This window comes from Collinsella sp. AM34-10 (genome assembly GCF_003469185.1).
GTDB lineage: Bacteria > Actinomycetota > Coriobacteriia > Coriobacteriales > Coriobacteriaceae > Collinsella.
Genome location: NZ_QSIL01000009.1, coordinates 1 through 115343, shown reverse-complemented (window position 1 = coordinate 115343; position 115343 = coordinate 1). Strand labels below are relative to the sequence as shown.

Sequence of the window (115343 nt, the reverse complement as noted above, 5' to 3'; positions counted from 1 at the left end):
TGATTTGGACAATCGTTCCAAACACTTGCTGCGCGTGCAGGATATGCCTCCGTATCGCAGTGAGATCTGTCTTCCCGTGTTTTACGGCACGCAGGTGCTCGGCGTGTTGGAGGTCGGTTGGAAACGTCCACAGGCGCCACTTGCCTATGACCTTAACGTGCTCGAGGTCATCTGCGATTACCTGTCTATTCAGATGGTCGGCATGGCGTCGAGCTTACGTTCGCGCCGCACGGCAGAACTTGGTCGTTCGCTCAACGTGCTGCGCGATGAGCTTTTTACCTATCTTGATGATCCCGTCGTCGCTTCGCGCGCGGTATCGTCGGAAATTTGCGCCGTGCTCAACTGTCATTTTTGCCCCGTGGAGTATGATGCGGGCCTCGAAACCTATGTCATCGATTTTGAGGGCGGCAGTCGCGTAGCGTTGCCGGGCGATCCGGAGTCGCTCTTCTTTTCTGTCACGACGCCGGCAGCGCGCCTGGGATCAGCTTCCGATGGGTTCGAGACGTCGGTGCTGGGCGGGACGAGCGCTGACGATCTCAAACACGTGCGCCTAACGCGCGTGGATGAATCCACGCCTATGGGTGCATGGCTGAGAGCCCACGGCCTGCCGTGTCAGGGACTGTATGTCGACTCCGGTATCGAGGCGGGGCGCTATCGCTCGGAGGCGGATGACAAGCGAAACAACGATGCGATCGTTCACGCTGATGTCGCAAAGGGGCCGACAACGCGCGCCTTGCTGCTCCGTGATGGCAGCCAGGAACCAATCGACGACCTTGAATACGACTACATGGTGCATTTGGCTCACGATTTTGAGCTGATCTATGAGGGTGAGTCTCAAAAGCGCGAGGAGCGTCATATCGCTCAGACGCTTCAAATCGGCATGAGAAATTCGCTTGGTGACGTTCCGGGAATCGCCGCCGATTCGGTGTACCTATCGGCAACGAATTCGGCGCTGGTCGGCGGTGACTTCTATACGCTTGTTCGTCTTCCCGATGATTGCGCCGTTATGATTTTGGGAGATGTGTCCGGCAAGGGAATCGAGGCGGCGTCGATGTCGGCGCTCGTCAAGACGGCGCTGACGGCCTATGCCTGGGAGGGTGCGGGGCCTGCCCGCATGGCTCGCTCGCTCAACAGCATGCTCATGGGCTTTTCGAGAGTCGAGACGTTTGTGACGGCGTTTATCGCCAAGATCGATCTTAAGGCGGGTCGCGCTACCTATTGCTCTGCGGGACATCCTCCCACTATGGTCATTCGGCCGTCGTCGACGCCGCTTGGTGGCGGCGAGACCTGCGGGGGAGAAGTGGAGCTCCTTGGGTGTCAATCGGGCGTGATCGGTGCCTTTGAGAGTATGGTGTACGAGACGGGCGTCTTTACGTTCGCTCCTGGTGACATGCTCTTTATGTATACCGACGGAACGATCGAAGCGCGCGATCGCTCTGGTGCTTTCTTTGGCGAGCAACGCCTTCGCGATCTTTTGCTCTCTGTTTCGGGTGAGGGCGTATCGGGAATCTGCGGTAAGGTCTTGAGCGAGCTTGACCGCTTTACCGAGTCGGCGCTGGACGATGATATCGCGTTGGTGTCCCTTGAGTTTTTACGGGGCCGATCATAGGCTGCGACGCTTGAGGGGCGAAACCTACGCGGTTGTAGATATGTGTGCATCGAGCGAGCTCTTTTGGGGAACCATGGTCGTATGAATGAGTGGAATGACATAGCGGTTTTGACGCCACCGGGTGATGTCGACATCGCCTCGGTGCCCGCGCTGCGCCGACGGTTGGATAATTTGATCGACCGGGGCGTGCGCCGCGTTGTCATCAATTGCCAGGCCGTGGGCTTTATCGACTCGACGGGTTTGGCGTTTTTGCTTACACGCGCCAGAGAGCTCATGAGGCGAGAGGGCCTGCTTTCGCTCGTTAACGCCTCCGATGAGGTCATTCGCTTTTTGGAGATTGCCCGACTTGTCGACATCCTCCATGTTGCGGGCTTCGCTCGGGAGTCGATTCCTGCCATTCCGGTGGGGGAATTGCCTCGCTGGAGCAAGAGTGTCGAGGTGCGCCAGGGTATCGAGAACCTTCCATACTATCGTCATCGTATTGCCGAGCTACTCGAATCGCTTCCCCTGAGGCGTGATGAGCGCTATGACGTCGCATTGGCATCGGGCGAGGCGCTGGGCAACGCGTATGACCATGCGGGCGGTGTTGGCTGTATCCTGACGGTTCAGGCCTACGGGGACCGTGTTGTGCTCGAGGTGCTTGATCGGGGCGCTGGCTATTCTATCGATGGGGCGAGCGAGCCGGTGGCATCCGAGGAACGCGGACGTGGTATCAAGCTTATGCGCATGCTCGTCGATAATGTGGAGGTTACCCGTCGCACGGATGGTGCCGGCACACGCGTTCGGATGGTGAAGCTGTTTAGCTCGGCATTGGAATCGTGCGCTTAGCGCCTTGGGTTGACATGATTTCCCTGCGTGAACTTGCTTTGAGCAACTTTTTTGAAAAAAGTACTTGCGTCTTTTGGATAACTCGCGTAAATTAATAACCCGCAAGCGGACATGGCTCAGTTGGTAGAGCACAACCTTGCCAAGGTTGGGGTCGCGGGTTCGAGCCCCGTTGTCCGCTCCATTGCATTTCCGGACCGTTCTTAACGGTCCTTTTTCGGCGAAGTGGCCAAGTGGTAAGGCAGAGGCCTGCAAAGCCTTTACCCCCGGTTCGAATCCGGGCTTCGCCTCCAGACAACATCCGGGCGCTCCGGCGCCCGTTTTGTTTTACATATGCGGACATGGCTCAGTTGGTAGAGCACAACCTTGCCAAGGTTGGGGTCGCGGGTTCGAGCCCCGTTGTCCGCTCCAAACGCAGCAGCCCGACTACCACGGTAGCCGGGCTTTTTCGTAACCATCGCATGGGCTCGAAACCGAGAGGGAGCGAGCGTTAAGCAAACGCGGAGCGTTTGTAGCGAGCTGGCGAGGTCGCCGGCAGGCGGCCGAAGTCGGTGCGGATCCGCGAAGCGGATACGCGGACGCCCCGTTGTCCGCTCCAACTATCTTACGCGGTTCTAACAAACCGCGTTTTTTGTTGACGCTGCGCGGGCTCCGGGTGCCCCATCTTGCCCCTCAATCGTCGGTCGCGTACATAAAGTACGCTTCCCTCCTCTTTCGCGGCAACCTGGGGCACCCGGAGCCCGCTCGCTGTTGTGGCCGGGGGAGTGTGCCATCAGTTCTTTTCGCCTGATTGGTCAATCCGTTCCAGAGGCTCGAACTATTTTCAAATTATTCGAAAATAGTTCTTGCATTCGGGGCGACTATCCCGTATATTAAATCCTCGCAGGCGGACATGGCTCAGTTGGTAGAGCACAACCTTGCCAAGGTTGGGGTCGCGGGTTCGAGCCCCGTTGTCCGCTCCATTTGGGCGTTTAGCTCAGGGGGAGAGCGCTTCCCTGACACGGAAGAGGTCAGAAGTTCAAATCTTCTAACGCCCACCAAATGTTCGCAGCTCAGAGGCTATGTCCTCTGGGCTGTTTTGTTTTTTGCCACCAAGCGCGCCGCCAAATAAGTCATCAAATATTGATCCAAGGTCCGTACGCGATGGTCTTCGCATCCCGTAGGGGTGCCGGCAGATTGCATGTGTCCTGGCCCATCATGACCGCAACATGTTGGTCAAGCATAATCTTTTGGATTCTTTTGGCGTGAGCGGCTTGGTTTTGGTGCTATTTGGCGGCGGCACGGTTGAGGGGGTTTCAAAACTGCTGTGCAGGTAGTTGGGTTGATAACGTTTTAGCAGTCTGCCAAGAGGCCTTCATTTATAATGCGTCTGCAAATTGACCAATTGCTTTGACCTGCTGAAACACTATATGTTGTGTTTGACCTAAAAAAAGAATACAGGATATAGATGCCTCTTTGTCGTATGATAGATGGCGGACAGAGAACGAGAACCTTATTCGCCCCATTATTTGGATGGATCTTTGAGCCCCTGGATTGGTTGCGAGGATTGTCCGCATGAGGGCCTATGGTTATCGAGAACACAGATTGCGCAACGGCGCCGCAAGACAGGGTCAAACCCTGCCGGGCATCGTTTGGCTCTGAAGCGCAATGAGGCTACGATGCGAAAGAGGCAAGAGGATGAAGATCATCAAGCGCAGCGGCACCGAGGTTACCTTTGACATCGATAAGATCGTCAATGCGATCCGCGCCGCAAACTTGGAGGTCGAGGAAGGCTCTCGCCTTACCGACCGCCAGGTGATCTATGCGGCACAAAACGTCGCCGAGGCATGTGAGAAGGCCGGCCACACCGTATCGGTCGAGGAGATCCAGGATCTGGTCGAGGACGAGATTATGCGTCTCGACTGCTACGAGGTCGCCCGCCACTACATCATCTACCGCTATGTTCAGAGCCTGAAGCGCCAAAAGAACACGACCGATGACAAGATCCTGTCGCTGATTGAGTGCAATAACGAAGAGGTCAAGCAGGAGAACTCCAACAAGAACCCGACCGTCAACTCCGTTCAGCGCGACTACATGGCCGGCGAGATCTCCAAGGACCTGACGCAACGCGTGCTGCTGCCCCAGGAGATCGTGGATGCCCACAACGAGGGCCTGATTCACTTCCACGATTCGGACTACTTCGCCCAGCATATGCATAACTGTGACCTGGTGAACCTGGAGGATATGCTCCAGAACGGCACCGTTATCTCGGGCACGCTGATCGAGAAGCCGCACAGCTTCTCGACTGCTTGCAATATCGCGACGCAGATTATCGCCCAGGTCGCCTCTTCCCAGTACGGCGGTCAGTCGATTTCGCTGACCCACCTGGCTCCGTTTGTCGAGGTAAGCCGTCAGAAGATTCGCGGCGAGGTTGCCCGCGAGCTCGAGGAGCTTGGCGTCTCTGCGTCTGCCGAGAAGGTCCGTGAGGTCGTTGAGGACCGTCTGCGTGACGAGATCCGTCGCGGCGTCCAGACGATTCAGTATCAGGTCGTGACCCTTATGACCACGAATGGCCAGGCGCCGTTCGTGACGGTCTTTATGTATCTTAACGAGGCTCGTACGCCTCAGGAGAAGCACGACCTTGCCATGATCGTGGAGGAGACGCTTCGCCAGCGCTACGAGGGCGTTAAGAACGAGGCTGGCGTGTGGATTACCCCGGCATTCCCCAAGCTTATCTATGTGCTCGAGGACGATAACGTTCACGAGAATTCCCCGTACTTCTACCTGACCCAGCTGGCTGCCAAGTGCACCGCCAAGCGCATGGTGCCCGACTACATCTCTGAGAAGAAGATGCGTGAGCTCAAGCTGTCTAAGGGTGAGACCGCCGGCAATGGCGATTGCTACACCTGCATGGGTTGCCGCAGCTTCCTGACGCCCGACCGTTCGGGCAACGGCTTTAACAATGTTGCCAACGCGCTGAACTATGACCCGACCAAACCTAAGTACTATGGCCGCTTTAACCAGGGTGTTGTGACCATCAACCTGCCTGATGTCGCACTGAGCTCGCATCAGGACATGGACAAGTTCTGGAAGATCTTCGACGAGCGCCTTGAGCTGTGCCATCGTGCCCTGCTGTGCCGTCATGAGCGCCTGATGGGTACGCTTTCGGATGCCGCACCGATTCTGTGGCAGTACGGCGCCCTGGCGCGCCTTAAGAAGGGCGAGACGATCGACAAACTGCTCGTGGGCGGCTATTCCACCATCAGCTTGGGGTATGCCGGTCTGTATGAGTGCGTCAAGTACATGACGGGCCACAGCCACACCGAGAAGGAAGGCACGCCCTTTGCCATGGCCGTCATGCAGCACATGAACGACAAATGCGCCGAGTGGAAGGCCGAAAGCGATATCGACTTCTCGCTGTACGGCACCCCGCTTGAGTCGACGACCTACAAGTTCGCCAAGTGCCTGCAGCGTCGTTTTGGCATTATTCCGGGTGTGACGGACAAGGGCTACATTACCAACAGCTACCACGTCCATGTGTCCGAGGAGATTGATGCTTTCGATAAGCTCAAGTTTGAGGGCATGTTCCAGCAGCTTTCGCCGGGCGGTGCTATCTCCTATGTCGAGGTTCCCAACATGCAGGACAACCTTAAGGCTGTCATTCGCGTGATGCAGTACATCTACGACAACATCATGTACGCCGAGCTCAACACCAAGAGTGACTACTGCCAGGTGTGCGGCTACGATGGCGAGATTAAGATTGTCGAGGATGACGGCAAGCTGGTGTGGGAGTGCCCCAACTGCGGCAACCGCGATCAGGAGAAGATGAACGTCGCCCGTCGTACGTGCGGCTACATCGGTACTCAATTCTGGAACCAGGGTCGAACCGAGGAGATCCGCGACCGCGTGCTGCATCTCTAGTACCGCTTCGGGGCTGAACCGAGAGGGCCGCTTGGACATTTGCTCGCTATTTCGGACAGTCCTGCGCAAGACGAAGGCCACATTAAGTGGCCTTCTTTGCGTGCGGAACCCATATCGAGCAAAAGCCCAAGCGGCCCCCTCGGTTCAGCCAAGTTGACGTAGCTGAGATGCAGTATGCGGTCTGCTCACTCCTCGAAGTTCTTAGCGGAAATAATTCGAGCTGCAGCTGCGATTTGCTTGCGATAGCGGTTGAGCTGCAACAAAGTTTTTATTAGACCTCGAACCCTATACTCGATGTTCGCTTCGTTCACCGAGTATCGCTCGCGAGGGGTCTGGAGCATATCGTCCCGCCCGCAGTTTCGCAGGCCGAAGGCCGAGAATGTTTGAGGACGGGATGATATGCTCCAGACCCCCAGGAAGGTTACTTATGAACTACGCGAACATTAAGTATTTCGACATTGCTGATGGGGAAGGTGTTCGTACTTCTCTGTTTGTGAGCGGGTGCCGTCGTGGGTGCAAGAACTGCTTTAACTCTGTCGCGTGGGACTTTGCTGCGGGCAAGCCGTTCGATCGTGCCGTCGAGGACAAAATCATCGAGAGTCTCGATCATCCCTTTATTGATGGCCTGACGATTCTGGGCGGGGAGCCCATGGAACCCGAGAACCAGGCGGGGCTCGTTGATTTCATTGAGCGTGTTCGCGCGGCCTATCCAGTGGGGTCGGGGAAGACTATTTGGTGCTTTACTGGCGACGTACTCGAGGAGCTTATGCCGAGCGGCCGTCATCATACCGAAGTGACGGACCGTATCCTTGCCTGCCTCGATATGTTGGTGGACGGCCCGTTCGTTCAAGACCTGTACGATATCTCCTTGCGTTTTAGGGGTTCGAGTAATCAGCGGGTGATCGACATGAACGCCACGCGCGCTCGTGCCGCGCGCGAGGGCGTTGCGCTTTGCGACGCTGTGGAGCTTTGGCGAGACGATCCGGTCTATTCGACCCATACTATGTAGCTTGTGGCCGATGCCGGAGGGCGTGGTACCATAGCGCGAACGCAAAATCGGAAGAGTGAGGCCTAGATGGTCGATCAGGAAAAAGTTGAGACCGCCATAAAGCTGTTGCTTGAGGGCATAGGCGAGGACCCAACTCGTGAGGGCCTGCTGGAGACGCCGGCACGCGTCGCCCGTATGTATGGCGAGATTGCCGGCGGCATGGACCAGAGCGCTGAGGAGCACCTGTCCAAAACTTTTGCCGTCGCTTCGAATGATTTAGTTATCGAGCGCGACATCACGTTTTACTCGCTGTGCGAGCACCATCTGCTGCCGTTTTATGGCAAGGCTGCGATCGGCTATATCCCTAACGGCCGCGTGGCGGGTCTGTCTAAGCTTGCTCGCACGGTTGAGGTCTATGCCCGTCGTCTGCAGCTGCAGGAGCAGCTGTGTACACAGGTTGCCGATGCCCTCATGGAATATCTTGCCCCCCAAGGGGCAATCGTGCTGATGGAAGCCGAGCATATGTGCATGACCATGCGCGGCGTGCAAAAGCCCGGTACCAAGACCGTAACGCTTGCTCGTCGCGGTGTCTTTGAGACCGATCCGTCGCTCGAGGAGCGATTCTTTAGGATGCTGGGCCGCTAACCATGAGAGTCGTCAACGACTTTGCATCGAAGACCGATGAAGGAACGTCGCGTCGCGGCTTTATGGCTTCGGGCCTGGCTCCCTTTGGTGCCATGCCTCGCATTGATTACATCTGTGCCAACGGACTGTTCCGGCGGCATCTGGGAAACATTGCGCAGTTGGAATCGGGGCGCATCTTTTGCCGCCACGGTATCGACCATCTGCTGGATGTCGCCCGTATTATGTGGATCAAGAATCTCGAGGAAGAGCTCAAATTTGACCGCGAGGTCATCTATGCCACGGCACTTCTTCACGATATCGGCAAAGATGAACAGTATGAATCGGGTATATCCCATGATGTTGCAAGCGAACGCGTCGCTGATGCGATTCTCGGCGGCATGCCCGAAGACGTGGCGTTTGAGCCGGCAGATGCCGCAGCCATTAAGACGGCCATCCTGGGCCATCGAAAGCTGCGTGTGAACAGCCAGCCGCTTGAGCGTCTGCTCTATGCAGCCGACAAAGCGTCGCGCGCCTGCTTTGCATGCCCCGCGCGCAATGCCTGCAACTGGAGCGATGATAAAAAGAACCTGTCGATTCGCGTGTAGTCGGTATGCGCGGTCGGGGTTCTGAACGAAGGAGACGATCGCGATGACTAACAAAAAGCTGCCCGAGAATGCAACCAAGACCGAGGGTGCCGAGCTCGCCCGTCGTGGCAGGGGCGAGATTTCCGCCGCAACGGCGGTGCCTCACGTGAGCTATGACGATCTGCGCCATGCCGACCGCATTACTATCGACGGTCTCGAGGTCTTTGCCAACCACGGCGTGTATCCCGAGGAGAACGCCCTGGGGCAGAAGTTTGTCGTGTCCTTGGTGCTCTATGTCGACCTGCGCGCGGCGGGGGAGCACGACAACCTGGATGCCTCGATTGATTACGGCTCGGTGTGCCACGATGTCGACGGCTATCTGCGCGAGCACACGTTTAAGCTCATCGAGGCTGCAGCCGAGGGCGTGGCCCAGATGCTGCTACGTCGTTACCCCTTGCTGCTTGGCGTGCGTGTTAAGCTCGATAAGCCTTGGGCGCCCGTCGGTCTTCCCCTGGCAAGCTGCGGCGTCGAGATCGAGCGCGTGCGCTAGCCGACGCTAGAGCTCGTTGGCGGGCGGTTTTTTGAGCCGCTGCGACAGGGCTCTATTGTTGGGGCAGTACGTGTCGAGCAGGGCGTGGAACCGCTGATTGTGGCTTGGCTCGAGCAAGTGGACGAGCTCGTGGGCGACAACCATGTCGAGGCATTCGACGGGGTAGGTGGCAAGCTCGCGTGCGATGCGAATGGCGCCGGTTTTGGGCGTGCACGAGCCCCAGCGCGTTTTCATGCTGCGTACGGAAACGCGGGAAACGGCGACACCCATTGCGATTTCGTATGCGTGCACAATATCGCGTAGCGCCGATGTGACCTCGGACGTATAGAGCTGGTCGATATGGACTTGGAGCTCGTCGGACGTTAGGCCGTCGAGGATTGCGCGCCGCTTGGCCTGTGGGCCTCCGTTCGATTCGTCGGTACCCATAAAACTTGCGAAGGTGGCCTGTTTGGGTCGCGGTGCGGGTGATGCAAAGTTGTGATCGAGTGCGTCCTGTACCGTGATGGGCTTGCCCCAAAGCGCAATGATCGAGAGGGGACTGAGCGGTTCTCGCGCCGTCGCCTGACGTTGCTTGCGCTGGGCAAGTCGGCTGATAATCCAGCCGTTATTGCGCTTTACAAACGCTTCGATACGCTCGCGGCTGGCGTCGAGCGGTGCGCTGGCGTGGACCTCACCGCTCGATGTGACGCGCAGGTTGAAGTTCTTGACGCGCTTTTTGGTAACGACGACGGGGATAGGCGTCCCATCCGGTCGGGGTAGGAAAATCGTAAATTGCTGCGTCAAAAGTTATCCTTTGGATTGGGGACGGGCCGGCATGTCGATCGCTCGGCATACCGGCCCGCTCAAGGGATGTGAAATTAATAACGCTCGAAGAAGGCAAGGGCGTTGTCGCTGCAGAGCTTTTGCATCACGGTCTTGCCAAAGTGCTTGGAAAGCATGTTCTGGAACTCGGGCATCTTGCTGGCATCGGAGAGGAAGTCGGGTACCTTGGCGCCGTCCCAGTCGCCGCCGAGCGCGATGACATCTTCGCCGCCCAGGTCGAGCCAGTGTTCGATATGGGCTGCCAGCTGGTCGAAGGTGACATCTGCGGCGGTCTCGTCGGTTGCTTCGTTGGAGAGGAACTCGCTGCAGTAGTTGAGGCCGACGATGCCGCCCATGTCGCGAATGGTACGGAACTGTTCGTCGGTGAGGTTGCGCTTGACGCCGCAAACCGCACGGGAGTTTGAGTGGCTGGCGACGAAGGGGCGCGTGGCGTGGGCGACAACCTCGTCAAAGCACTCATCGTTGAGGTGGGAGACGTCGAGTATCATGCCGGCGTGCTCCATCTGCGTAAGTGCCTCGATGCCGGCGGCGGTGAGGCCGGCGTGGGTGTCGTGGCCGCTCGCGAGCGGTCCCTGCGCGTTCCAGCTGAGCGATGACATGAGTACGCCCAGGCTCTTGAGCGCCTCGATCAGCGCGGGGTCCTCGGCAAAGAACGTGGCGTTTTCGATGGTGTGGATGCAGGCGACCTTGCCGTCTTTGAGTGCAGGGCGAATGTCAGCGGCGCTGCGTACGTTGACCATGCGGTCGTGGTTGAGCATTACCTGGCCGCTCATGTGCGCCATGATCTGTGCTTGGAAGCGTGCGGCGTGGGCGGTGGGAATCTCGTCGGGGACAAACGTGGCGAAGCACTGTGCCCACGGCGTGTTGCCGATCTTTGCGAGCGAGATGGCGCAGGCGTTGCCCTCGATGAGGTCGAAATCTTGCGGATGCGTTTCGTCGCCGGGGAAATAACCGTCGGTGCCGGCGGTAAAGCGCAGGTCGAGATCGAGCGTGGCCCAGCCGATGCGGTCGGCGGTGTCGCAGTGCAAGTCAAATACGGGATATGCCATGGTTCCTCCGGTTGCAGCGTTTCTTTGCAAACTGTCTTTGAATTGTATGACTAGGGTATAGTTAGCGCCATATGTTCATGGCGGCCCGCGTTGTGCGCCGCCCTTATTACGGAGGTTACCATGTCCAACAAGGGCAAGAAGGTCAAGACCCATTATCGCGGCACGCTCGACGACGGCACGCAGTTCGATAGCTCCTACGATCGCGGTGAGCCGCTGGAGTTCACCTGCGGTGCCGGTCAGATGATCAAAGGCTTCGATGCCGCCGTTATCGATATGCAGGTGGGCGAGAAGAAGTCCGTACACATTCCTGCGGCCGATGCCTACGGTGAGCACAATCCCGAGATGGTTATCACCTTCCCGGCCGAGCAGGTTCCCAATATCGAGCAGATCGAGAAGGGCATGAAGCTCTTCCTGTCCACGCCGAGCGGCATGCCCGTCCCCGCCGTGGTCATCGATGTGACGCCCGAGGCTGTGACGCTCGACGCCAACCACGAGCTCGCCGGCAAGGACCTCAACTTTGATATCGAGCTCGTCGAGGTCGAGGACTAGTTGATGTCCGTGGACCTGGTAGCTACGGAGCGCTTGGGAAATCTCAACGACCCGTCCTATGAACTCCTGCTTCGTCGGGAGCTGGGTGGCGTCTTTGAGGTTGACGAGCTGCTACTCGATTGGGACCAGGCTGATGCGCGCCTGTTTGTGGGCGTGACGGAGCTGGGGCGCACGGTGAATGCTCGGCTGGATGCCACTGATGGCGAGCGTCTTGCCGACGGTGACGTGCTCGCTGTCGACCGCACGGGCACGGTGCCCGTAGCGGTTGTCGTGCGCCTGCGCAGCGCCGAGGTTTATTTGGTCGAAGTCGACCGCATGGATCCGATTGCGCTCGCGCATGCGTGCTGGGAAATCGGCAACATGCATGCGCCGCTCTTCCGGGGCGACTCGGACGAGCATACCGTGCGCATGTATACGCCGGTGCGGCCTGTTTTGGGCCGCATGCTCCGGGATGTCGAGGGTGTTCGGCTCTCGGTGGCCACACGCGAGCTCGATGCCAGTCGACGCTTTGCATCGAGCGCGGCGGATGTTGTTGTGAGTATGGCTCCAGACTTTACGATCGTAAAGAAGGCGCGCGGCTAACGTGCGTATGCGTAAGACGGACTTTGAGAGGCAACTATTCAAAGTCCGTCTTACTTTTGATGGGGTGCTTTGGGGGAAGCATATGGGTCTTGAGGGAATCAAACTGATCGCCTGCGATTTGGATGGCACGTTGCTGCATCCGGGGGAGCGCGAGCCGCGTCCTGAGGCATTTGAGCTCATCGACGAGCTGCATCGTCGCGGCATTGTGTTTATGCCGGCGAGTGGCCGTCAATATGCGAGCTTGCGCTACCTGTTTGCCCCGGTGGCCGATGAGCTCGCCTATGTATGCGAAAACGGAGCCCTGGTGATGAGCGAGGGGCGTGCCGTTGTCAAACGTTCCATGGAACGTAGCCTTGCTATGGATATCGCGAATGCCGTGGTCGCCTACCCCCATGCCGACGTAACCCTTTCCTGCGAGGGGCACCTCTACACCATAAGCGGTAACGATGCGTTCATCGACCATTTGCGTTACGAGGTCCACTGCGATGTGGCGGTGGTCGACCGTCCCGAGGACATTGACGAGGATGTCATTAAGATTGCGTTTCAAACGCCCGAGACAGAGCAGCCGGCGGCGTTGGAGTATTTTGCGCGTCGCTTTAGCGACCGGGTCGATGTGATGACGTCGGGAACCGAATGGACCGACTTTATCGGCTTTGATTCGGGCAAGGGGTCCGCGCTTGCCGATTATGGTCGCGCACTGGGGATCTCACCTAACGAAATGATGGCGTTTGGCGATAACGAAAACGATCGCGACATGCTCAACGTGGTGGGCCATCCCTATCTGATGGAGAGCTGCAATCCCAGCATGCGCGGTGTCAATGACCGTGTCCGCTACGTGCGCACGGTCGAAGAAGAGCTGCGTCGTCTACTTGCTGAGTAGGCATGTCCCAAAATCTACCTACAGTTGGGGCAGAGGCCCTCGAAGATGGTGTAGTGCGAGGTGACGTTCCAGCCGATTTGCTCGGACGCCTTGGCGTCGAGCTGGGCATCGAAGGGGAGCGGTACGTCGATGACGCGGCTGCACGAGGTGCAGATGATATGCGCATGCGGCTCGATCGTGCGATCGAAGCGGCTGCCGCCCGGCGTCTTGATGGAGAGGATCTCGCCGGCGTCGGCTAAGAGATTGAGATTGCGGTAGACCGTACCGCGGCTGATTTTGTCATCCTGCGCGCGCACGGCGTTGTAGATCTCATCGGCGGTGGGGTGGTTATAGCTTTGGCGCACGGCGTCAAGAACCAGCTTCCGCTGCTTGGTGTTTCTTCTTTGCACCGCCATGCGCCTCGCTTCTTTTCTATCAACGGTCGTAGGTAAATGATACCGTATTTAGCACACAATACTAATAACGAGGACTGAAACCGTCTTCATTGGTAAGTGGGGCTCGGGCCTGGGCGTCTGCGAGGCGAAAACGCGTTCCCATGCGCTCGTAGGAGGCATGAAGCGCCTCGAGATGAGATAGGATGTTTGCCGGAGCCCCCTGTATCTCCATCTCGACGGAGCCGTCTTCCATGTTACGCACCCAGCCGGTGAGTGCGCGTGCCTGCGCGAGGTTGGTGTTGGTAAAGCGAAAACCAACGCCTTGGACTTGCCCCGTCCAGTGCAGGAAGTAGCGCAGGGGAGTGTCTTGAGTGGCCTCGTCGCTTGCGAGCACAGTAAGCCTGCGGCGCAGCTCGAGCTCGATGTTTGATGGTTTTTGAGGCTCTCGACTGCCGCCGGTGACGCTGGAGAAGAACGTATCGAAGAGGCCCATCGCTATGCCTGCTTGCCTGCGTCGGCCGGGAAGGTAATGCCGGCCTGCTGGCGCACGGCATCCATGATGCGCAGTGAGACGAGCGTAACATCGCGGTAGTGGCCAAGCTCGTGGCGTCCCGCCGGGGTCTCCCAAATCTCTTCCTTAACGTTATCGATGCCGCCGATGGCAGTGATAAAGTCTGTGAGTTCGTATTCCATGGTGTTGCTCGATTTGGGCGGGTCGAGCACGCGGCCGTTGTCGCCCTGTTCGCGCGGTGCCTCGGTCGCCGAGCCGCGTACGACATCGCCGCGATAGTCGATGCGGACGTTGCGGGGCGTGGACAGATGGTCGATCTGGATAGTGCCACGCTCGCCTTCGATCTGCGAGGGCAGCAGGTCATTCGTAATTTTGGAGTGCGCGAGCTCGACGGAGATCCGGCCACCGCCGTAGCTGGCGAGGATGGAACCGCAGCCGTCGATGGGGCCGTGCGTGAGCTCTTGCGTTGAGGGGTCGAGCAGCGTGGTCATGCTGGTGAGACCAGAGGGCATGCCGAAAATTTCGACCATGGGCTCGACGGCGTAGACGCCAATGTCCATGAGGGAACCCGATGCCATATTGCAGTCGAAGATATTGGTGGCGCGTCCAGCGAGGATTTCGTTGTAGCGTGAGGAATACTTGCCAAAGCGCAGTGAGGCGCGGCGAATGGGCGCAATCTCGCCCAGAGCGTCCTCAATGGCGTGGAAGGCGGGGTCGTGAAGCGGGCGCATGGCTTCGAGGGCCACGACGCCTGCTGCCTCGGCAGCGCGGAAGACTTCCAGTGCCTGCGCTTCGGTGGCGCAGAAGGGCTTCTCGACGATGACGTGCTTGCCACCGGCGATGCAGGCGAGCGCCTGCTCGTGATGGAGCGCGTTGGGGCTGCCGATGTAGACGGCGTCGACGTCGTCGGCGGACGCAAGCTCGTCAAGTGCGGTGAAGTTGCGTTCGCCGCCGTGTTCGGCGGTAAAGGCGGCGCCACGATCTGCGTCGCGCGAGAGCGTGCCTACGAATGTAGCCTGGTCGTTGGCATTGACGACTTGGATAAAGTCGTCGGTGATCATGGATGTGCCGATGGTTGCGATGCGCAGCATGTGTCCCCCTTGCGTTGTTTGGCCTACAGGACGAGTGTAGCGCGGGAGGACATAAAAGCGTGCGAAAACGCCGTTACAGGTCGCTCTCGCTAAAGCCGGTGTCGATATCGAGGTTGGCTCCGTCGGCCGCGGTGGTGGCGAGCTCGTCGCAGCGCTCATTGAGCTCGTGGCCGGCATGCCCCTTAACCCAGATGAACTCCACCTTATGCTTGCTCTTTGCGGCAAGCAGGCGCTCCCACAGGTCGCGGTTCTTGACGGGCTGCTTGTTGGCAGTTTTCCACCCGCGCTTTTTCCAGCCGTCGATCCAGTGTTTGTTGAAGGCGTTGACGACGTATTGCGAATCGGAATGGACCTCGACCTCGCAGGGGCGGTTAAGTGCCTCGAGCGCCACGATGACCGCCATGAGCTCCATGCGGTTGTTAGTGGTCTTGGCGTAGCCACGCGAAAGCTCGGAGGTGAAGGTCTTGCCGGCGGGGTTGGTGTACTTGAGCACGGCGCCGTAGCCGCCGCGTCCCGGATTTGATCGGGCCGAGCCGTCGGTATAGATGATGACCTTCACATGGTTCCTTTCGTTGGGTACGCTTCGTGTGAGTGACCATTGTAGCGCCATGCCTGCCGGGGGCTAGCAATTTACGATTTCTATCCCGTCTTCCGACAGTTAGTTGGCATGGATGATGCGGTTGAGCTCGTCGAGGTATTGCCGCAAGAGAGGAGAGGGCTTGCGCTCGTCGTGCATGATATATCCTACGTGCATCGTTGGGGCGTCTGCTAACGGGATCGATGCCATACCCCACTGCATTTCATTGGAAAGGACACCGGTCGACAGGGTGTAACCGTTCGACGTGATAAGTAAGTTAGTAAGTGTTCCGCGGTCCGAGATTCGTATGTTGCGGTCGCAAGGGATATAGCTAAAAGGTTCCTCGGCGTAATAGAAGGAGTTTGAGGTTCCCTGCTCAAAGCTGTAGCGCGTATAGGGCGTGAGGTCGGCAAGGGACAGCTGAGGGCGGCGTGCGAGCGGGTGGCGTTCGCTAACGAAGACGTGGACCGTCGCGTCGAAGAGGGGATGGAAGCTTGCGCGGGCATCGGCGAAGGCCTTCTGCAGAACGCGGGCGTTAAAGTCATCCAGGTACAGAATGCCGATATCGCTGCGAAATGCGCGGACGTCGTCGATGATCTGCGAGGTGGTGGTCTCGCGCATGATGAACTCAAACTTACTGTCGCGGCAGCGCTCGATGACGTTGACAAAGGCCTTGACCGAAAAAGCGTAGTGCTGGGCCGAGACGGCAAGGCGCGCCTGGGGTGTGCCGCCGTCCTCGTAGCGTGCCTCGAGCATGTCGGCCTGCTCTACGACCTGGCGCGCATAGCCCAATAGCTCGGTGCCGTCGTTGGTGAGCGTGACGCCGCGGCTGGAGCGCGTAAAGATCTCCAGATGGAGCTCCTGTTCCAGGCTTTTGACAGCGTTTGAGATGTTGGACTGTGCCGTATAAAGGCGCTGGGCTGCGGCGTTGATCGATCCGGACTCTGCCACGGCGATCAAAAAACGAAGTTGCTGGAGGGTCATCGGCGCCCATCCTTTCGATAGCTATCTAAAAAACCGATAACAAGTTAGCGCTTTTAAGTGATTGACCGAGCAAAACAATGCTCGTACTATTCAAAACACACAAAGGCGGTAGGTAATTAAGCCGACCAAGGAACCGGGATGCGAAAGGAGGCCCGCATATGAATTGCTTACCAAGACGAATGCCGGGCTCCTGTTTGCGCCCGTCGGCGTGATCAGGAGACAGCGACTTACTTCTCTTACTCTTATTACTTTCTTCGATCAAGGAGATCATCATGAGCCAGTTTATCAACAACCCCGAGCACACCTTTGGTTTCGATACCCTGCAGCTGCACGTTGGCCAGGAGAGCGCCGATCCTGCATCCGACTCCCGTGCTGTGCCTATCTATCAAACCACGAGCTATGTGTTCCGCAACTCCCAGCACGCCGCCGACCGCTTTGGTCTTGCCGACGCCGGTAACATCTACGGCCGTCTGACCAACTCCACCCAGGGCGTCTTCGAGGACCGTATCGCTGCGCTCGAGGGCGGCGTTGCTGGCCTCGCCGTCGCCTCTGGCGCCGCCGCCATCACCTATACCCTGCAGGCCCTCGCCCAGGCCGGTGACCACGTGGTCGCCCAGAAGACCATCTACGGCGGTTCCTACAACCTGCTGGAGCACACGCTCTCCCAGTTTGGTGTCGAGACCACCTTCGTCGATGCCCATAACCTGGACGAGGTCGAGGGCGCCATCAAGGACAACACCACGGTCATCTATCTCGAGACGCTCGGTAACCCCAACTCCGACATCCCCAACATCGACGCCATCTCCGAGATCGCCAAGAAGCATGGCCTGCCGGTTGTCGTCGACAACACCTTCGGCACCCCGTATCTGTTCCGTCCGCTGGAGCATGGTGCCAACATCGTCGTCCACTCCGCAACCAAGTTTATCGGCGGCCACGGCACCTCGCTGGGCGGTGTGATCGTCGACGGCGGTAACTTCGATTGGAAGGCGAGTGGCAAGTACGCCCAGATCGCTGAGCCCAACCCCTCCTACCACGGTGTTTCGTTTGCCGAGGCTGCCGGTCCCGCCGCCTTTGCAACCTATGTCCGCGCTATCCTGCTGCGTGACGAGGGTGCCTGCATCAGCCCGTTCAACGCCTGGGTCCTGCTCCAGGGCACCGAGACTCTGTCGCTGCGCGTTGACCGTCATGTCGAGAACACCAAGAAGGTCGTTGAGTTCCTGACCGGTGACAGCCACGTCGCCAAGGTGAACCACCCGAGCCTGCCCGAGCATCCCGACCATGAGCTGTACCAGAAGTACTTCCCCAACGGCGGTGCCTCGATCTTTACCTTTGAGATTAAGGGTGGCCAGGAGGCAGCTTGGAAGTTCATCGATCATCTGCAGGTGTTCTCGCTGCTCGCCAACGTGGCCGACGTCAAGTCGCTCGTCGTGCACCCGGCTACCACCACGCACTCCCAGCTCTCTGCCGAGGAGCTCGCCGAGCAGGACATCACGCCCTCCACGATCCGTCTTTCCATCGGTACCGAGAACGCCGAGGACATCATTTGGGATCTGAAGCAGGCCTTTGCCGCACTGGACGAGTAAGGCGACTTGTGCAAGGACCCCTTGCGACTCGATAGGTATAACTGCATAAAATGCCTGCTCAAGGCGCCTGTGCGAACAATGGTCGCACAGGCGCCTTTTTTGCATAGAGAGGGTGCAAAAACAGGGTTTTTGGCACGCTTTATGCAATCGAGATGTGGAAAACTCCTGTTGAGAGGATGTGAGTTTTACGCAAATGACGTGCGCCTTTTGAGAAAAACCGCAGGTCGCGATTTGCTCGGGGTACTATGCAGCGCGATCGAATCACACGCAGCTCAAACGCAGCAAAAACGCACTACGGAGGTTTCCAGCTACATGAGGATTGATTCACGAAAACCGAAAGCCGCCGCCCTTTCCGCCGCTCTGACCGTGGCACTTTTGACGGGCGCCGGCGCAACTGATGCCCACGCGGCAACACTATCCGATACGGTCGGATCCACGCCGTCCGAGGCGACGCTGATGCAGCCCGTCGACTATCGCGGCGACGGCTTTGGCTCCATGCAGGAGTGGAACGCCTCTATGGGGGCCAAGCGCGATTCCCTGGAGGTCCGCGCCCAGATCATCATGAACATGTACGGCGACTATGCCACCGATGACGAGCGCGCTGTACTGCAAGGTTGTATCGATGGTGCGGGCAGTCTTTTGACGATGGAGGAGGTCGACGCGAAGTCGGCCGAGCTCGACGAGCTTCGCTCCGCGCTCGAGGATGCTAAGCGCGAGGCGCTCGAGGCTGCGGCTGCCGAAGCCGAGGCCGCTGAGGCCGTTCAGGCTTCGTATTACAACGCCGGCTCCGGCTCGTCTTACGCGTCTGCTGCGTATTACGCGAACGGCTCGGGCCTGACGCGCTCGAGCGGCGTCAATAACTATAACGGTCGTCGTGAGACCTATTACAGCAGCAACGTGTTGTATCACCACCGCACGGGCGAGTGGACCCAGGATTCCGAGGGCTTTTGGCGCGATTCCGATGGTTACTACGTCGTGGCCGCGGGCGATAAGGCTCAGGGCTCCACGTTTACCGGATCCAAGGGCGAGTGCAAGGTCTATGACTCCGGCTGCGCTGCCGGAACCACCGACTACTACACTGGCTGGTAATTTTTCTACATCACGGATATTTGGCGGACGGGCGTCTTTACCGAGCTTTAGGGCAACGTAAGGGCGCCCGTTCTATGTATGCATTTGAGTTAACAGAGCGCTTACCGTGGCAGTACGCCGCGCATATGGGCGCGGGGCACACTAAGTCACGAGAAACAAAGTCTTTCTCGTGGAGGAAGTGGTTCCATGAACGCTCGAGATGTCGCTATTGCCGTCGTTGCCCTTTTGATCGGATGCCTTGGTCCGACGGCGGCGTTAACTGCCGGCTTGCAGTCCGCTACGGGCGCCGCTCCTGTGATTGTGGGCGCCTTGATTGCAGCGGCGTTGCTGGGAAGCGCCGGCGTGCTACTTTGCCGCGATGACGAGGACGAGGTTCCGGAATCGCAAAATAAGCCTCAGTTTTAGCCTCGAGCTAAATGCAACAGGCCTTCGCGAATGACGGAATCCTCGCGAAGGCCTGTCTGCTTGTATTGCGCACGTCGCGATGCGGCCGAGGCTACCAGCTGCCTTCTATTTCGCGAATCCTCTGGTAGAGCCAATCGTTTTGCGGCACTTGGATATCGTGTTTGGCGGCCAGGCGGCAAATGGTGCCCGCGAACTCCTCGACTTCGGTCTTTCGTTGTGCGATGCGGTCCTGCGCCATCGAGGGCATACCGGTGGGGTCGATTCCCTCGATGAGGTGCACCATCTGCGTCAGGTCTGCCTCGGTCAGCTCAATGCCCTCGGCATTGGCGACCGCAAGTGTCTCTCGCATGGCGGAGACAAAGCAGCGGCGCTGCTCGGAGCCGGCCTCTGTGGCGCTTCCATACGTTCCGCCGTAGGCCATGCACGTCTGGTTGATACCATCGTTGAGCATGAGTTTGGCCCACATGCGGTGCGCAATGTCGCTCTCGACGGTATGGGCGATGCCGCAGCGTGTGTAGAGCTCGTCGATGGCGGTGACGGTTGCGGGCTCGGTGCCCGCTGCCGCGCCAAAGCGAATCTCGCCCGCATTGGTAAAGGTGAGCTCTCCGTCGAGGAACACGGCATCCATGCCCTGGCAGATGCCCAGGACGGTGTGCTTCCAGCCAAAGCGCTCGGCAATCTTTTGCTCGCTCGTAATGCCGTTGCACAGCGAGGCGATGAGCGTGTTGGGTCCCACGACGCGCTCCATAGTCTTGAGTGCTTGGTTGAGTCCCGTCGTCTTGACCGTGAGAATGACCAGATCGGCGGGCGTTGCCTCACTGACGCGCACGGACTTGAGTGCGCAGGGCTCGCCGTTGACCGTAAGGGCGTCGCCTGCGTGACGCTCGAAACGGGCGTCGTCCATGACGTATTCGACGGCATCGTCGCCGAGTGCCTGGGCGATCATGCTGCCGTAGAGTAGCCCGACGCCGCCCTTGCCGATAAAGGCAACCTTGTTGATCTGCACGTGAATCATCTCCTCACAAAAAGGCGCCCGCGTGCGGAGCGCCCGGTGGATTGTATGCCGCTGGAGCATGTAGCGTGCACCGGAGGCGGAATTTAGAAGAACAAACGCATGAGAACTTATGCCGCGGGGCAGATGGCAAAAACGCGTGCGGGATATCCAACGCCATCGCGCGCCTTGGGGAAGGTGCAGAAGATGACGGCGCCTGTGGCGGGAAGCTCGTCCAGATGGTCCATGATCTCGGTCTGGTAACAGTCGACCGAGAGGATGTATTGCTCGCCGGGATAGGGGTAGGCGTCCTCACGCGTGGCCACGCTTGCCTCCTTTCACCGGGCTTTTTGCTGATGTTAAAGCGGTGCCGTGACGGCCTGATTTCTGCTGCGTTACGATACGTTCTCGATTGCGATTCCGATGTGCTTCGATGACGTGACAGGTTTGTTTCGCCTTATCAGGGCTTCGATGGGGGAGGAGGGGCCGTGCAATATCGCGTTGACCCCAAAAGCGGTAACCGTATCTCGGCGTTGGGGCTGGGCTGCATGAGGTTTCCCGGTGCGCCGGGACGCCCGGATGCGAAGACAGCCGACGCCATCATCTCCCGTGCAGTGGAGCAGGGGATTAACTACCTGGACACGGCCTATCTCTATCCCGGCAACGAGGCTTGCGTGGGCGCTTCGCTTGAGCGCCTAGGCCTACGCGACCAGGTTTTGCTCGCGACCAAGCTGCCGCATGCTTCGTGCAAATGCGCGGAGGATTTCGACCGGTTCTTTGACGAACAGCTGCGTCGGCTGCGGACTGACCATATCGACTATTACCTTATGCACAACATCACCTCGCCCGCCCAGTGGAAACGTGTGGTGGCGTTGGGCATCGAGGACTGGATCGCGCGTCAAAAGGCGGCGGGGCGCATTCGCCAGATTGGTTTTTCGTATCACGGCAGCGCGGCGGATTTCCTGACGGTGCTTGACGCATATGACTGGGATTTTTGCCAGATCCAGTACAACTATGCCGGCGAGCGTTACCAAGCGGGAACGGCAGGACTCATGGCGGCTGCGGAGCGCGGTCTTGCGGTGTTTGTGATGGAGCCACTGCTGGGCGGTCGTCTAGCGGGCAAACTTCCGCCGCGGGCACGCGCTGTGCTCGATGGCGCCCGTGACCCGCATTTGCGCACTCCGGCCGCCTGGGGGCTTTCGTGGGTGTGGAACCATCCTCAGGTGACGATGCTGCTTTCGGGTATGACCGATATCGCGCAAGTGGATGAGAACGCGGCGTTGGCCGATCGGGCCCTGCCGGATTCGATGACGGCTGCTCAGCTCGATGCCATCGCACGCGTGCTGAGGGAGTTTGAAAAATCGAATCGCGTGCCCTGCACGGGATGCGGCTATTGCATGCCGTGTCCTAAAGGCATCAATATCCCTGGGTGTTTTGCTGCCTACAACGCAAGCTATGCGCACAGCTGGTTTACGGGGCTGTCTCAATACTTTACGGCGAGCGCGGTGCGGACGAACGAGCCCAAGCTGGTGAGCAATTGCGTCAAGTGCGGCAAATGCGCGCGGCATTGCCCGCAGCACATCGATATCCCCGGGCGCTTGGACGACGTACGCCGCCGTTTTCAGCCTGGCCCCGTGACGGCGGTGCTTAAGGCCTTCGGCAAAACGCGCTCCTCGTGACCCTTTTATAACTTGCGGTGGAATAGTTCCTGCTTGCGGCAGAATAAGGCATCGACAGGAACTATTTCACCGCAACTGAAGGGGGCTGTCGTGGGCCATCGGGATTCATGTGATGATTTACGTGAGGTTCGTTGGGGCGTTTTGGGCGCTGGACGCATTTCTCATCGATTTGCATCGTCGCTCAAGAAGGTCGACGGGGCACGGCTGGTGGCTGCGGCCGGCCGCACTCCTGCACATGTCGAGGAATTTTGCCGAGCGTTTTCGATTGATGCCGCGCACAGTTATGCCACGGCTGACGATAGCGGCGATGCGGCTTATGATGCGCTGATTGCCGACCCCGATGTCGACGCAATCTACTTGGCTCTTCCACATGGCATGCATGCGCATTGGGTCTGTCGGGCACTGCGCGCGGGAAAGGCCGTGCTGTGCGAAAAGCCGGCCGTTTTGAATGAAGAAGAGGCCCATGCGATCGCCTCCGTTTCCCGTGAGTGCGGTGTGCCGTTTATGGAGGCGATGAAAAATCGGTTTTGTCCGATGCATACTCGCGTGAAGGTCTTGCTTGCGTCGGGCGAGCTCGGCCGTATTGTCTCGATTGAAAGCGTGCAAAAACTCGATTATGGTGAGCCTCCTTCGAGTTATCTGCTCGACCCGTTGCAGGGTGGCTGTCTATATGACATGGGCTGCTATGCGGTCGGTTGGTTTGAGGATTTGCTCGCGGGCGAGTGCGAGGTTTCGTCCCGTGAAGTTCGCTGGCGTGACGTATCGGGCGGCCGCGTGGATTGGGCCGATGAGATCCATATGAGTGTCGGCGGTATACCCATTCATATGGTGGTCGACGGCAAAGCAGCATATGAAAGCCGCTTAACGATTGCCTGCGAGCGGGGCTCGTTGGAAATCGAGCGCCTTCATCGCCCCGAACTCGCCCATGTGAAGTGCTCCGACGGACGAATGCTCGAAATAAATGCCCCGTTTGAGGTCGATGATTTCTACGGCGAAATCCAGCATGCGACCCAGCTCATCCGGGCGGGGAAACTCGAGAGTCCCGTCATGCCCCTTGCCGCCACACAGCGCTGCGCGCGTATTATCGAAGCAATCCGTCTAGCCCTCTAGGACCTGGCGCTGACGCGTGAGGGATCATGACGCCGGCGCCCGTAGCCGTAGTGCTTGGTGCCCCGCATCTCTGATGCCCCTTTTATAACTTGCGGTGGAATAGTTCCTGTTTGCGGCAGAATAAGGCATCGACAGGAGCTATTTCACCGCAACTGATGAGGGGGAGCTGGGGATGCTGACGATCGGGTGTCATCTATCCACGACGAAGGGCTATCGGGCGATGGGAGAGACGGCGTTGTCAATTGGCGCCAATACCTTTGCATTCTTTACGCGCAACCCGCGCGGCGGCAAGGCGAAAGATCTTGACATGGATGACGTGGCCGCCCTGCGCGAGCTTATGGCGCAAAATGATTTTGGCCCACTCGTGGCTCATGCCCCGTATACCTATAACCCCTGCTCAGCCAAAGAGCGGGCGCGCGAGTTTGCCCTGGAGGCCATGGCAGAGGACCTGCGGCGCATGGAGGCGCTGCCCGGCAACTACTACAACTTCCATCCCGGTGCGCATGTGGGGCAGGGCTCCGACGCCGGCATTCAGATGATCGTCGACACCCTGTGCCAGGTGATGTTTGAGGGGCAGCAGACGACGGTGCTGCTCGAGACCATGGCCGGCAAGGGCACCGAGGTGGGCCGCAGCTTTGAGGAGCTGGCGCTCATCATCGAGGGCGTTGCCGACAAGCGCCCCGAGCTGTCGGCCAAGTTGGGCGTTTGCCTGGACACCTGCCATGTGAATGACGCCGGCTATGACATCGTCCACGATCTTGACGGTGTGCTTGACGAGTTCGATCGTGTGGTGGGTATCGAACGCCTGCGCGCCGTGCATATCAATGACTCCAAGAATCCCTGCGGCGCCCATAAGGATCGCCACGAGTGTATCGGCAAGGGCTACCTGGGTAGTGAAGAGTTTGGCGGCGGTATGCAGGTTATGCAGAATATTGTATCGAATGGCCGCTTGCGCGCATTGCCATTCATTTTGGAGACACCGAACGAACTTGCAGGTTATGCGGCTGAAATCAAATTGTTAAGGTCATTGCAGCAGTGATGACTGTCATAAAGTGGAGTGCTCCATTCACGTTATGGGTTTGTTTCAATCAGTTTTCTAATTGCGGATTCTTCCAAGCGGGTGCATAATAACCCTCAGTTTTTGCAGACCCCTGAATCACGTGGGGTCTTTGGAAGGAGACTGATTATGAAGCTGAAGAAGCTTGGCGCATTTGCCGCCACGGGTGCTATGGCGCTCGCCCTCGCTCTGACGGGCTGCGGCTCGTCCAACGCCACCTCTGGTTCTGATGCCAGTTCCAGCAGCTCTGACGACGCTAAGGTCGAGAAGGTCGACGGTTCCAAGGAGTACGCGCTCGTCAAGGACGGTACGCTGACCGTCGGCACCTCTGCCGAGTACGCTCCGTTTGAGTACAAGGATGACAACGGCGATTATCAGGGCTTTGACCTTGAGCTCATCAAGGCTATCGGCGACAAGCTGGGCCTGGATGTCGAGTATGTCAACAATGACTTTGACACGCTGGTTCCGGGCGTCGCTTCGGGCGCCAAATATGACGTCTCCATCGCGGCTATCACCGACACGCCCGAGCGTGAGAAGGAAGTCACTTTCTCCGATTCCTACTACATGGACGATCAGGCTATCGTGACCAAGGTCGATAACACCGACATCACGGCCGACAACTACAGCGAGAAGCTCAACAATGCTGACGCCACGATCATCGTCCAGTCTGGTTCGACCGCCGAGGCCTTTGCCCAGGAGAACTTCCCCAAGGCCAAGATCGTCCCCTACAAGGACGCTACCGAGTGCTTCAGCGCCCTGCAGTCCGATAAGGGCGACGCCGTAGTCACCAACCGCTCCGTTGCCAGCCAGCTGACCGCCGAGCAGTTCAACACCTGCCAGACCATCAAGCAGATTAGCACCGGCGAGGAGTACGCCATCGCCATCAACCAGGGCAACACCAAGCTCAAGAACGACATCAACCAGGCCATCAAGGACCTGACCGACGACGGTACCGTTGACGCCCTCATGGCTAAGTACAACATCAAGTAAATAGATGCTTGATTGCGCGTAGGCCCTTTCCGTTTTGCGGAGAGGGCCTTTGCGCTTCTCTCGACGGAGAGCGTTTCCGTCTCGTTTTGCCGGCAACTTCTACGATAGGAGCCACCTTGTCTCGATTGAACGAAGGGGCCATGGGTCGGCGTTTTCCGCTGCCCTCGATGCTCCAAAAACTAGCCTGCGCCCTAGCTGTGGCGCTCGCTTTGTTGTGCGCGGGGACAGCCGCGCCTTCGACCGCCCAGGCGCTCGAGACCGCAAAGATCACCGCGCGTCCCAATACCGGTTCGGGCAGCGCTGTGGTCGGCGGCACTGAGACGCGCATTACCTGGGAGGTTCAGGCCGATGCCGACGAGGAGCTGAGCGGTCTTTCGCTGACGTTTGTCGACGGCACGACGTTTGGTACCGATGACACGCGATTGACGATGCTCTCGGGCGAGGACCTCATGGATCGTACGCCCATGAAGCCCACGTGCAAGGCTGACGGCCAGACGCTCAAGATCGACTTTGGCGAGACGGCGCCTGCCGGCGGCTTTTTCCGTGTCGAGGTTTACGGCGTGACGTTTCCCGTCGAGGGCGGCGATGAGGCCTTTAGCGGAACCTATACGCTTGCCGACGGTTCGACCAAGAAGATTTCCAAGATTCCTTCCGTCGAGATCAAAGGCGTGACGGCCTTTGACAACTTCCTGGCCGATCTTAAGGAACAGCCGTGGGTCGAGGCATGGAACTCCAATATGTTCCTGCGCCTGTTCTTGAACCCGGTCATTTTGGTCCAGAGTCTGCCGATCGTCTTTAAGGGCTTCCTTATGTCGCTCTCGATCGTGCTTGTGGCGTTTCCGCTGGCGATCCCCTTTGGCTTTGCCCTGTCGCTCATGCGCATCTCCAAATCGCGCATCTTGCGCTGCCTTGCCGGCATCTACGTGAATATCATCCGCGGCACGCCGGCATTCCTGCAGATCTATATCGCGTTCTTTGGCCTGCCGCTTGCCGGTGTCAAGGTTGACGACTACGTCTTGGGCGTTATCGTCATGGCCATGAACTCGTCTGCGTACCTGTGCGAGATCTTCCGCGCCGGTATTCAGTCGATCCCCAAGGGTCAAAACGAGGCTGCTCGCTCGCTGGGCATGAATGCCTTCCAGACGCTGCTCTACGTTATGATTCCGCAGACGTTCCGCAATGTCCTGCCTACGCTGACCAGCGAGTTTATCCTGCTCTACAAGGATACGTCGCTGCTCGCCGCCGTGGGCGTGGTCGAGATCGTCATGAACGCCCGCACCATCGTGGCAACGACGGGCTCCATTACGCCGTATGTGGTTGCCGCCCTGTTCTATCTGGTCATTACCCTGCCGCTTGCGCGCTTGGTGAGCGGTCTCGAGGCGAGGCTGCTGGGTACGGCCGAAACCAAAAAGAAGCGTCCCACCAAGAGCGCCGGACAGGTTGTCGCGACGCCCGCCGACCATATCGCTGGTCTGTAAGGAGGTTCTATCATGAGCGAAACCAATAACTCGAACGAGGTCGTCGTCAGCATCAAGAATCTCCAGAAGGCCTTTGGCGATAACGTGGTCCTGCGCGACATCGATCTAGATGTGCGCAAGGGTGAGGTCGTCGTAGTCCTGGGCCCTTCGGGTTCGGGCAAGTCGACGATGCTTCGCTGCATTAACCGTCTTGAGGAGCCCACGAGTGGTTCGATTGTCGTCGAGGGCGTGGATGTGTGCGCCAAGGGCGTTGACCTCAATAAGGTGCGTACGCACTTGGGCATGGTGTTTCAGCAGTTCAACCTGTTCCCGCACCTGTCGGTCAAAAAGAACGTCATGCTTGCGCAGCAAAAGGTGCTCAAGCGCAGCAAGGAAGAGGCCGAGAAGATTGCCATCGAGGAGCTGACCAAGGTCGGCCTGGCCGAGCGCATCGATTTTATGCCGAGTCAGCTTTCGGGCGGTCAGCAGCAGCGCGTGGCCATCGCCCGCGCCCTGTCGATGAATCCGCACGTGATGCTCTTTGACGAGGCCACGTCGGCGCTCGATCCTGAGCTTGTCCGCGATGTATTGGGCGTCATGCGCGACCTGGCACGCGACGGCATGACCATGATCGTCGTGACCCACGAGATGGGCTTTGCCCGCGATGTTGCCGACCGCGTTGTCTTTATGGACGGCGGCGTTATCGTGGAAGAGGGCACGCCGAGCGAGGTCTTCGACCACCCCAAGAGCGAGCGCACCAAGGCGTTCTTGGGCAATATCTCGTAGCCGCTTTATATGACTGACATAGCAGAAAACGGGAGCCGGATGTGATCCGGCTCCCGTTTTTGTTGGGACGCGAATGTGTTTTGGCGCAGAGCGCGTTACGGGCGGAGCTCATTGCCGCTAGGCGAGCTCGGCTCCAAGTGCGCGACAAGCCGCCTCGCCCTCATCGTCGGGGGCGTCGTAGCAAATGACGGAATCGACGACGTTGACACCTGCCTCGTCGGCATCCGCCTTCCAGTTGTCCATCCATTCGCCCTCGGCCCACGAGTAGGAGCCAAAAAGGACGACCTTCTTGTCGCCGAGGGCTTCCTTGACCTCATCCCACATGGGCTGGAACTCATCGTATTCAAGCTCCTCGGAGCCCATGGCGGGGCAGCCGAAGGCGAAGGCATCATAGTTTGTGGCCTTGCCGGCAGAGAAGTCGGCGCAGGGGATGACTTCGGCCTCGGCGCCCGCGGACGTGGTGCCTTCGGCGACAAAGTTTGCCATGGCCTCGGTGTTGCCCGTGCCGCTCCAATAGACGACGGCGATCTTGCTCATGTTGAGTCCTTTCGGTTGTGCGGCGTGCGGCCGCGGTTTGTACGTTCTATCGGGTCGCCTGGGCAAGTTGCGCCAAGCTGCAGCCCTGCTGATAGATATACGTGAGGTATTGCGTGCAGGCGCGATAGGAGTCGAAGGTCGTGAGCGCCTGCTCGACATTCGTGTAGACCTTCCAGGCGCCAAAGACCTTGTAGTTTTCGCCATGCTGGACGATAAACTGATGCACGTCTTCGTAGGGATAGCCCAAAAAGTAGCCAATTTCGTGGGGGAACTCGCAGGTGCAGCCGTTGTCGCAGTGTGCTTGATGGTCCAATGCGCATCGGGTTTGGCCGCATGCGCATTCCGCGGCGTTATTGCTTGCGAGCGTGATGCGCGATGCCAGATGCACAAGACATGCCGAGAGGTTGCCGGTGTCGTAGCCCTCCTTGGTGAGTGCCGTTTTGGCGCGCGGGTCAGCAAGATAAGTGGCGAGGCTATTGGGCCGACATGCGTATACGAGCGCCCCGCAGGGGCGCCAGACCAAAACGCTCAGATGGATGCCGAACGGATTAAGCTCGTGATTGCACTGAGCGATAACGTTGAGCAGATGTGCTCGGCGATCCTCGATCGCCGCAGTTGCACTCGAGCCGTTTTGATCGGCATAGACTCCTGGATAGGTAAAGAGCGATGCCGGCTTGATGCCCGCAAGCATGGGAGAGCAGTTGCGAACAACCGCCGCCTGAAACGTTGGAATGTCTATAGTTCGAGTCATGACGCCACTGCTGTCCTTTCCTGTTAGCCTAGGAAAACTTATACACGAAAGTAAGCCTTGGTCAACTAAAAAGTTTGAAGAGGGAAACTAATTGACTGAACTGACATGAGTTTGGAGTAAGATGGGGCACCCCACGGGGTATCTCTGAAATGGACCGTAAGGAAGGGGAGCGTATGAGTGACTTGCTCAACCCTGCGAATCTCATCGTGCTGGCCGTCATTGCCGTCGGCATGTTTTTTGGGCTGCGTCGCATTGCCGCATCGACACACGGGAAGAGTTGTTGCAGCGATGGTACGAGCGGCAAGAAGGCCAAAAAGGTTGTTGTGGTGGATACCGATGCGTCGCACTATCCCTATAGCGATGAGCTGCTCATCGGCGGCATGAGCTGTGACGGCTGCGCTCAGAACGTAGCCAATGCCCTCAATGCGCTGGACGGCGTGTGGGCAACGGTAACGTACGCGGACCACACAGCACGCGTACGCTCGAAGCGCCCGGTTGATCGCGACACACTCGAGTCGGCGGTGAGGGGCGCGGGCTATTACGTTATGAAAATGTAGGCGTTGCCCTCTCCGGTGGATACCGGCCTCCTGCCCATTGTGACTATCGGCATCCAAAAATTTGCGCAAAAAATAACCTTTAGATGCGGCAAAAGTGGAGTTTGGTGACGGTTCGCGCGGAATTCGCTACCAATCGAGCATCTATTAACCCGTCCAAAAAATTACAGGTGTATATTTATACGATGATTATTGCTGTGCTCAGATTGCAATTAGCCGTGGACAGAAATGAAGAATGCTAAAACTGGGCTTAAGGACAGGGGAGGCTATAGCCTTATGAGACGAGTGGGAACACTTGGCTTGGTGGCAGCGCTTGCCGCTATCTTGGTATCGCCGCTGCCGGCGCATGCCGAAGATGCTTCGGGTGCCGTTACCTACAATGCGGGAAATGGGTATTCCTTTGAGAAGCTCTCGCATCCTACGGTAGTAACGTCGCAGCCGGATGGTATCGTCGACTACCAGGGTAACGGTGCCGTTGCCGTTCCGGGCGCCGACGGTAACACAGCCAACAACGAAGGCGATCGCGGCCAGAGCTACACTTGGGCGGCTGCGAGCTATGGTGATTGGCTTTATGTGGGCACCTGCTATGCGGCGATGGGCAACACGCTGACGCTCATGAACGGTACGCTGGGCGATTCCTTTGATGCCGAGACCATGCGCCTGACGCTGGAGGCCATGTTTAACGGCACCTTCTTCTATGGACAGCAGAAGGAGGACGGCACGGCCGACAAGGACAGCGGCGGCATCTTGGTCAAGATCAATACCAAGACCGGTGAGACCAAGTTGCTGCTCTCTGAATCGCTCAACGGCGTCGGTCCTTTGTTCCGCAATGCCGTGAGCTATAAGGGTAAGCTTTATTTCTGCGGCAGCGTCAGGACCAATGGCGGCAAAAGCGGCCTGCCTGCTGTATATGAGATCGATCCTAAGACGGATGATTGGAAAGTTGTCTATCAGGGCCTTTCGAGCGCGGACGATTACCGCGATGCCTACAAGCAGGGCATTTCTACCGGTATCCGCGGCATGTGCGTCCATGATGGACAGCTCGTCATCAGCAATGTGGGTAAAGCGGGCAATGAGTTTGTGGCGACAATCCTGACGTCATCTGACCCCTCGAAGGGCCAGGCTAGCTTCACCGAGATTGCTAACTCGAAGACGCTGTTTGGCTATCCGGCGATTCACTATCAGGACAGCATCTACGGCGGCGCCATTTGGGATATGGTCTCGTACAATGGCCATCTCTATGCCACCATCTGCACCGGTACGCCCGAGAACGCTCCCGATGATAATTCCATGCGGTCGTTTGCCATGGTTCGTGGCGACAAGAACGCCGACGGCAGCTATGAGTGGACTTCCATTGTTGGCGATAAGGATGCGACCGATCCAAAGTGCCGTGCAAAGTACTGCTTTGGCATCGATCCTGCCCGCACCCGTTCTGGCGCTGCCAACCTCATCGTCTACAACGACTACCTCTATATCGGTGAATACAACGACGAGGAGATTGCTCTCGAGCGCATCCTGTTCAACAAATCCAACACCGAAGAGGGCGGCAAGAGCGGCATGGGCGGCGTTGACTGCTCGTTTGTGAATGCCAATCTTGAGCAGTCGGTTAACATCTATCGCATGGACAAGAACGAGAACATGGAGCTCGTCGTTGGCGATCCCACCGTCATGTTCCCCGAGGGCGGTATTTCCGGCCTGGCTTCGGGCTTTGGCCGAAACGAGAACCAGTACATTTGGCGCATGCAGAAGTTCGACGGCAAGCTGTATATCGGCACCTTTGATACCGCGAGCCTGCTTGAGCCGATCGGCCAGTTCTCCAATGGCGACATTATCGATATGACGCCCGAGGAGTGGAACTCTCAGGTTCAGCGCCTTAGGGACCTGCTCGATCACCTGCTCGACAAGAAATCGCCTGACGACCCCATCGTTCCCGTGAACACGCCTGCGGACGATGATTCAAACGAGGCCGTCGAGGTCGATGACGAGAAGGCTGAGGCCGTCGAGGCCGATGACGAGAAGACCGAGGTCGCTAAGGGCTTTGGCGACCTGAGCGATGCGCTGGAGGATGCCGCGGGCGATCTTTGCGATCAGGCCGCGACGATGTCCCAGGACGTTGAGGACGACGCCGCTTACGTCCAGAAGATCGATGGCGAGATCGCGTACTTCAAGTCCTTTGCCGACCAGTATCAGGACATGCTCGATAGCTATGAGAGCCTGAAGCAGCAGTACGAGGATGCCTATGGCACCGAGCTGCCGGGCGATATTCAGGATGCGCTCGATAAGCTGCTGAGCGAGGAGAACCTCAAGAAGCTGCAGAGCGTGCTTACGTGCATGTACTACCTGCGCGATGCCGAGCGCGGCTTTGATATGTATGTGACCGAGGACGGCGTGAACTTTACGACGCTGACGACCAATGGCTTTAACGATCCGTATAACCATGGTCTGCGCACCTTTGCGGTGACCAACCAGGGTCTGTGCCTTGGTACCGCCAACCCGTTCTATGGCTGCCAGGTTTGGATCCAGCGCAAGGAGAATTCGGAGAATCCGATTGATCCCGGTACTCCGGATCCGACGAAACCCACCAATCCTTCGCAGCCGGGTGGCGGCGATCAGCCTGGTGGCAGCCAGACGGGCGGCAACGACCAGTCGAGCAGCACCACGACCACCGTCACGACGGCCACTAAGAAGACTCCGAAGGACGGCTCGCTGCCTCACGCTGGCGACTCGACCCTCACGCTGGTCTTGGGATTGCTGGTTGCAGCTGCCGCGGTGCTTGGCATTGCCCTCGTCTTGCGCAAGCGTTCTTGTCGCTAGGCGCGTCCGCGCAGCTCGATGTTTTTGATATCGTCGAAGTCGATGGCGATATCCCTGAGTTTGAGCAGCTTGAATGCGGGTAACACTTCGTCGAGAATGCCCGTGCGGCTACGATAGCCGTACATATCGTAATAGGTGACGCGCACCAGGTCGCCGCGTTTGAGGCCCTCGAGCTTTTTCGAAAGCTCGAGGGCTTTTTCTTCCGTGAGTTCGCATTTGGGCTCAACAGTGATCTCTTGTTTGCGCACGAGCTCGTAGTATCCCGTGAGGGCGGCAAAGGGCATAAACTGTGCGGCACGGCCGGCGCGGACGGCGCCGTTGGCGGTGAGCTTGGGGTCGGCGGATCGACGTCTTCCCTCGGGGTCCGCTAGACGTTCAAAAGGCGTCGGTGGCCGCATCGGCTGTTGTTGGGACTTAGGCACGATGTCCTCCTACCTGATCGTTGCGTTCGCGTGCGGTGGCGCCGGCGGTGAAGCTTAATCCCTTGACGAGCGCGTTCTTGCCGTACTTGCCCTTCACGGCCAGGACGGCGCGCGCCAGGTCGCGCTCGCGCTCATCGGCCTTAACATCGCTGAACAGGTCGATAGTGGCAAATTCCTCGGGCACCAGATTGCCAAATCCCAGGTTGATGCGCTTGACCGGTCGTTTGGGATCGACAGTCTGCGCCCAGAGCTCATCGAAATAGCCCATGATCTTCTTAAACGAATTGGTGCGCTCGGGCAGCTTGCGCGAGGCGTTGGAGTGCGCAAAGAGCGCGGCATAGCCACCACGCGGCTTGCCGCCGTGTTCGCCCACAAAGATGCCGTCAATCGCCTGTGCCTCTCGCACCAAACGTCGGCGTTCGTCATCGCGCTGGACGGGCTTGGGCGCGCGGGGTGCGAGCTTGGGGCCGGCGGTTGCGGCGGGTTCGATGCTCGACGTGCTCGAACGCAAATGCCCGCATCCGTCTACATATTGCGCTGTGCCGCTGGCGTCGAGGCGGCGTATGTCGGCGCGCTCGCTCGCGTAGCCTACAAAGAGCGAGATGCTGTTGCACACCACGTGCTTATCGACTAAGTCCAGCACAGCGTTGTCGACCATCTCGCGCAACACGGTGTAGGCTTGCTCATAGGCATAACCCTTCGATAGCACTTGCCCCGTGGTTGTTGAGGTTGCCTGCGGGCGATAGGCCTGAATATCGGCGATAGTTGTCGGCTCGCGCCCAAAGGCGTGGTCGATAAGATACTCGGCATTGACGCCGAGCTCGTCGTAGAGCAGGTTTTCGTCGAGCGCCGCGACGCCCATCAGATCGTAGACGCCGTATTTTTCGAGTCGTGCTGCCACGCCGGGCCCAATGCCCCAGATGTCGGTGATGGGGCGATGGGGCCAGATCTCCTTGCGAAAGGTCTCGTCGTCGAGTTTGCCGATGCGGCTGGGTACGTGCTTGGCGGTAATGTCGAGTGCCACCTTGGCCTGGAATAGGTTGGGGCCGATGCCAACCGTTGCCGTGATGCCGGTGCGCGCCAGGACCTCGTCGCGCAACATGCAGGCGAAGCCTTCAGCGTCGGTATGGTAGAGGTCCAGATAGGGTGTCACGTCGATAAAGCATTCGTCGATGGAGTAGACGTGCACGTCTTGCGGACTCACGTATTCCAGATAGATACCGTAAATTTGCGCCGACACCTCCATGTAGTGCTGCATGCGCGGTATGGCCTTGATGTAGTCGATGCCGTCGGGAATTTCGAACAGACGGCAGCGATTGTGTATCCCCAGGTCCTTCATGGCCTGTGTGATGGCGAGACAGATGGTCGTGCGCCCGCGCGATTCGTCGGCAACGACCAGGTTGGTGGTGAGCGGGTTGAGCCCGCGGTCAACGCACTCGACGCTAGCGTAGAACGTCTTAAGGTCGATGCAGACATAGGTGTGACGCTCGTGCCCCACGCGTCCTCCCATCAAACACATGTTCTTATCGAATACATGTTCGATAATACCCGCTTGTGCGGACATCGTCAAAACCTGTCCCTTTTTGGTCGGTCGCCGTTTGGGGGCGGATTGGCAACGCTCGCTGATTACGGTCTTGACCTGCGCTAGAATAGGGGCATCTGATTATCCGGGCGCATGGAGGTATGCGCCCGTATGCTGAGGAGGACTTTATGGCAACTGTTGCCGCACCTATCGACGCTACGTCGACCGCCGCTTGGAAGGCGCTCGAGGCCCATCAGGAGAAGCTCGAGGCCGAGGGCATCGACCTCAAGGCATGGTTCGCTGCCGATCCCGAGCGTGTGAACAAGCTGAGCTTTGACGCTGGTGACCTGCACTTTGACCTGTCCAAGAACCTGGTGACCGATGAGACCGTCAAGCTGCTGTGCGATCTTGCCCGCGAGGTGAAGCTCGAGGAGCGCCGCGACGCCATGTTCTCCGGCGAGCACATCAACACCACCGAGGACCGCGCTGTTCTGCACACCGCGCTTCGCCGTCCGGCAAGCGAGAAGGGCCAGCTCATCGTTGACGGCCAGGATGTCGTCGCCGACGTGCACGAGGTCCTCGACCGCATGTATGCCTTCGCCGAGCGCGTTCGCTCCGGTGAGTGGAAGGGCGTAACCGGCAAGAGGATCGAGCACCTGGTGTCCATCGGCATCGGTGGCTCCGATCTGGGCCCGGTCATGGCCTACGAGGCTCTGCGTCCCTACGCCGACGCCGGTATCGACTGCCGCTATATCTCCAACATCGACCCCAACGATCAGGCAGAGAAGCTCAAGGGCCTCGATCCCGAGACCACGCTCGTGATTATCGTCTCCAAGACCTTCACCACGCTCGAGACCCTCACCAACGCTCGTGAGGTCAAGACCTGGATGCTCGAGCAGCTCAAGGCTCAGGGTGCCATCGACGGCTCCGAGGAGCAGAACGCCGAGGCTGTGGCAAAGCACTTCGTCGCCGTTTCCACCGCACTCGAGAAGGTTGAGGCCTTCGGTATCGACCCCGCCAACGCCTTCGGCTTCTGGAACTGGGTTGGCGGCCGCTATTCTGTCGACTCCGCCGTGGGCCTGTCGCTGATCGTCGTCCTCGGCCCCGAGCGCTTCCAGCAGTTCCTCGAGGGCTTCCATGCCATCGACGAGTACTTCTGCAACACGCCGCTCGAGAGCAACGCCGTCGCGCTGATGGGCCTGCTCAACGTCTGGTACGTCAACTTCTTCGGCTCCAAGAGCCACGCCGTGCTTCCGTACTGCCAGTATCTGCACCGCTTCCCGGCCTACCTGCAGCAGCTCACCATGGAGTCCAACGGCAAGCACGTCCGCTGGGACGGCAGCGCTGTGACCTCCGATACCGGCGAGATCTTCTGGGGCGAGCCCGGCACCAACGGCCAGCATGCCTTCTACCAGCTGCTGCACCAGGGCACTGTGGTGGTTCCGGCCGACTTCATCGCCTTCGCTAACACTGCCAACCCTGCGACCGATAGCGGTCAGGACGTGCATGAGCTGTTCCTGGGCAACTTCCTGGCCCAGACCAAGGCGCTCGCCTTTGGTAAGACGGCCGACGAGGTTCGTGCCGAGGGTACGCCCGAGCAGATCGTCCCGGCCCGCTGCTTTGAGGGCAACCGTCCGACGACCTCGATCTTCGGCGACACGCTGACCCCGTTCGCACTCGGCGAGCTCATCGCCCTGTACGAGCACATCACGTTTGTCGAGGGCACGGTCTGGGGCATTGACTCCTACGACCAGTGGGGCGTCGAGCTGGGCAAGCAGCTTGCCAAGCAGATCACCCCGGCCTTCCACGACGACGCCGCCAAGGCCGAGCAGGACGCTTCGACCCAGGCGCTCATCGAGTTCTACCGCGCTCACCGCAAGTAGTCGCTGCTGTTAACGCATCGCGCCTTATAGTCAGGGGCCCGTATCCTATCGGATGCGGGCCCCTTTGCTTTGCCGTGGTCCCGGGGCGCACGGCCCTTGCGGAACATCGCCGGGGCGCCGCGCGCTGCGAGAACCCTGCGCCTAGATCTCGGCCTCCGCATGGTCTCGCTGCGCCTCGGGCAGCTCCCCGTAGAGCGGATGGTCTTCGAGCCTAAAGCGCTCGACCTGTTCGGGAGTGCGACCGCGTACAAAGAGCCACGAGCGATCGATCGGCGTCGCCATGAGCGTGCTGGGCAGTGCGTCGGCGCGGTCGGAAAACACCCGGGCGCTCTCGGGATCCTGGAACGCCAGCACCAGATGCGTGTCGCAGTTGCCCATGATGGAGCGAGCTCGCGCCTCGCCGTAGAGCGCATCGAGCTGGTTGGTCGACTGCAATAGCAGCGTTGCCCAGATGTTGCGGCTTCGGATAATCGAGAGCACGTTGTCGATCTGGGGGATCTGCAGATTTGCGAAGTCATCGAGCATAAAGCGCACGGGCACGGGCAGGCTGCCGTCGGGCTGCCTATCGGCTTCGCGAATGAGGCCCATAAACGCCTGCGTAATAAAGAGGCCGGTCAGCGGATCGAGATTGCGGTCAATATCGCTTACGGTTACAAACAGGGCGCAGGGGGTGTGTCCCATGGAAGCGAAGTCCACCTGATGGCACTCACGATAGAGCTGTGCCGCACCGTCGAATCCCAGACACATGACCTTTTCGGCAAGGATGCCGACGATGCTCGCGTGCATGCGCTCGGCATTTTGCGTAATGGCGTAGCGCCGCCATAGCGAGAGGGCATAGCTTTGGGGGTCGGTCGTGATCAGATCGTCAAACAATCGGGCCGTGGCACCGTCCTGCAGGTGCTCGATCAGCTTGATGACCGAGCTGATCGTCTGCTCGTCGGCGGGTAGCTGTTCGGTGACGTAGGCGATAAGACACGACAGCAGGTTTGCCGCCGCATGATCCCAAAAAGGCTGGTTGTTGTCCTCGATGGGGCAGATGGCCTTTGCCACCGAGAGGATGTCCTGCTGGTTGGGCCTGCCGTCCGCCTTGCGGCGAATGTGCCTCAGGGGGTTGTAGCCGCAGCGCTCGATGCCGGGCGCAAGGGCCGGGACGGTGTTGAGGTCGGCGAAGTTGAGGCATTGCACGCGGTAACCGTGGGCTGCCAGCACGGGTCCCACTTCGCGACAGAGCGTGCCTTTGGTGTCGAGCACGATGTAGCTTGCGTTCATTTGCAGCAGGTTGGGCTTGAGGACGTTTCGGGTCTTGCCGGCTCCCGAGGGGCCGATTACAAGTGCGTTGTTGTTGAGTCCCGTTTGGCGGGTGTCGCAGGAAAGCGTTCGATCCTTGGCGAGGATGGTGGACGATGCGGACTCAGATGCGGCGAGGCGGCTGGCGAGGTTAGACATGGGCGACCTCCTTGGTGGTCGAGAGGATTTCGTGGGCAAAGCCGAGCTCGACGGCGCGCTTGGCCGAAAGGTAGGTGTCTTTTGCAGTGAGGGACTGGATGCGCTTGGGCGTGAGGCCGCTGCGGTCCGAGAGGATTTGCGTGAGGGTCTTGCGGGTCTGCATGAGACGCCGGCTGGTTTCCTGCAGCGCAAGTGCCGAGCCGCCTGCCCCCTGGGGGATCAGCGGGTCGTGAATCATGAGCTCTGCATGGGGCGCCATACGGCGATCGTCGCCGCCCATAAAGATCACGGCGCCCATGGACGCGGCGAATTCCAGGCAGACGGTGCGGATGGGGCACGATGCGAGGCGCATGGCGTCATAGATCGCGAGACCCGATCGCACGCTTCCGCCGGCGCTGGCGACAAATATGGTGATGGGGCGGCTGGGGTCGGTGGCATCGAGCAGGCGGATCTGCTGGCATAGGTCGTGGGCCATCGGGGTTTCGATGTTTCCCATGACGGAGAGCTCGCGACGGGCGAGCATCTCATCGTAAATGCTGGTGAGCGTGATACCTCGGGCGGATTCACGCATGGTGAGGGGGCTGATGATGGGGGAATGATTGGTGTCCATGAGGACTCCTTTCTGTTGGTTGTGTTGTGGAATAGGATTGTTGCCCGCGGAGGGGCTGGCGGGCTACAGGGTTCGTCCGAGCCTGAGATCGAGCTCGGTTGTGGGGCAGGCTGCCTGTTCGTGCGGCTCGCAAGCGCCAAGGGCTCCAAAGCGATGGAGCGTTGCGGCGGGCGTGGTGTAGGCGAGCCGCAGCTGATGCTCGACAGGGGCACATCCGTCATTTTTGTAATGAGCCGCGTAGTACTGCGCGATGCTGGCGTTCATCTCGCTGCCATTGCGATGGCGCTCAAACTGGCGTCTGCAGGTCTCGATGATCTTTGCTACCGACTTGGGTGCCGTCGCGGGAACAAGGGCGAGATAGCCCTCAAATAGCTCGTTGATGCTCAGGAGGCACAGCAGGTCGATCAGCGTCCTTATGGCTGCTCCCTCGGCAGAAAAGTGCGCGGTCATGCGGTTATATCGGTTGCGGTCGACGATGGCCGCATGGGGTCTTGGAGTTTTCTGCCCCGTGATCCCGGGCTTTTGCCGCGCCTGTGTATTGAGCTCGACGTTGCAGCGCTTGAGGCCGTCCAACGGAAGGAACATTGCGGTGCGCAGGGTGTTCCGCTTGCTTTCGAGTTCATGACGCTCGTCGGGTTCCCATTCGAGTTTGAGTTTCGTGTCGAGCGCCGTAAGCATATGGGCTAGGCAGCCTACGGTAAGAACGTACGAATCGTTGTCGCGTTTTGGGGCATAGGGGTCTGTCAGCTTGCGAATGTCGGGGTCGCCCATGATCTTTGTGCAGCGCTTCAGCAGTTGAGGGTGGTCGGCCAAGATCGTCGCGAGCGGTAGCGACGCGTAGTTCTTGATGGTCGCGGCGGCAAAGGCGGCGTCATATTCGTTTGCATACGCTCGCTCAATGCGGGCATCCAGAATGCTTTTCTTATCGCCGTTTTCAGCGTGGTGGTTTGTCATAGCTTCTCCAATCGGTTGATGTTCGTGCTGTTTGTTGATGTGTTGGTTGTCGTGAGTGATGTGCTTGCCGTGGGTGATGTGCTGACGTTGGGGTGCTATGCGGTTTTCAATGAGCCCGTGAGGCAGTTGCTGCAGGGGCGGGATGGAACGGCCCATGCAAGGCGGAAGGCATCGTGCTCAAAATCGAGACAGCAATGCCCTGGGTGCCTCACATGTGGCAGTTACCTCATTAAGTTGTCATTGCGTTTGGGGTTGTACTTTGCCGATCTTCCTTCTCTTACACGCTGAAAACTGAAACTTCATATGCTCGATCTACTTAAAACCGCAACGGCGGTCTTTTATCAACTTATATGTCGGAACGCGTCTTTACAAGTACTTTTTTGCCTTTGTTTCAAATGGGGTGGTTTTGCAACCGTCATACGCGCGCTGTGCGAACGTGCCCGGCTCGGATAAGATAGTGCGCGATAAAAACGATGCAAGGAGGCACATATGGCAATCAAAGCCATCGCAATGGATATCGACGGTACGCTCACCAACGATCAAAAGGTCATTAGCCCGCGTACGCGCGAGAAGCTGCTCGCGGCGCAGGAGTCGGGCATTAAGCTCATCTTGGCTTCGGGTCGTCCCGCATGGGGGCTGCACGCCTTGGCGCAGGAGCTCGACCTTCAAAACCATGACGGTCTGCTGGTTGCCTTCAACGGCGCGCATGTGGTCGATGCCCAGACCGATGAGGTGCTGTTCGACCAGGCGATGCCGGTCGATGAATTGCATCGCCTGATTGATCATCTGCGCAACTTTGATGTGATCCCCATGATTTCGCTCGGGCGTGACCTGCATGTAGAGGACTCGTATCGCTGCATGATTACGCTGCCGGACGGCTCGCAGAAGAACATCGTCAAGTATGAGCGCGATGCGTGCGACCTTAAGATCCGTGAGGTCGAGAGCTTGCATGAGGTCGTGGACGCTTATCCCGTGGACAAGCTGCTGACGGCGGGCGACCCGGCCTACCTACAGGCGCATTACGAGGAAATGTATGCGCCCTTTACCCAGACGCTTTCGGGCATGTTTACGGCCGACTGGTACTTTGAGTACACGGCGCCCTGCATCGATAAGGCTCGTGCGCTCGAGGGTGCCCTGCCCAAGCTCGGTATCGATGCCAGCGAGGTCGTCTCGTTTGGCGACGGCCAGAACGACAAGTCCATGATTGAGTGGGCCGGCACCGGTGTTGCCATGGACAACGCCGTCGATGAGGTTAAGGCCGTGGCCCAGATGGTGACCGCCAATAACAACGAAGATGGTATTGCAGTGGCGCTGGATAAGCTGCTGGGTTAGAATCGCCGATTAATGCATGGTTCGGGCGCCTGCTCGCGGGCGTCCTTTTGTTAGGGAGGGTGCCGTGTCCGCATTTCCGTTCGATGCCGTTATCTTTGACATGGACGGCGTCATTGTCGATACCGAGTATTACTACCTGGGCGAGACTGCCGCGTTTGCCAAGGAGCTTGGGCTTAATCTGACTCAAGAGGAGTTGAATGGGCAGGTCGGTACCTCGCATCAGTTCTTCCTGCATATGCTGGTCGATTGGTTTGAGCGTGCCGGTAAGGGGCATTTCACTGGCGAGGAAGCGTTGGCCCGTTGGGACGAATGGGCGCATAAGCGTCCGCGCGACTATCAGGCTTTGATTAACCCAGGCGCCGTGGATACGATTCGAGAGCTGCCGCGCCGTGGCGTTCGCGTGGCGCTTGCCAGCTCGTCTCCCATGGATAGCATCGAGGAAGTACTCAATGCGTGCGGGCTGGCGGATGCCTTTGAGTATGTTGTGAGCGGCGAGCAGTTTAAGGAGAGTAAGCCCGAGCCCGACATCTACCTGCATGCGCTTGACCTGCTGGGGCTGCCCGCGAATCGCTGCTGCTGCGTTGAGGATTCCGTTCCGGGCATTACCGCGGGTAAGCGAGCCGGCCTGACGGTCATTGCCAAGCGCGAGGAGCGCTTTGGCTTTAGCCAGGATGCCGCGGACAAGATTATCGACCAACTGCCGGAGCTGCTCACGCTTTCTTAGGAGCGTGGTAGTTGCGCGTTTTTCGGGTCTGATGAGTAAATGCCCGACATTTTGGTGCGACACCTAGCATACTTTATGCTAAAGCGGGCTCAAGGGCTTGTTGAATGCCCTTGAGCCCGCTTTAGACTTAATTGTGCTGGGAGAGGGTATATGCCACCGACTGAAGGGCTAACTGACGGTAAAGCAGCGATTCCGCTGTACCAACAGGTTATCGATATCATTAAAAACGAAATCAACTCCGGTGCCTACAAGGCGGGCGCGCGGATACCCAACGAATTTGAATTGGCTGAGAGCTATAAAGTTGGCCGCGTTACCGTGCGACGTGCTATTGAGGAGCTCGTCCAGCAGGGCTATCTAACGAAGCGACAGGGGAAAGGCACGTTTGTCAATGCCCCCAAGCTCAAGCGCAAGATTCGCCAGAAGGATGACGTCCAGAGTTTTTCGGACGCATGCCGCGTTAATGGAATGGAACCGGGGGCGCGCGTCATTTCGAGAAAGATACTGCCGGCGGATTCCACCGAAGCGCAGTTCTTTGGTGTTCCCGTTGGAACTGATTTGATTTGCGTTGAGCGTGTGCGTACTGCCGATGGAGTCCCCGTCATGCTCGAGAACAACATATACGTTTACGAGGACAACGCCTATCTATCAACAGCACCTCTATCTAACCAATCCATTTTTGAGTTCGTGCGCAACCGGACGGGGCGGACGCCTGCGTTTACCGACCCGTGCACGCTCGAGATCGCGTGCGCATCGCCCGAGGTCGCTCGGTTGCTGGCGGTTCCCGTTGGCGAACCCTTGTTTTATATGGAAGCCTTCTTTTTCGATGAGCAGCGACGGCCGTTTATCATCGGTCGTCAGCGGATCGTTGGGTCTCGCTACGTCTTTGACATCTAGGACATTGCGAATGGAGACGCCCGGTTGATCATCTCACCGGGCGTCTCCATACCGTTCACGGCGCGAACGCAACCGTTCAACCGCGTCGCGGCAATCAGTTTGAAATTATCTTGATGACGGGAAAAACTGCTGGTAATCTATGGAACGTCATAGAACGTTTGCCTTGCGCAGGCGTTGAAGCGAGATGCGATGCAGTCTCGAGTTCTTTGGAGGTATCTATGTCAGATACGAAGGCGAAGAAGACAAACAGACGTTTTAAGTTCAAATTACCGCATGTCTATACGATCATGTTCTTGCTGATCGTTGTCTTTGCGGTCCTGACTTGGATCGTTCCCTCTGGTCAGTATCAGCGCAAGACGATTTCGACAGCGGCGGGCGAGCGTGAAGTCGCCGTTGCTGGAACCTATGAACAGGTTGATAAGAACTACACCGATTCCGAGACCGGCGAGACCATCAATCTGGGCCAGGATATCTTTGCGGTCCTGCAAGCGCCTACTAAGGGCATCCAGGAGGCTGCCGACGTCGTTGCGTTCGTCTTATTGATTGGCGGATCGTTCGCAGTCATCACCAAGACCAACGCTTTGAATGCCGGCATGAGCCGTGTGATTAAAAAGCTCAAGAACAAGGACATCCTCATCATTCCCATCACGATGACGTTGCTGTCCATTTGCGGCACTACGTTTGGTATGTCTGAGGAAGCCCTGCCGTTCTATGCCATCTTCATTCCCATCATGATGGGTATCGGGTATGACTCGATGACGGCGTTTATCATCTGCTTCCTTGGTCCTAACCTGGGATATTGTGCTTCGACCATCGACCCGTTTAATGTTTTGATCGCCCAAGGCATCATTGGTATCGAGGGCAATCCTCAGCTGTGGCTGCGCGCCGTTTCTTGGGTCATCTTCACTGCCGTTGGTATCGCATGGGCCATGCGCTACGCCATGCGTGTCAAGAAAAATCCCGAGTCGTCCATTGTGTACGAGGACGATAAGCTCAAGCGTGTTGAGTTTTCCGTGACCGATGCCTCCATCGAGGAAGAGTTCACTACCCGTCAGAAGCTCGTGCTTATCGATTTTGCCTGCGGCATGGGCATTATCGTCTGGGGTCTTGTTACCCAGGGCTGGTACATGAATGAGATTTCCGCCGTGTTCCTTGGTATGGGCTTGCTTGCCGGTATCCTGGGCGGCCTTGACCAGCAGACGATCGCCGAGGAGTTCGTTAAAGGCATTGCCGACTTTGCGTATGCCGCTATCGTCATCGGCATCGCTCGCGGTATCTTGGTCATCGCAGAGGGTGGCATGATCATCGACACCATCCTCCAGGCGCTCGCTACTGCACTGGCCGGTGCACCTGCCGCCGTCTACACCACGTTTATGTATATCGTCCTTGGCCTGCTCTCTTTGCTGGTTCCCTCGAGCTCTGGACTTGCGGCGCTCACCATGCCCGTCATGGGTCCGCTGACCGAGCTTATGGGCCTCAATCCCGAAGCCGCCGTTACCGCGCTCCAGTTTGCTAATCAGACCATCAACACCATCAGTCCCGTGGCGGGCATGACGGTTGCCGGTCTTGCCGTGGCAAAGATCTCGTTTGGTCAATGGTGGAAGACCATTTGGAAGTTCTTCATTTTCATGGTCGTCTTTGGCCTGATCGTAACGGCAATCTCTGGCATGCTTCCGGCGTAGGTGGTTGTGATGTCTGATCGTTTGACGGTCCTGACGTCTAAGAGCGTCTTTACCGGTACGGGGGACCTGCCGTTTGAAGGTTTCGTAGCGGTCCGTGGCAATCGAATTGAGGCTGTTGGCACCAAGTGTGAGCTAGCTTCGTATTTGACCCAGGCGGACGAGGTAGTTGACCTGGGCGACCGCACCGTCATGCCTGGCCTGATCGATGTGCATACCTTCTATACAGGCTGGGCGCTGCGGACGTTGGGGCCTGATCTGTCCGGCATCGCTGATGCCAAAGAGGCCGTGTCGCTCTTGCGTGCATGGAAAGAAGATCGTCCGGATTGCGCGGCGGCTTTTGGCCACAACCTACCCGAAACGTTGGCATCGGATGCCGAGAACGCAAATACAGCAGCTGTGTTTGACGAGTGTTTTGGCGATATCCCCGTCGTCTGCTTTACACCGGGCGCGGATACCTGTGTTCTCAATGCTGCCGCCAGTGCGCGATACGGCTTCACACCCCAGGCGTGCTATGCCGAGAAGATCTGGCGCATGATGAGCGATTTCCTCGCGCTGCCCGAGGTGCGTGCAGGGTATTCGGACTACATGAGCATGCTTAACGAACGCGGCGTTACCGCCATCAAGGAGATGGCGTTTGATGACTACTACGGCTTTGCCGACGAAATGGCTCGCCGTGAGGAATCTGGTGAGCTGACGGTTCGCGTCTCTATGATGTCGCAGCCGGTGGGTGCCGGTGCAAATCTTGCATATGCCCGCGAGGCACGAGAGCGCTTCCGGGGACCGTTCGTTCGTTTTTCTGGCTTCAACCGTATGACCGATCGCGGCGTATGGGCGGGGCTTGCCGAGATGATAGAACCCTATGAGGACTCGGCCGATGCGGGCGCTGCCGGCAAGACGGTCGTCGAGGAGCCAGAGTGGGATCTGATTGAGAACGAGCTGCGTGCAATTGATGCTGACGGATTCCGATATTCCTTGCATTGCCAGGGCGATGGCGCCGTTCGTCGCACCGTGGCGCTCTATGCCTCGCTGCCTCGAGACGAGCATGGACGGATGCTTCGCCGCCATGCGATTACCGATCTCGAGAACTCTGACCCGACCGATCTTGTCGAGTTTGGCAAGTTAGGTGGAATTTGCGAGGTCTATCCGCAGATTCTGACGCTGGACCGACGCGAGGATTGCCTGTCGATGATGCGTCGACAAATTGGCGAGACGCGACTTTTGCACAGCTGGAATCGCCGCGGCATGGAAGATTCCGGATGCACAGTGTGCTGTGGAACGGATTTGCCGCTGCTGATTCCGAGCCTGGGCGAGTCAATCTACAGCGCGTGCGGCGGATTCTTCGCCGACGGACTGCCTGTGAATGAGGTCAACACGCTGACGCTTGTCGAGCTCTTGCGCGCTTGGACTGCCGGGGGCGCGTACGATCTGATGCGCGAAGACGAGCTGGGTACGCTCGAGGTCGGCAAGCTTGCCGATATCTGCGTGCTCGATCGGGATGTGTTTGACCTCGATTATCGCGACGCACGCGATCTTGCGGTTGATATGACGATGTCGGACGGACAAATCGTGTTCGATCGAAATAAGGAGGCATAAGATGTCTGAATCCAAACCGACGCTGCGCCGCGAGCAGATTGCGGGCATGAATATCCACTACATCATGTGGTCGCTCGATTACTTCCTTGATGTGCAGCAGCGTTTGGGCTTTGAGTCCATTGAGCTGTGGTGCGCAGAGCCGCATGTGACGCTCGACCATACGGGCTACTTTGAGGCTGAGGTCCTGGCGAAAAAGGCTGCAGACCGTGGGCTTAGGTATCGTACTCTGTGCCCCGAGAACGTTGTCTATCCTTGGCAGTACTGCGCACGCAAGCCGCTGCATGAACAGCGCAGTCTGGCGTACTTTAAACACGGCATTGAGCTTGCCGAGGTACTTGGGTGCGACCGTATGTCCATCAACTCGGGCTGGGGCGACTGGGACGAGGACCGCGAGGAAGCCTGGAAGCGCAGCCGCGAGCACTTGTCCATTCTGGCGGAGTATGCCGGCGAGCACGGTCTGGTGCTCACGATGGAAAGCCTGCGTCCCGAGGAGAGCAACCTTGTGACGACGGTTTCCGATGCGAAGCGCATGATTGACGAGGTCGCGAGCCCGTACTTACAGCCCATGGTTGATACAACCGCGATGGGCGTTGCAGGCGAGACGCTCGAGGACTGGTTTGCCGCCTTTGGTGATGGGGCAATTCACGAGATGCACTTTATCGACGGTGACCCGTATGGCCATCTGGTGTGGGGCGATGGCAAGCACGATATGGACGCCTTCGTTGCCACACTCAACGCCCATGGTTTCGACGGCATGCTGGGCCAGGAAATCACGGACGGTCGTTACTACGATGACCCGGCGGCGGCTGATGCCAAGAACATGGCCGCATTCGAGAAATATCTGATTGACTAAAACAACTATCGGCCACGCAACCAACGTCATTGATTGCGGCCCAAACAAGAAAGGAACTGGATATGAACGCACACGATCTGATCAAAGAGGCAATTGCCGAGAAGGGCAAGTTCGACAGCGTCTACTGGATTGCTTGTGGTGGCTCCATGATCGATTTGATCCCGGCTCACGAGCTTCTGCAGCGCGAGGCAACCACCTTCACTTCGTATATCTATACGGCTCGCGAGTTCGATATCATGCGTCCGCGTCGTCTGGGCGAGAAGTCCCTGGTCATTGCTTGCAGCCACAGTGGCAACACCCCCGAGGTCGTTGAGGGCTGCGAGATTGCCCTTGCCGCCGGCGCTACGGTGATCGCCCAGACCGACAACGCTGGATCTAAGATCGACTCCGGCAAGTGGACCACGTGGGTCTACCCATGGGGCGAGGGCGTGCCGCAGGCTGAGGTCCCCGCTGGCATTTCGCTGTCGCTTGCGGCCGAGCTGCTCGATCAGCAGGAGGGCTACGCCGATCTTGCCGATATGTATGCCGGTATCGCCGAGATGGATAAGATTCTTCCCCCGGCACGTGAGAAGGTAAATGCCGAGCTGGGCGATCGTTTTGCCAAGCTTTGCCAGGAGCACGAGTTCTTCTATATTCTGGGCAGCGGTCCCAACTTTAGCCAGACCTACGGTTTCGCTATCTGCTCTCTTATGGAGATGCAGTGGCAGCACTGCAGCTACATCCACTCTGCCGAGTACTTCCATGGCCCCTTCGAGGCTACTCAGGATGGCGTTTTTTACTTCCTGCAGATGGGCTCCAGCGAGTGCCGTGCTATGGACGAGCGCGCCCTGGCGTTCCTTAAGACGCATACCGATACGCTGATGGTGCTCGATGCCAAGGAGTACGGTATGGAAGCCGTGCCGGCGAGCGTCCGTGCCTATCTGGACCCGGTGCTGTTCTACGCCATGAACTGCGAGCTGCGTGCCGCACGCGGCAAGGTGTTTGATCACGATCCCGATTTCCGTCGCTATATGGGTGTTGTCGAGTACTAGAAGGGGCAAAGGCCATGGCATTTAACGTTAACGCGCTCGGATTTGGCGACAACGTCGTCGATCGCTACGAGCATATCCACACCATGTATCCCGGCGGCAATGCGGTGAACTTCGCCGTTTATGCCAAGAAATGCGGTGCCGCACGCTCCGCATACATGGGCATTTTTGGCAATGATGCCGCTGCCGAGCATGTCATTGCAAGCCTCGAGGATGAGGGTATCGAGCTTGACAAGTGCGAGCAGATGATTGGCGAGAACGGAGCGGCTCGCGTGACCGTCGTTGACGGTGACCGTGTCTTCCTTGGCTCCAACGAGGGCGGTATCCGTGGCGATGCGCGCTATGTCCTCGATCGCTTTGACCTTGCGTACATGAAGCAGTTCGATGTGGTTCATTCGGGCAACTATTGCTTTACCGAGCGCGAGCTGCCCAAGTTGAAGGCTGCGGGCGTCACGGTCTCTTTTGACTTTTCGGATGACTCCACCGACGAGTACTACGAGCAGATTGCACCCTACGTCGATTTTGCCTTCTTTAGTGCGGCGGATGCCGCGAGTGAGGACGAGATTCGCGAGCGTCTGGCATGGGTGAAGGGCCTGGGTCCGCGTTTTGTGTCGGCTACGGCGGGTGCCGAGGGCTGCATTGCTTACGACGGCGAGCGTTATTACCGCCAGCTGGCTAAACCGGTAACGGACATGAAGGACACCATGGGAGCGGGCGACTCGTTCCTCACTTCGTTTTTGATGTGCTATCTCGATTCCGCCAAGCGTGGAGAGGATGGCGCCGAGGCTATCGAGCGCGCGCTCGACTTTGCTGCCGGGTTTGCCTCGACCGTGTGCGGCATGGAAGGTTCTTGGGGCCACGGAGCACCAATCGTCGAATAGCCGAGCGGTCCCGGGGAGGTGCAGGATCCTCCCCGGGACCTCGTGTGCAAAAAATGCCAAATATGAGTACTGTGACTAATTTAGTCGCAGCAAAATCAACCCCTTCAGACGTGATTTGAGCGTCTGGAGGGGTTTAAGATTTGCGAAAACGCAGGATGAATGACTGTAAAAGCTTTAATTAGCGGACAATCGAGGATTATTCTGGCGGTTGGAAAGTTAAAAGAAATGTATCCATTCCGGTAGCAGTACTCATATTTGGCATTTTTTGCACACCAGGGGTTAGCGAAGGTCAAAAAAAGAGCGCGCATTTGTTAAAACTATCGACTCGATGCGCTTTGCGTCGCAGTTTTTGAGCGAGGTGATGCGTTCTGAGGTCCTTGTGAGCGACCTGATGAGCGACTGCGCGCTTGTTTCTGTGTTTGGCTCGGCCGGCGCATCGGTCTCGAGCAGTAGGCGGTCGAGTGGAATCTGTCGTGCGTATTCGCGACCGCGCTTGGTCGCGAGCATGCGTTCGTTGACGGAAAAATAGCAGCCCGCATTACGCGCGCGGGTGAGTTCGTCCGAAGTGCCGCTAAACCAGTGGAAGATGATAGCGGGGGAGTCGGGGTTTGGGATGAGTAGTCCATGCGATTCGAGGACGTCCAGTACGGCTCCTGCCGAACGAACGGCGTGAATTGATATCACGCGCCCGGTAAGAGGATGCTGCACGAGCGCATCGCAGAGCCGGTTAAGTGCCTGTATTTGTAGCGGCTCACTTCCAGCAAAGCGCGCGGAAAAGTCGAGTCCGACTTCGCCGATGTAGCGTTCTTGGGCAGCAACTTCGCAAAGCAGATTGACTTCGGCAAAACCGCAGTGGCCATCGGCGAGCCACCAGGGGTGAAGCCCAACGCCGGCGATGATGCCCGGGTGGCGACGAGCGCGCTCGTTTGCGGCCGAAAAGTCGCGTGGATCGACGCCGCAATCAAATAGACCCAAGCCCAGCGCCGTTGCCTCATCGGCAACGGCGTCCGGGTGAGCCATTAAATCAAGATGGCAGTGTGCATCAAATAACCGGGGCTCCATCTCGGCGCGCTCCGCTAGTCCAAGCGCTGGCCATCGGCGCGCACGCGCTCGGTGCCGCGGCCACTGATCTGGCGGATAACCTCGCCGGCAATCATCTGGCCCATGATGGGCGGCATAAAGCTGGCGGTTCCGAGCTCGGTGCGCTCGTGGATATTGGAAGGGTCGCGGGGCTGTGTCTTAACCGATTCCTCGCAGCTAAACAGTACATGCAGACTCTTGATTCCGCGCTTCTTGCATTCTTTGCGCATGATGCGGCTCATGGGGTCACGTACCGTATCGAAAATGTCGGCAAAGCGGAGGCACTCGGGATGGAGCTTGTTGGCCCCGCCCATGGAGCTAACCAAACGAATGTCGTGGTCCTGAGCATATTTGGCAATGGTGAGCTTGGCCGAGATGGTGTCGATGGCGTCGACGACGTAGTCGAGCTTGCCGTCCGTCTGCTCCAAAACGCTCGCGAAGAACTCGTCGATATTGTCGCTCAACAGGTATTCGGTGCGCTTGATGACGGTAGCGGCTGGATTGATGTCGTGGATCATGGCTTCCATAACATCGACCTTGCGCTTGCCGATGGTGCTTTGAAAGGCGATGGCCTGGCGATTGATATTGCTGGGCGCGATGATGTCCTTATCCAGAATGACGAAATGACCAATGCCGCCGCGGGCAAGTGCCTCGCAGCAATTGGAGCCCACACCTCCGCAGCCGAGCACCAGCACCGTGGCGGCGGCGAGTTTGTCGAGTGCCTCGCGGCCCATGATGATCTCGAGCTTGGTGTCGCGTGTCTCGTTGGGGGTTGCGGCTGTGGTTTCGGTCATAGACATCCTCCGATGGGGAAGCGAATCGTGTTTTAGCTATCGTCATTATAGGTATTATCGCGATTCCATTTGAGCCCTAGGGGCTTGTTGAAATGAGGCAGTGATTCGCATAAGATGAAGCAGATGGCACCCGTTGCCGCGGGTTGGCCAACTCCCAAACACGTTTGTAGCGTGAGAAGTGGCCGTCTTCGCATTACGCGGGGGCGGCTATTTCATTCGACCTCCAATGTGGATGCCGAGCTCCACAGCCGCGATTACAAGCAATAACAACGTCAGGACATCGTCAATACTCATAGTCCATCTCCTTCTCGGGTAGAGGGAGCTGGCCCATCTGCTTCAACTTCCATTGTAGCTAAATACGAACGAATGTTCTATAGATGTTCCTGTATTAGATAGTTAGATAAACATCTAAATATCGAGTATAGTGTGCGCGTCATGAGAGATGATGAAAGGGGGTCTTATGCCGGGAGAGGGTTTTAAGGCGCTTGCCGATCCAACGCGACGGCGCATTTTGGAGTTGCTGCGCGAGGGCAATTGCACGGCGGGGGAGCTTGCCGAGCATTTCGATATCAGTAAGCCGTCGCTGAGCCATCACTTGGCGACGCTCAAAAACGCCGGGTTGGTAACCGACGAACGTCATGGTCAAAACATCGTATACAGCTTAAACACTACCGTCATGCAGGACTTGATCGGTTGGTTTATGGGCTTTACAAACACGGAAGGTGATAAGGATGAATAACGAAAACAAGGGCATTCACCCCACGGGGGTATCGTCGCGCGTGTGGATTGCGCTGGTCGCTCTGTGCGTCGCCAATGTCGTAGCGCATCTCATGGTGATGCCGAGCTTGCCTGGGCAGATTCCCACGCACTGGGGCGCGAACGGCGCCGTCGACGGTTGGGGTCCCAGCTGGATGGCCTCCGCGCTCGGCGTGCTGCCTCTGCTGCTTCTCGCAATGTTCTGCGTGGTGCCGCGCATCGATCCCAAAGGCGAGGCATATCGAACCTCGGGCAAGTTCTATCAGGGCTTCGTAATCGCCTTCACCTTGTTCATGTGCGCCATAAGCTGGCTGGGAGAGCTTACGGTCTGGGGCGTGGTGCCGGCGGTCGGTTCGGTTAACGTGCTGATTTCCGGTGTTGTCGGTTTGCTGTTCATCGGCGTAGGCAACTACTTGCCGCGTGTGAAGCAGAACTATACGCTCGGTATCAAGACACCTTGGGCGCTTGCCGATCCCGAGAACTGGCGCCGTACGCAGCGTTTTGGCGGCGCCTGCTTTATGGTGCTGGGTATTGGCCTGATTGTGATGGGCGTGGCAGGCAGCGTGCTTTCGAGTGAAGTCGTCGCCGCGGTGATTGCGGTTCTGGCGTTTGGTTCGGTTGGAGCCGTCTACGTCTACTCGTATCTGTTGTGGCGTAAATCGCAGCGAGCCGTTCGCTAAGGTTGCGGAAAACTAGCGTACGCAGTTCATAGTATGTTCCGGGGGACTTTTCCCAGGTAGTATTAGGGGGTGTGGGCAACCATGCCCCTTTTTCGTTAAGTTTCAGAGCTGGTTTTCTCATTTCGTTTCCACTAAAGCGAATCAAGAATAGGGAAACAGCAGGTAGAAAGGATAGGACAGACATATGGCGGAGTTTATCTACCAGATGTATCAGGCTCGCAAGGCCCATGGCGACAAGGTAATCCTTGACGACGTGACCCTGAGCTTCTACCCCGGTGCCAAGATCGGCGTCGTGGGTCCCAACGGCATGGGCAAGTCGACCCTGCTCAAGATCATGGCCGGCATTGAGGAGGTCTCCAACGGCGATGCCAGGCTCACCCCCGGCTACACCGTGGGTATCCTGCAACAGGAGCCGCCGCTCGACGACGACAAGACCGTCATCGAGAACGTGCGCATGGCGTTTGGCGACATGATTGCCAAGGTCGATCGCTTCAACAAGATCGGCGAGGAGATGTGCGACCCGGACTGCGACATGGACGCCCTCATGGCCGAGATGGGCAAGCTCCAGGACGAGATCGACGCCGCTGATGGCTGGGATATCGATTCCAAGCTCGGCCAGGCCATGGACGCCCTGCAGCTGCCCGATTCCGACATGCCGGTCAACGTGCTTTCCGGCGGCGAGCGCCGTCGCGTGGCCCTGTGCAAGCTGCTGCTCGAGGCTCCCGACCTGCTGCTGCTTGACGAGCCCACAAACCACCTAGACGCTGAGTCGATCCTGTGGCTCGAGCACTTCCTTCACAACTACCAGGGCGCGGTGCTTGCCGTCACGCACGATCGCTACTTCCTGGATAACGTTGCCGAGTGGATCTGCGAGGTCGACCGCGGTCACCTTTATCCCTACAAGGGCAACTACTCCACGTATCTGGAGACCAAGGCCGCCCGTATCGAGGCGCAGGGCAACCGCGACGCCAAGCTCGCCAAGCGCATGGAGGCCGAGCTCGAGTGGGTACGCAGCTCGCCCAAGGCTCGCCAGGCCAAGAACAAGGCTCGTCTGGCTCGCTACGAGGAGATGGAGGCCGAGGCCCGCGCAAGCCAGAAGCTCGACTGGACCGATATCCGCATTCCCGTTGGACCGCGTTTGGGTAACAAGGTGCTCGAGGCCCATCACCTGCACAAGGAATTCGACGGTCGCGTGCTCATCGACGACCTTTCGTTCACCCTGCCGCGTAACGGCATCGTGGGCGTCATCGGCCCCAACGGTGTCGGCAAGACCACGCTCTTCAAGACCATCGTGGGTTTGGAGCCGCTGACTTCGGGCGAGCTCGAGGTGGGCGAGACCGTCAAGATTTCTTACGTCGACCAGAACCGTTCCGGCATCGACCCCGATAAGAACCTATGGGAGGTCGTCTCGGACGGCCTGGACCACATGATGGTCGGCGAGACCGAGGTTCCGAGCCGCGCGTACGTGGCGAGCTTTGGCTTTAAGGGCCAGGACCAGCAGAAGCGCGCCGGCGTACTCTCCGGTGGCGAGCGCAACCGTCTGAACTTGGCGCTCACGCTCAAGCAGGGCGGCAACCTGCTGCTCCTCGACGAGCCCACGAACGACCTCGACGTCGAGACGCTGTCCTCGCTCGAAGCGGCGCTGCTCGAGTTCCCGGGCTGCTCGGTGGTCATTAGCCACGACCGTATGTTCCTGGACCGCGTCGCCACGCACATCCTGGCGTGGGAGGGCACCGACGAGAATCCGGGCAACTGGTATTGGTTCGAGGGCAACTTCGAGGCCTATCAGGCCAACCGTATCGAGCGCCTGGGCGAGGACGCAGCCCAGCCGCATCGTATTCACCGCAAACTGACGCGTGACTAGTAGCAAGTAGAAAGGCCGCCAGCAAGGGCGGCCTTTCTTGTAGCAATTGCACTGCAGCTATGCCCTGGCTGCTGGTTTGATTCATAATCAAAGTCATCTCTTTGGGATTAAAGCCCGTTTTTGCTATGAGTGATTTTCTAATTCCGTTTAAAACGTAAAGACGTATTGGGTTACAAGGACATAAGCAAATCGAATTGAAATATAACCAGTGCTGTAACGTTACAAAAAAGGTTATAGAATAGGAGTATCTTATAAGTCGCTCCTCTAGAAAGAAGAACATATGCTTTCGCGTCGTCGTTTTCTGCAACTTGTCGCGTCTTCAATTGTCGCCTTAGCCGCACGTCCGAAAGAGGTTTTTGCTTCGACGGGCAATATTGATGGTGAGCAGATACAATTTACTTCAGAAATTGCGCAAGAGCTTGCCGATAAATATATAAAGGGACTCCTCGGCTCTTCGTATACGCCTTCTGACCCTATTCCTTTTGTAGACGTTGATGGGTCCCCGCTTGGCTACATTGTTCCGGTTGTGACATTCAATAGAGCCGCGGGCTATTTGGTTTTAGATGCTTCAGATGATGAAATACTTACGGGATATCGTTTTGGAGACGGCTTAGTCAGCCCTATGGATCGGGGAGGAGATCTTGGTGTTGAGTCTTATTCTTTCAATAACCCAGTCGTAATGATCAATCCATTCGAATTCGGTGTGCAATCTTTGGACGGTTCAATAACAACAAATTGCGGAAGAACAATCCCGGCTGTTTCCATAGAAGGACGGCCTGTCGTTTTATCGAATAAACCTTCAAGCTGGAACGATGTCGTAATTTACGCAACTCAAATGCAGGATTACACAGTATCTGGATTTCGTTCCATTTCTCAGTTTATGTCATATGATGAAAGCGAGATTAAGAGGCTTACTGCCCACTATGCTTGTATGGTGACCGCTTTTTCGAACGTTGCGGAACTGTATGGCATTGCCAATTTATATAGCGACCCTTCGCAATATATGCAGATATGGAATTACACCAATACCCATGCTCTTTCCGCTGAAGAACAGACTGTTCCCGGCGTTGTTTTGGGCGGAACGCCGATATCAACCTGTGCAACGGGGTTTACAAATTACTGCGCAAGCAGAGGAAGTGCTCTTATCGCCCGCACTGTCTCCTCTCCGGCTATCGCGAGCATTCAAAATGAGATTAACTCTAATAGACCGAATGTTTTACATGCGAGTTTGTACAACGGATCAGCCCATTCTGTAACAGCGGAGGCTTACGCCACACTTACTGGTAAGAAAACTGGAGAGACAAGGCAGATGATTGGCATAGCGGACGGCTGGAATTCATCTTTATCCTTCCTGAAGTATGATCAGAGCTATTATGCGTGGACTTATGGAACGACTTTTTCGAAGTAGGGCGATTCGTCTAGCTCTGTCTTTGGTGCTGATGGCTTCATTGGTGGGCTGTTCAACAAAGGAAGAGATATCGCGCGGAGGTTCCGGAGAAGTGACTGCGACAGACTCAGGTTCATTAGAAATAGCTGGCGGGCATGCCGATGTGATGTTACAAGGAAAAGGCGTGCTTAGGTCGATTGATGCTGGAGACGCTGTCTGCTCAATAGAGGATTTGAAGACAGGTGAAACTGCATCGTACCGAGTTTCAGATAATGCTGCGAATATGATTGAGTCGATACCGACCGGAGCGCAGGTTTCTTTTAGATACTTTGCTCCGCAACTTGAGGATGAGCTTGCTTCTCTGGTGTCTATATGCGCCGATGACAACTAAAAGGCCTGAATTCAAACGGCCTCGGATGGTCAATTGGCTATCCGAGGCCGTTTTTTACTCGACCGGGGCTTCGACCTTGTCGATGGCCCAGGTGGCTCCGAGGCCGCCGGTGGTGTTGCGGCGAATGCGTACGGTGACTTCGTGGCGTTTGCCGGCCTGTGTGTAGCGCAGGGGGAAGCACGCGCGGTTACGGCCGGCCTCGATGGTACCGCGCTCGCGAGCGATCCAGTAGTACTCGCCGACGATGCCGAGGGTGTCAGCGCCGTAGGGGAGATAAGTCGACAGCTGGTGCAGCAGCGGGCTAGGGCAGAAGACCTCGGTCGCGAAATCGATGGGGAAGTCCCCGGGGATGGTCGGTGCTGCGGGAGCGGGGGCCGGTGCTGAATTGGGGACCGGAGTCGGTGCAGGTGTGGGAGCCTGGTCACAGGCGGGTGCGGATGCGGACTCAATGACAGGTGCAGACTCAGATGCCGCTTCTGGCTTAGCTATGGAATCTGTCGGTTCCACGGAGATGGACGTGTCTTCGGTCCCGGTTTTGGCATCGGCCTGCGGAGTGTCCTCTGCCTCGACGTTCGGCTTGGCCTCGACCGGCGTGGATACCATGGTGGTGATGCCGGCGTTGGCGTTCTCGGGGTCGTAGACAACCGTGAGCGAGATGGCAGGCTGGGGCGCCTCGGGCTCCGGTGTTGCCTCGGCAGCATCTTGATCCGCGAGCTCGTCGGACTGATTGTCCTCGGTGTTGTCGCCAAAGACATCGTGGTTCTGGAACACGGGCGCCTCGGGCTGGCCAGCCGCCTCTTCGGTTGTCGACTTGGATGCCTCGTTGAGCTCCACAGCGGCTTCCTGCTCTGGCATGACTTCGGGATCGGTCATGGCGGCGATTTCGGTTTCGGCTTCTGCTGCCACCTCAATAGCGACTTCGATCTCTGTCTCGGGCTCGGGCTCCGGCACAGCTTCAACCGCGGCTTCTGGTTCGGGACGCTTAACGTGCTTGGGGCGCACAGCCTTGAGGTCCTTCTCACCGCGCTTTTTCTTTTTGTAGGACTGCTTAGCGCCCTTGGCGGTCTTGGGCTTGTCCTCGCCCTTGGCAAGGGCGGCATCCCAGGCCTCGTTGGCGATGACGGTGGCATACAGGCGACCGCCCTTAAAGACGGTCAGCTTAATGCAGTCGTCAAGCTCTTCGAGCAGCTCGCGCGTGGATTCGAAGCCCAGGTCATAAGCGGTCATGTCGCCAGCGGCGAGCGCCTCTTCGACCTGCGTCATAAACGTTTGCTTGCCGCATCCAATCGCATCGCGCAGCAGGCGATACAGATAGATGTGGTTGCCCAGTGAAAGCGTGGGCCTAACTATTGTCTTGCTCATGGCAAATCTCCTCTTTACACATGTAAAGCATCTTACCATCGCATGGCGCTCGCCATGGCGGCGCCCAAGGCAAACGGGCGCGAACCGCTGTCGATTCGCGCCCGTTATACAGGTCGGTTATCTATGAGAGGCAAATGTGCCTAGTTGCCCGATGTCGCGCCTTGGCTTGAACTGTCAGATGCCGTGCCGGACGCGGTTCCGCTCGAGCTGTTGGTGTTGCTGTTGTCGGTAGATCCCGTACTCGGTGTATTGCCATTCGCCTGGTCGCCCGTGCTCGGTTGAGAGCCGTCAGTCGTTTGACTTGAGTCAGTCGTGCCGGATTGCGTGCCGCTGTTGTTCGCAGAGGAATCGACGCCCTGCGATTGGTTTTGGGTGTTCGAGGACGAATTGGCAGAGGTAGAACTGTCTTGCGTATCGTCCGTCTGTGCCTGCTGATCCTGCGACTGGGTGTTGCCATTTGCATCGCTCTCGGTCGTGCGCGACGAAAGGATTGGCTCGGGGCGCTCGCCCAGGCCCTCACCGGCAGTGGTGACAAGGATGGCGCCGGCGCAAGCGATGACCGCGACGATGGCGATGGCGATCGAGAAGACGATAACCTTCTTCTGCGTCTGGCTGCGCTCTGCCGCCGCCTTGGCGCGCAGGCTGTTGGGGGCGACGCGCGCCGTGGTCGCGCGCCCCGCAATCTGGCGCATCTCCTGCGTAGTCGCGGCGCCGCCCAGGTGCTCCTCGGCATTCAACTCAACGGGCTCATAGGCGCCGGCAGGGTAGTCGTTGGCGGCGTGCGTACCTTTGAGGGCTTCGGCGCTGGCAGAGATAAAGTGGCGGTAGACCTGCGAGGACACAACAGTGATGACTGAGCTCACAGCGGCACCAATCACCGAGCCGGCAATGCCGATCTTTGAAGCAAGCGCCACGCTCGTGGCGGCAGCTGCGGCGCCGGCGATGATCTGGGGAATGGAAATGTCATCGAACAGGCCCTTTTTGGGCGCGATGGCCATGGTCTGTCCGATGGAATGGTTCTCGTGCACGCCGTTGTTGAGCGATGCCGGCGTCATGACGCGCGTGCGCGGCGCGTCGGTGTACTTGGTTGTCATACGGGGTCCTCCCGGTGTAAATCTACTTCGTTTCGTGTAGCCATCAGGGTACCCACCAGATGTGAATCGTACGTGACATTTAACAGATACCATCAACTCATCAAGGGGGCCTGCTGTCTTTGGTGCAATAGCTTGATGCTAAACTGGATTTACTATTGCGAGGTGGTTTACGTGATGTACCCGTATATGACATTCGAAGATGGTACCGAGGTCATTCATTCTGACCTGATTACAGATGGCGATATCGAAAAGGTTATCGTGCATTTTGAGCGACCGACGGCAGAGGGCTTCGACTCCGCTCGTTGTGAGTTGCCTTCCTGTTCGTGGACTGACTGGGAAGGGCATTTTACTCAGAGTGAAAAACGAGCTTTCGAAGAGTGTCTGAGCAAATAATTTAGATTAGTTCGAGTTTAGTTCGAATAAAGAAGCTGAATGCGATGGCCTAAAGCGTATGCATTTTTAGTATTAGATGCGTATGAAATGGAGGATGTGAATGGATGAGCTAATAGACTTTAAAAAACGATTTCTCAAGAATGGCGAGCTGGTTTCAATTCCAAAAAAGGAAAGCTATAAAAGAATCATGCTACTATGGGCCGTCTCTTTCTTTGAATTAAATACAAGTTATACGGAGCTTCAGGTTAATCGTGTGCTGTCACAGCTCTATCCTGATTATGCCGTGTTGAGGCGGTACTTGGTTGATTATGGATTCCTATTAAGGGATGAACGAGGCCTGAAATACGAGGTTAATCGTGATGTTCACGGTATTGAGAGCTAGCCGTCCGGTTCGGGTCCTATATATTGCTAGAGGGATAAGCGAAATAGGCAATTGGTGTGCGAATATTGCTTTGCCAATGCTGATTTACGAGGTAACTCACGATGTTTCTGCAACTGCTTTGATGGTCTGCTGCAGATTTGCCCCCTCTCTGTTTTCAGTTGCGCTCGCGCAGCTGCCTCAGAAGATGGGTATCGGGACACTGCAGGCCATGAGATTGGCAGACTTAATTCGCGCGGGATTATTCGTTTGCTATATTTTTGTTGATAGTAAATGGAGTATGTTTGCTATTACGTGCGCGGTATCGCTTTGCCGAACGGTAGAAATGCCCTGCTTTTACTCGTTGTTAAGAGCCAATACGAATAGTATCAATCGCGACGTAATTAATAATTCGTTTGGGTTCCTGCAGAATTTGATGATGGTTCTGGGGCCAGTTGCCGGCGGTTTTGTTGTCGCTCAATTTGGGGCGGAGGCTGTTCTTGCATTAGACGCGCTTTCTTTTGCCGCGTCGTTCTGGTTGCTGCGAGATGTTCCGTCGGTTATCGAGGTTAATGATAAAGAGGGAATAAGCAAAAATGAAAAAAACAGGACTGCATTTAGTGATCTTAGCGCGAAGCACTTGGCAATTGGTTTCCTATTAATCGATATTTCTAGTGGCGTGGCATTCGGCTCTCTGAATTCTCTTTTGCCAGCTATAGCGCAATTGCAATTTGACTCGTCATCGATACAATATGGATTCCTTCAGAGTAGTCTTACAATCGGACTGTTGTTCGGAAATACAATATACGGTCGTTTAATCAGTGGTTCCGATTGCGTTAAATCATATTGTTTTGTGACGTATCTTGCGCTCGGTGCGTATCTGGCGTTTGGCTATCGCTATGCGTCTGGGATATCGTTTATTTTCCTTTTTATCGTCGGTGCCGGAAACGCCATTCAAGATGTGCTTCTCATAACATCGCTGCAGGATTTGGCGAGAGACGGATCTGAATCGATAAGCCTGTTTTCAATTAGGGAGTCTTTGCAATCGGTTGCTGTTGTTATTTCAACACTTCTTGTTTCGCTGTTCACGAGCATCGCGATGTTCTCAATTCTCGTTACAGGACTTGGTGTATTTTCAATTATGATGGTAGTTGTGTTTCAATTGAATTATTTGCGAAAGATGTGACGTTGATATGCCTAAAACGCTTTTAGTATTTCCCCCAGGATGGAGTCCAGTGGGGCCGTATCTTGCCTTGCCTGTTTTGAAGTCATATCTTCAAGAGGTTGAACAATACAAAGTTGACATTGTTGACTTAAACGTGGAATTTTACGATGACCTCCTATCTTTTAGACATGTCGAAGAGTGCTGTAAAAGGTATCGGGAATCAAAGGATTCGTTTAGTTCGAATGTTCAATTAACAATCGAGTTGATACAAAAGTCGGCACTTAATGTTGACGAGGCAAAAGATATTTTCAGATCGAAGAGATAGTGTAATCTAAAAGAAAGACAATATGCTGAAAACATTTTTAGAAATGCACTCTATATCATAAATCACGTCTCATATGGAGTTAAATACACGTTCAACTCCATAGATCTGCCCTATGATTATTATTCGACACCAGAAATAATGAAATCGCTTGCGGATACCTTGCATAATCCGTTTATTTCCTTCTATGAAACTGCCTTTCTTAAGCGTATTCAGAGGGAAAAAATCGAGTTTATTGGGATTTCGGTGAGCGGCTGTTTCCAATTGATTTCTGCAGTTACGTTAGCGAAACTGATTAAAGAAGAATGTCCATCTGTTAAACACGTCTCATTGGGCGGCAATTACATTACTCGTTTAGCAGATGACTGCATGAAAGAATGGCATCCCTTTTTTGAATACATTGATTCGATAATGATGTATGACGGCGAAGAGCCGCTTGCACGTCTTCTTGAGGCTCTTGACTCTGGTGATGACAATCTCGACTGTGTTCCAAACCTTTGCCATGCTAAAGGTGGAAAGATATATAAAAACCATCGGATTGAGCAAACATTTATCAACGATACAGTTCCCGATTTCGATGGCTTCGCCCTTTCTAAATACTTCATGCCTGAGCTAATATTGCCGGTTTATTCCTCTAGGCAGTGTTTTAATCATTGCGCCTTCTGCACCATTCCCGGTGCTACCGGTGGTTGTTACCGAAAGATGCCTATATCGAGAGTATTTGAAATAATGTGTCGGTTAAATGAAAAATACGGCACGAGAGTTTTCTCTTTTGTGGATGAAACATTCGAAGGCAAAAGAATGGAGCAACTCGCGGATGAAATAAACGCATCGGGAAAAACGTTTTTCTGGCATGGAGAAACGAGGTTCTCTCCAACCCTAAGTACAGACGTTTTTAACAAGATATACCAAAGTGGATGTAGGCAGATTCAGTTTGGCCTCGAGTCATACAACCAAAGAGTTCTTGATCTAATGAAGAAGAACACGAGAGTTGATTGGATTGATCGCAATATCCATGATTGTCTCAATGCGGGTATTCCTGTTCATCTATTTTTTATGATTGGCTTTCCGACCGAAACTAAAGAAGAGGCTCTGAACACCTTAGCTTATACAGAGAATGTTTTGAATTATTCAAAACAGGTATGTGGTGTTCCATATTCCACGAGAGGATTTACGAATTTTGGTCTCGTTATGGGGTCGGATGTTTGGAATCATCCCGATAAGTATGGTGTCTCTGTAATGCCGAAGTCCCAATATGAGGATTTGCGCCTCGAAGTGGATTATGTTTCAGGCACTGGTTTAACTTTAAATGAAGCAAAATCCTTATCTGATGAGCATCATATTGATTTTTATATGCAAGAGGTCATAAACGGTAGCGACACAATTGACTTGCCCCAGCGGCTTCATATTTCAGAGGTGACCTGGATCCTAGATTCTATTCACGCTGTCAGGTATAAGGGACATTTGACCAAAGTAAAGCGACGGCTAACTAGTCTAAATCCAGCTGATCGAATCTGGCTGGATTCCAAGACCTCTGTCGTGCTCGTTGAGCCATTTGCCTACTTCTATAATTCTGAATACCATCATGTCTATGCTGTTTCCCAGTTGGTATACCTTAAGTTGGCCCGTTTATTGGAGGCCGATTGTAGCATTTCTCTTATTCTTGATCAGGGCGACCTCGAGCTGACAAGGGCGATAGAAGAACTGTTGCATTATGGATTGCTGAATACAAATATCGATGCCGATTATGTAATGCACGATAATGGTTTTCAATTGGTTAAAAGTTCGTTTGTTAAAGAAGTCGGACGCTCAAAAGAGGGGTTAAGAGTACTGCTGAGTTGTGCCACCCATAGAATGTGTGCGGTTAATGATTATTCTTTCGCTTTGCTTTCGTTGTTTGAAAAGCCGATTACTAAGAACGAGGTGCGCGACATTTTGAAAAAAGAGGGACTATCGGCAAACGAGGAGCAATTAAACAAGTTGGTTGATAATTGCATGAAAGCAGATATACTACAATTGATTAGATAGAGGAGGTTTCTGCATGGACGTTATTAACAAAGATCTCTTGGAGCAACTGAAAGAGTCTCAGGAAGAGGGCGTCGTGGTAGAAGTGTTCGACTTTGAGGACTACATGGATAAATTCTGCCATTAGTTTCGGAATTTACTTGCCTCGCTTAAAGGAGAAGTCGATTATCGATTTCTCCTTTTTTAATTAAAGATATTATTGGAATACATGCTCTTAGCACAGGTTGGCGTCTCAGTAAACTGGGAGGTTGCTTTGGCTAGTTAGAGATATGTGAACGTCCGTTAGACTGAATCTCAGGGTAGAAGGGGCCTCCAGTGTCCAGATCAACAAGGCAATGCTGCGTTTCGGCTAATAAGAACGACGGCTTTTTGCGTGTGGCGGCGGCCTCGCCCAAGATTCGCGTTGCCGATGTCGAGGGCAATGCCGAGGTTGCGCTGACGGCTGTTCGCGAGGCTACCGAGCGCGGCGTTCGCACGCTGGTGCTGCCCGAGCTTAACCTGACCGGCTATACCGCGGCCGACCTGTTCCATAATCGCACGCTGCTGCATGCCTGTGAGGCTGCTCTGGTGCATATTCTCGATGAGACTCGTGAGCTGCCGATTGTTTTTACCATCGGTCTTCCCGTGGCGGTGGCCGAGAACATCTACAACTGTGCCGCCGTGTGCTGTGCGGGTGAGCTTTTGGGTCTTACGGCCAAGAAGTATCTGCCCAACTATGGCGAGTTCTATGAGCGTCGCTGGTTTGCTTCGGCGCCCGCAGATCCTGTGTGGGTTGATTTTGCCGGTCAGGGTCCGGTTCCGCTGGGTTCGGGGCTTATCTACCGTTGCTGTGATGAGGGTGCCGAGGACCTGGTGCTGGGCGTTGAGATCTGCGAGGACCTGTGGGTGCCGGCGCCCCCTTCGACCGAGATGGCGCTTGCCGGTGCGACGGTGATTCTCAACCCGTCGGCCTCGGACGAGATTATCGGCAAGGCGGATTACCGCCGCAGCCTCATCTCTAACCAGAGTGCGCGCCTGTACTGTGCCTATGCCTATGCAGACGCGAGCGAGGGCGAGTCCACGACCGATATGGTCTTTGCGGGCGAGAACCTTATCTACGAAAACGGCTCTAAGCTGGCGGCGACGAAGCTCCTTACCTGCGATATGGCGATTGCCGATGTCGATCTTGACCGTCTGGTTGCCGAGCGCCGCCGCTCGACGACGTGGACGCGCGCGGACGATGCGCCGGAGGCCACGACCGTTGAGTTTTCGTTTGAGGGCGTGCTCTCCGAGACTCCCGTCCTGCGCAACGCCTGCGACATTGACCGCGTTTTCCCTCGCGCGCCCTTTGTACCGGCCGACCATGGAGACCTGGCCGAGCGCTGCGAGACTATCCTCGATCTGCAGACTGCGGGCCTCAAGACCCGCCTTGCCCATACGGGTACCAAGGCTGCCGTCATCGGCCTTTCCGGCGGCCTCGATTCCACACTGGCGCTACTCGTGACCGTGCGTGCCTTCGATGCGCTGGGGCTGCCGCGCACGGGCATCACTGCCGTGTCCATGCCCGGCTTTGGCACGACGCATCGCACCAAGTCGAATGCCGAGTTGCTCGCCCGCGACCTGGGCGTGAGCTTCCGCGAGGTTTCGATCCACGCGGCCGTGGAGCAGCACTTCAAGGACATTGAGCACGATCCGGCCGTCCAAGACGTGACCTATGAGAACAGCCAGGCGCGCGAGCGTACGCAGATTCTGATGGATCTGGCCAACCAGGCTGGCGGTTTTGTCATCGGCACGGGCGACCTGTCGGAGCTGGCGCTCGGCTGGGCTACCTATAACGGCGACCACATGAGCATGTACGCCGTCAACGCGAGCGTGCCCAAGACGCTTGTGCGCCATCTGGTGCGTTATGCCGCCGATGTCTTTGGCGGGCGTATTGCCGAGACGCTGCTCGACATCCTCGATACGCCGGTGTCCCCCGAGCTTCTGCCGCCCACGGGCGACGGCGAGATTGCGCAGAAGACTGAGGATTTGGTGGGCCCGTACGAGCTGCACGACTACTTCCTCTATTACCTGCTGCGTTTTGGCTTTGAGCCCGGCAAGATCTACCGCATGGCGCTCAAGAGCTTCGAGGGTGTCTACGATGCTAAGACCGTCCACACGTGGCTGCGTACGTTCTACCGTCGCTTCTTTGCCCAGCAGTTTAAGCGCAGCTGCCTGCCCGATGGTCCCAAGGTGGGCTCGGTGACGCTCAGCCCGCGCGGCGATTGGCGTATGCCGAGTGACGCCAGCTCGCATCTGTGGCTTGCGCAGATCGACGCGCTCGATCCAATTGACTAAGGTTGGCTAAATTGAACCAATACGGGGATGGCAAGCGTTACACTTTTGCAATCTGATGGCCCGTATCGCGCGGCGCTCTTGTCGGAGCGCCGCGTTTTTTATATCGAAAGGTGGCACCATGCAAGCATCGCAGCGTCTCGATCGCTTTGGCGCGGAGGTCTTCGCCTCGCTCAACAACAAACTTCTCGCGCTGAAGGCTCAGGGCAAGACCATTTACAACATGAGCGTGGGCACGCCCGACTTTAAGCCGTACGGCCACGTGGTCGAGGCGCTCACACAAGCCGCCCAGGATCCCGAGATGTGGAAGTATGCCCTGCGCGACCTGCCCGAACTCAAGCAAGCCGTGTGCGATTACTATGAGCGTCGCTTTGGCGTTTCGGGCATTACGCCGTCCATGGTGCAGTCGTGCAACGGTACGCAGGAGGGCGTGGGCCACTTGGGCCTGGCTCTGCTCGATCCGGGTGACACCATTCTGGTTCCCGATCCGTGCTACCCGGTCTTTGAGGCGGGTGCCAAGATCGCCGATGCCAAGCTCGAGTACTATCCGTTGGTTGCCGAGCATAATTACCTGCCCTATGTGGCTGGTATCGATCCCGAGGTGGCCGATCGTGCCAAGTATATGATCGTGTCGCTGCCTGCGAACCCGGTCGGCTCGGTGGGCACGCCCGAGGTCTACGAGGAGATTATCGCTTTCGCCCGCGAGCACGACCTGCTCATTGTCCATGACAACGCGTACTCCGACATCGTGTTCGACGGCGAGCCGGGCGGCAGCTTCTTGCAGTATCCCGGTGCGCTTGAGGTGGGCGTGGAGTTCTTCTCGCTCTCCAAGTCGTTTAACGTCACCGGTGCGCGTATCGGCTTTTTGGTCGGCCGCGAGGACGTGGTCTCTGCCTTTGCCAAGCTGCGCGGCCAGATCGACTTTGGCATGTTCTTCCCGATCCAGAAGGCCGCCATCGCGTGCCTTAATGGCCCGCGCGATGAGGTCGAGGCGCAGCGTCTGAAGTACCAGGAGCGCCGCGATGCCCTGTGCGACGGTCTTGAGGGCCTGGGCTGGGAGCGTCCCAACGCGCATGGCTCCATGTTTGTGTGGGCCAAGCTTCCCGGTGGCCGCACCGATTCCATGGCGTTTTGCGAGGAACTTATGGAGAAGGCCGGCGTTGTGGTGACGCCGGGCGCGAGCTTTGGTCCTTCGGGCGAGGGGCACGTGCGCATGGCGCTGGTCCTGCCGCCCGACCAGATCGCTTTGGCTGTCGAGGCCATTCGCGAGGCGGGCCTGTATTAGAAGGCTATTTCGACTCGTCAATAGCTCGAAACCGATTTCGTGCAGTTATTTTACGAATCCTGCAAATAATTTCGGTAAACGGTCGATATTTGGATGCGAATAGGAGCATAATCAAAGTCCCGATTGGATGTATTGGGATTACGGCAAGCCGCTCGGGTCGTTCCCGGGCGGCTTGTTTGTGGAGAGAGATGGGAGTTTCTAATGGTTAACGAGAAGAAGGTCGCTATTGTCGGCTGCGGTTTCGTCGGCTCGTCGTCGGCGTTCGCGTTGATGCAGAGCGGTCTGTTCTCCGAGATGGTCCTCATCGACGTGGACAAGAACCGCGCCGAGGGTGAAGCCCTGGATATCGCGCACGGCATGACGTTTGCCGAGCCGATGAAGATCTACGCCGGCGATTATTCCGATGTCGCCGACGCCGCCATGATCGTCGTCACCGCTGGCGCTGCCCAGAAGCCCGGTGAGACCCGCCTGGATCTGGTTAACAAGAACGTCAACATCTTTAAGTCCATTATCCCCGAGATTAAGAAGTCTGGCTTCGACGGCATTCTGCTCATCGTCTCCAACCCGGTTGATGTTCTGACCTATGCCGCCATCAAGATGTCCGGCCTGCCCGAGGGCCATGTCATCGGCTCCGGCACCGTGCTCGACACTGGCCGTCTGCAGCAGATGCTTGGTGCCCACGTCGAGGTTGACCCGCGCGATGTCCAGGCCTATGTCATGGGTGAGCACGGCGACTCTGAGTTTGTCGCTTGGTCCAGCGCCCAGGTTGCCGGCGTGCCGCTGAACACTTTCTGCGAGCTTCACGGTCATCTGGAGCATGAGGCTGCCGAGAAGCGCATCGCCGAGGACGTCAAGAACTCCGCCTACACCATCATCGAGAAGAAGCACGCCACCTACTATGGCGTCGCCATGGCCGTCAAGCGCATCTGCACCGCCGTCATGCGCGATGAGCAGACCGTTCTGCCCGTCTCCTCGCTCATGGTGGGCGAGTATGGCCTGTCCGATCTTGCCATCTCCATGCCGACGGTCGTTGGCCGCGACGGCGTCGTCTGTCGCGTCCCCGTGCCGCTGAACGATGACGAGCAGCATGAGCTCACCGCCTCCGCCAAGGCCCTCAAGGACATTATCGACAGCGTCGACTTCTCCTGCTAAATCAAGCTCGTTGGAGCGAAAAGCTACAATGAAGGCGTCCGAGTCCACACGGCCCGGGCGCCTTTTTGGTGCAAAGTAACCTGACCCCAATGCACCATAGTTGATGGGAGCGCCATGTCGGATTCGCCTAATTTTTTGACATATGCCCAGACGGTGTTTGATCCGTTTGAGGAGCGGTCGTTCTGCGCGGTGGATAGCCTGGTCTTTGCGTGGTTGTCCTATTTGCGTTTGCCGGGTGATATGGCGGAGCTGACGAACTGGCAGGGCCTAGACGTACGCGAACTGCTGCGTGCCGAGTGCTACCGGGACATGATTGACGACTTGTGGGATCCAGAGGGGAGCAGGGCCTTGTTGGAGGCCGTGGCAGCAAACCCTCGTTACCGTGGCGTGCACGTTTGCGGCTATCGTGCCGTGAGCGATGTGGTAGCGACAGAGCAGTTTGCAGCCATGGCGTTCCGGTTTCCGGCGGGGTTTAGTTATCTTTCCTTCCGGGGGACCGACAGCACGATTGTGGGCTGGAAAGAGGACTTTAACATGGCGTTCCGGTGTCCTGTGCCGGCCCAGGAATCCGCGGTACGTTATGTGGACGAGGCGGCGGATGCGATTGGCGGGCCGCTTTTGTGCGGAGGTCATTCCAAGGGTGGAAACCTTGCGGTGTACGGTGCGGCGATGTGCTCCGATGTCGCCCGCGAGCGAATCGAACGGGCGTATTCCCATGATGGTCCGGGCTTCGTCGAGGAGTTTCTGAGCGGCAACGCCTTCGCCGACCTATCCGGTCGAATCGACAAGACGCTACCTCGGTCGTCGATCTTTGGCATGATGTTCGAGACACAGGAGGACTATGCCATCGTTGAGAGCACCGAGTTCAGCCTGCTGCAGCACAATCCCTTTAGCTGGGTGGTTGATGGTCGCGACTTCGTGTACTGTGAGCGCCTGTCCGCCGGTGCTCGATACGTTGATGGCTCCATTCGCGAGATGCTGCTTGCAGTTTCGCCTAGCGAGCGCGAGCGTTTTGTAGATGCGTTGTTCTCCGTGTTTGAGGCTACGGGTGCTGAGCGGTTTGCGGATATCGCTGGGAATCTGCGCGAGAGCCTGCCCGTGATGCTCCAGGCTGCGCAAGGGTTTGACAAGGATACGCGACGCTTTGTCTCGCAGACCATCGTGGCAATTCTTAAGTGTGCGCTGCTGCCCAAACGTCCCGAGTTCAGCGTGCCTTCTAGTGGTAAGAGCCTGGCAGAACAGCTCGAGGTATGGCAGTCCGAGCTCCTGCGCTAGCCATTGGTGCAAAGCAACCTGTCCCCGATGCACCAATCTTCGATGCGCCTGGGGCGGGCTCGACCGCTATACTGGTTCGTGCCGAAATCGATCTAGAACGGAATGCCGTATATGAAAATCAATCACGCGATTCTGCATATCCTGGACTTTGACTCTGCCGTCAACGTTATGAGCCAGCGCGAGCTCGATATCGAGAGCCGTACCGTGCGCAACTTCGTGACCACGCATCTGCGCCGCGCACGTACCTCGGCCGACAATAAACGCGCCGCGTTTGCCGAGAACTCTGCGTTTGGCGGCGAGCTCAAGGGCTATTTCTTTGGCGAGCGCGAGTTCGTGGACCTGTCGCAGCAGATTGCGGAGTTTATCTCCTCCGAGCTCACCAAAGCCGAGAAAGCCGAGTCAACCGACGTGCTCGTGGCCGATTTTGACGACGATGAGGATGCCCGCTGGTTTGCCGTGATGCTGCTGGGCTCCAAGCAGGCTTTTATGCACGAGGTGGGCCGCGAGGAGGGGGAGGTGCGCAACGACATCGCGCGCCCCTACGCTATTCTGCCGAACCCTTCGCAAAAGGTGCCGAGCTATGCCATCGTGCGCGCGAGCACCATGGAGATCGGCTACGTGGACAAGAAGCGCAAGATTGCCGGCGAGGACCGTATGCTCATTCCCGATGGCCTGCTGCAGTGCGACACGGGCGTGTCGGGCAAGGAGGTCATCGACACCGTGACGCGTGTGGTCGAGGAAGTCGCCGAGGAGCACGGCGCCAACACGGCCGTGGCGCTCGCCAAGGTTAAGGCCGCTGTGGCCGAGAAGGTTGAGGATGACGAGGAGCTGCCGCCTTGGGATATCGTCGATGAGGTCTTTGAGGACGAGCCGGTCATCAAGGAAAGCGTGCGCGCGGCGCTGACCGAGGAGAAGGTTCCCGAGCGCGTGCCCGTGGAACGCAAGCAGGTCGAGCGCGCAGCCGTGCGCAATCATAAGATTCGTACCGACACGGGTATCGAGATCAGCTTCCCGGCCGAGATGGGTTCGAACTCCGAGTACATCGAGTTCGTTAACGAGCCCAACGGCCTCATCTCCATCGAGCTCAAGAATATCGGCAGCATCGAGAACCGATAAACTGCGCTCGGACGCTGCAGAAAACAAAGGCCGAAGCTCCGATGATGCTTCGGCCTTTTTTGCTTGGGATTGAATTGCGCCGCAGGTTGAGCATAAGTCAGCGAAAACGACCCAGAGCGAGCAAGGTGACGTGAAAGAGGAGGGCATTGACCTTCTGGTCATGCCCGACGATTGAACGTCAGATTGCCGCTCTGGGTCGTTTGCAGCGTCGGCTAGTTACGTGGTTTGGTAAAACCGCGTAACACTACAGTTGACGTAAGCCCTCTTCGAGGCCGGTCTTGCTGTCGGTCTTCTCGTCGCGCATCTTGATGACGCGGGCGGGGACACCGGCCACGACGGCACCGGCGGGGACATCCTCGACGCACACGGCGCCGGCGGCAACGACAGCGCCCTTGCCCACGCGCACGCCCTCCAGGACCACGGCGTTGGCGCCGATCATGACGTCGTCTTCGATGATGACGGGCGTGGCGCTCGCGGGCTCCACGACGCCTGCCAGTACGGTGCCGGCGCCGATGTGGCAGTTCTTACCCACGGTGGCGCGGCCGCCCAGCACGGCGCCCATGTCGATCATGGAGCCTTCGCCAATGACGGAGCCGATGTTGATGATGGCACCCATCATGATGACGGCGCGATCGCCGATCTCGACGCGGTCACGGATGATCGCGCCCGGCTCGATGCGGGCGTTGATGCCCTTGAGGTCGAGCATGGGCACGGCAGAGTTGCGACAGTCGTTCTCTACGTCGTAGTAGTCGATGGAGTCGGCGTTGGCGTCGAGGATTGCCTTGAGCTCATCCCAGTCGCCAAAGACGGTCTTGCCGTGGCAATCGCCGTAGATGTGCGCGTCGCCCCACTGGACCTCCATATCGGGCTTTTCGCGCACGTACAGCTTGACGGGCGTTTTCTTGGGCGCGGTGGCGATGTAGTTGATAATCTCCTGTGCATCCATCTCGGCTGCATTGCTCATTTGCTGGCTCTCCTTTGCGTGGGTACGGTAGATACCTGGTTAGGCAAACATGACCTGGTCGAACGTATAGAAGCCAGGCTCGTGGGTGACGAGCTTCTGCGCGGCTGCCAGGGCGCCGTTGACAAAGATCTGACGGCTCGTGGCGCGGTGCGTGAGCGTAACCTCCTCGTCCTGGCCAAAGAAACTCACTTCGTGCACGCCGGCGACAGTGCCACCACGCAGCGAGTGCATGCCGATCTCCTTGGGGTCGCGTGCTCCGCACATGCCCTCGCGGCCATAGACGGGGTGGTAACCTGCCTCGGGCTCGGCTTCAACGACGGCGTCGAGCAGCAACTTTGCAGTGCCGCTGGGGGCGTCGACCTTTTGGTTATGGTGCGTCTCGACGATCTCACAGTCAAAGCCGGGCAGCTCGTGTGTGGCCTGTGCCACCAGATGACGCAGGGCTGCGATGCCGATGGAGTAGTTGCCAGAGTGCATGACCCGGGCGTTCTGACCCAGCTCGCGCAGGCGATCCATCTGCTCGGGCGTATAGCCTGTGGTGCCCGAGACCAACGCCGCACCCGTGCGCTCGACATAGGCGACGACGGCATCGAAGGTCACGACGTTTGAGAAGTCGATGATGACGTCGGCTGCCGGGGCGTTCTCGAGCTCGGACAAGTCGAAGCCAATCTGGGCGACGATGTCGAAAACGGGCTGACCGGCGGCATTGACAATGCCCTCGGCGGCAGTGCGAATGAGCGAGCCCATGCGGCCCGTTCCCATAATGACGGTCTTAATCAAGCAGACCAGCTCCCTTCAGAGCATCGGTAAGTGCAGAGCGCGTGTCGTCTGCCATGGGGCACAGCGGCATGCGATAGTTTGCCTCGATCATGCCCATCTGGGCGAGTGCTTCTTTGACGGGGATGGGGTTGACCTCGCTAAAGAGGGCATTGATGAGCGGCTGACCGGCAATTTGGATATCGCGGGCGCGTGCCACGTCACCGTCCAGATAGGCGCGGCACATGTCATGCACGAGCTGCGGCTGAACGTCGGCCCACACGCTGATGGTGCCCGAGGCGCCCAGGCTCATGAGCGGCACGGTAAGCGCGTCCTCGCCTGAGTACATGCGGAAGTCGTCGGACAGCAGGTGGGCGATCTTGGCCGCGTAGGCGACGTTGCCCGAGGCTTCCTTAATACCCATGATGTTGGGGTGCGCGGCCAAGCGCTCTACGTTGCGCTCGCTGATGCCGCAGCCGCAGCGGCCGGGAATGTTGTAGAGGATGCAGGGGATGTCCACGGCATCGGCGACGGTCTTAAAGTGCTGATAGATACCCTCTTCATTGGACTTGTTGTAGTAGGGGGTGATGAGCAGCAGTCCGTCAGCTCCCAAGCCCTGGTAAGTGAGCGACTTGGTGAGCATGGTTTGCGTGGAGTTGGAGCCCGAGCCGGCGATGACGGGGACGCGTCCTGCAACTTGCTTGACCACGGCGGCGACAACGGAGTTGTCCTCGTCGTCGGTCATCGTGGCGCTCTCGCCGGTGGTGCCCAGGGTGAGGATGGCGTCGGTGCCGTTTTGCAGGTGGAAATCGATAAGGCGCCCGAGCGCGTCAAAGTCGACGCTGCCGTCCTTTTTAAACGGCGTAACAAGGGCGACGATTGAGCCTTCAAGATTGCGGATGTCCATGTTCTTCTCCTTCGCGTCCGCGATCTGGATGCGTTTGTTCCATTGGGCGGCGACGGCCAAGCGCTCGTCTTGGGCGCGACGGCGGGCACTTTCGGCGCGCGACTTGGCCAGCAGCTCTCGGCCGCTCGGCAGCACGTCGAGCGTGGCAAAATAATCGCCCGGGCGTTCGGCGCGGCGGATGAGCTCGGCCGAGCCATCGGGACGCAGCAGCACCTCGGCGGAGCGCAGACGGCCGTTGTAGTTATAGCCCATGGAGTAGCCATGCGCGCCGGTATCGTGGATCACGAGCAGGTCGCCCATATCGATATGTGGCAACTCGCGATCGATGGCGAACTTGTCGTTATTCTCGCATAGGTTGCCCGTGATGTCGTAGGTGTCCGTAACAGGTGCTGTGGTCTTGTCGGCGCCACCCGGCTGACCCATCACCGTAACGTGGTGGTAAGCGCCGTACATGGCAGGACGGATCAGATCGACGGCGCTTGCATCAACACCGATATAGTCCTTGTAGATCTGCTTCTCGTGGATAGCCTTGGTGACCAGGCAGCCGTAGGGGCCCATCATAAAGCGGCCCATCTCGGTGCAGATGGCCACATCGCCCATACCGGCGGGAACTAGGATCTCGTCGTAGGCCGCGTGCACCCCCTCGCCGATGGCGTGAATGTCGTTGGCCTGCTGCTCGGGCAGGTAGGGGATGCCGACGCCGCCGGACAGATTGATGAAGGCGACATGTGCGCCGGTCTCGCGCTCCAGGCGCACGGCAAGCTCAAAGAGGATGCGCGCGAGCTTGGGGTAGTAGTCGTTGGTGACGGTGTTGCTGGCAAGGAATGCGTGGATGCCAAAGTTTTCGCCGCCCTTGGCCTTGAGCAGGCGTAAGGCCTCGAAGAGTTGCTCGGTGGTCATGCCGTACTTGGAGTCGCCGGGGTTATCCATGATGCCGTTGGAGAGCTGGAACAGTCCGCCCGGATTAAAGCGGCAGCTGACCGTCTTGGGGATGGGCCCCGCAACGTGCTCAAAGAACTCGATGTGGCTGATGTCGTCAAAGTTGACGATGGCGCCCAGCTTGTCGGCGAGCTCAAAGTCCGCTGCCGGCGTGTCGTTGGACGAGAACATGATGTCGTGTCCCGTGATACCCAGCGAGCGGGCGATCATGAGCTCGGTATAGCTCGAGCAATCGCAGCCGCAGCCGTATTCGTTGAGAATGGAGATGAGCGCCGGGTTGGGATTTGCCTTGACGGCAAAGTATTCCTTAAAGCCCGGGTTCCATGCGAAGGCGTCGCGCACCTCTTGCATGTTGCGGCGGATGCCCGCCTCGTCGTATAGATGAAACGGCGTGGGGAACTGCTCGACGATATGCTCGAGCGCCTCCTTGTCCACAAACGGCTGCTTGGCCGCATATGCCTCGTTGGGGGTCAATGCCATGTCCCGTAAACCTCGCTATCCAGACGGCGCCACCTGCGCATCGAATCCGCATAGCGTGGACCCAATGTCCGGATAGCGCTCCCGCATTGCTGCAGACAGTCCTGCGGGTGTTTCCCGCAGGCCCACCAGGTTGTTCGTGCCCGAAAAGCCCAGTTCGGCGGGTTTCGCCTCCCCACGGGGTCAAAGCCTGCCGGCTCGCCCGCGGTTCTTCGTGCCCGCGCCTCTATCAAGTGGTAAAGACCCTACCACGTTGCACTTTACCAAACAAGAGTATTCGTATATAACGTTTAAAAAATGCAGGGACATGCTAGAAACAAGGGCTTCACAATTCTGCATCACAATAAGTGAAACTGATGTGTCTCACGAAAGGATCCTCTATGACCGAGCTCCAAGAACTCCGTCGCTATCGCCGCGATCTTCATCGCATTCCGGAGCTCGATTTCGATCTTCCTCAAACCATAGCCTATATCGAGGGCGTGTTGGCGCCGCTCACCTGCGAGGTGACCTATCCGTGCCCCAGCTGCGTCTGTGCTTTCTTCGACGCTGGCACGGGCGCCGCGCATGCCACGGCGATTCGCGCCGATATGGACGCGCTGCCCATCGCGGAGGCGACGGGTGCGGCCTTTGCCTCGACGCATCCCGGAAAGATGCACGCTTGCGGACACGATGGACACATGGCCATGGCACTTGCCGCCGCGACGTATGTCGACCGTACGATTCGCGAGCAGCCAGGTGCCATCAAACACAACGTGCTCTTTGTGTTCCAGCCTGCCGAGGAGACGACCGGTGGCGCCAAGACGGTATGCGAGAGCGGTGTGTTCGAGCGCTACGGGGTCGACCGCATTTTTGGCTTTCACGTGTGGCCCGATCTGCCTGCGAACACGTTGGCGAGTTGTTCCGGCCCGCTGCTGGCGCGCTCGAGCGAGACACATATCCACATTCACGGTACGAGTATCCATATTGCTAAGACTTATGGTGTGCCGGTCGAGGAGTCGCACGATGCGGCCTTGGCGGCAGCAAAGTTTTTGGTTGCCGAGCGCGAGCTGATGGACGAGCTGGGCGCCGACGAGCCCTGTATCGGCAAGTTTGGTCTGTTGCAGGTCGGTACCGTCTGCAACGCCGTGGCGGGGGAGGCCCATGTTGCCGGCAGCCTGCGCGTGTTTACGGACGACATGTTCGACCGTGCACGCGAGGGTGTGCACCGCGTGCTTGATGAGGCATGCGCTGCAACGGGCTGCACGTACGATCTCGACTTTGCCGAGGGCTATCCGCCGGTTGACAACGACCCCGAGCTATTTGCCAATGTCGCGCCTGCCTTGCCCGAGCTGCAGCTCGTGGATGAGCCTTTGCTGATTGCCGAGGATTTCGCCTTCTATCAGCGCCATCTGCCGGGCGTGTTCTTCCTGCTGGGCACGGGCGTGCCGGAGGGACAAGAAAACCCGATCGACGCAGACGGCTGCCCAGCCTATGCGATGAGCACTCTTCACACTGATACCATGCTCTTTGATGAGGAAATTTTGCTCAAGGGCCTCGATGTCTACAAACGATTGCTTGACTTGGAGTGATGATGAAGCGCCGACAGACTGCCGTGTATAGTCCTGGTGGGTGCGGGTGCGGCTTGCTGCTACTCCCGGTTATTGCTGTGAGCATTGGCGTGATGTTTGCGTTTGCTGGGCTGGCGGCGGCGGCACTTGTACTGTTGATCGTGGCCATTGGCGTGACGATTTGGCTGTGCCGTTCTCGCGAGCAACGTCGTGCCGACGGCAAGACCAATGCCGGATGGGCCATCTTTTTGGTTGTCGCCTACCTATTGAGCATCAGTTATCTGGCGTTCTTTATCTTGTTGCTTGTGAGTACCTTTACCGGGGAATCCGTCATGGTGGGGTAGGCTTCGACGAGCCTCTTGAAGATGGAACAAAAATGGAGCCGGATGGGAAATACCCCCATCCGGCTCCATTGCTCAATATTGGCATGCGCTTCTACTCGGCTGCCTCGCGGCGAGCGACCTCGTCGATCAAGATAGCATCGCCGTGCTTGGCGGCGGCAATGCTTGCGGCCATAAACATGCCCATTGCCGTGATGTAGGCGAAGAGCATCGACGGCGCCACGTCCATAACGATGCCGGAGAGAATCGGTGTCGCCACCTGAGCCGCCATGCTCACGGTGTAGTAGTAACCGGAGTAGCGGCCCACGCTTTGGGAGCTGCAGCACTCCAGAATCATCGTGTACACGCACAAGTCCACACCGCCCAGCGCGACGCCCATCAGCAAAAAGACGCCGTACAGCACGGGTGAGAAGCCGGGTGCCAGCCAAAGAAACGCGGGGTACAAAACCATGATGACGGCGGTGCCCAGGGCGACCTTTTTGCGGCCGATTTTGAGCGAAAGGTTTGCCAGGGGTACGTAGCTTAGCAGCGCGCCTGCAATCGTCACGATATTGATGACGGCATAGGAACCGCCTTCCATGCCGTAGAACATATCGGCATAGCGGCTGATATTGGTGGTCATGGCGTTATAGCTCATGTAATAGAAAAACGTTGCGGCGAGCAGCATGATGATGGAGCGACGCACGCCGGTGTCTGCAACGCGTTCCTTGCCGCCAGCCTCGGGGGAGTCATCTTTGTCAATCTGATCCTCGTCGATGCCCATGGACAGCGATTTCTCGCGCATCTTTTCGACGAGGGCGGGCTCACGGACAAAGATGCCGTAGACAACGGCCGACACGAGGATAAAGGCGGCCTGCAAGATAAAGAGCGGAAGATAATCGGGCTTGTCGGCCTTGGGAACCATGACCGAGATGGCGACGAGCATAAGGCCCGTTCCCGCATAGCCGACGATCTTTTCGATCGAGTCTGCCTTGGTTCGAAGTGGGCGAGGCGTAATATCGGCCACGATGGCAACCGTCATGGTGCGGTAGGCGCATATTGCCAAAAGCGTGAGGATAATCGCGCCAATGAGCAGAGTTAGGCTGCCCATGTTGTTGGCGATCGCGATGAGCGGGACGGAGAGCATTGCCACCGCGGAGCCGCCCAAGATAAAGGGCGTTCGGCGCCCGAGGTTGCTTGCGCAGCGGTCCGAGAGGATGCCAAAGAGCGGAAGCAGGAACAGGCCAAAGACATTATCGATGGCCATGATCGCGCCGGTGAGCGAGTTGGATAGGCCAAAGGTCCCCGTGAGCATCTTAGGAACGATGCCGTCGTAGACCTGCCAAAAGCTGATCATGCCCATAAAGGGTAGGGAGGCGAGGGCGACGGCCTTGGTGTCGAGCCGGGCCGCCCGCTTAAGATTTGGTTGGGTCATGCTGGTTCTCCTGGTCGGTAAAAGCGGGGATAAAAGCGGGGAGGGGCGCTATCAGCCCTCCCGTCCTACAGTTGTTCAAGGTTGGCGAGAAACGCCACATAGAATTCGATGCCGCGCTTGTAGACGTCGACGCCGATGCGTTCGTTGGCGGCATGGATGAGCTTGCGCGCCTCGCCCGAGTAGATGAAGCCGCAGAAGCGGTAGACGCGATCGCAGATCTCGTTGAACTCGCGCGAGTCGGTGCAGGAGTTCTGCACGTAGGGAGCAAAGCCGGCCTCGGGATAGACACCCGACACGCAGCGATGGATGTAGTTAAAGGCGGCATCGTCTTCGTAAGGCGAGATGGGCGCGGGCTCGGTGTAGGGAATCGCCTCGTTGATTTCGACGGTGACATGGTCGGGGCTTACGCCCGAGGCGCGACACTGCTGGGCGGCGAGCTTGCGGGCGCGCTCAACGGCATCGGCGATGGTCTCGAACGGAGCGATGCGCACGTTGAAGTTGGCGCGAGCGACCGGTGGCAGCACGTTGTGCGCGTTGGAGCCTTCGAGCTGCGTGAGCGCATAGGTTGTGCGCAGCATTGCCGAGGTCTCGGGGCTGGCGGCCATGATCTTGGTAACTGCGGGGCGCGTGAGCCACAGGTTGCCAAAGACTGCCTGATACGTCGCGCTGCTACGGGCACCCAACTCGGTCAGTGTGGCCTCGACGGCGGGTGTGAGCTGCGGCTTGCCGGGGTTGGCCGAGATAGTCTCGCATACACGGCAGAGAAGACGGCAGGCATCGTTTGCCGCAGGCGTAGAGGCGTGGCCGCCGTCGGCGCGCGCCGTGACGGTAAGGTCGACATGGCCCTTCTCGGACACGCCTACCATGGCAACGGGTTCGGTGACACCGAGCGGGGCGTCGGTTGCCACGGCGCCACCCTCATCGAGCACCATATAGGGATGGATGTTGTGCTCGCGAAGCCACTGCACTGCATGGGTTGCAGTAGGCGCGGCGATTTCCTCGCCATCGCTCGAGAAGAACCAGACATCGCGCGGGGGAACGAAGCCCTGGGCAATCAAATGCTCGGCGGCCTCGAGAAAAGCAGAGACGATGCACTTGGTGTCGAGTGAACCGCGGGCCCAGATCTCGCCGTCGAAGATCTCGGCTCCAAAGGGATCGTGTTCCCAGTCCTGGCCCTCGACGGGCACGACGTCCTGATGCGCCATCATGACGATGGGGTCCAAGGCGGAATCGGCACCAGGCCAATGCAGGAGCATACCAAAATCGTCGATGCGTGTGATCTCGGCGATGTCAAAGAAACGCGGATAAAGCCGCTGGAGCGTGGGAATCCACTGGCCGAAGGGCTCGTCGTCGCGCTCGGCGATGTTCTCACGCGAAACGGTGGGAATGCGTAGCAATTCGCAAAAGCGCTCGACGGCTGCCTCGTCTGCCTTGTAGGTGCCTGCATCAAGAGGCGCACCCTGTGCGACCGATACCGATGCTCCCATGGTGGGACTCCTTTCGTGTTGTATATCGAATACGTCAAGATTATCGCCCGCACCGCGCGTGGGAAACGGCGAAACACGTTGTTCATCTGCGGGCGGCGGGTCGGATAGCCTTAGCCGACGATGACCGTGCCGTCTTCGGCCACGGTGATGGCGTCTCCCGTCGACACAGCATCGAGAAACTCATCGCCCAGGTTGTCAATGGTGGGCATGGGGGTGTCGGTCCATACACCCGAGAGGATCGCGCCAGCGGCGGCAAGGCTGTCAATGGGTTTGGAAAACAGCAGGCATGCGGGTTGGCGCCCCATTTTGGTGGCGCAGAAGAGCACCATGCCGCCTGTGGTGGAGCCGATAGTCTGCGGAAGACACAAGGCACATCCCGCCAAAGGTTTGCCGTACAAGTCGGGATTGTTTTGGTCGGAACACGTGGCCTTTTTGTCGCCAAACATCAGTGCCTTCTGAAACGATGCGAGCGTGTTGAGCCCTCCGTGAGAGACAAGTGCCTTGGCGTGGGCAGTTCCGGGGACAACGACGCGGCCGTGAAAGATTTTTTCCATGAGGAGTCGCCTTCCTATTTGATTGGTTTTCCGGTGGTGACGTAGGCGAGCACTTCGTCGTCGGTGTAGTAGCGCGATGCCGAGTACGTACGCAACTTGTTGGAGTTGGTGATGATGGGCATGCTGCCGCACAGCGGGTTGTTGGTGTACATAAGCGGGCAGATGCTCGAGACGACGGCACCGGTAGTCGAGAGGCGTCTGTATGCCGCAGTCTTGCGGAAGGCGTCTGCCACGGATGGGGCGGCGGTCAGTACGGTGGGTACTTGCACGCGGCACTTGCCGGAGGCGCTCAGCCCATCGCAGATGGCGTCTGCCCAATGGGCGAGTTGTGCAGACGAGAGGTGGGGGCAGCCGATGAAGGCAAGCTTGGGGCGTGCGCCCGGGTTCTTCCACATAACGGGGTAGCTCGAGCGGATGCGTTCCAGCTCGGCGTCGTCAATGCGATAGATTTGGGCGTCTAGTGCTATGAGGTGTTCGCCTTGTTCGACGGCCTCGGGCGTGATGCCGTCCACGTGGTAGAGCCCGACAGCGCCGTTCGATGCGCTGGCGGCGCCCATGTCCTTAAGGTAGTCCTGCGTGCCGGGTGTGAGTTCGCGGCCAAGCCAGCGGTCGAGGCCTTTAATGTAAGGGACGTCTTCCATCACCTTCATGCCAATGGCGCTGCCAAGCACTTGCGCTTCGGGCTTGCGCTTACAGTCGACTTCGATGATCCAGGTCGCCTTGCGGCCCTCATCGGTGAGCAGGCCGAATTCCGGGACAAAGCCGGCAATTGAGCCGAACATCTCGATGATGCCGGAGTTGCGATTGCAGCGAGCGCCCAGCACGGAGTTGGCAAAGACCACGGCGCTGCTTTCTGCCCAGCTTAGGATGTCGCCACGCCGAGGTCGATTGCCAACCTCGGGCTGGTAACAGGTGCAGGTGAAAGCATCGTTGTCCAATAGGCCCATGCTGCGCAGCTGTGCCTCATAATCGTCTTGTTTGGAATACATAATCTTGAACAGCAGCTTTTGCAGCGGGTTGGCCGGGACGGCGGGGTCGAGGGGCCTCGGGTCGACCGAGAATGACTGACCGGACAGGGCGCCGTCTTTCAGCAGCTCATCCATAAGGTCATAGACTGGACCGAGCATGGAGAGGCCAAAACTTGTGACAAGATGACCGTTTGCGCCGGTCACGGGAACCATACGCTCGGCGCCAAAGCATTCGCCGTACATAACGAGGGTCTTGACCACTTTGGCCATGGCGGGGCCCTTGGCGCCGTCGAGCAGGGCTTGTTGTTGGGAGGTCAGGTTCATCTGTGAGCCCATCCTTTCGTGTTAGATATTGGTGCCGAGTCGGTATGCCGCACGGACCGCTTCGAGCACACGGCCGGGCGCAAACCCATCGCCGATGTTATGCAGCTCGTCAGCGGCGTGCGTCTGCTGCAGTTTGTAGAACAGCGCGTCGTCGGGGTGTCCGCCGCAGGCAATGATTACCAGGTCGCAGGTTAGCTCGAGTGACTTCCAGTCGTTGCCGATTTTGGGTGCAAGCGGGTTTTCGACGTTCTCGGGCAAGACCGGTGACCACGAGACGTAGGGGTCGGGAACGTTTTTGTGGCAGTTGCGACTCAAGTGGAGACGCGCACACCTCGATGGGGCTCCAGACTCGCGTTTGCCGTCGACTTCCGCGCGCTCGACGCGTGTCATATTGAGGAGCCGCACATTGCGTCCCCTGAGCGTATGGAGTAGGTGGCCGCGATTTGCCGTGCAGGCGCCCTGCATCATGTGAGGCAGCATTTCAATTACGTTGACCTGTGGTATGCCGTGTTCGACGGTGAGCCATTGGGCAACCTCGCAGCCCACGGCCCCTCCGCCAATGATGGTGACGGTTTTGGCGTTGCCAAGCAGCGCGGGTTGGCGCAGTAGCTGCGTTGCCAGCACGGCATGGCCCGATGCTGCAAGCTCCGTAAGACCGGGGATGGGCGGTATTGCATTGGAAGTGCCTGTCGCGCACACGATTGCGTCGAAGCCTGCTTTTGCAAGATCTTCGGCGCGTGCTGCCCGTCCAAGTTCGAGTGTCAGGTTCCCGTTGGGTTTTTCTGCCTGCTCGCGCACCTGTCGAACAAGATATGATCGGTAGTTATCGAGGTCGAACTTGATCCGGGCGGCGCTGGCGGAGAGGAGTTTTCCTCCAAGTTCATCTTCGGCATCGATGAGCTTTACGTCGTGGCCACGACGCGCGGCGATTAGCGCACAGACCATCCCGGCGGGTCCGGCTCCTATCACCGCTATGCGTTTGGGTTCTTTGGCGGGAGCGGGTGTCTGGGGCATGAGGTATTCAAAGCTGCAGCGTGGATTGACGGCACACTGCGGATGGCCCCCTTCGACAAACTCGTTGAGGCATCCTTCCTGGCATCCGATGCAGGGGCGAATATCTGCCACGCGACCGGCGTACGCCTTGTTGGGCCACTCGGGATCCGCAAGCAGCGGGCGTCCGAGCATGATCATATCGGCGTCGCCATTGCGAAGGGCACGTTCGGCAATGTCGGGGTAGCCCAACTTACCCACCGCGACAACGGGTACGGGAAGGCCGGCATTGGAGCGGATATTGTCGGCGGCAAAGCGCTCTCGAACGGCGCGCGCCACGGGAACGAAGCAGCCTGCGGGCATGCTCGCAGGCGGGTGGGGCATCCACCAGTTGTCATAGCAACCAAGGTCGACGTCAAAGATGTCTACTCCCGCCGCCACGAGCTCTTCCATATAACCCAGGGTCTGTTCGACTGTGCGGCCGCCGCGCATGCGTCCCAGATAGGTCGAATTCATGACCTGCTCGTCATAGGTTTCCTCGAGTGCAAGCGAAAGGTCGATGCGGTACATGATGGGGTAGTCGGGCCCAACGCGGCGACGGATTTCTTTGATCATATCGAGGCCAAACTGACGCCAATCGGCATAACGTCCGAGCTTGCGATGGTTAAAGGCGGGGTTTCCGAGCTGCTCGATAAGATAACCCTCGTGCCCGTGCAAATAGACGCCATCGATGCCCATAGCATGAGCATCGGCCGCCGCTTGGCCGATATTGTTTACGATACGGCGCAGCTTTTGATTCGAGAGGCGCATGCATGGAATGGCGGGGATGTAGTAGTTAGGCAAGAAACTCGCCGAGACCGGAAACTTTTTTTGCGTGATGAGGCATTGCGGGTTGCCCACGCGGCCGAGTCCGGCCGTAAGCTGGACAAAAATGCGCGATCCGAAGGCATGGACACCTTGGGCAAGGTCGCGCCAGCCTGCCATAACGGTTCGGCTTCGATCGATGCGCGGGAAATAGGTGAGCTTGTCCAGCTCGGTGACCGTGGTATCGATGCCGTGGCTTACCGGTACGAGTCCTGTTGTGATGAGGCCGCAGCCGCCTTTGGCGCGGGCGAAAAAGTACTGCAGCATCATGTCGCTGGGACGACCAGTTTCCTCGCACATGTCGATATTGCCCATCGGCGCCATGACAATGCGGTTTTTGACGGTGAGCTCGTTAATTTTGATGGGAGAGAAGAGCTTGTCAAAAGGATAGAGCTCTTGTGTCATGCGGGACGATCCGCAACCGGAGTTTTTGGCGGGCCAGCTGTCGAATGAGTCGACGAGTTGCTGCACCAGTACGTCTTTTCCCAATGAGGTTCCTTTCAGATGTTGACAAGGTAACAAAGCAGTTTACGTCTAAATGTTTAATAGTCAACAACAAAGGCATGAGTTCGGTGAAGGAAAAAAGACTCAATGAGTGCCAGGTGGCAAGCTGTGCTGCGACATTAGCTCCCAGCTAATGAATTTGAGCTCGCTGCCTCCTACGATGTGCTGTGTGCCGGCACGGTAGCCGGATCGTAGGAAGGATGCATAATGGCAAAAGAGGGAAAGAAGCCGATCGGCAAGATCGTTTTGGGCGTCATCGTGGTGCTCGTTGTTGCCGGCGTCGTGGGTTCTATGGGCGGTAACTCGTCTGATTCGTCTACGGGTGATGCAGCAAAGCCTGCCGAACAGACCCAGCAAGTCGAGGAGAAAAAAGAGGCACAAGAACCCTATACGGTTTCGGATGAGGCCGGGGATACGTCTAATCAGTTCGCGTATAAGATCACGGGCACGTTGACCAATAATACGGATAAAGAGCAAAGCTACATTCAGATTGAGTATGTTCTGTATGACGTAGACGGCAATCAGGTGGGAACGGCTCTTGCGAACACCAACCATCTCAAAGCGGGCGGCACCTGGAAGTTCGAAGCGATGAGCACGGTATCTCCCGACCAGGTTGCCAGCTGGGAACGTTCTGACGTGAGCGGTTTTAACTAGAATTAAAAACATGGTTACTATGCGAGCTGGGGGGTGAGGCCATATGCCCGATAAGAAGCTAACCGAAGAGTTGCTCAACGAGCTGCTCGATGCTCCGAGTATCGAGGGCTATATCAAAGAGCACGACTTTACCGCCCCGTCGCTTTCGGGGTATCTGAAACAGCTTTTGGAAGAAAAGGGGCTGGAGCGTTCGCGCGTGGTGCGTATGGCCGACCTCAACGAGACGTTTGGCTATCAGATCTTTACCGGTGCGCGGCATCCGAGCCGCAATAAGGTGCTGCAGATTGCCTTTGCCATGGCGCTGACGCTCAAGGAGACCAACCGCGCCTTGACGGCGGCGGGCGTCAATGTCCTCAACTGCAAGGACCGCCGTGACGCCATCATCATTTTCTGTATCGATCGTGGCTGCAGCCTGCAAAAGGTGAACGAGGAGCTGTATCGCTTTGGTGAGGAGACGGTGAGCTAACGGTTGGCTGCCGGCGGAAGCGCCGTTCACGATATTTAGAACGTGCAGGGCACGGGCGTCATGGGGCGTCCGCGCCCTGCGTTATTATGGACGCTATGGATACTCAGAGCCCAACATATTCCGATGATGAGCTGACCGCTGCGCTCGCCGGACACCTGGCGTCACTTGAGCGTGATGACAGCTATCGCGTAGACCGTGTGCTCAAGCACTCCGACGTCGAGACGACCGAGCTCGTGTACTTTGAGGGCTCCGGCGGAGGATCTCTTGGCCCCTTTGTTCGCAAGCGCATCGACGCGTCGGCCCAGATTGGCGGGGCGTATGAACGCCTGTTTGCGGCCCAGCATGCTGGGCGACGTTACGAGCACTTGCCTCGGATTGTCGATTGCCGCCGCGTGGGCGACGAGCTTTGCGTGGTCATGGAATACATCGAAGGCGAAACGCTCGGGGCCCTGGTGGGGCGTTTGGGTGCGACGCCCGATTATGCCTGTGAGCTGTTTGGCGCCCTTTGTGATGCAGTTGCGGAGCTCCATGCCGGCTTTGCGTCGGCGGGGGAGATGGCTGCGCCGGTGATCCATCGCGACCTAAAGCCCTCGAATATCATCGTATCGGGCGCAAACTATACGCCCGATACAGGCATGACATTTTCATCGCTGGTGATTATCGACTTGGGAATCGCTCGCGTGTGGCGCGAGGGAGCCGATGCCGATACCGTTAAGTTTGGCACGCGTCCCTATGCGCCGCCCGAGCAGTATGGTTTTGGCCAGACGAGCGTGCGCAGCGATGTCTATGCGCTCGGTGCCCTGCTGTTCTTTTGTCTGACGGGGGCCGACCCCAAGCCGGGTCGGAACATGCGCGAGCAATGCGAGGCATATGATATCCCCGCCTCGCTTGCCGATGTTATTTGCATGGCGATGGCGCTCGATCCGGACAAGCGCTTTGCAAGCGCGAAGGCGCTAGGGCACGCTGCGCGTGCATCCTATGCGTTGTCCGCACCGACGCCGTCGTCCGCGCCGAATGCTGCTTCCTTCCAAGAGCCTCCGGAGCGGCGAGCCGTGTGCCCTGCGCCCGTGCTCCCCACGGATCAGTCTCAGGGCGGATTGCCGTTGGTGCCTGAGCGCCCGAATTTACTCTCCCGCATTCCCGACACCGTTGGGCGCATTTGGAACGCATTCGTCTATCTTTCGCTACTTGTTTTCTTTGCCGGAAGCCATTTTGCCGTTTTTCATCCTACGGGCGCCAACCAAAACTACCCGATGTGGTTTCTCGCGATTGAGTATTTTATCTTCGTCGACGGTCTCGTAGTGCTCATCCATTTTGTGATGCTCGACAAACGCCGCCTTCGCCGGCGGTTTGAGCTACTCGATAGATACCGCGGTAAAAAGCTTGCAAAGCTCTGGCTCAAGGCTATGGGTGTGCTCTTGTTGGTAATGATTATCATCGTTGCCATTGCAAACGCGACTGGCGTCGTCGATACCTCCGTCGCGTAAAAGAAAAAGGGCCCCAATTGGGGCCCTTTGACGTTGATCTTAGATGCGGTTCATCTGGGTTGCAACCTTGTTGTACCAGTCCTGCCACGTGGGCGGGCAGTACTTTTTGGCGGCTGCCGGGGTAAGCGTGGAGCCATAGTTGGCGCCCAGGTAGGCAACGTGGGCAGAGACGCCCTCGCTCCAGCTACCAAAGCTCCGCCAGCCGCCGCCGCGGGCGCTCCAGCCCCAGGCGTTATAGGAGCCGGCACAATAGAGGCCCTTGCTGCTCTCGATGCAGGCGATGGCGGGAGACCAGCGAGGGTCAACACCGGTGTTCCAGGCTGCCACGGCAAAGTTGTAACCCTGGCCTGCCATGGGGGAGCCGGCGAGGTAGTTGTCGATGCGACTCGTCCACTCGTTGATAAACGAGTCGTAATCGGAGTTGCCGGTATTGGAGTTGTTCACCGTGGTGTCGATAGTGGTGTTGGCGTTATTGGCCTGGCTGTTGGAGTTGTTGCCGCTCACGCCCTCGCCCGAGAGCTTCTCGGCGGCAGCGGCCTTGTCGGCCTCGAGCTTGGCCAGCTCTGCGGCATTCTCCTGCTCGGCCTTTGCCTGGGCTTCGCTGCGAAGCTGCTGGGCCTGTGCCAGTGCGTCCTCGGCGGTTTTCTGCTCGGTCTCGAGTTGGGACTTGGCCTGCTCGAGCTCGGTCTTGTTCTGCTCGAGCTCGGTCTGCATCTTGTTGAGCTCTTCGATCTCGTCGACGCTCGAGCTCGTGATCTGGTTGGTGTACTTGCAGGTGGTGATGAACTCGCCCAGGCTCTGCGCGTTGACCAGGAAGCTCACGATGGGGTTGGTGCCCTTCTGGTACTTATACAGATCGCGCATGGCGGAGCTCGCCTTGGCCTGTTGATCGGGAAGTTCGGCTTCGATCTTCTCGATGCTTGCCTCGTTAGTGTCGATTTGCTTCTGCAGATCCTCGAGCTTGGTGCGGGCTTCGTTGTAGGCACTCGTGGCGGTTTCGATTTTCTGCTGGGCAGCGGAAAGCTGATCCTGCGTTGCCTGCGAGGCGGCATAGGCTGCGACGGGGGAGAGCATCGGCGCGGCCGTCAGTGTAACGGCAAGCGCGGCGCTCGTGATGATGCGAGCCGGCTTCGACGCGATGAGCGCTGCGGTGCGATGGTTCGAATGCTGCATCCAGTCCCTCTGCAATCAATCGTAGGTTATAGTTCGAAAGGTATTCTACTACTGCTTTCGACCTCAACTTGAACCTTAAAGGTTCTAAAGGGTCAAGTTGAACTTGAGGTTTTGGCCTTGACCTGCAGTTATAGTGAATTGTTAAGAAACCATAGAGTTCAACTTTAACGTTACGGAACCCTGCGGGCTCGATCATAAGCGCCTGCTTGCCATAGATATGGTGGAACTTTGGGAAGCGGCAGTTTGGCACGCTAGAATAAACCAGTTGCATAAAGACCGCCCATCGTACGGGCAGTTGATGATAGGAAGTTTCCATGGCATTGCAGTTTACAGAGCGCGAGTTTATACCCGTGCTGCTCGGCGGCGATATCAACGCCTATTCGGTGGCGCGCGCCTTCTACGAGGAGTATCAGGTCAAGAGCCTGGTCTTTGGCAAGTATCAGACGGGTCCTGCATACCGCAGCCAGATTATCGACTATACGCCCAATGTGGATATCGACACTATGCCGGTCATGATCGAGACCGTCAACGGCATTGCACAGGCCAATCCCGATAAGAAGATTATCCTCATGGGCTGCGGCGATAACTACGTCGCGCTTGCCGCACAGGCTCAGGATGCCGGCCAGCTTGCCTCCAACGTCATCGCGCCCTATGCGCCCTACAGTATGCTCGAGCAGTGCCAGAAGAAGGAGATCTTCTACGAGCTGTGCGAGAAGCACGGTGTACCCTATCCGCACACGTTTACCTTTACCATGGCGATGCTCAACGCCCAGGGCGAGGCTTCCGCCGAGGTGCTCGACCAGATCGACTTTCCCTTCCCGATGATTCTGAAGCCTTCTGACGGCATCATGTGGTGGGAGCACGAGTTCGAGGGCCAGAAGAAGGCCTACGAGATTGCCGATCGCGCCGAGCTGGAGCAGGTCATTCGCGATGTGTACGCCAGTGGCTACACCGATGACCTCATCTTGCAGGACCGCGTGCCCGGCAACGACGAGTACATGCGCGTGCTTACCAGTTATTCCGACCGCAACGGCAAGGTTCGCATGATGTGCCTGGGTCACGTGCTGCTCGAGGAGCATCAGCCCCATGGTGTCGGCAACCACGCCTGCATCATCACCGAGCCCAACGACGAGCTCATGGGTGGCGTGCGCAAGCTGCTTGAGGACCTTAAGTTCACGGGCTTCTCCAACTTCGACGTCAAGTACGACCAACGCGATGGTTCGTTTAAGTTCTTCGACTTCAACACGCGTCAGGGCCGCAGTAACTACTACGTCACCAACAGCGGCTTTAACGTTGCTAAATACGTGGTGGATGAGTACGTCTATAACCGTCCGTTTGAGCCGGAATTTGTGACGGCGCAGGACGAGGCGCTGTGGATGGTCGTCCCCATGGGCGTCGTTGACAAGTATGTCAAGGACCCCGAGCTGCGTGCGAAGGCGCATCGTCTGGCCAAGGAGGGCAAGGCTGCCGATCCTTCGTTTATGAAGGGCGATTTTGTCTTTAACCGCTGGTTGCGCATGTGGCACACCAAGCTGCGTCACTTTAAGCTGTTCAAGACGTATTACAAGTAGATGAGCGCGGCGCCCGCCCGGTTTGCATCGGACGGGCGCGGGCATGATACGAGCAATTGCATGGGCGTCACCAAGGAGGCGGCGATGGAAAAGCTGGGAGTTATCGGCGGCATGGGCGCTGAGGCCACGTCGTATTACTACGACCAGGTCGTGCGTCATACGGCTGCTACCTGTGATCAGGAGCATATCGACATGGTGGTACTTTCCAAGTCGACCATGCCCGACCGTACGCTGGCCATCAAGACCGGCGAGCATGCCGAGCTGCTGGCGACCATGAAGGAATGTGCGCGGGCGCTCGAGGGGCTGGGCTGTGCTCATATCGCCATTCCCTGCAACACATCGCACTACTTCTACGACCAGATTCAGTCGTTTACCAAGGTGCCGATTATCCACATGCCGCGTGAGTCGGTGCGCTATGCCCTGGCGGGCGCGGTGATGGGGGAGTGCGAGTTCGATCCCAACCTGAGCATGCCGTCCGAGCCGGTGCGCAAGATTGGCATCATGGGCACCGACGGCACCGTGGGTGCCGGCGTCTACGGGCGCGAGTGCGAGGCCGCGGGCGTCGAGGTCGTCTATCCCAGCGAGAAGCGCCAGGCCGACGTGATGTCGCTGATTTATGATGACGTGAAGGCCGGACGCGAGCCCGATATGGACAAGTTTGACCGCGTGATGTGGGAGTTCGCCCGCAGTGGCTGCGACCGCGTCATTCTGGCCTGCACCGAGCTCTCGGTGCTGAAAAAGTACCGAGAGATGCCCGAGATTACCCTTGACGCCATGGACGTCCTGGTGCGCGAATCCATCATCCGCAGCGGCGCCCCCTACCGCCTGTAGCCCTCGGCCTGCCAAAAAGGGACAGGTTTATTTTGGTAGGTTTTATCTGGGAAAACAGTAAGGCCCCGGCTCGCTTGATGTGAGCTGGGGCCTTTTGAATTTATCGGTTGCCGATGGCGATGGGCTAGAACAGGAAGCCGAGGACAATGAGGGCAATGCTAACAATAAGTATGGCAATGTCCTGGCCCTTGATGGGGTAGCGCTTGTACGAGCTCGCGCGCGTGCGCAGGTAGAAGCCGCGCTGCTCGGCCGCCAAGGCCGTGGCATCGGTTTTACCCACGCTCGAGATCAGTAGCGGCACGCACAACGGCAGCATGAGCTGAAGCTTCTTGATGGGGTTCTTGGTGTCATACTCGATGCCGCGTGCGGTCTGCGCCTCCATGATGGCGTTCATCTCCTGACCAAACACTGGCACAAAGCGCAGCGCCGTGGTAAAGGTGAAGGCATAACGATACGGAACGTGCAGCACTTCGACGCAGGCGTTGGCAAGGTCGCTGAGCTTGGTCACCATGAGCATCAGGATGAGCGGAAGCGCCACGCCCAGCAGGCGCAGGCAAGCCTTGGAGCCGGTGATGAGACCCGTGTCGGTAACGAAGCCCCACACGATGTTGCCATCGCGCATAAAAGCCAGCTGCAGCACCAGCATGATGAGCGCGAGTGGAATCAGCAGCTTGAGCAGCGCGAGCAGGCGGTCGACGACGCCGGCGTAGGCTCCCAGCGCGAGCGTGAGCGCCAGAAAGCCCAGCAGCGCCACATAGGTGTCGGACAAGAAGATACCGATGATGATGGCGGCGGCGAGGCCCAGTTTGATGACGGGGTTCAGGCGGTGTAGCAACGTGTTGCCCGGCATGTAGTCGATGACGTTAACCACGGCGGACCATCTCCTCGGTAATGCGAACGATATCAGTGACCTCACTCACCTGTGTAAAGGCGGGCGAGACGATGGATGCCAGACGGCGCGAGAGTTCGATGACCTGGGGCGGCTCAACGTAGGCACGCTGCATGAGCTCGATGTTCGAGAACAGCTCGTGCGTGCGGCCGCGGTCGAGGATGCGACCGTTGGCCATCACCACGATGCGCTCGGCAAAGTCGGAAACGACTTCCATGTCGTGACAGACCATGATAATGGCGCAACCGCGCTCGGCCATGGTGCGCACCGTTTCCATCACGGTCATGCACTCGCGGTAGTCCAGGCCGCTCGTGGGTTCGTCGAGCACCACGATCTTGGGCTCGACCACTACAACGGATGCCAGCGCCACCATCTGGCGCTGGCCGCGTGACAGCGAGAACGGTGCCTCGTCGGCGGGCAGGCCAAAGCGGTCGATGACCAGCTGGGCGCGACGCAGGGCTTCGGCGCGGTCGATGCCGGCAAGCTCTAGACCAAAGGCGACCTCGTCGAGCACGGTGTCTTTGCAGATTTGGCGGTCGGGGTTCTGGAAAAGCGTTGCCACCTCGCGTGCGATGCGGCTCGTGGGAACCGATGCCGTGTCCAAGCCCGTAACGCGCACGCTGCCCGATGCGGGCTTGAGTAGGCCCGTGAGCAGTTTAGTGAGCGTGGTTTTGCCGGCTCCGTTTTGGCCGACAATGCCCACGAGCTCGCCGGGGTAGAGCGTCAAGTTGAGGTCGTGGACGGCGGCGCCTCCATGGGGGTAGGAAAACTCGACATGGTCAAAGGTGAGCACCGGCTCGGCGTCTTTCGCATGCGGGCGCAGCGACGGCGCGTGCGGGGAGCCTGCGGGCGCCTGGGTATCGCTTGTCGCACGGTCGGGGTCGACGATGCCTGCGATCAGGCGTTCCGCCTCGTCGACATCCAGACAGGGCGTGCCGCTTACCAGGCCATCGGCCTCGAGGCTGTTAAAGATGCGCGTGACACGTGGGCAATCGACACCGATGGCGCGAAGCTTGTCGGTGCGTGCGAAGACCTCGTGCGGCTCACCTTGCAGCGCGATCTGGCCGTGATCGAGCACCAACACACGGTTGCAGTACTCCGAAAGTAAAGCGACCTTTTGCTCAACGACGACGATGGTGATGCCGAGCGCGCGGTTTGCCTCGCGCAGCGTCTCGAAGACCAAGGTGGAACTGGCGGGGTCGAGTGCTGCGGTTGGCTCATCGAGCACTAAGACGCGCGGACGCATGGCGAGGATGGCGGCGATAGCTACCTTTTGCTTTTGGCCGCCCGAGAGGGTGGCGATCTCGCGGTCGCGCAGGTCGCTAATGCCGACGGTCTTAAGCGTCTCGCACAAGCGCTGCTCGATCTGGTCATGCGGAACGCCAAAGTTCTCGAGACCAAAGAGCATTTCGTCCTCAACGACCGAAGCGACCATCTGGGTATCGATGTCCTGCAACACGCTGCCGACGATCTGCGATATGTCGGTGAGCGAGACCTCGCAGGTGTCGTGGCCGTCAACTAACACGGAGCCATAAAAGGCGCCGGTGTAGTGGTGAGGCACGGCGCCCGACAGGCAGGCGGCAAGTGTGGACTTACCGGCACCCGAGGGCCCGATGATGCCGATGAAATCTCCCTTGTTCACGCTAAGCGAAACGTGGCTGAGCGCCTGCTCGGTTTGCGTGCCATAGGAGAACGAGACATCGTCGACGTTGATGATCGTTTCCATGGATACCTTTCATAATCATTGGGGACGTTCTTACATGACTAGTCGTTTAAGAACGTCCCCAAAAGCTCGTTGTTTGGGACAGTCTTTGGTGGTGAAGCACGGATACGGCTTTACGAGGTGCCCCAGGTTGGCGCGAAAGAGGAGCGAAGCGTACTTGGGTATGCGAGCGACGAATGAACGCCAAGATGGGGTGGCTCGTAAAGCCGAGCGGGTTAGTTGAGCTTCAGGGCCTTCTGGATGGGCAGGTAGAGGGCGCCGACCAGAATGGCGTTAAATACGGCGGTCATGGCGACGACGGGCAGCATGGCTGCGGCGAGCTCGCCCACCACGCCGAGCATGGCCATCTTGATGACCATGAAGATGACGCCCGAGACAAAGGTGGTCACGAATGTTGCGACGATGGCGACGACGGGCTTAACCTGGCCGTCCTTGGCGGCGGCGTTGACAATGACGGCCATGAGCATGGCGGCGATACCCTCGGCGGCAAAATCGACAAACGGCGAGGTGGTAGTGATCTGGATTACGGCCGCCGAGATGAGACCAATGACGAGCGCCTGGCCAATGTTGGGACGAATGACCAGGATGGTGAGGCAGAAGGCCGAGATAATGAACTCGGGGCTGATCATACCGCCCGAGATGCCCGAGATTGCCTTGCCGACGGTGAAGTTGAGGATGAAGCCGGCGGCAAGCAGAATGGCGAGCAGGACAAGGGCGCGAATATCGAGTTTACCGCGGTCGGCGGTCTGGACGGTGCGGGGCTGGGCGGTGGCGGTGGTGTTCTGAGACATGGTGAAAGTCCTTTCGGAAGGGAAGTACAAGAGAAGAAAGCGGAGGCGCGTGATGCGAACGCGATCGGGCTCGAGATAGAAAAAGGCCCCCGGTCGAAACCGGAGGCCTTCCAATCACCTAGAGCGCAAAAACAGGCGTGAGGGACTCACTGTCGACCGATCGTATTCGCATCACGCCACCACCAGTTGTTGAGGGACTTCATCGTGTTCATCATCTTGGTGGCTCCTTTCGTGATGCCTTGGCGCGGTCGCACCTCGTTGCTGTTGCGCTGCACTATAGCACAGCGAAGTGTGTGCGGGGAAATCTTTTTTGAAAAGATTTCGGCGGCGTTTCCTGCCGGTCAAAAGGGCAGGCTGAGCGGGCGGGATGACTCATGCGACCCCGCCCGTCTCTTGGAACGCAAGGGCCTTAGGCCTTCTTGCGACGATAAAGCACGAAGCCGCAGACACCGATGATGACGACGGCGCCAACGGCCATGGCGGCCATGTTGTTGCCCTCGGACTTCTCCTCGGTCGCCTCTTCCTCAGCCTCGGGCTCGGCAACGTCCTTATCGGAGAGAGCCTCGTCGGCGTAGGTGATGGACTCGACCAGGCAGTCGTTGTCGGCATCGTAGTCACTCGGGACGAACTCCTCGGAGAAGTCGCCCTCCTTGAGGTAGTCGCGCATCTCCTCGAGCATGGCCTTGCACTTGACGTAGGTGTTCTTGGTCGCTGCCTTGCCGGCCTTGTTGGCCAGGGCGGTGCGGGCCTCGTTGTCCTCGGCGGCCTGCATGGCCTCGTCGACGGTCAGGTTCTGTTCAATGAGCTCCTTCTGCAGGGCGTCGAGATAGGCGCGGACGCCGGTGGCGCAGCTGTCGCGGTTCTCATAGGCGAGCGTGTTGATGTCCATGAGGACGTAGTTGATGGAGTTCTTGGGCTCCTCGTTGTTCACGACGTCTTCCTCTTCACAGTGATCGAAGGAGACATCCTGATCGCTGAAGTAGGGGCTGACCTCGGTGAGCAGTGCGGAATAGAGGGGGATAGCGACGGAGAACTCGGCGTTGGAGAGCATCTCCCACTGGATGGTCGCGATTTCGGGGTCCATGCCGTGACGGATCTGGAAGGTGTGGATCTCGGTGTTGCGGTTGGAGCCGATGGCATAGGCGCCGTCGGTGTTGGCGTTGAGGCCGGCGACATTCTCGCCGCGAGCGGCGAAGGAACGAATCATCTCAAAGGTGTTCCAGTCGGACTTGCCGGGCTGGAAGAACAGCGGCTGCATCTCGTGGACCAGGGCGCCGGTCGTCGCACGAGCGTCTTCGCGCTCGTCCTTGACGATCTCATAGTCGGTGCCCTCAGCAAGCGGAGCCATGAAGTAATCGCGGCCCTGGACATAGCGCGACCACTGGTGCATACCGGCCTCGCTAATCTCCTCGCCGTAGGTCTTGGCGACGTCGAACTTGCCGTCGGTGTACTCGGCAAAGCCCTTCTCCTTAGGCATGGACTCGATGCCCTCGGAGTGGAGGCAGTTCTCGGTGTCGTCGAGGTCGACGCCATAGGTGAGGTTGCCGATGTTGGGGTTGAGTGAGGCAATATCGTCGGTGAGCCTCATAGCGATCCACTGGTGGCCGGAAAGCGCTGCAAACAACCAGGTCTCGTTGTTGTCGGCAATGATGATCTGGTCGTTGGAGCAGACGCCCTGCTCGTCAATCAGGCTGCCGAGGAGCTCGACACCCTCACGGGCCGTGGCGCTCTCGCCCAGAATGACGCTGGCGTAGTTGTACTCGCCGATGCCGGTCTCCTCGGTGACGGGGTCGGCTTCCTCTGCCTTCTCGTTATAGGAGGTGCTCAGCGTGGCAGAGCAGGAAACGCCCTTTTCGTTGATGCCAGCCTCGGAATATGCGTCGTAACGATCTTCCCACTGAGAGGGGTTGTCGCGAACGAAGGTGTAGCGGTAGGTTGCGCCCTTGGACTTGTACTCAAAGCCGGACTCGACCGAGGTGTACTTGCTGCCGTCCTTGTGTGCGGGCTCGATGCCAAAGTGCTTGATGTAGCGCGGGCCGAAGTCCTCGGAGCGTCCGTAGTACGTGTTGCCGTCTGCCGTGAGCTGGCTGCCCATGTAGATCTGGGTGCAAGCGAGCGCCGAAGTCGGCATGGCCATAATGGCCGCTGCTCCAAATGCAAGGCCGCAGCCGAGCTTCTTGAGCGTGTTGACAGGATGAGTAAACCTCATGATCCCTCCCAACTGTTGAAACCCCGCGAAACCGTACGGAGTTTCAGCTAATAAATACATCTACTAGCCTAAAGGAAGTGTAAAGAGTATTCATTCGACAACAGCTTTTACTCGATGAGCGTGAAGAAATATACGATGAGCGGATAATAATACTCATTTTATTGCTTTAGTTAAATAAAGGCACCCTGCATTTACTGTAGCTGAATAAAGCGCCAGACAATGCTCAAAAAGAAAACTCTCCCGCTGTTTAGGATTTGCATAAACAACGGGAGAGTCGATAACTGGATGAATATCATACCAATGTGGATTTACTTCTTTCGGCGGTGGATCACATTGATGGCGTAACCAACGAGCATGGCCAAGACGATGACGATAAAGCCAATCAGGGGATTGTCGTTCATGGGGTCCTCCTATTTTCCGAGCGGTGAAAAATCGTCGACGATGAGGTCGAGACATTGCGGCAGCGCGCGAGCGCCAAAGACGCCGGAGTTGCTGGAGATGATCTCTCCATCGAACTGCATACCCAGCGATGGCGTGCAGGTGATCTTGGCTTCCTTGGTCTGGATGATCTTAAACTGCGGACGGCCGAGCACTTTGCCAGCGGGGTCGAGCGCGGCGGTAATTACCGTGGGGAGCAGCTGCATCGTGCGCACGGGCTCAATAACGACGATGTCGACCATGCCGTCGTCCATGCGGCAGTTGGGGAACAGGTTGATGTCGTTTTGGATGACCGAGGTATTGCCTGCCATGCAGCAGATGCCGTCGAGCTCCTCGACAATGCCGTCGTGCTCAATGGTAAAGTGTGCCACCGTGGGGTTGGGCGTGGCGAGCGCGGAGAGGAAGTAGGCGATCTCGCCAATGTCGTTTTTGGTGGGAGCGGCCTTCATCATGATCTCGGCGTCGAAGCCCGAGCCGGCGATGATGATAAAGCCGTGGCGCTTCTCGTTGCCGTTCTCGTCGAGCCAAAAGAGCTCACCCATGTCCACTTTGACCGTGCGGCCGTCGCGGCAAGCCTTGGCGAGTGCCGCCGCCTCGGGGGCATTGCCGATGTTGTTAAAGAACAGGCAGGCCGTGCCGGAGGGGAAGACAAGCGTGGGGACACCGCACCCGCGCATCTGGTCGAGCACGTTGGAGACGGTGCCGTCGCCGCCCGAAACGACCACGCGATCGAACTCGCGAACGTCCGCTACCGCGTCCTCGGGCTCCACGCCATCGCCGATAAAACGCATCACGACCTCGTCGCCGCCCTGCGCGAGGGCGTGCGTGAACGCGTAGATTTCATCTGAGCTGGGGCCCGATGCCGGGTTGTGGATGATAAGGCAGCGCATACTTACGTTCCCGTTCTGTGACTAACCGAGTATAGTTGTAGAGCAATGCCGATATCCTACCCGTGTTTTTCGGGCCTAACCTTATTCGATGGGTTGATATGTACATTTCCACACATCAGGCTCTGGTCGACTTTTGCCAGCGCGCCCGCGAGTTCGACGCGATCGCCGTCGATACCGAGTTTTTGCGCGAGCGCACGTTTCATCCGCGCCTGTGCCTGGTCCAGATTGCCACCCCCGCCGAGAGTGTCGCTGTCGATCCGCTGGTGATCGACGACCTGTCGCCGCTTGCCGAGCTTATGGCCGACGAGGGCGTGGTCAAGGTATTCCATGCTTGCTCACAGGACATGGAAGTTATGCTCCATACCGTGGGCGCACTGCCGCGACCGATTTTTGACACGCAGGTTGCCGCCGCCTTTTTGGGCGAGCGCCAGCAGATTTCGTATGGTGCGCTCGTTCAGACGTTCTGCGGCGTATCACTGCCCAAGACCGAGTCGCTGACCGATTGGTCGCGCCGCCCGCTGAGCGATAAGCAGATCGAGTACGCGATCGATGACGTCAAGTACTTAATCGTCGCCTATACCGAGATGATGAGCCGCCTGCGTGAGCTGGGCCGCGTGGACTGGGTGCTCGACGAGTTGCGTCCTTTGGCCGACGAGTCGCACTACCGCGCCGACCGCCATGAGGCATTCCGCAAGGTCAAACGCATCAACTCGTGTAGCCGCCATCAGCTGGGCATTGCGCGCGAGCTTGCCGCTTGGCGCGAGGACCGCGCCGAGCGTCGCAACATCCCGCGCAAGTGGGTCATGTCCGACGATACGCTGCTGGCCCTGGTTAAGCGCAATCCCGTGCGTGTCGAGGAGTTCCGTAGCATCCGCGGTACCGACCAGCTGGGGGAGCGCGACGTGGATGGCGCGTTGATGGCCATCAAGCGCGGCGCAAGCTGTCCGCACGATCGCCTGCCGCTCATGGTGCGCGGGCATCGCCAGATTTCGCCGGAGCTTGAGAGCGTGACGGATCTCATGTACGCGCTCATCCGCCTGGTTGCCGAGCGCTCGGGCGTGGCGACCTCGGTCATTGCCTCGCGCGATGACCTGGCCGACTACATTGAGCATCCTGAGCAAAGCCGTTTGCGCGAAGGTTGGCGTTTTGAGCTTGTGGGCTCGCGCCTGGACGATCTGCTTTCCGGCAACATGGGGTTGACGGTCAAAGATGGCAAAATTGAATTGCTGTAAGGAAGCCTAGCCGCTTGATTGGGTAGAATGCCTCCAACGTGTAATTCGATTCGGAGGAATTCGCATGCCCTATTACTATGGTTACGGCTTTGGCATCGACCCGCTGTACCTGCTGGTTGTCCTTGTTTGTACGGTGCTTGGTCTTGCGGCGCAGAGCTATATCAACTCGACGTACAAGACCTGGTCCAAGGTTCGCTCGGACGGCGACACGGGTGCCACGGTCGCTCGCCGCATGCTCGACGCCAACGGTTGCAACGCCGTGGGTATCAAGGGCGTTGCCGGTGAGCTCACCGACCACTACAACCCGCAGGATAACAACCTGTATCTCTCGGACGCTAACCGTTCGGGCGGATCGGTCGCAAGCGTTGCCGTGGCCTGCCACGAGGCGGGTCATGCCGCCCAGCGTCAGAGCGGTTACGCCATGATGAAGGTTCGCACCGCCCTGGTCCCGGTCGTCAACTTTACCCAGAACACCTGGACCATCGTGTTGCTCTTGGGCCTGTTTATGAACATCGCCGGGCTCACGACCCTCGCATTGATCTTCTTCTCGTTTAGTGTGCTGTTCCAACTCGTTACGTTGCCTGTCGAGATCGATGCCAGTCGCCGCGCCGTGGCGTATATCGAGCAGTCGGGCATGAGTTCCAAGCAGGTCAACGGTGCCAAGAAGGTGCTGACGGCAGCCGCGCTCACCTACGTGGCGGCGGCGCTCACCTCGATTATTCAGCTGCTCTACCTGATGGCCCGCTACAACAGAAACTCCAACCGATAACAAATTGGCTTGACAGGCGCCGCGGAGATTCTTGTCCCCGCGGCGCTGTACTATGTGTTGGACTTGAATCTGCGCAGGGTCGAAGCCCTTGTGCTCGATAACGAAAGGAGGCTGCGTGGCAGGCTGGAATCTAACCGGCAATGCCGTTTCCGCCGAGTTCGACGGTTCGGACGATCAGGAGCGCAAGGAGCTCAGCGTGAGCCAGGCAGTGGAGATCGCCGCCGGTGCGCTCGATGCCATTCCGCAGCTGAGCGTTCTGGGCGAGGTCACAGGTTTTCGTGGTCCTAACGCCCGAAGCGGTCACTGCTACTTCCAGATCAAGGACGACTCGGCCGCCGTCGACTGCATTATCTGGAAGGGCGCCTATCTCAAGCGCACCTTCGATCTGCGCGATGGCATGCAGGTGAGCTTTAAGGGCAGCTTCAATCTCTATAAGCCCACGGGTCGCATGAGCTTTGTTGCCCGCTCATTTTCGTTGGCGGGGGAGGGTCTGCTGCGTCAACAAGTGGCGCAACTGGCCGAAAAGCTACGCCGCGAGGGCCTGATGGACGAAGCGCGCAAGCGCCGCATCCCGGTGTTCTGCTCCCGCGTGGCGGTCGTCACCTCGCTTTCGGGTGCCGTAATCGACGACGTCAAGCGCACGTTGCGTCGTCGCAACCCGCTCGTCGAGCTCGTCTGCGTGGGCGCCAAGGTTCAAGGCGAGGGTGCGCCGGCCGAGCTCATCGAGGGCTTGCGCCGCGCCGCTTCCATTACGCCGGCGCCCGACTGTATTTTGCTGGTGCGCGGCGGCGGCTCCTTTGAGGACCTCATGACCTTTAATGACGAGGAGCTTGCCCGCGCAGTGGCGGCTTGTCCTGTGCCCGTGGTGACCGGTATTGGCCATGAGCCCGATACCTCGATTTGCGACATGGTGAGCGACCGTCGCGCCTCCACGCCAACGGCAGCGGCAGAATCGGTGGCGCCGGCTATGACGGAGTTGGCCGACGTGCTCGAGACGCGCCATCAGCGTCTGGGCGCCGCGATGGCTTCGATGATCGGGTCGGATCAGGTCGATCTGGAAATGCTCGACCAGCGCGGTCGTCGAGCCTGGGATGCCTATACGGCTCGTCTGGGCGACGCGCTCGATGCAGCCGCATGCCGCCCGTGCCTCAACGACCCCACGTTTATGGTCGAGCGTCGCGAGTCCGAGCTTGCCCTGACGGCCGATCGTCTGTCCGGCGCCATAACGCGTTCGGTTGGGGCCTTCCGCTCCAACTTCGAGCGTCTGCCCGAGCGCTTGATCGCAAGCACCTCAGGGCTCGATGGCAAGCGCCATGCGCTCACACTTGCGAGCTCCCGTCTGGAGCATCAGGGGCGCACGATGCTCAGCAAGCCTGCGTCCGACTTAGGCCGAGCTGCCGCGTCGCTCGATGCCCTGTCGCCGCTCAAGGTGCTTGCCCGTGGCTATTCCATCGCGTACAGCGATGATGGGGTGGCTACGACCGCCAAGACCTTTAAGCCCGGCGACGCCATCCGCGTGCGCATGGCAGACGGCAATGTGGCGGCAACGGTCGATGCGGTCGAGTAGGCCGCGTTACATAGCGATAAGCCTTTAGGAAAGGAAACAGATATGGCAGAGAAGACCCCGGTCGAGCAGCTTACGTACAAGCAGGCTTCGCAGGAGTTGGAACTCATCATCCGCAGCTTGGAGTCGGGCGATATGGAGCTCGAGGAGTCACTCGAGAGCTATACCCGCGGCGTCGAGCTCCTCAAGAGCCTACGCACCCGCCTGTCCGATGCCGAGCAGAAGGTCTCGGTGCTCCTTAAGGACGTCGACGGCAACGACGTGCTCGCCGACGGCGAGGCCGCCAACACCGACGACAAGCTTTCGTTCTAACCATCCCGACCAAATATAATTACCTTGGTCTGTGAGAAAGGAACCAGCCATGTGTGATTGCATCTTCTGCAAAATCGCCAACCACGAGATTCCCTCAACCGTTGTCTATGAGGACGACCAGGTCATCGCCTTCGACGACCTCAACCCCCAGGCGCCGGTCCACACACTCGTGATCCCCAAGAAGCACTACAGCGACATCGCCGACAACGTGCCCGCCGAGACCATGGGCGCCATGGCTCACGCCATCCAGGAGGTCGCCAAGGTCAAGGGCCTGGAGGACGGTTTCCGCGTCATCTCCAACAAGGGCGTCAACGCCGGCCAGACCGTCATGCACTTCCACATGCACGTCCTCGGTGGCAAAAACCTGGGCGAGAACCTCATCTGAGGACGCGTAGCCCGTCGACTTGGCTGCCTTTGGAGTAGTCTATGCAGCTTTCTCAACTCGAATACCTTCAAGCGGTAGCGAACTATGGCGGCGTGCGCAAAGCAGCTCGCGCCGTTCATGTGAGTCCGCAGGCCGTTTCGTCGGCAATCAAAAAGTTGGAATCTGAGTATCAGATTGTTTTGCTTGACCGATCGGCGGGTGAGGCTGTTTTGTCTTCGGCGGGCAGAGAATTTGCGCGTCGTGCACGCGTGATCCTGGCACAAGTCGACGATCTCAAAAAGTACGCTCAATCGAGGGACGACGGCGTCTCGCCCGACGGCCACTTTCGTCTTTACGCCCCCTGCCTTCATGGGCGGGGGCGACTTTTTGCCGAAAACTGGTATGACTCGTTTGAAAGCTCGCACCCTCATATTCACCTTGATGTGTGGCATCAGCCAACGGCTACATGCTTTGAATCACTTGTGCTTGGCATTTCGGATGCGGCCATCTCATTTGAGGAACCAAGGGATAGTGTCCTTTCTTCGAAATACTTGGGTGAAAAGGAGCTCAAGGTTCTTTCCTGCCCAGCGGGTCATCAATCCGTGGGCGCTATGACCGTTCGTGAGTTACTGGGCGGCAGGCTCGCTGTTCCCATTAATTTGTCACCCTGTCTCAATGCGATCAACCAATGCCCTGAAGCCCAGCTCGTCAATTTTCGCTTCCGTGATGTTGAATACGGAAGCAGGGCTCAGGCTGAGTTTCTTCAAGCCGGGGGATTGATATTGAGTTTGTCCGGGTCCTCTCTCGCATCGGATGGATCAGAAGTGAGTGAGTGCTCCATTGAAGGCTCGCGTGATGTAACCTTGCCTATCTACTTTTGCTATCGGCAAAATTCCTGGACTGATCGACACCAGACGGTTTTTCTGCACCTATTGCGTCATCTTGCTTCGCGAAATTAATTGGCTTCGAGACGTCAAGTGATTATTGACGCCTTGCAACACATAGCTGACAGCTTTGCCCTCATGCTTTTCCAAGATTCCGATTTAGATTGCTGACTCTTGGAGGGCGGAGCATGAAAAACCGTACGGTTTTGCTTTATATGACGTTCGTTTTTCTGTCGAACTTCAGCACCATTTTGTATTTTCTGACGGTTTACCTTGAATTCGTCGGATTCTCGATGGTGGCGATTTCTAGCATGATGATTGCATATCAAGTGAGCAAGTTCATCCTTGAAGTTCCTACTGGCTATATTGCTGATAGGTTTGGACGAAAGACAAGCGGTCTCGTTGGCGTCGTGGGGATGCTTGGATACTACGCCGCCCTGCTTCTCGTCCGTTCTCCTCTGCTTTTAATCGGTGCGTTCGCTCTCAAAGGTTTTGCCGTTGCATGTTGAGCGGATCCATAGAAGCGATTTACATTGACAGCGTCTCTCAGGACCAGCTCGTAAGACTTAATGTCGTTGAGCGATTTGTTTTCTATGCCTCTTATGCCCTCTCCGCTTGTGTGGGCGGTTTCATTTCGTCCGCTGGCGCGTATCTCATTGGGCTTTCGGTCGATATCATCACAATGGTGCTGACATTGGTTGTCGTTGTCTGTATTCCTGAGGCGAGAAGAGAGGGCGCTGCGGTGACACCTGGGCATGGAATGAGCCCGAAGATGATCGGTGCTGCTATTGCGGGTAATGGCATTCTTCGGTCAGCGTTCATCATGGACTGTTCTCAGGCATTTGCCTTCGTCGCCCTGGAAGACTTCTTCTCACTGTTGCTTGCAGGCCGCGGAATGAATGCCGTCGCTTCGGGCGTGACCATTGCGGTCCAGCTCCTTGCCTCCGCCTCCATAGGATTTATTGTGCCCAGTGTGATTGCTCGTGTCGACAAGGGCCGTTTTACGCGTATTTGCGGCATCATTCGCTTAGTATTGACAGCTTTGTTTTTGATTCCCCTTACTCCGGCTAATTTGCTGCCCGTGTTCTATGTGCTGCAGACGGTTGCGTACTCGTTGTTTGCCCCAATCAAATACTCGATTTTTCAAAATGCTGCCGATTCTTCGATGCGCTGTTCACTGATTTCGGTTCAAAGCCAGATGGTGGCGGTGGGTGCCATCCTTTTCTACCTGTTCAATGCTGCGTTGAGCAGCATCGCGGATATTCGAGTCATATTGCTTGTTGCGCTCGGGATTTCTTCTCTGGTGTATATCCCCGCGCTCTTTCGTCTTACAAGCCAAAGGCCATGAGTATTTAGGCACCGATAACTTATATATCAACGCAATAAACCCGAGCGCGAGGGCGTTTGGGTTTATTATTGAAGCGTATGTAACCTGGCGGCGCCACACCGCCTGTTAGTAGGGAGACACATGAACGTTCTGGTCGTCAACGCAGGATCTTCGACCCTTAAGTATCAGGTCATCGATACCAAGTCCCACAAGGTGTCCGCAAAGGGCTCCTGCGAGCGCGTCTGCTTCACCGGCGGTACCTTCACCCATGCTGCCAACGGTTCCAAGAAGGTGACCGAGAACATCGAGTTCCCCGACCACAAGGTCGCCATCGAGGTTGTCCTGAAGGACCTCGAGGCCAACGGCGTCAAGATTGAGGGCATCGGCCACCGCATCGTTCAGGGCGGTTGGTACTTTGGCGACTCCTCCCTCGTCGACGAGGACGTTCTCGCTAAGATCCGCGAGGTCGCCCCGCTCGCGCCGCTCCACAACAATCCCGAGGCCAACGTTATCGAGTTCTGCCTGGAGCAGTATCCCGACCTGCCCAACGTCACGGTCTATGACACCGCCTTCCACTTCAACATGCCCGAGGTCGCCAAGACTTACGCTCTGCCCAAGGACGTCTGCGACAAACTGCACATCCGTAAGTATGGCGCCCACGGCACCAGCTACCGCTACATTTCCAAGAAGGTCGCCGAGATGACCAACGGCGAGGCCCGCAAGGTCGTCGTGTGCCATATCGGCTCCGGCGCTTCCCTGTGCGCCATCGAGGACGGCAAGTGCATGGATACCACTATGGGCCTCACCCCGCTCGACGGCGTCATGATGGGCACCCGCTGCGGCTCCATCGACCCGGCTACCGTGTGCTACCTGCAGCGCGAGGGCGGCTACACCTTCGACGAGGTCGACGAGATGATGAACAAGAAGTCCGGCCTTTTGGCTGTGACCGGCGGCAAGACCAACGACTGCCGCAACGTCGAGGAGCTCGCCGCCGCTGGTGACCCCGAGGCTCAGCTTGCCTTCGACATGTTTGTCTACAAGATTGCCGCCAAGGCCGCCGAGATGGCTACTTCCATGTGCGGCATGGACACGCTCGTCTTTACCGCCGGCATTGGCGAGCACGCTCCGGCCGTTCGCGCCGGCGTGGCCGATCGTCTGGCCTTTATGGGTGTCAAGATGGATCACGCCCGTAACGCCCTGCGTGGCGACGGCGCTTGGTGCCTGTCCGCCAAGGATTCCAAGGTCAAGATTTTCGTCATCCCCACGGACGAGGAGTTCATGATCGCTTCCGACGTCGAGCGCATCGTCAACGGCAAGTAATTGCAAGAGGGGAGGGGCTGGACGACCGAGCGCCGTTCGGCCCCTCTTTTGTGCTCGTTGGGCGATATGCCTGATAGCTATTTATCAAGGTGTGATAACTTCTTATTAACATGCGGCCGCCTTAAGGGGTCTGCGCCGACCGTATCGCACTGCAAAGGAGTCTCATGAACGTACTTGTTGTCAACGCCGGTAGCTCAAGCCTTAAATATCAGCTTTTGGATACCGATACCCGCGAGGTTTTCGCCAAGGGCAACTGCGAGCGTATCGGTTCGGACATGGGCATCTTTGGCCACTCCGAGAACGGTGGCGCCAAGCAAACCGAGGAGGTTCCCTTCCCGGATCACCGTTCGGCTATCGCGCGTGTGCTCGAGGAGCTCGAGAAGACCGACTTTACGATCGATGGCATTGGCCATCGCATTGTTCAAGGCGGTTGGCACTTTAAGGATTCCGCGGTCGTCGACGACGAGGTCATGGCTAAGATTCTCGAGGTGGCCCCGCTCGCCCCGCTGCACAATTATGGCGAGGCCGCAGCAATCGAGTATTGCCGTGAGAAGTATCCGGAGCTGCCCAACGTGGCCGTCTTCGACACCTCGTTTCACATGACCATGCCCGAGGTTGCCTACACCTACGCCCTGCCCAAGGACGTGTGCGACAAGTACCACGTGCGCAAGTACGGCGCCCACGGTACGAGCCACCGCTACGAGTGGATGATGGCCAAGGAGATCCTGGGCTCGCGCTGCCACCGCCTGCTCTCGTGCCATTTGGGCAACGGCGCCTCGCTTGCCGCCATCGAGGACGGTGTATGCCGTGACACCACGATGGGGCTCACGCCGCTTGACGGCCTGATGATGGGAACCCGCTGCGGCTCTATCGACCCGGCTACCGTGTGCTACCTGCAGCGCGAGGGCGGCTACAGCTACCAGGAAGTCGACGACATGATGAACAAGCAGTCTGGTCTGCTCGCCATCTCGGGTATCTCCAACGACGCCCGCGACATTCGCACGCGCGCCTCCGAGGGAGATGAGCGCTGCCTGCTCGCCTTCGATATGTTCGCCTATAAGGCTATGCAGCAGGCCGGCTCCATGATCGCTTCTATGGCGGGCGTGGATACCATTACCTTCACTGCCGGCATCGGCGAGAACGACTGGTCGATCCGCAAGGCCTTCTGCGACTGCTTTGAGTGGTTGGGCGTGCGCATCGACAACAACAAGAACCGTGAGGCCGTGGGCAGCGGCCCGCAGGTCATCAGTGCCGCCGGTTCCGCCGTCACGGTCATGGTCATCCCCACCGACGAGGAATACATGATCGCCCACGACGTCGAGCGTCTGACCAAGAACAACTAACGCGCGCATTTACAAGTAAACGAAAGGCCTCCAGAGCAACAGCTCCGGAGGCCTTTTTACTAGCAGGCGGAAATACCAGTCCCAAAGTGACCATCGCCAGCAACGCTTGCGCCCCTAGCAACGGCACCCATCCATTCAGATCTTCAGCCCCAGCTCGTAGTCAAGCCGCCGTCCACTCCAGATGCCCTGATTGCTACGTAGCGGCAGGGACCCTACAGGGTAAAGCTCTGAAAACATTCCGCAGGACGGAGGAAGCCCCCGCCGCGCGTAGCGCGCAGCGGGGGCTTCCGACATGTCCGAGGACGTTTTCAGAGCTTTACCCTGTAGGGTCCCGAGGGGATATGTCCGCTACTCAGCCATCTGAGCCTGGACGGCGGTGATGGCAACGACACCCACGATGTCGTCGGCAGAGCAGCCGCGCGAAAGGTCGTTGACCGGCTTGGCGATGCCCTGCAGGATGGGGCCGTAGGCGTCGGCGCCGGCGAAGCGCTGGACGAGCTTGTAGCCGATGTTGCCGGCCTCAAGGTCGGGGAACACCAGCACGTTGGCCTTGCCGGCAACGGAGGAGCCGGGAGCCTTGAGCTGGGCGACGGTGGGGACGATAGCGGCATCGAGCTGCAGGTCGCCATCGATGGCGAGCTCGGGAGCCTTCTCGTGGCAGAACTTTACGGCCTCCTGGACCTTCTTGGCGACCTCGCCGCCGGCGGAGCCCATGGTGGAGTAGGAGAGCATGGCCACGTGCGGCTCAACGTTGCCCATGAAGGTGGACCAGGAGTGAGCGGAGGCGATGGCGATCTCGGAGAGCTCGTCGGAGGACGGGTTGATGTTGAGGCCGCAGTCGGCGAAGATCAGCGTGCCGTCGGTGCCGAACTGCGGGGTGTCGGTGCACATCACGAAGAAGGCCGAGACCAGCTTGGTGCCCGGGGCGGTCTTGAGGATCTGCAGCGCGGGGCGCAGGGTGTCGGCGGTGGAGTGGCAGGCGCCGGAGACCAGGCCGTCGGCATCGCCCATCTTGACCATCATGGTGCCAAAGTAGGTAGCGTCCATCACCTGGGCGCGAGCCTGCTCGATGGTGACGCCCTTCTTGGCGCGGAGCTCGGCAAACTTCTGCGCGTACTCCTCGTGCTTCTCGGCATTGCGCGGATCGATGACGGTAGCGCCGGGAACGTTGATCTCGTCGGGGTTACCCAGGATGACGATCTTTGCCAGGCCCTCCTCGATGATCTTGGTGGCTGCGACGATGGTGCGCGGATCCTCGCCCTCGGGCAGGACGATCGTCTTAAGGTCGGCCTTGGCGGCAGACTTCATACGGTTTAGGAAATCGCTCATGTTACTCCTTACAAGCGTTTCGCTAAGCTCCAGGCGCCCGGCTGTTCACGAATAAACCCGCTGCTAGCGGGTTTACCTTTCAATTATGTTCGCCGCGGTGCTTGAGCTTTCCTTGTGTGGCAAGCTCATTATAGGACGCATTAGCGCTATAATCGCTCTGATAAATATGTCTCGAAGAATGTTCGAGAAAAGCCCAGCTAACGAGCCCGTGGCTTTTGACAAGGAGTATCGATGCAGATTACCTCAGGCCTGCCTGAAGGCTTTAACGCCGGCGCATACGACATGATTGTCGTCGGTGCCGGTTATGCCGGTGCCGTTTGTGCCCGCCGTCTCGCCGAGACCATCGGCTATCGTGTTGCCGTTCTGGAGCGCCGTAGCCACATTGCGGGTAACGCCTACGACTGCGCTGATGAGGCCGGAATCCTGGTCCACGAGTATGGTCCGCACATCTACCATACCTTTAATGAGCGCGTCCACAATTTCCTGTCGCGCTTTACCAAGTGGACGGACTACCAGCACAAGGTGCTTGCCAACATCAACGGCACCCTCATGCCCGTGCCTTTTAACCACGCGAGCCTCAAGCTCGCCTTTGGCGACGAGCGCGGCGAGGAGCTGTATCAGAAGCTCGTGGAGACCTTTGGCAAGGACGTCAAGGTGCCCATCATGGAGCTGCGCAAGAAGAACGACCCGGATCTTGCCGAGGTCGCCGATTACGTCTACGAGAACGTCTTTTTGCATTACACCATGAAGCAGTGGGGCCAGACGCCCGACCAGATCGATCCCTCGATCACCGGTCGCGTTCCCGTCTTTGTGGGCGACGATGACCGCTACTTCCCGCAGGCTCCCTTCCAGGGCATGCCGCAGGACGGCTATACCGCGCTGTTCGAGCACATGCTCGACCACGATCTGATTGATGTGTTCTGCGACGTGGACGCCCGCGATCTCTTCGAGATCGACGAGACCACCGTCAAGATCGACGGCAAGGTCTATGGCGGCGAGATCGTCTACACCGGTCCGCTCGACGAGCTGTTCAACCTCGACTTGGGCGCTCTGCCGTACCGTACGCTCGACATGAAGTTCGAGACGCTCGATATGGACCAGTTCCAGCCCGTGGGCACCGTCAACTACACCACGAGCGAGGATTACACGCGTATCACCGAGTTCAAGAACATGACCGGTCAGGTCCTGCCCGGCAAGACCACCATCATGAAGGAGTACTCCAAGGCCTATACGCCCGGCTCGGGCGAGACGCCGTACTACGCCATTCTGGAGCCCGAGAACCGTGAGCTCTATGAGTGCTATCTTGAGCGCGTTCAGAACCTGACGAACTTCCACCCGGTGGGTCGCCTGGCCGAGTATCGTTACTACGATATGGATGCCGTGACCAACTCCGCCCTCGATCTTTCGGATGAGATTATCGCCTGCCATGCATAAAGTCATATCATTCGGTATTCCCTCGTATAACGCCGCCAAGGACATGGACCATTGCATCACCTCCATTCTGGAGGGGAGCAATTACGCCACCGATATCGAGATCATCATCGTCGATGACGGTTCCAAGGACGAGACGGCGGCCAAGGCCGATGAGTGGGAGACGCGTTACCCCGGAATCATCCGCGCGGTGCATCAGGAGAACGGCGGCCACGGCATTGCCGTCCTTTCGGGCTTGCGCGAGGCACAGGGCACCTACTACAAAGTTGTCGACTCGGACGACTGGCTCGATGGCGCAGCCCTGTCGACCATGCTTTCGATCCTTCGCGGTTTTGAGGAGCGCGACCAGCGCGTCGACCTCTTTATCTCGAACTATGTGTACGAGAAGGTTTACGAGGGTACGCACACCGCTATTGGCTACAAGTTTGCCCTGCCGCGGAAAAAGATCTTTACCTGGGACCAGATTGGTCATTTCCGTCTGGACCAGAATCTGCTCATGCACAGCCTGTGCTATCGCACGGATGTGCTGCGCGCGTCCAATCTGCCTATGCCGCCGCACACGTTCTATGTAGACAACATCTACGCCTACGTGCCGCTACCGCGCTGCAAGACCATGTACTACGCCGACATCGACCTCTACCGCTACTTTATCGGCCGTGAGGGCCAAAGCGTCAACGAGGCCACGATGGTCAAGCGTCTGGACCAACAGTTTCGCGTGACGCGCATCATGATGGAGTCGTTCCACCTGTACAGCGATGTCGAGTCGTCGCGTCTGCGCTCGTACATGATGGGCTATTTCACCATGATGATGGCAATCTGCTCGGTGCTCACTAAGCTTTCCGACGAGGATTGTGCCGACGAGCGCCTGAAGACGTTGTGGAGTGATTTAAAGGCCTATGACGAGCGTATGTATCGTCGTGCACGCTACGGTGTGGTCGGCTTCTTCACCAACCTGCGCGGTCGGGCTGGTGACAAAACCACACTCGGCCTATACCGTCTTGCCTCAAAGATCTTCAAATTCAACTAGCTGCTGAGTAATCGCTGCTGATGGGTTGACTGGGCCCCTTGGCCTTTAGTTTGCTACTGCGAACAGTCCTGCTCGCACGGAAAGCACATTAAGTGCTTTCCGGCTCGTGCGGAACTTGTATCAAACTAAAGGCCAAGGGGCCTCTGCTATAAGAATCGATTGTCAGGCAGCTGAATTTTGAAGATCTTAGACGCGCGGTACACAGGGGCCTGGGCTGAAAAGAATTAGGTTGGAAGTCGGTCGGAGACGGGCGGGCATTACGTTTGTCGCGAGTTCCGCATGCAAAGAAGGCCACTTAATGTGGCCTTCGTCTTGCATAGGACTGTAGAGCAGCAAACGTAATGCCCGCCCGCCTCCGACCGACGGTCGAGTGAGATTACTTCGCGGCGCCGGGGATGCCGTGGGAGGTTTTGGCGCTTTTGGCTCCGTTTACGATGGCGGTCTGTAGGGCCCTTACGGCGAGCATGCCCAGCAGGTCTAGGGGAACGGCGGCGCTTGCCTGGGCTCCCAGTTTGCCGCTGGCGAGGGTGTAGATGGTGTCGCCGTCGTTGGTGGTGTGTGTGGGGCGGATGGCGTGCGCGTAGGCGTCTGCTGCCATCTGGGAGACCTTGGTGGCCTGGGCCTTGGTGAGCTCCACGTTGGTGACGATACAGCTGATGGTGGTGTTGGTGCGGTCGAGCGGCATCTGCATAGAGCCGGCGGCGGCAAAGGCGGCGAGCTCCATGTCGACGATCTGGTCGCTATCGGCTGCGGCGCGCATGCCGGCGACCCACTCGCCGGTGAAGGGGTCGACGACGTTGCCGCAGGCGTTGACCGAGACCACGGCGCCCACCTTGACGGGGCCGAGCGCCACGGCGGCAGCTCCGAGACCGGCCTTCATGCAGGTGGCGGGCCCCATGAGCTTTCCGACGGTGGCACCCGTGCCGGCACCTACATTGCCCTGCTCGAGCGTGGTGGGGGTGTTGTCGAGTGCCTCATGCACGGCGGCGATGCCGGCCTCTATGTCGGGGCGCACGGTGGGATCGCCAAAGGCGAGGTCGAAGATACAGCTGGAGCACACGATAGGCACCTGCGTGGGGCCGACGGGAAGGCCGATGCCGCGGCTCTCAAGCTCGCGAGCGACGCCGCTTGCAGCCTCGAGGCCAAAGGCCGATCCACCCGAAAGGCAGACGGCGTGGACCTTATCGACGGTGTTTTCGGGGCGCAGCAGGTCGGTCTCGCGCGAAGCGGGAGCGCCACCGCGTACGTCAACGCCACCGGTGGCACCCTCGGGCGCCACGATTACGGTGCAGCCGGTGCCAGCCTCCTCGTCCGTATAGTTGCCAAAGCAAAAGCCATCGACGTTGCAAACATCGATGGCTTCGAGCAGTGTGTCCATATTATCTCCTATCGGTTTTCCGCCGGGCCTTATGCCCGGTCGGGATCCGTACGGTACGGCAAAATTGTAGGCGCTGGGGGATACCCAGCGCCAGATGCAATTACGAGAGTTTTTGAATCGCGCGTGCGACGCGGGCGATGGGCAAGCCCACCACGTTGTAGAAGTCACCCGAAATGTCGTGCACGAGCATGCGGCCGCCTGTGCCCTGGATGCCGTAGGCTCCGGCCTTGTCCATGGGTTCGCCGGAGGCAACATAGCGCTTGATCTGCTCCTCGGTAAGCTCATAGAACGTCACGTCGGTCACATCGACAAACGACAGGCTCTCGGCGGCATGCGGAGCTGTAGCGTCGCCGGCTTTAACGATGCAGACGCCGGTCGCCACCTGGTGCGTGCGGCCCGAAAGCTCGCGGAGCATGGTGCGCGCCTCGTCCTCGTTTGCCGGCTTACCCAAAATCATGCCATCGAAGGTGACGATGGTATCGGCCGCGACGGTCAGTTCGTTGGGCTCGGCATGCTCGGCCGCGACGGCAGCAGCTTTGGCACGCGCCAAGCGCTCGACGAGCGTAAGCGGAGCTTCGCCATCAAAAGGCGTTTCATCGATGTCTGCGGGAATTACGCGAATGTTATAGCCCGCCTCGCGCATCAGCTCTATGCGGCGCGGCGATTGCGAAGCCAAAATCATAGTTGGATGCCCTCGGCGACCTTCTCGACGGCCTTTTCGCCGGCGAGCGTGCGCAGCAGCTCCAAGGCAAAGGGGAGTGACTGTGCCATGCCGCTAGCGGTGATGATATTGCCGTCTTGCGTGACCTTCTCGCCGGTATAGGTGCCCTCGGGGAAGCTCTTCTCAAAGCCGGGGAAGCACGTGGCGCGGCGTCCCTCGAGTAGACCAAGCTCGCCCAGGATAAACGGGGCGGCGCAGATGGCGGCAACGTGCTTGGTCGCGGCGAAATCGCAGACTACGTCGCAGACGCGCTGGTCGGCGCGCAGGTTGGTGGCACCGGGCAGGCCGCCGGGCAGCACGACGCAGTCGTACTCGTCAAAGTTGATTTCGTCAAAGAGCGCATCACAGGTTACGGGAATCTGCAGCGAGCTCACGACCTCGCGCGTGGGCATGATCGAGACGAGCGTGGCGCGCACGCCGCCGCGACGCATGACGTCGACCATGGTCAGGCATTCAATCGTTTCAAAGCCATCGGCGGCGAGAACGGCAACGCTGGGCATGAGAGTTCCTTTCGTAAGGCGGCATACAATTAGGCGTCTTATACCCCGAAGACATGCGCTTGCCACGCTCGATTTCCCAATGTTTAAAAAGGGACGGGGATTAAATAATCATTTGGTACAAATTGATTATTTAATCCCCGTCCCAGAAAAATCATCGGGCGTGGCCTTGGGCAAACAGTCTAGTTGCGCCTAAGGTGGACGACGGTCTCGCAGTGGAAGGTTTGTGGGAACAGGTCGACTGGCGTGATCTTTACGGGGAAGAAGGTGCCTTCTTCGACAAAGCGTTTGAGATCGCGCGCCAGGGTGGCCGGGTCGCAGCTCACGTAGGCGACATCGCGAGCACTCGTGCTGGCGATAAGGTCGATCGCCTCGGGGGCGAGGCCTGCGCGTGGCGGGTCGACCACCAAGACGTCGGCATCCTGGTCGGGGAACTCGCGCACCGCGTCTCCGCCAATGACGTCGACGTTATCAAGCTTGTTGATCTCCAGGTTACGGCGCAGGTCGCGCACGGCGGGGCCGTAGGCCTCGACGGCGGCGACAAAGTCGCAGCGGCGGGCGAGCGGCAGGGTAAAGGTGCCGGCACCACAGTACAGGTCCACGGCAAGCTCGTCTTCCTGCGGGTCGAGTGCTTCCATGACAAGCTCGATCAAAATCTCGGCACCCTTGGTGTTGACCTGGAAAAAAGACGGGGCAGACAAGCGCATCTGACCCTCGGCGATATTCTCGGTCCATGAGCCCTCTCCGGCGAGCATTTCGACCTTGGAGACACGGCGGGCCTTCTTTTCGCCCTTGCTCATCACGCGCACGATGCTCGTGGGGTGAGCGGCGTCCGCCAGCACGCGGGAGACCTGCGAGCGCGGAAAAGAGCCTGTGGGCGTCCAGAGTGCGACCTCGAGTGCCTTGGTGCGGCGTGATGCGCGAATGCCCACGCGTTCGAGCCCCAAGTCATGGCTGCCGCTTAGATAGTTGAGTGCGCCGACGACCGATTTGAGCGCCTTCGGGAAGCGCTTGTCGAACAGCGGGCACGTATCGACGGTCACGATTTTGCTGGGGTCGACACCGTGCATGCCAAGACGCACGCGACCGTTGACGACGGTCGGTTCGAGCTCGATTTTATTGCGGTAGCCCCAGTCGTCCTTGGTGTGGCAGATGGGCTGTACCAACTCATCGACCTGCTCAGGAGCGAACTTGCCGATGCGCTCGAGCGTGGAGCGCAGGTTTTGCTCCTTGGCGGCGAGCTGTGCCGTGCGTGAGAGATTGCCCCACGAGCAGCCGCCGCAGATGCCCACGAAGGGGCAGGGAGGCTGAATGCGATCGGGGCTTGGCTCCAGAATCTCGGTGGTGCGGGCACGCATGAACGACTTGCCGTCCTGTACGACCTCGGCCTCGACGGTGTCGCCTGCCACGGCGCCCTGCACAAAGACGGCCTTGCCGTTGTCGGCGTGCGCCAGCCCGTCGGCGCCGTAGGTCATCGATTCTATAGTGAGCTTCATATTCCTGCCTGTCATTCGCGTTGTTATTCGCACCATGGTAGCAGGGAAAAGCGCCCCGCATCCGAGGCTTTCCTCAAATGCGGGGCGCTTCTACAAACGACTATTTCGTCTTGCCGGTAATGAGCGTCTTTAGACCCAGGCCGATCAGGCCCAGGCCTATGCGCACGCGACCGGGGCGATGGCGCTCGATGGCCTTGGTCTTGCCGGCGGGCTTATCGCGACGGGCGCTCGTCTCGGGTGCGGGCTTGGTGACCTGCGGCTCGGGCTGAGGTGCAGGTGCAGGCTTGGGCTCAATGACGGTCGCCTGGACCTCTTGGACCTTGGGTGTGGCCGGCTGCGGCTCAGGAGCAGGGGCGGGCTTTGCCTCGGCGGCGGGCTCCGGAGTCGCAGTAGCGGCCTCGGGCGCTTTCTCCACGGCGGGCTCTGCGGCAGCCTCGGGCTCATTCACCGGGAGAGCGGCAACCGCTTCCGGTTTGGCAGCCGCCCCATGTTCAATCTCGTCCTGGATAACTTTTTCGGCCACACGTTCCTTCTCCTGTGCGCGCTGCTGCGCGGCGGCCTCGGCGTTGCGATACGCGCGCTCCAGCAGGGCTTCCTGCGAGTTGAAGGGTTTCTCGTCCTCTTTGCGCTCCACCGGAACCCAGGTGCCGTCACTCGTCAGGCTGCGTGCCTTCACGTTGTCGCGCAGCTGCATGCCCATGTACTCGTGCACCAGGGCGCGGCAGGTGGGGTCGAGCACGGGGAAGGCGATCTCCACGCGGTGCTCGGTGTTGCGCGTCATCATGTCTGCCGAGCTCAGGTAGATCATGTCCGAGTCCACGCCAAAGGCATAGACGCGCGCATGCTCCAAAAAACGTCCGACGATGGATCGCACGTGCACGTTCTCGGTCTTGCCCGGAACACCGGGCTTGAGGCACGAGATGCCGCGAATGATCATGTCCACGCGCACGCCGGCACACGATGCCTCGGCAATCTTGTCGATGACCTCGCGGTCGGTAAGCGAGTTGAGCTTAAAGAACACGCGGGCGGGCTCGCCGACAAGGGCGCGCTGAATCTCGCGGTCCAGGCCGCGCATGATGAGCGGCTTGAGGCCCACGGGCGCCACGCCCAGGAAGCGGTAGTCGCCGCGCAGGTTGCCCAGCGACAGGTTGCGGAAGAACAGGTTGGCGTCCTCGCCGATGCCGGGATGCGCGGTCATGAGCATAAAGTCGCTGTAGAGCTTGGCCGTCTTCTCGTTAAAGTTGCCGGTACCCAAAAGCGTCAGGCGGGTAAGCGCCATGCCCTCGCGATAGGTGAGCTGGCAGATCTTTGAGTGGCACTTAAAGCCCTCGGAGCCGTAGATAACGGTGCAGCCGGCCTCTTCCAGGCGCTCGGCCCATTCGATGTTGTTTTGCTCGTCAAAGCGGGCACGAAGCTCCATGAGCACCGTGACCTCTTTGCCGTTTTCGGCAGCATCGATGAGCGACTCGCACAGACGGCTCTGCTTTGCCACACGGTAGAGCGTGATGCGCAGCGAGATACACTCGGGGTCATAGGCTGCTTCGTGCACCAGGTCCAAGAACGGGTTCATTGTCTCGTAAGGGTAAAAGAGCAGCTTGTCGTGCTGCAGCACCTGCTCGCGGATGGAGCGGGCCATATCGATGGTGGGATTGGGCTGCGGCTTAAACGGCGTAAAGAGGAGCTCATTGCGCAGGTGCTCGGGAATCTTACCCTCAATGCCAAAGACGTAGCCAAGGTCAAGGGGGATATCGCAGGTAAAGACCGAGCGGCGAGAAAGCTCGAGCGCCTTGCGGATGGTCTTGAGCGTTGCCTTCTCGAGCGAGCCCGATACGGCGAGCACCACCGGCTGCAGGCGCAGGCGCTTCTTGAGGATGCGCTTCATGTGCTGGCGGTAATCCTCTTCCTCCTCGACGCCTTCGCCGTCCGGGTCGATATCGGCATTGCGGGTGACGCGGATCAGCGCGCGGTCCAGCGGCTTATAGGAGCCAAAGCAACTGTCCAGGCAGGCGAGGATGACGTCCTCGAGCAAGATGTAGGAGTAGGTGCCGGTGGGCGAGGGGATCTCGACCACGCGGTTCATCGAGGTGGGAATCTCGATAAGGCCCAGCAGGCTCTCCTCGTCGGTGACGCCGTCCAGGCCACAAGCCAGATAGAGTGCGCCGTTGCGCAGGTTGGGGAAGGGATGGCGCGGGTCAATGACCAACGGCGAGATGACCGGCGACACGTAGGCTTGGAAGTAGCGGGTTACGAAGGTGCGCTCCTCGGGCGTAAGCGAATCGATGCGGGCGCGGTGAACGCCCAGAGCGTCGAGCTTGTCCTCGATGCTCTTAAAGATGGACTCCCAACGGGTAAGGAGCCCGGGCAGCTCTGCCATGACAGCATCGACCTGTTCGGAGGCGGTCATATTGCTCTTGTTGTCGACAGGCTGTTTTTTGAGCTCTGCAAGATCGGACAGGCCGCCCACACGCACCATGAGAAACTCGTCGAGGTTAGACTCGAAAATCGACACGAACTTTAGACGCTCGAACAGCGGAACGGTCTCGTCGAAGGCTTCGTCAAGCACGCGGTTGTCAAAGCGCAGCCAGCTAAGCTCTCGGTTTTGCGTGTACGAGAAGTCGCGCGGCGGCTTGCGCAGCTTAGCGGCCTTTTGTTTCTTTTCGATTTTGCTCGGCATATGCATCTGTCCGTTCAGTCCCCGCAGGGGACGGTAGCCTAACTCTAATTCACTATTGTCTCAATTTAGTCGACCGCTGGCACGGACGTATCGCGTGAACGGTATCTTTACCTACTTCTTACGCTGACAAGCCGAAGCACTAACGTCCGGTGCTTTGAGCAAGCGATCTATATCCTCACTCAACTGGTGAGAATGTATGAATAAGAATGATAGCAAGCTGAATATAATCGAATGTAGGTCGAATCGAGGGCAAGCGTCATTTATATGCAGAAAACCGTTTTCACTATGCAATTTTGAATCATGGATAACTTTGAGTGTTCAAGCTTGATTTCCTAGAAAAATAACGTTTACCTAGGAAAATCTGCTTTACGAAACTGAAGTGCATCATGGGAAATCATATGCGATATACCGTTCATCGTACTTTGCTGACCGTTCGGGGGCGAGGTAGCATTACGAATGGAATTTGGATATAACTAGAGCTGTCAGCAAGCAGCGTCCCATATGGAGGGGCGCTGATACATTCGGCCAGTAAGGCCCGAAAGAAAGGTAGGAGGCCATGACGAAAGGTCTGCACGTGCC

The 115343-nt window shown here is 58.2% G+C and carries 102 protein-coding genes, 5 tRNA genes and 1 riboswitch (1 of these 108 running past the window's edge); of the genes, 67 read left to right on the top strand and 40 right to left on the bottom strand.

All coding sequences use genetic code 11. From position 1 onward, the window contains the following. From DW823_RS09040 to folB, 12 genes are all read left to right on the top strand, one after another. Positions 1-1609 carry the 3' portion of a SpoIIE family protein phosphatase gene (locus DW823_RS09040; protein ID WP_118081900.1) on the top strand. It extends 737 nt beyond the left edge of the window, so only the last 1609 of its 2346 coding nucleotides appear in the window; its start codon lies off the left edge, out of view; the stop codon is at positions 1607-1609. An 81-nt stretch (positions 1610-1690) separates the two neighbouring features. Further along, the gene (locus tag DW823_RS09035; protein ID WP_118081898.1) at positions 1691-2437 is read left to right on the top strand and encodes an anti-sigma factor antagonist; all 747 of its coding nucleotides are present in this window, start codon (positions 1691-1693) and stop codon (positions 2435-2437) included. Positions 2438-2542: 105 nt separating this feature from the next. After that, positions 2543-2618, top strand: a tRNA-Gly gene (locus DW823_RS09030). Positions 2619-2653: 35 nt separating this feature from the next. Continuing rightward, a tRNA-Cys gene (locus DW823_RS09025) sits at positions 2654-2727 on the top strand. 42 nt (positions 2728-2769) lie between these two features. Beyond that, a tRNA-Gly gene (locus DW823_RS09020) sits at positions 2770-2845 on the top strand. Between the two features lie 475 nt (positions 2846-3320). Beyond that, positions 3321-3396, top strand: a tRNA-Gly gene (locus DW823_RS09015). Between the two features lie 3 nt (positions 3397-3399). Continuing rightward, positions 3400-3474, top strand: a tRNA-Val gene (locus tag DW823_RS09010). Positions 3475-4111: 637 nt separating this feature from the next. Then, positions 4112-6334 (top strand): anaerobic ribonucleoside-triphosphate reductase, encoded by a 2223-nt coding sequence (gene nrdD, locus DW823_RS09005; RefSeq protein WP_118081896.1) that lies wholly within the window; start codon positions 4112-4114, stop codon positions 6332-6334. A 427-nt stretch (positions 6335-6761) separates the two neighbouring features. Next, positions 6762-7343, top strand: a complete 582-nt coding sequence (gene nrdG, locus DW823_RS09000) for an anaerobic ribonucleoside-triphosphate reductase activating protein (RefSeq protein ID WP_118081894.1) — start codon at positions 6762-6764, stop codon at positions 7341-7343. 66 nt (positions 7344-7409) lie between these two features. Continuing rightward, positions 7410-7967 carry a GTP cyclohydrolase I FolE gene (gene folE / locus DW823_RS08995; protein ID WP_006234408.1) on the top strand — a complete coding sequence of 186 codons (558 nt, stop codon included), beginning with the start codon at positions 7410-7412 and terminating at the stop codon, positions 7965-7967. A 2-nt stretch (positions 7968-7969) separates the two neighbouring features. Further along, positions 7970-8551 (top strand): HD domain-containing protein, encoded by a 582-nt coding sequence (locus DW823_RS08990; protein ID WP_199574430.1) that lies wholly within the window; start codon positions 7970-7972, stop codon positions 8549-8551. 43 nt (positions 8552-8594) lie between these two features. Continuing rightward, positions 8595-9080 (top strand): dihydroneopterin aldolase, encoded by a 486-nt coding sequence (gene folB / locus DW823_RS08985; protein ID WP_118081892.1) that lies wholly within the window; start codon positions 8595-8597, stop codon positions 9078-9080. A 6-nt stretch (positions 9081-9086) separates the two neighbouring features. Here folB and DW823_RS08980 read toward each other — a convergent pair whose 3' ends face one another. Further along, the gene (locus DW823_RS08980) at positions 9087-9863 is read right to left on the bottom strand and encodes a M48 family metallopeptidase (protein WP_118081890.1); all 777 of its coding nucleotides are present in this window, start codon (positions 9861-9863) and stop codon (positions 9087-9089) included. 74 nt (positions 9864-9937) lie between these two features. Further along, complete coding sequence (locus DW823_RS08975; RefSeq protein WP_118081888.1) at positions 9938-10951, bottom strand: dipeptidase; 1014 nt, start codon at positions 10949-10951, stop codon at positions 9938-9940. A gap of 120 nt (positions 10952-11071) precedes the next feature. Here DW823_RS08975 and DW823_RS08970 point away from each other — a divergent pair, with 120 nt between their 5' ends. From DW823_RS08970 to DW823_RS08960, 3 genes are all read left to right on the top strand, one after another. Further along, on the top strand, positions 11072-11500 hold the full coding sequence (locus DW823_RS08970; RefSeq protein ID WP_117635449.1) for a peptidylprolyl isomerase: 429 nt from the start codon (positions 11072-11074) through the stop codon (positions 11498-11500). A 3-nt stretch (positions 11501-11503) separates the two neighbouring features. Next, complete coding sequence (locus DW823_RS08965; protein ID WP_118081886.1) at positions 11504-12082, top strand: urease accessory protein UreE; 579 nt, start codon at positions 11504-11506, stop codon at positions 12080-12082. 82 nt (positions 12083-12164) lie between these two features. Then, a complete protein-coding gene (locus tag DW823_RS08960; protein ID WP_158550975.1) occupies positions 12165-12962 on the top strand; it encodes an HAD-IIB family hydrolase in 798 nt (265 codons plus the stop codon). A 14-nt stretch (positions 12963-12976) separates the two neighbouring features. Here the strand turns inward: DW823_RS08960 and DW823_RS08955 are convergent, their stop codons facing one another. The 5 genes from DW823_RS08955 to DW823_RS08935 all read right to left on the bottom strand — a co-directional run bounded on the left by DW823_RS08955 (position 12977) and on the right by DW823_RS08935 (position 16499). After that, on the bottom strand, positions 12977-13357 hold the full coding sequence (locus tag DW823_RS08955) for a Fur family transcriptional regulator (protein ID WP_006234400.1): 381 nt from the start codon (positions 13355-13357) through the stop codon (positions 12977-12979). Positions 13358-13418: 61 nt separating this feature from the next. Beyond that, a complete protein-coding gene (locus tag DW823_RS08950; protein WP_117635446.1) occupies positions 13419-13829 on the bottom strand; it encodes an acylphosphatase in 411 nt (136 codons plus the stop codon). Between the two features lie 2 nt (positions 13830-13831). Continuing rightward, entirely contained in the window at positions 13832-14938 is a 1107-nt protein-coding gene (locus DW823_RS08945) for a Gfo/Idh/MocA family protein (protein ID WP_118081883.1), read from the bottom strand. Between the two features lie 73 nt (positions 14939-15011). After that, positions 15012-15548 carry a ribonuclease HI gene (gene rnhA / locus DW823_RS08940; RefSeq protein ID WP_118081880.1) on the bottom strand — a complete coding sequence of 179 codons (537 nt, stop codon included), beginning with the start codon at positions 15546-15548 and terminating at the stop codon, positions 15012-15014. Between the two features lie 48 nt (positions 15549-15596). Then, positions 15597-16499 carry a LysR family transcriptional regulator gene (locus DW823_RS08935; RefSeq protein ID WP_118081878.1) on the bottom strand — a complete coding sequence of 301 codons (903 nt, stop codon included), beginning with the start codon at positions 16497-16499 and terminating at the stop codon, positions 15597-15599. Between the two features lie 272 nt (positions 16500-16771). Here DW823_RS08935 and DW823_RS08930 point away from each other — a divergent pair, with 272 nt between their 5' ends. The 3 genes from DW823_RS08930 (at position 16772) to DW823_RS08920 (ending at position 19576) form a co-directional block, all read left to right on the top strand. Continuing rightward, positions 16772-18082, top strand: coding sequence for an O-acetylhomoserine aminocarboxypropyltransferase/cysteine synthase family protein (locus DW823_RS08930; RefSeq protein WP_118081876.1), 1311 nt, complete (start codon positions 16772-16774; stop codon positions 18080-18082). 312 nt (positions 18083-18394) lie between these two features. Continuing rightward, positions 18395-19171, top strand: a complete 777-nt coding sequence (locus tag DW823_RS08925) for a hypothetical protein (RefSeq protein ID WP_147350682.1) — start codon at positions 18395-18397, stop codon at positions 19169-19171. Positions 19172-19357: 186 nt separating this feature from the next. Further along, positions 19358-19576 carry a hypothetical protein gene (locus DW823_RS08920; protein WP_117640812.1) on the top strand — a complete coding sequence of 73 codons (219 nt, stop codon included), beginning with the start codon at positions 19358-19360 and terminating at the stop codon, positions 19574-19576. 91 nt (positions 19577-19667) lie between these two features. Here DW823_RS08920 and DW823_RS08915 read toward each other — a convergent pair whose 3' ends face one another. Together DW823_RS08915 and DW823_RS08910 are read right to left on the bottom strand one after the other, a co-directional pair. After that, on the bottom strand, positions 19668-20591 hold the full coding sequence (locus DW823_RS08915) for a ketopantoate reductase family protein (RefSeq protein ID WP_118081874.1): 924 nt from the start codon (positions 20589-20591) through the stop codon (positions 19668-19670). A gap of 107 nt (positions 20592-20698) precedes the next feature. Continuing rightward, the gene (locus DW823_RS08910) at positions 20699-20893 is read right to left on the bottom strand and encodes a hypothetical protein (RefSeq protein ID WP_118081872.1); all 195 of its coding nucleotides are present in this window, start codon (positions 20891-20893) and stop codon (positions 20699-20701) included. Positions 20894-21055: 162 nt separating this feature from the next. Here DW823_RS08910 and DW823_RS08905 point away from each other — a divergent pair, with 162 nt between their 5' ends. From DW823_RS08905 to DW823_RS08880, 6 genes are all read left to right on the top strand, one after another. Next, entirely contained in the window at positions 21056-22246 is a 1191-nt protein-coding gene (locus DW823_RS08905; protein ID WP_118081869.1) for an aldo/keto reductase, read from the top strand. Positions 22247-22336: 90 nt separating this feature from the next. Further along, the gene (locus tag DW823_RS08900) at positions 22337-23356 is read left to right on the top strand and encodes a Gfo/Idh/MocA family protein (protein ID WP_118081867.1); all 1020 of its coding nucleotides are present in this window, start codon (positions 22337-22339) and stop codon (positions 23354-23356) included. Between the two features lie 172 nt (positions 23357-23528). Continuing rightward, the gene (locus DW823_RS08895; RefSeq protein WP_006234384.1) at positions 23529-24395 is read left to right on the top strand and encodes a deoxyribonuclease IV; all 867 of its coding nucleotides are present in this window, start codon (positions 23529-23531) and stop codon (positions 24393-24395) included. A gap of 147 nt (positions 24396-24542) precedes the next feature. Beyond that, positions 24543-25403, top strand: coding sequence for an ABC transporter substrate-binding protein (locus tag DW823_RS08890; RefSeq protein WP_118081865.1), 861 nt, complete (start codon positions 24543-24545; stop codon positions 25401-25403). A gap of 140 nt (positions 25404-25543) precedes the next feature. Beyond that, positions 25544-26881 (top strand): ABC transporter permease subunit, encoded by a 1338-nt coding sequence (locus tag DW823_RS08885; protein WP_233543069.1) that lies wholly within the window; start codon positions 25544-25546, stop codon positions 26879-26881. Between the two features lie 12 nt (positions 26882-26893). After that, a complete protein-coding gene (locus DW823_RS08880) occupies positions 26894-27646 on the top strand; it encodes an amino acid ABC transporter ATP-binding protein (RefSeq protein ID WP_118081863.1) in 753 nt (250 codons plus the stop codon). Between the two features lie 117 nt (positions 27647-27763). Here the strand turns inward: DW823_RS08880 and DW823_RS08875 are convergent, their stop codons facing one another. Both DW823_RS08875 and DW823_RS08870 read right to left on the bottom strand, forming a co-directional pair. Then, positions 27764-28183: a flavodoxin gene (locus tag DW823_RS08875; protein WP_118081861.1), complete on the bottom strand. Its 420-nt coding sequence runs from the start codon at positions 28181-28183 to the stop codon at positions 27764-27766. Between the two features lie 46 nt (positions 28184-28229). Next, positions 28230-28934: a DUF3793 family protein gene (locus DW823_RS08870; protein WP_118081859.1), complete on the bottom strand. Its 705-nt coding sequence runs from the start codon at positions 28932-28934 to the stop codon at positions 28230-28232. A 173-nt stretch (positions 28935-29107) separates the two neighbouring features. Here DW823_RS08870 and DW823_RS08865 point away from each other — a divergent pair, with 173 nt between their 5' ends. Beyond that, positions 29108-29491 carry a heavy-metal-associated domain-containing protein gene (locus DW823_RS08865; RefSeq protein ID WP_118081857.1) on the top strand — a complete coding sequence of 128 codons (384 nt, stop codon included), beginning with the start codon at positions 29108-29110 and terminating at the stop codon, positions 29489-29491. A gap of 273 nt (positions 29492-29764) precedes the next feature. Then, positions 29765-32302: a hypothetical protein gene (locus DW823_RS09880; protein ID WP_199574428.1), complete on the top strand. Its 2538-nt coding sequence runs from the start codon at positions 29765-29767 to the stop codon at positions 32300-32302. On the opposite strand, the gene DW823_RS08855 is transcribed toward DW823_RS09880, so the two are convergent. Together DW823_RS08855 and DW823_RS08850 are read right to left on the bottom strand one after the other, a co-directional pair. Next, positions 32299-32724: a hypothetical protein gene (locus DW823_RS08855; protein ID WP_233543067.1), complete on the bottom strand. Its 426-nt coding sequence runs from the start codon at positions 32722-32724 to the stop codon at positions 32299-32301. The two genes, DW823_RS09880 and DW823_RS08855, sit on opposite strands and share 4 nt — an antisense overlap. Then, positions 32717-34288 (bottom strand): DNA repair protein, encoded by a 1572-nt coding sequence (locus DW823_RS08850; RefSeq protein WP_118081853.1) that lies wholly within the window; start codon positions 34286-34288, stop codon positions 32717-32719. Before DW823_RS08850 ends, DW823_RS08855 begins: the two co-directional genes overlap by 8 nt. A gap of 146 nt (positions 34289-34434) precedes the next feature. Between DW823_RS08850 and pgi the strand changes: the two genes are divergently transcribed. After that, positions 34435-36129, top strand: coding sequence for a glucose-6-phosphate isomerase (pgi, locus tag DW823_RS08845; protein WP_118081908.1), 1695 nt, complete (start codon positions 34435-34437; stop codon positions 36127-36129). A 141-nt stretch (positions 36130-36270) separates the two neighbouring features. Here the strand turns inward: pgi and DW823_RS08840 are convergent, their stop codons facing one another. From DW823_RS08840 to DW823_RS08830, 3 genes are all read right to left on the bottom strand, one after another. Next, positions 36271-37575, bottom strand: coding sequence for a VirD4-like conjugal transfer protein, CD1115 family (locus tag DW823_RS08840; protein ID WP_118081850.1), 1305 nt, complete (start codon positions 37573-37575; stop codon positions 36271-36273). After that, a complete protein-coding gene (locus DW823_RS08835) occupies positions 37568-38185 on the bottom strand; it encodes an ATP-dependent Clp protease proteolytic subunit (RefSeq protein ID WP_118081848.1) in 618 nt (205 codons plus the stop codon). The genes DW823_RS08840 and DW823_RS08835 overlap by 8 nt, the downstream gene beginning before the upstream one ends. A 63-nt stretch (positions 38186-38248) precedes the next feature. Further along, positions 38249-39295, bottom strand: a complete 1047-nt coding sequence (locus DW823_RS08830; RefSeq protein WP_147350681.1) for a hypothetical protein — start codon at positions 39293-39295, stop codon at positions 38249-38251. Between the two features lie 333 nt (positions 39296-39628). Between DW823_RS08830 and DW823_RS08825 the strand changes: the two genes are divergently transcribed. From DW823_RS08825 to DW823_RS08790, 8 genes are all read left to right on the top strand, one after another. Then, positions 39629-40471, top strand: coding sequence for a Cof-type HAD-IIB family hydrolase (locus DW823_RS08825; RefSeq protein ID WP_118081846.1), 843 nt, complete (start codon positions 39629-39631; stop codon positions 40469-40471). 64 nt (positions 40472-40535) lie between these two features. Next, positions 40536-41195, top strand: coding sequence for an HAD family hydrolase (locus DW823_RS08820; protein ID WP_369831728.1), 660 nt, complete (start codon positions 40536-40538; stop codon positions 41193-41195). Between the two features lie 150 nt (positions 41196-41345). Continuing rightward, complete coding sequence (locus tag DW823_RS08815) at positions 41346-42089, top strand: GntR family transcriptional regulator (protein WP_117786622.1); 744 nt, start codon at positions 41346-41348, stop codon at positions 42087-42089. 218 nt (positions 42090-42307) lie between these two features. After that, positions 42308-43771, top strand: a complete 1464-nt coding sequence (locus tag DW823_RS08810) for a YfcC family protein (protein ID WP_118081841.1) — start codon at positions 42308-42310, stop codon at positions 43769-43771. Positions 43772-43780: 9 nt separating this feature from the next. After that, complete coding sequence (locus DW823_RS08805) at positions 43781-45364, top strand: amidohydrolase (protein WP_118081839.1); 1584 nt, start codon at positions 43781-43783, stop codon at positions 45362-45364. Position 45365: 1 nt separating this feature from the next. Then, positions 45366-46217 carry a sugar phosphate isomerase/epimerase gene (locus tag DW823_RS08800; RefSeq protein WP_117745875.1) on the top strand — a complete coding sequence of 284 codons (852 nt, stop codon included), beginning with the start codon at positions 45366-45368 and terminating at the stop codon, positions 46215-46217. A gap of 62 nt (positions 46218-46279) precedes the next feature. Continuing rightward, positions 46280-47248 carry an SIS domain-containing protein gene (locus tag DW823_RS08795; RefSeq protein ID WP_022094440.1) on the top strand — a complete coding sequence of 323 codons (969 nt, stop codon included), beginning with the start codon at positions 46280-46282 and terminating at the stop codon, positions 47246-47248. 14 nt (positions 47249-47262) lie between these two features. Further along, a complete protein-coding gene (locus DW823_RS08790; RefSeq protein ID WP_006234359.1) occupies positions 47263-48126 on the top strand; it encodes a PfkB family carbohydrate kinase in 864 nt (287 codons plus the stop codon). Between the two features lie 279 nt (positions 48127-48405). On the opposite strand, the gene DW823_RS08785 is transcribed toward DW823_RS08790, so the two are convergent. Both DW823_RS08785 and DW823_RS08780 read right to left on the bottom strand, forming a co-directional pair. Continuing rightward, positions 48406-49188 carry a TatD family hydrolase gene (locus DW823_RS08785; protein ID WP_118081837.1) on the bottom strand — a complete coding sequence of 261 codons (783 nt, stop codon included), beginning with the start codon at positions 49186-49188 and terminating at the stop codon, positions 48406-48408. A gap of 14 nt (positions 49189-49202) precedes the next feature. Next, a complete protein-coding gene (locus DW823_RS08780; RefSeq protein ID WP_118081834.1) occupies positions 49203-50000 on the bottom strand; it encodes a ThiF family adenylyltransferase in 798 nt (265 codons plus the stop codon). Positions 50001-50460: 460 nt separating this feature from the next. On the opposite strand from DW823_RS08780, the gene DW823_RS08775 reads away from it, so the two are divergent. From DW823_RS08775 to DW823_RS09740, 5 genes are all read left to right on the top strand, one after another. After that, the gene (locus DW823_RS08775; RefSeq protein WP_022094448.1) at positions 50461-50739 is read left to right on the top strand and encodes an autorepressor SdpR family transcription factor; all 279 of its coding nucleotides are present in this window, start codon (positions 50461-50463) and stop codon (positions 50737-50739) included. Then, positions 50732-51436, top strand: a complete 705-nt coding sequence (locus DW823_RS08770; protein ID WP_118081830.1) for an SdpI family protein — start codon at positions 50732-50734, stop codon at positions 51434-51436. The genes DW823_RS08775 and DW823_RS08770 overlap by 8 nt, the downstream gene beginning before the upstream one ends. A gap of 184 nt (positions 51437-51620) precedes the next feature. After that, positions 51621-53300: an energy-dependent translational throttle protein EttA gene (gene ettA / locus DW823_RS08765; protein WP_055251458.1), complete on the top strand. Its 1680-nt coding sequence runs from the start codon at positions 51621-51623 to the stop codon at positions 53298-53300. Between the two features lie 280 nt (positions 53301-53580). Beyond that, entirely contained in the window at positions 53581-54708 is a 1128-nt protein-coding gene (locus DW823_RS09745; RefSeq protein WP_147344724.1) for a hypothetical protein, read from the top strand. Positions 54709-54739: 31 nt separating this feature from the next. After that, entirely contained in the window at positions 54740-55078 is a 339-nt protein-coding gene (locus DW823_RS09740) for a hypothetical protein (RefSeq protein ID WP_148315848.1), read from the top strand. Between the two features lie 54 nt (positions 55079-55132). On the opposite strand, the gene DW823_RS08760 is transcribed toward DW823_RS09740, so the two are convergent. Then, positions 55133-56440 (bottom strand): hypothetical protein, encoded by a 1308-nt coding sequence (locus tag DW823_RS08760; protein WP_055251462.1) that lies wholly within the window; start codon positions 56438-56440, stop codon positions 55133-55135. Positions 56441-56580: 140 nt separating this feature from the next. Next, a complete protein-coding gene (locus DW823_RS08755) occupies positions 56581-57534 on the bottom strand; it encodes a hypothetical protein (RefSeq protein ID WP_118081828.1) in 954 nt (317 codons plus the stop codon). Between the two features lie 493 nt (positions 57535-58027). On the opposite strand from DW823_RS08755, the gene DW823_RS08745 reads away from it, so the two are divergent. The 8 genes from DW823_RS08745 (at position 58028) to DW823_RS08705 (ending at position 68938) form a co-directional block, all read left to right on the top strand. Continuing rightward, positions 58028-58309, top strand: coding sequence for a DUF2087 domain-containing protein (locus DW823_RS08745; RefSeq protein ID WP_055251466.1), 282 nt, complete (start codon positions 58028-58030; stop codon positions 58307-58309). After that, positions 58287-59471 carry an MFS transporter gene (locus DW823_RS08740; RefSeq protein ID WP_082435530.1) on the top strand — a complete coding sequence of 395 codons (1185 nt, stop codon included), beginning with the start codon at positions 58287-58289 and terminating at the stop codon, positions 59469-59471. The genes DW823_RS08745 and DW823_RS08740 overlap by 23 nt, the downstream gene beginning before the upstream one ends. A 442-nt stretch (positions 59472-59913) precedes the next feature. Further along, positions 59914-61800 (top strand): radical SAM protein, encoded by a 1887-nt coding sequence (locus DW823_RS08730; protein ID WP_118081826.1) that lies wholly within the window; start codon positions 59914-59916, stop codon positions 61798-61800. A gap of 312 nt (positions 61801-62112) precedes the next feature. Then, a complete protein-coding gene (locus DW823_RS08725) occupies positions 62113-64113 on the top strand; it encodes an NAD(+) synthase (protein WP_118081824.1) in 2001 nt (666 codons plus the stop codon). Between the two features lie 118 nt (positions 64114-64231). Further along, the gene (locus DW823_RS08720) at positions 64232-65395 is read left to right on the top strand and encodes a pyridoxal phosphate-dependent aminotransferase (protein WP_118081822.1); all 1164 of its coding nucleotides are present in this window, start codon (positions 64232-64234) and stop codon (positions 65393-65395) included. A gap of 201 nt (positions 65396-65596) precedes the next feature. Next, positions 65597-66547, top strand: coding sequence for an L-lactate dehydrogenase (locus tag DW823_RS08715; protein ID WP_006234343.1), 951 nt, complete (start codon positions 65597-65599; stop codon positions 66545-66547). Between the two features lie 114 nt (positions 66548-66661). Continuing rightward, entirely contained in the window at positions 66662-67822 is a 1161-nt protein-coding gene (locus DW823_RS08710; RefSeq protein WP_055252356.1) for an Mbeg1-like protein, read from the top strand. Positions 67823-67933: 111 nt separating this feature from the next. Next, a complete protein-coding gene (locus DW823_RS08705) occupies positions 67934-68938 on the top strand; it encodes a nucleoid-associated protein (RefSeq protein ID WP_118081820.1) in 1005 nt (334 codons plus the stop codon). A gap of 244 nt (positions 68939-69182) precedes the next feature. Here DW823_RS08705 and dapD read toward each other — a convergent pair whose 3' ends face one another. From dapD to dapA, 3 genes are read right to left on the bottom strand one after another with little or no spacing between them, the layout of a single operon-like run. After that, positions 69183-69902: a 2,3,4,5-tetrahydropyridine-2,6-dicarboxylate N-acetyltransferase gene (gene dapD, locus DW823_RS08700; RefSeq protein ID WP_118081818.1), complete on the bottom strand. Its 720-nt coding sequence runs from the start codon at positions 69900-69902 to the stop codon at positions 69183-69185. A 39-nt stretch (positions 69903-69941) separates the two neighbouring features. Next, positions 69942-70682, bottom strand: coding sequence for a 4-hydroxy-tetrahydrodipicolinate reductase (dapB, locus tag DW823_RS08695; protein WP_233543065.1), 741 nt, complete (start codon positions 70680-70682; stop codon positions 69942-69944). Continuing rightward, positions 70675-72984: a 4-hydroxy-tetrahydrodipicolinate synthase gene (gene dapA / locus DW823_RS09965; protein WP_118081816.1), complete on the bottom strand. Its 2310-nt coding sequence runs from the start codon at positions 72982-72984 to the stop codon at positions 70675-70677. The genes dapB and dapA overlap by 8 nt, the downstream gene beginning before the upstream one ends. A 65-nt stretch (positions 72985-73049) precedes the next feature. Beyond that, a riboswitch (Lysine riboswitch) is annotated at positions 73050-73218 on the bottom strand. 143 nt (positions 73219-73361) lie between these two features. Between dapA and DW823_RS08685 the strand changes: the two genes are divergently transcribed. Together DW823_RS08685 and DW823_RS08680 are read left to right on the top strand one after the other, a co-directional pair. Next, positions 73362-74549 (top strand): amidohydrolase, encoded by a 1188-nt coding sequence (locus DW823_RS08685; RefSeq protein ID WP_118081814.1) that lies wholly within the window; start codon positions 73362-73364, stop codon positions 74547-74549. Positions 74550-74551: 2 nt separating this feature from the next. Next, positions 74552-74872, top strand: a complete 321-nt coding sequence (locus DW823_RS08680; RefSeq protein ID WP_118081812.1) for a hypothetical protein — start codon at positions 74552-74554, stop codon at positions 74870-74872. A gap of 91 nt (positions 74873-74963) precedes the next feature. Here the strand turns inward: DW823_RS08680 and DW823_RS08675 are convergent, their stop codons facing one another. The 5 genes from DW823_RS08675 to DW823_RS08655 form a co-directional block, all read right to left on the bottom strand. Continuing rightward, positions 74964-76283, bottom strand: coding sequence for an MFS transporter (locus DW823_RS08675; RefSeq protein WP_118081810.1), 1320 nt, complete (start codon positions 76281-76283; stop codon positions 74964-74966). A gap of 65 nt (positions 76284-76348) precedes the next feature. After that, positions 76349-77770: a M20/M25/M40 family metallo-hydrolase gene (locus DW823_RS08670; protein WP_118081808.1), complete on the bottom strand. Its 1422-nt coding sequence runs from the start codon at positions 77768-77770 to the stop codon at positions 76349-76351. 110 nt (positions 77771-77880) lie between these two features. Continuing rightward, positions 77881-78324, bottom strand: coding sequence for an aconitase X swivel domain-containing protein (locus DW823_RS08665; RefSeq protein WP_118081806.1), 444 nt, complete (start codon positions 78322-78324; stop codon positions 77881-77883). Between the two features lie 14 nt (positions 78325-78338). After that, positions 78339-79616, bottom strand: a complete 1278-nt coding sequence (locus tag DW823_RS08660) for an aconitase X (protein ID WP_118081804.1) — start codon at positions 79614-79616, stop codon at positions 78339-78341. 21 nt (positions 79617-79637) lie between these two features. Next, positions 79638-81959, bottom strand: coding sequence for an NAD(P)/FAD-dependent oxidoreductase (locus DW823_RS08655; protein WP_199574422.1), 2322 nt, complete (start codon positions 81957-81959; stop codon positions 79638-79640). 222 nt (positions 81960-82181) lie between these two features. On the opposite strand from DW823_RS08655, the gene DW823_RS08650 reads away from it, so the two are divergent. The 3 genes from DW823_RS08650 to DW823_RS08640 all read left to right on the top strand — a co-directional run bounded on the left by DW823_RS08650 (position 82182) and on the right by DW823_RS08640 (position 84581). Then, positions 82182-82628, top strand: coding sequence for an FxLYD domain-containing protein (locus tag DW823_RS08650; protein ID WP_118081801.1), 447 nt, complete (start codon positions 82182-82184; stop codon positions 82626-82628). A 43-nt stretch (positions 82629-82671) separates the two neighbouring features. Continuing rightward, positions 82672-83094, top strand: coding sequence for an XRE family transcriptional regulator (locus tag DW823_RS08645; RefSeq protein ID WP_118081799.1), 423 nt, complete (start codon positions 82672-82674; stop codon positions 83092-83094). 95 nt (positions 83095-83189) lie between these two features. Beyond that, complete coding sequence (locus DW823_RS08640) at positions 83190-84581, top strand: protein kinase (protein ID WP_158567298.1); 1392 nt, start codon at positions 83190-83192, stop codon at positions 84579-84581. A 39-nt stretch (positions 84582-84620) separates the two neighbouring features. On the opposite strand, the gene DW823_RS08635 is transcribed toward DW823_RS08640, so the two are convergent. Continuing rightward, complete coding sequence (locus DW823_RS08635) at positions 84621-85754, bottom strand: glucosaminidase domain-containing protein (protein ID WP_118081795.1); 1134 nt, start codon at positions 85752-85754, stop codon at positions 84621-84623. A gap of 314 nt (positions 85755-86068) precedes the next feature. Here DW823_RS08635 and DW823_RS08630 point away from each other — a divergent pair, with 314 nt between their 5' ends. Together DW823_RS08630 and DW823_RS08625 are read left to right on the top strand one after the other, a co-directional pair. Then, entirely contained in the window at positions 86069-87325 is a 1257-nt protein-coding gene (locus tag DW823_RS08630; RefSeq protein ID WP_118081792.1) for an ATP-grasp domain-containing protein, read from the top strand. Positions 87326-87409: 84 nt separating this feature from the next. Beyond that, entirely contained in the window at positions 87410-88156 is a 747-nt protein-coding gene (locus DW823_RS08625; protein WP_233543063.1) for an aspartate/glutamate racemase family protein, read from the top strand. A gap of 124 nt (positions 88157-88280) precedes the next feature. Here the strand turns inward: DW823_RS08625 and DW823_RS08620 are convergent, their stop codons facing one another. The 5 genes from DW823_RS08620 to DW823_RS08600 all read right to left on the bottom strand — a co-directional run bounded on the left by DW823_RS08620 (position 88281) and on the right by DW823_RS08600 (position 95096). After that, entirely contained in the window at positions 88281-89027 is a 747-nt protein-coding gene (locus DW823_RS08620) for an energy-coupling factor transporter transmembrane protein EcfT (protein ID WP_118081787.1), read from the bottom strand. Next, positions 89020-90771, bottom strand: coding sequence for an ABC transporter ATP-binding protein (locus DW823_RS08615; RefSeq protein WP_118081785.1), 1752 nt, complete (start codon positions 90769-90771; stop codon positions 89020-89022). Before DW823_RS08615 ends, DW823_RS08620 begins: the two co-directional genes overlap by 8 nt. Before the next feature lie 212 nt (positions 90772-90983). Continuing rightward, complete coding sequence (locus DW823_RS08610) at positions 90984-91559, bottom strand: hypothetical protein (protein WP_055252353.1); 576 nt, start codon at positions 91557-91559, stop codon at positions 90984-90986. A 409-nt stretch (positions 91560-91968) separates the two neighbouring features. Further along, on the bottom strand, positions 91969-93768 hold the full coding sequence (locus tag DW823_RS08605) for a C69 family dipeptidase (RefSeq protein WP_158567297.1): 1800 nt from the start codon (positions 93766-93768) through the stop codon (positions 91969-91971). A gap of 410 nt (positions 93769-94178) precedes the next feature. Continuing rightward, positions 94179-95096, bottom strand: a complete 918-nt coding sequence (locus DW823_RS08600; RefSeq protein WP_118081781.1) for a diacylglycerol kinase family protein — start codon at positions 95094-95096, stop codon at positions 94179-94181. Positions 95097-95194: 98 nt separating this feature from the next. Between DW823_RS08600 and rnd the strand changes: the two genes are divergently transcribed. The 10 genes from rnd (at position 95195) to DW823_RS08550 (ending at position 104211) form a co-directional block, all read left to right on the top strand. Next, positions 95195-96328, top strand: coding sequence for a ribonuclease D (gene rnd / locus DW823_RS08595; protein WP_117745907.1), 1134 nt, complete (start codon positions 95195-95197; stop codon positions 96326-96328). Positions 96329-96392: 64 nt separating this feature from the next. Next, positions 96393-97097, top strand: coding sequence for a zinc metallopeptidase (locus tag DW823_RS08590; RefSeq protein WP_118081779.1), 705 nt, complete (start codon positions 96393-96395; stop codon positions 97095-97097). A gap of 115 nt (positions 97098-97212) precedes the next feature. Then, positions 97213-98664: an exodeoxyribonuclease VII large subunit gene (gene xseA / locus DW823_RS08585; protein WP_349125606.1), complete on the top strand. Its 1452-nt coding sequence runs from the start codon at positions 97213-97215 to the stop codon at positions 98662-98664. Positions 98665-98706: 42 nt separating this feature from the next. Beyond that, positions 98707-98973 carry an exodeoxyribonuclease VII small subunit gene (gene xseB, locus DW823_RS08580; protein WP_055252347.1) on the top strand — a complete coding sequence of 89 codons (267 nt, stop codon included), beginning with the start codon at positions 98707-98709 and terminating at the stop codon, positions 98971-98973. 49 nt (positions 98974-99022) lie between these two features. Beyond that, positions 99023-99358 carry a histidine triad nucleotide-binding protein gene (locus DW823_RS08575; RefSeq protein WP_022094103.1) on the top strand — a complete coding sequence of 112 codons (336 nt, stop codon included), beginning with the start codon at positions 99023-99025 and terminating at the stop codon, positions 99356-99358. A gap of 41 nt (positions 99359-99399) precedes the next feature. After that, positions 99400-100296, top strand: a complete 897-nt coding sequence (locus DW823_RS08570) for a LysR family transcriptional regulator (RefSeq protein WP_055252345.1) — start codon at positions 99400-99402, stop codon at positions 100294-100296. 113 nt (positions 100297-100409) lie between these two features. Next, positions 100410-100730, top strand: coding sequence for an MFS transporter (locus DW823_RS08565; protein WP_118081777.1), 321 nt, complete (start codon positions 100410-100412; stop codon positions 100728-100730). Beyond that, positions 100724-101569, top strand: a complete 846-nt coding sequence (locus DW823_RS08560) for a hypothetical protein (protein ID WP_118081775.1) — start codon at positions 100724-100726, stop codon at positions 101567-101569. The genes DW823_RS08565 and DW823_RS08560 overlap by 7 nt, the downstream gene beginning before the upstream one ends. 120 nt (positions 101570-101689) lie before the next feature. Further along, on the top strand, positions 101690-102868 hold the full coding sequence (locus tag DW823_RS08555; protein ID WP_055252343.1) for an acetate/propionate family kinase: 1179 nt from the start codon (positions 101690-101692) through the stop codon (positions 102866-102868). Positions 102869-103032: 164 nt separating this feature from the next. Next, complete coding sequence (locus DW823_RS08550; protein WP_055252342.1) at positions 103033-104211, top strand: acetate/propionate family kinase; 1179 nt, start codon at positions 103033-103035, stop codon at positions 104209-104211. Positions 104212-104559: 348 nt separating this feature from the next. Here the strand turns inward: DW823_RS08550 and pta are convergent, their stop codons facing one another. After that, the gene (gene pta, locus DW823_RS08545) at positions 104560-105540 is read right to left on the bottom strand and encodes a phosphate acetyltransferase (RefSeq protein WP_055252341.1); all 981 of its coding nucleotides are present in this window, start codon (positions 105538-105540) and stop codon (positions 104560-104562) included. Positions 105541-105771: 231 nt separating this feature from the next. On the opposite strand from pta, the gene glf reads away from it, so the two are divergent. Further along, the gene (glf, locus tag DW823_RS08540; RefSeq protein ID WP_118081773.1) at positions 105772-106974 is read left to right on the top strand and encodes a UDP-galactopyranose mutase; all 1203 of its coding nucleotides are present in this window, start codon (positions 105772-105774) and stop codon (positions 106972-106974) included. After that, positions 106967-107998, top strand: coding sequence for a glycosyltransferase family 2 protein (locus tag DW823_RS08535; RefSeq protein WP_118081771.1), 1032 nt, complete (start codon positions 106967-106969; stop codon positions 107996-107998). Before glf ends, DW823_RS08535 begins: the two co-directional genes overlap by 8 nt. 376 nt (positions 107999-108374) lie before the next feature. On the opposite strand, the gene DW823_RS08530 is transcribed toward DW823_RS08535, so the two are convergent. From DW823_RS08530 to ppk1, 5 genes are all read right to left on the bottom strand, one after another. Further along, positions 108375-109376: a P1 family peptidase gene (locus tag DW823_RS08530; RefSeq protein WP_055252338.1), complete on the bottom strand. Its 1002-nt coding sequence runs from the start codon at positions 109374-109376 to the stop codon at positions 108375-108377. Between the two features lie 100 nt (positions 109377-109476). After that, positions 109477-110058 carry a nucleoside triphosphate pyrophosphatase gene (locus tag DW823_RS08525; protein WP_055252337.1) on the bottom strand — a complete coding sequence of 194 codons (582 nt, stop codon included), beginning with the start codon at positions 110056-110058 and terminating at the stop codon, positions 109477-109479. Next, positions 110055-110597: a DJ-1 family glyoxalase III gene (locus DW823_RS08520; RefSeq protein ID WP_118081769.1), complete on the bottom strand. Its 543-nt coding sequence runs from the start codon at positions 110595-110597 to the stop codon at positions 110055-110057. The genes DW823_RS08525 and DW823_RS08520 overlap by 4 nt, the downstream gene beginning before the upstream one ends. 179 nt (positions 110598-110776) lie before the next feature. After that, entirely contained in the window at positions 110777-112105 is a 1329-nt protein-coding gene (rlmD, locus tag DW823_RS08515; RefSeq protein ID WP_118081767.1) for a 23S rRNA (uracil(1939)-C(5))-methyltransferase RlmD, read from the bottom strand. Between the two features lie 85 nt (positions 112106-112190). Continuing rightward, complete coding sequence (ppk1, locus tag DW823_RS08510; protein WP_233543060.1) at positions 112191-114764, bottom strand: polyphosphate kinase 1; 2574 nt, start codon at positions 114762-114764, stop codon at positions 112191-112193. Positions 114765-115343: the final 579 nt, after the last annotated feature.

Bases quoted from the DNA above. Each gene is read 5' to 3' on its own strand.
- DW823_RS09035 (WP_118081898.1), top strand. From the start codon at position 1,691: ATGAATGAGTGGAATGACATAGCGGTTTTGACGCCACCGGGTGATGTC.
- nrdD (WP_118081896.1), top strand. From the start codon at position 4,112: ATGAAGATCATCAAGCGCAGCGGCACCGAGGTTACCTTTGACATCGAT.
- nrdG (WP_118081894.1), top strand. From the start codon at position 6,762: ATGAACTACGCGAACATTAAGTATTTCGACATTGCTGATGGGGAAGGT.
- folE (WP_006234408.1), top strand. From the start codon at position 7,410: ATGGTCGATCAGGAAAAAGTTGAGACCGCCATAAAGCTGTTGCTTGAG.
- DW823_RS08990 (WP_199574430.1), top strand. From the start codon at position 7,970: ATGAGAGTCGTCAACGACTTTGCATCGAAGACCGATGAAGGAACGTCG.
- folB (WP_118081892.1), top strand. From the start codon at position 8,595: ATGACTAACAAAAAGCTGCCCGAGAATGCAACCAAGACCGAGGGTGCC.
- DW823_RS08975 (WP_118081888.1), bottom strand. From the start codon at position 10,951: ATGGCATATCCCGTATTTGACTTGCACTGCGACACCGCCGACCGCATC.
- DW823_RS08970 (WP_117635449.1), top strand. From the start codon at position 11,072: ATGTCCAACAAGGGCAAGAAGGTCAAGACCCATTATCGCGGCACGCTC.
- DW823_RS08965 (WP_118081886.1), top strand. From the start codon at position 11,504: ATGTCCGTGGACCTGGTAGCTACGGAGCGCTTGGGAAATCTCAACGAC.
- DW823_RS08960 (WP_158550975.1), top strand. From the start codon at position 12,165: ATGGGTCTTGAGGGAATCAAACTGATCGCCTGCGATTTGGATGGCACG.
- DW823_RS08955 (WP_006234400.1), bottom strand. From the start codon at position 13,357: ATGGCGGTGCAAAGAAGAAACACCAAGCAGCGGAAGCTGGTTCTTGAC.
- DW823_RS08950 (WP_117635446.1), bottom strand. From the start codon at position 13,829: ATGGGCCTCTTCGATACGTTCTTCTCCAGCGTCACCGGCGGCAGTCGA.
- DW823_RS08945 (WP_118081883.1), bottom strand. From the start codon at position 14,938: ATGCTGCGCATCGCAACCATCGGCACATCCATGATCACCGACGACTTT.
- rnhA (WP_118081880.1), bottom strand. From the start codon at position 15,548: ATGGCGCTACAATGGTCACTCACACGAAGCGTACCCAACGAAAGGAAC.
- DW823_RS08935 (WP_118081878.1), bottom strand. From the start codon at position 16,499: ATGACCCTCCAGCAACTTCGTTTTTTGATCGCCGTGGCAGAGTCCGGA.
- DW823_RS08930 (WP_118081876.1), top strand. From the start codon at position 16,772: ATGAGCCAGTTTATCAACAACCCCGAGCACACCTTTGGTTTCGATACC.
- DW823_RS08925 (WP_147350682.1), top strand. From the start codon at position 18,395: ATGAGGATTGATTCACGAAAACCGAAAGCCGCCGCCCTTTCCGCCGCT.
- DW823_RS08920 (WP_117640812.1), top strand. From the start codon at position 19,358: ATGAACGCTCGAGATGTCGCTATTGCCGTCGTTGCCCTTTTGATCGGA.
- DW823_RS08915 (WP_118081874.1), bottom strand. From the start codon at position 20,591: ATGATTCACGTGCAGATCAACAAGGTTGCCTTTATCGGCAAGGGCGGC.
- DW823_RS08895 (WP_006234384.1), top strand. From the start codon at position 23,529: ATGCTGACGATCGGGTGTCATCTATCCACGACGAAGGGCTATCGGGCG.
- DW823_RS08890 (WP_118081865.1), top strand. From the start codon at position 24,543: ATGAAGCTGAAGAAGCTTGGCGCATTTGCCGCCACGGGTGCTATGGCG.
- DW823_RS08885 (WP_233543069.1), top strand. From the start codon at position 25,544: ATGGGTCGGCGTTTTCCGCTGCCCTCGATGCTCCAAAAACTAGCCTGC.
- DW823_RS08880 (WP_118081863.1), top strand. From the start codon at position 26,894: ATGAGCGAAACCAATAACTCGAACGAGGTCGTCGTCAGCATCAAGAAT.
- DW823_RS08875 (WP_118081861.1), bottom strand. From the start codon at position 28,183: ATGAGCAAGATCGCCGTCGTCTATTGGAGCGGCACGGGCAACACCGAG.
- DW823_RS08870 (WP_118081859.1), bottom strand. From the start codon at position 28,934: ATGACTCGAACTATAGACATTCCAACGTTTCAGGCGGCGGTTGTTCGC.
- DW823_RS08865 (WP_118081857.1), top strand. From the start codon at position 29,108: ATGAGTGACTTGCTCAACCCTGCGAATCTCATCGTGCTGGCCGTCATT.
- DW823_RS09880 (WP_199574428.1), top strand. From the start codon at position 29,765: ATGAGACGAGTGGGAACACTTGGCTTGGTGGCAGCGCTTGCCGCTATC.
- DW823_RS08850 (WP_118081853.1), bottom strand. From the start codon at position 34,288: ATGTCCGCACAAGCGGGTATTATCGAACATGTATTCGATAAGAACATG.
- pgi (WP_118081908.1), top strand. From the start codon at position 34,435: ATGGCAACTGTTGCCGCACCTATCGACGCTACGTCGACCGCCGCTTGG.
- DW823_RS08840 (WP_118081850.1), bottom strand. From the start codon at position 37,575: ATGTCTAACCTCGCCAGCCGCCTCGCCGCATCTGAGTCCGCATCGTCC.
- DW823_RS08835 (WP_118081848.1), bottom strand. From the start codon at position 38,185: ATGGACACCAATCATTCCCCCATCATCAGCCCCCTCACCATGCGTGAA.
- DW823_RS08830 (WP_147350681.1), bottom strand. From the start codon at position 39,295: ATGGGCCGTTCCATCCCGCCCCTGCAGCAACTGCCTCACGGGCTCATT.
- DW823_RS08825 (WP_118081846.1), top strand. From the start codon at position 39,629: ATGGCAATCAAAGCCATCGCAATGGATATCGACGGTACGCTCACCAAC.
- DW823_RS08815 (WP_117786622.1), top strand. From the start codon at position 41,346: ATGCCACCGACTGAAGGGCTAACTGACGGTAAAGCAGCGATTCCGCTG.
- DW823_RS08810 (WP_118081841.1), top strand. From the start codon at position 42,308: ATGTCAGATACGAAGGCGAAGAAGACAAACAGACGTTTTAAGTTCAAA.
- DW823_RS08805 (WP_118081839.1), top strand. From the start codon at position 43,781: ATGTCTGATCGTTTGACGGTCCTGACGTCTAAGAGCGTCTTTACCGGT.
- DW823_RS08800 (WP_117745875.1), top strand. From the start codon at position 45,366: ATGTCTGAATCCAAACCGACGCTGCGCCGCGAGCAGATTGCGGGCATG.
- DW823_RS08795 (WP_022094440.1), top strand. From the start codon at position 46,280: ATGAACGCACACGATCTGATCAAAGAGGCAATTGCCGAGAAGGGCAAG.
- DW823_RS08790 (WP_006234359.1), top strand. From the start codon at position 47,263: ATGGCATTTAACGTTAACGCGCTCGGATTTGGCGACAACGTCGTCGAT.
- DW823_RS08785 (WP_118081837.1), bottom strand. From the start codon at position 49,188: ATGGAGCCCCGGTTATTTGATGCACACTGCCATCTTGATTTAATGGCT.
- DW823_RS08780 (WP_118081834.1), bottom strand. From the start codon at position 50,000: ATGACCGAAACCACAGCCGCAACCCCCAACGAGACACGCGACACCAAG.
- DW823_RS08775 (WP_022094448.1), top strand. From the start codon at position 50,461: ATGCCGGGAGAGGGTTTTAAGGCGCTTGCCGATCCAACGCGACGGCGC.
- DW823_RS08770 (WP_118081830.1), top strand. From the start codon at position 50,732: ATGAATAACGAAAACAAGGGCATTCACCCCACGGGGGTATCGTCGCGC.
- ettA (WP_055251458.1), top strand. From the start codon at position 51,621: ATGGCGGAGTTTATCTACCAGATGTATCAGGCTCGCAAGGCCCATGGC.
- DW823_RS09745 (WP_147344724.1), top strand. From the start codon at position 53,581: ATGCTTTCGCGTCGTCGTTTTCTGCAACTTGTCGCGTCTTCAATTGTC.
- DW823_RS09740 (WP_148315848.1), top strand. From the start codon at position 54,740: ATGGCTTCATTGGTGGGCTGTTCAACAAAGGAAGAGATATCGCGCGGA.
- DW823_RS08760 (WP_055251462.1), bottom strand. From the start codon at position 56,440: ATGAGCAAGACAATAGTTAGGCCCACGCTTTCACTGGGCAACCACATC.
- DW823_RS08755 (WP_118081828.1), bottom strand. From the start codon at position 57,534: ATGACAACCAAGTACACCGACGCGCCGCGCACGCGCGTCATGACGCCG.
- DW823_RS08745 (WP_055251466.1), top strand. From the start codon at position 58,028: ATGGATGAGCTAATAGACTTTAAAAAACGATTTCTCAAGAATGGCGAG.
- DW823_RS08740 (WP_082435530.1), top strand. From the start codon at position 58,287: ATGTTCACGGTATTGAGAGCTAGCCGTCCGGTTCGGGTCCTATATATT.
- DW823_RS08730 (WP_118081826.1), top strand. From the start codon at position 59,914: ATGAAATCGCTTGCGGATACCTTGCATAATCCGTTTATTTCCTTCTAT.
- DW823_RS08720 (WP_118081822.1), top strand. From the start codon at position 64,232: ATGCAAGCATCGCAGCGTCTCGATCGCTTTGGCGCGGAGGTCTTCGCC.
- DW823_RS08715 (WP_006234343.1), top strand. From the start codon at position 65,597: ATGGTTAACGAGAAGAAGGTCGCTATTGTCGGCTGCGGTTTCGTCGGC.
- DW823_RS08710 (WP_055252356.1), top strand. From the start codon at position 66,662: ATGTCGGATTCGCCTAATTTTTTGACATATGCCCAGACGGTGTTTGAT.
- DW823_RS08705 (WP_118081820.1), top strand. From the start codon at position 67,934: ATGAAAATCAATCACGCGATTCTGCATATCCTGGACTTTGACTCTGCC.
- dapD (WP_118081818.1), bottom strand. From the start codon at position 69,902: ATGAGCAATGCAGCCGAGATGGATGCACAGGAGATTATCAACTACATC.
- dapA (WP_118081816.1), bottom strand. From the start codon at position 72,984: ATGGCATTGACCCCCAACGAGGCATATGCGGCCAAGCAGCCGTTTGTG.
- DW823_RS08685 (WP_118081814.1), top strand. From the start codon at position 73,362: ATGACCGAGCTCCAAGAACTCCGTCGCTATCGCCGCGATCTTCATCGC.
- DW823_RS08680 (WP_118081812.1), top strand. From the start codon at position 74,552: ATGAAGCGCCGACAGACTGCCGTGTATAGTCCTGGTGGGTGCGGGTGC.
- DW823_RS08675 (WP_118081810.1), bottom strand. From the start codon at position 76,283: ATGACCCAACCAAATCTTAAGCGGGCGGCCCGGCTCGACACCAAGGCC.
- DW823_RS08670 (WP_118081808.1), bottom strand. From the start codon at position 77,770: ATGGGAGCATCGGTATCGGTCGCACAGGGTGCGCCTCTTGATGCAGGC.
- DW823_RS08665 (WP_118081806.1), bottom strand. From the start codon at position 78,324: ATGGAAAAAATCTTTCACGGCCGCGTCGTTGTCCCCGGAACTGCCCAC.
- DW823_RS08660 (WP_118081804.1), bottom strand. From the start codon at position 79,616: ATGAACCTGACCTCCCAACAACAAGCCCTGCTCGACGGCGCCAAGGGC.
- DW823_RS08650 (WP_118081801.1), top strand. From the start codon at position 82,182: ATGGCAAAAGAGGGAAAGAAGCCGATCGGCAAGATCGTTTTGGGCGTC.
- DW823_RS08645 (WP_118081799.1), top strand. From the start codon at position 82,672: ATGCCCGATAAGAAGCTAACCGAAGAGTTGCTCAACGAGCTGCTCGAT.
- DW823_RS08640 (WP_158567298.1), top strand. From the start codon at position 83,190: ATGGATACTCAGAGCCCAACATATTCCGATGATGAGCTGACCGCTGCG.
- DW823_RS08635 (WP_118081795.1), bottom strand. From the start codon at position 85,754: ATGCAGCATTCGAACCATCGCACCGCAGCGCTCATCGCGTCGAAGCCG.
- DW823_RS08630 (WP_118081792.1), top strand. From the start codon at position 86,069: ATGGCATTGCAGTTTACAGAGCGCGAGTTTATACCCGTGCTGCTCGGC.
- DW823_RS08625 (WP_233543063.1), top strand. From the start codon at position 87,410: ATGGAAAAGCTGGGAGTTATCGGCGGCATGGGCGCTGAGGCCACGTCG.
- DW823_RS08615 (WP_118081785.1), bottom strand. From the start codon at position 90,771: ATGGAAACGATCATCAACGTCGACGATGTCTCGTTCTCCTATGGCACG.
- DW823_RS08610 (WP_055252353.1), bottom strand. From the start codon at position 91,559: ATGTCTCAGAACACCACCGCCACCGCCCAGCCCCGCACCGTCCAGACC.
- DW823_RS08605 (WP_158567297.1), bottom strand. From the start codon at position 93,768: ATGAGGTTTACTCATCCTGTCAACACGCTCAAGAAGCTCGGCTGCGGC.
- DW823_RS08600 (WP_118081781.1), bottom strand. From the start codon at position 95,096: ATGCGCTGCCTTATCATCCACAACCCGGCATCGGGCCCCAGCTCAGAT.
- rnd (WP_117745907.1), top strand. From the start codon at position 95,195: ATGTACATTTCCACACATCAGGCTCTGGTCGACTTTTGCCAGCGCGCC.
- DW823_RS08590 (WP_118081779.1), top strand. From the start codon at position 96,393: ATGCCCTATTACTATGGTTACGGCTTTGGCATCGACCCGCTGTACCTG.
- xseB (WP_055252347.1), top strand. From the start codon at position 98,707: ATGGCAGAGAAGACCCCGGTCGAGCAGCTTACGTACAAGCAGGCTTCG.
- DW823_RS08575 (WP_022094103.1), top strand. From the start codon at position 99,023: ATGTGTGATTGCATCTTCTGCAAAATCGCCAACCACGAGATTCCCTCA.
- DW823_RS08570 (WP_055252345.1), top strand. From the start codon at position 99,400: ATGCAGCTTTCTCAACTCGAATACCTTCAAGCGGTAGCGAACTATGGC.
- DW823_RS08565 (WP_118081777.1), top strand. From the start codon at position 100,410: ATGAAAAACCGTACGGTTTTGCTTTATATGACGTTCGTTTTTCTGTCG.
- DW823_RS08560 (WP_118081775.1), top strand. From the start codon at position 100,724: ATGTTGAGCGGATCCATAGAAGCGATTTACATTGACAGCGTCTCTCAG.
- DW823_RS08555 (WP_055252343.1), top strand. From the start codon at position 101,690: ATGAACGTTCTGGTCGTCAACGCAGGATCTTCGACCCTTAAGTATCAG.
- DW823_RS08550 (WP_055252342.1), top strand. From the start codon at position 103,033: ATGAACGTACTTGTTGTCAACGCCGGTAGCTCAAGCCTTAAATATCAG.
- pta (WP_055252341.1), bottom strand. From the start codon at position 105,540: ATGAGCGATTTCCTAAACCGTATGAAGTCTGCCGCCAAGGCCGACCTT.
- glf (WP_118081773.1), top strand. From the start codon at position 105,772: ATGCAGATTACCTCAGGCCTGCCTGAAGGCTTTAACGCCGGCGCATAC.
- DW823_RS08535 (WP_118081771.1), top strand. From the start codon at position 106,967: ATGCATAAAGTCATATCATTCGGTATTCCCTCGTATAACGCCGCCAAG.
- DW823_RS08530 (WP_055252338.1), bottom strand. From the start codon at position 109,376: ATGGACACACTGCTCGAAGCCATCGATGTTTGCAACGTCGATGGCTTT.
- DW823_RS08525 (WP_055252337.1), bottom strand. From the start codon at position 110,058: ATGATTTTGGCTTCGCAATCGCCGCGCCGCATAGAGCTGATGCGCGAG.
- DW823_RS08520 (WP_118081769.1), bottom strand. From the start codon at position 110,597: ATGCCCAGCGTTGCCGTTCTCGCCGCCGATGGCTTTGAAACGATTGAA.
- rlmD (WP_118081767.1), bottom strand. From the start codon at position 112,105: ATGACAGGCAGGAATATGAAGCTCACTATAGAATCGATGACCTACGGC.
- ppk1 (WP_233543060.1), bottom strand. From the start codon at position 114,764: ATGCCGAGCAAAATCGAAAAGAAACAAAAGGCCGCTAAGCTGCGCAAG.